Source organism: Lacihabitans soyangensis (assembly GCF_024343775.1).
GTDB classification, from domain to species: Bacteria; Bacteroidota; Bacteroidia; order Cytophagales; family Spirosomataceae; genus Leadbetterella; species Leadbetterella soyangensis.
In genome coordinates this window covers 115,343-204,928 of record NZ_RJUF01000002.1, presented here as the reverse complement: position 1 = coordinate 204,928, position 89,586 = coordinate 115,343, and the positions used below count along the sequence as shown (strand labels likewise).

The 89,586-nt window shown below is 37.8% G+C and carries 81 protein-coding genes (1 of these 81 running past the window's edge); 44 read left to right on the top strand and 37 right to left on the bottom strand.

Going from position 1 to position 89,586, the window contains the following annotated elements; all coding sequences use genetic code 11:
- The 4 genes from EGI31_RS02055 to EGI31_RS02040 form a co-directional block, all read right to left on the bottom strand.
- Positions 1 to 803, bottom strand: an 803-nt coding sequence (locus EGI31_RS02055; protein ID WP_255035464.1) for a DDE-type integrase/transposase/recombinase, incomplete at its 3' end; no start/stop codon positions are given.
- Positions 804 to 805: 2 nt separating this feature from the next.
- Positions 806 to 1,114 carry a helix-turn-helix domain-containing protein gene (locus EGI31_RS02050; protein ID WP_255035463.1) on the bottom strand — a complete coding sequence of 103 codons (309 nt, stop codon included), beginning with the start codon at positions 1,112 to 1,114 and terminating at the stop codon, positions 806 to 808.
- A gap of 129 nt (positions 1,115 to 1,243) precedes the next feature.
- Entirely contained in the window at positions 1,244 to 1,435 is a 192-nt protein-coding gene (locus EGI31_RS02045; protein ID WP_255035469.1) for an energy transducer TonB, read from the bottom strand.
- A 1,471-nt stretch (positions 1,436 to 2,906) separates the two neighbouring features.
- The gene (locus EGI31_RS02040; RefSeq protein WP_255035462.1) at positions 2,907 to 3,107 is read right to left on the bottom strand and encodes a hypothetical protein; all 201 of its coding nucleotides are present in this window, start codon (positions 3,105 to 3,107) and stop codon (positions 2,907 to 2,909) included.
- Positions 3,108 to 3,358: 251 nt separating this feature from the next.
- Here EGI31_RS02040 and EGI31_RS02035 point away from each other — a divergent pair, with 251 nt between their 5' ends.
- On the top strand, positions 3,359 to 3,649 hold the full coding sequence (locus EGI31_RS02035) for a hypothetical protein (protein ID WP_255035461.1): 291 nt from the start codon (positions 3,359 to 3,361) through the stop codon (positions 3,647 to 3,649).
- Between the two features lie 87 nt (positions 3,650 to 3,736).
- Here the strand turns inward: EGI31_RS02035 and EGI31_RS02030 are convergent, their stop codons facing one another.
- Complete coding sequence (locus EGI31_RS02030; protein ID WP_255035460.1) at positions 3,737 to 4,606, bottom strand: sugar phosphate isomerase/epimerase family protein; 870 nt, start codon at positions 4,604 to 4,606, stop codon at positions 3,737 to 3,739.
- A 374-nt stretch (positions 4,607 to 4,980) separates the two neighbouring features.
- Between EGI31_RS02030 and EGI31_RS02025 the strand changes: the two genes are divergently transcribed.
- Positions 4,981 to 6,201 carry a hypothetical protein gene (locus EGI31_RS02025; RefSeq protein WP_255035459.1) on the top strand — a complete coding sequence of 407 codons (1,221 nt, stop codon included), beginning with the start codon at positions 4,981 to 4,983 and terminating at the stop codon, positions 6,199 to 6,201.
- A 63-nt stretch (positions 6,202 to 6,264) separates the two neighbouring features.
- Here EGI31_RS02025 and EGI31_RS02020 read toward each other — a convergent pair whose 3' ends face one another.
- Complete coding sequence (locus EGI31_RS02020; RefSeq protein ID WP_255035458.1) at positions 6,265 to 7,602, bottom strand: PQQ-dependent sugar dehydrogenase; 1,338 nt, start codon at positions 7,600 to 7,602, stop codon at positions 6,265 to 6,267.
- Between the two features lie 260 nt (positions 7,603 to 7,862).
- On the opposite strand from EGI31_RS02020, the gene EGI31_RS02015 reads away from it, so the two are divergent.
- Positions 7,863 to 8,417, top strand: a complete 555-nt coding sequence (locus tag EGI31_RS02015; protein WP_255035457.1) for a Crp/Fnr family transcriptional regulator — start codon at positions 7,863 to 7,865, stop codon at positions 8,415 to 8,417.
- Between the two features lie 74 nt (positions 8,418 to 8,491).
- Positions 8,492 to 8,908, top strand: a complete 417-nt coding sequence (locus EGI31_RS02010; protein WP_255035456.1) for an OsmC family protein — start codon at positions 8,492 to 8,494, stop codon at positions 8,906 to 8,908.
- A gap of 71 nt (positions 8,909 to 8,979) precedes the next feature.
- Here EGI31_RS02010 and EGI31_RS02005 read toward each other — a convergent pair whose 3' ends face one another.
- Together EGI31_RS02005 and EGI31_RS02000 are read right to left on the bottom strand one after the other, a co-directional pair.
- Positions 8,980 to 10,152 (bottom strand): PQQ-dependent sugar dehydrogenase, encoded by a 1,173-nt coding sequence (locus EGI31_RS02005; RefSeq protein ID WP_255035468.1) that lies wholly within the window; start codon positions 10,150 to 10,152, stop codon positions 8,980 to 8,982.
- A gap of 122 nt (positions 10,153 to 10,274) precedes the next feature.
- Positions 10,275 to 12,248 carry an FAD-dependent oxidoreductase gene (locus EGI31_RS02000; RefSeq protein ID WP_255035455.1) on the bottom strand — a complete coding sequence of 658 codons (1,974 nt, stop codon included), beginning with the start codon at positions 12,246 to 12,248 and terminating at the stop codon, positions 10,275 to 10,277.
- 111 nt (positions 12,249 to 12,359) lie between these two features.
- On the opposite strand from EGI31_RS02000, the gene EGI31_RS01995 reads away from it, so the two are divergent.
- From EGI31_RS01995 to EGI31_RS01980, 4 genes are all read left to right on the top strand, one after another.
- Positions 12,360 to 13,199: a phytanoyl-CoA dioxygenase family protein gene (locus EGI31_RS01995; protein WP_255035454.1), complete on the top strand. Its 840-nt coding sequence runs from the start codon at positions 12,360 to 12,362 to the stop codon at positions 13,197 to 13,199.
- Positions 13,200 to 13,365: 166 nt separating this feature from the next.
- On the top strand, positions 13,366 to 14,586 hold the full coding sequence (locus EGI31_RS01990; protein ID WP_255035453.1) for a sugar MFS transporter: 1,221 nt from the start codon (positions 13,366 to 13,368) through the stop codon (positions 14,584 to 14,586).
- A 69-nt stretch (positions 14,587 to 14,655) separates the two neighbouring features.
- Entirely contained in the window at positions 14,656 to 16,257 is a 1,602-nt protein-coding gene (locus EGI31_RS01985) for a M1 family metallopeptidase (RefSeq protein ID WP_255035452.1), read from the top strand.
- Between the two features lie 434 nt (positions 16,258 to 16,691).
- Positions 16,692 to 17,633, top strand: coding sequence for a class I SAM-dependent methyltransferase (locus EGI31_RS01980; protein WP_255035451.1), 942 nt, complete (start codon positions 16,692 to 16,694; stop codon positions 17,631 to 17,633).
- Positions 17,634 to 17,675: 42 nt separating this feature from the next.
- Here the strand turns inward: EGI31_RS01980 and EGI31_RS01975 are convergent, their stop codons facing one another.
- Positions 17,676 to 18,341, bottom strand: coding sequence for a peptidase associated/transthyretin-like domain-containing protein (locus EGI31_RS01975; protein WP_255035450.1), 666 nt, complete (start codon positions 18,339 to 18,341; stop codon positions 17,676 to 17,678).
- A 102-nt stretch (positions 18,342 to 18,443) separates the two neighbouring features.
- Positions 18,444 to 19,061: a hypothetical protein gene (locus EGI31_RS01970; protein ID WP_255035449.1), complete on the bottom strand. Its 618-nt coding sequence runs from the start codon at positions 19,059 to 19,061 to the stop codon at positions 18,444 to 18,446.
- Between the two features lie 259 nt (positions 19,062 to 19,320).
- On the opposite strand from EGI31_RS01970, the gene EGI31_RS01965 reads away from it, so the two are divergent.
- From EGI31_RS01965 to EGI31_RS01955, 3 genes are all read left to right on the top strand, one after another.
- Positions 19,321 to 19,986, top strand: coding sequence for a hypothetical protein (locus tag EGI31_RS01965; protein WP_255035448.1), 666 nt, complete (start codon positions 19,321 to 19,323; stop codon positions 19,984 to 19,986).
- On the top strand, positions 19,976 to 20,896 hold the full coding sequence (gene miaA / locus EGI31_RS01960) for a tRNA (adenosine(37)-N6)-dimethylallyltransferase MiaA (protein WP_255035447.1): 921 nt from the start codon (positions 19,976 to 19,978) through the stop codon (positions 20,894 to 20,896). The genes EGI31_RS01965 and miaA overlap by 11 nt, the downstream gene beginning before the upstream one ends.
- Before the next feature lie 79 nt (positions 20,897 to 20,975).
- Positions 20,976 to 22,427, top strand: a complete 1,452-nt coding sequence (locus EGI31_RS01955; RefSeq protein WP_255035446.1) for a hypothetical protein — start codon at positions 20,976 to 20,978, stop codon at positions 22,425 to 22,427.
- Positions 22,428 to 22,457: 30 nt separating this feature from the next.
- Here the strand turns inward: EGI31_RS01955 and trxB are convergent, their stop codons facing one another.
- Together trxB and EGI31_RS01945 are read right to left on the bottom strand one after the other, a co-directional pair.
- On the bottom strand, positions 22,458 to 23,393 hold the full coding sequence (trxB, locus tag EGI31_RS01950; RefSeq protein WP_255035445.1) for a thioredoxin-disulfide reductase: 936 nt from the start codon (positions 23,391 to 23,393) through the stop codon (positions 22,458 to 22,460).
- A gap of 122 nt (positions 23,394 to 23,515) precedes the next feature.
- The gene (locus EGI31_RS01945; protein ID WP_255035444.1) at positions 23,516 to 25,384 is read right to left on the bottom strand and encodes an OmpA family protein; all 1,869 of its coding nucleotides are present in this window, start codon (positions 25,382 to 25,384) and stop codon (positions 23,516 to 23,518) included.
- A gap of 113 nt (positions 25,385 to 25,497) precedes the next feature.
- Here EGI31_RS01945 and hemJ point away from each other — a divergent pair, with 113 nt between their 5' ends.
- Both hemJ and EGI31_RS01935 read left to right on the top strand, forming a co-directional pair.
- Entirely contained in the window at positions 25,498 to 26,040 is a 543-nt protein-coding gene (gene hemJ, locus EGI31_RS01940) for a protoporphyrinogen oxidase HemJ (RefSeq protein WP_255035443.1), read from the top strand.
- Positions 26,037 to 27,659, top strand: coding sequence for a CotH kinase family protein (locus tag EGI31_RS01935; RefSeq protein ID WP_255035442.1), 1,623 nt, complete (start codon positions 26,037 to 26,039; stop codon positions 27,657 to 27,659). The genes hemJ and EGI31_RS01935 overlap by 4 nt, the downstream gene beginning before the upstream one ends.
- 16 nt (positions 27,660 to 27,675) lie before the next feature.
- Here EGI31_RS01935 and EGI31_RS01930 read toward each other — a convergent pair whose 3' ends face one another.
- Genes EGI31_RS01930 through EGI31_RS01915 form a run of 4 tightly spaced genes read right to left on the bottom strand, consistent with a single transcriptional unit; the run spans position 27,676 to position 29,396 of the window.
- Positions 27,676 to 28,035, bottom strand: coding sequence for a DUF5615 family PIN-like protein (locus EGI31_RS01930; RefSeq protein ID WP_255035441.1), 360 nt, complete (start codon positions 28,033 to 28,035; stop codon positions 27,676 to 27,678).
- 1 nt (position 28,036) lies between these two features.
- Complete coding sequence (locus EGI31_RS01925) at positions 28,037 to 28,267, bottom strand: DUF433 domain-containing protein (protein WP_255035439.1); 231 nt, start codon at positions 28,265 to 28,267, stop codon at positions 28,037 to 28,039.
- A 43-nt stretch (positions 28,268 to 28,310) separates the two neighbouring features.
- A complete protein-coding gene (locus EGI31_RS01920) occupies positions 28,311 to 28,889 on the bottom strand; it encodes a Uma2 family endonuclease (RefSeq protein ID WP_255035438.1) in 579 nt (192 codons plus the stop codon).
- Positions 28,890 to 28,940: 51 nt separating this feature from the next.
- Positions 28,941 to 29,396, bottom strand: a complete 456-nt coding sequence (locus tag EGI31_RS01915; RefSeq protein ID WP_255035437.1) for a GNAT family N-acetyltransferase — start codon at positions 29,394 to 29,396, stop codon at positions 28,941 to 28,943.
- Positions 29,397 to 29,423: 27 nt separating this feature from the next.
- Between EGI31_RS01915 and EGI31_RS01910 the strand changes: the two genes are divergently transcribed.
- The gene (locus tag EGI31_RS01910; RefSeq protein WP_255035436.1) at positions 29,424 to 30,095 is read left to right on the top strand and encodes a TatD family hydrolase; all 672 of its coding nucleotides are present in this window, start codon (positions 29,424 to 29,426) and stop codon (positions 30,093 to 30,095) included.
- On the top strand, positions 30,092 to 30,874 hold the full coding sequence (locus EGI31_RS01905) for a tRNA threonylcarbamoyladenosine dehydratase (RefSeq protein WP_255035435.1): 783 nt from the start codon (positions 30,092 to 30,094) through the stop codon (positions 30,872 to 30,874). The genes EGI31_RS01910 and EGI31_RS01905 overlap by 4 nt, the downstream gene beginning before the upstream one ends.
- A gap of 73 nt (positions 30,875 to 30,947) precedes the next feature.
- On the opposite strand, the gene EGI31_RS01900 is transcribed toward EGI31_RS01905, so the two are convergent.
- Complete coding sequence (locus EGI31_RS01900) at positions 30,948 to 31,958, bottom strand: vWA domain-containing protein (protein ID WP_255035434.1); 1,011 nt, start codon at positions 31,956 to 31,958, stop codon at positions 30,948 to 30,950.
- A 99-nt stretch (positions 31,959 to 32,057) separates the two neighbouring features.
- On the opposite strand from EGI31_RS01900, the gene EGI31_RS01895 reads away from it, so the two are divergent.
- Positions 32,058 to 32,654 (top strand): nucleotidyltransferase family protein, encoded by a 597-nt coding sequence (locus tag EGI31_RS01895; RefSeq protein ID WP_255035433.1) that lies wholly within the window; start codon positions 32,058 to 32,060, stop codon positions 32,652 to 32,654.
- Positions 32,655 to 32,657: 3 nt separating this feature from the next.
- The gene (locus EGI31_RS01890) at positions 32,658 to 33,566 is read left to right on the top strand and encodes a lysophospholipid acyltransferase family protein (RefSeq protein ID WP_255035432.1); all 909 of its coding nucleotides are present in this window, start codon (positions 32,658 to 32,660) and stop codon (positions 33,564 to 33,566) included.
- On the opposite strand, the gene dnaE is transcribed toward EGI31_RS01890, so the two are convergent.
- Complete coding sequence (gene dnaE / locus EGI31_RS01885; RefSeq protein ID WP_255035431.1) at positions 33,563 to 37,153, bottom strand: DNA polymerase III subunit alpha; 3,591 nt, start codon at positions 37,151 to 37,153, stop codon at positions 33,563 to 33,565. The genes EGI31_RS01890 and dnaE overlap by 4 nt on opposite strands.
- A gap of 389 nt (positions 37,154 to 37,542) precedes the next feature.
- Here dnaE and rpmI point away from each other — a divergent pair, with 389 nt between their 5' ends.
- The 5 genes from rpmI (at position 37,543) to dnaK (ending at position 43,883) form a co-directional block, all read left to right on the top strand.
- Positions 37,543 to 37,737: a 50S ribosomal protein L35 gene (gene rpmI / locus EGI31_RS01880; protein ID WP_255035430.1), complete on the top strand. Its 195-nt coding sequence runs from the start codon at positions 37,543 to 37,545 to the stop codon at positions 37,735 to 37,737.
- Between the two features lie 86 nt (positions 37,738 to 37,823).
- A complete protein-coding gene (gene rplT, locus EGI31_RS01875) occupies positions 37,824 to 38,168 on the top strand; it encodes a 50S ribosomal protein L20 (RefSeq protein ID WP_255035429.1) in 345 nt (114 codons plus the stop codon).
- A 149-nt stretch (positions 38,169 to 38,317) separates the two neighbouring features.
- Positions 38,318 to 38,914 (top strand): DUF937 domain-containing protein, encoded by a 597-nt coding sequence (locus EGI31_RS01870; protein ID WP_255035428.1) that lies wholly within the window; start codon positions 38,318 to 38,320, stop codon positions 38,912 to 38,914.
- A gap of 70 nt (positions 38,915 to 38,984) precedes the next feature.
- A complete protein-coding gene (locus EGI31_RS01865) occupies positions 38,985 to 41,870 on the top strand; it encodes an NPCBM/NEW2 domain-containing protein (protein ID WP_255035427.1) in 2,886 nt (961 codons plus the stop codon).
- A 111-nt stretch (positions 41,871 to 41,981) separates the two neighbouring features.
- A complete protein-coding gene (dnaK, locus tag EGI31_RS01860; RefSeq protein WP_255035426.1) occupies positions 41,982 to 43,883 on the top strand; it encodes a molecular chaperone DnaK in 1,902 nt (633 codons plus the stop codon).
- A gap of 267 nt (positions 43,884 to 44,150) precedes the next feature.
- Here the strand turns inward: dnaK and folE are convergent, their stop codons facing one another.
- Together folE and EGI31_RS01850 are read right to left on the bottom strand one after the other, a co-directional pair.
- The gene (gene folE / locus EGI31_RS01855) at positions 44,151 to 44,843 is read right to left on the bottom strand and encodes a GTP cyclohydrolase I FolE (protein WP_255035425.1); all 693 of its coding nucleotides are present in this window, start codon (positions 44,841 to 44,843) and stop codon (positions 44,151 to 44,153) included.
- Positions 44,806 to 45,216 carry a 6-pyruvoyl trahydropterin synthase family protein gene (locus EGI31_RS01850; RefSeq protein ID WP_262925350.1) on the bottom strand — a complete coding sequence of 137 codons (411 nt, stop codon included), beginning with the start codon at positions 45,214 to 45,216 and terminating at the stop codon, positions 44,806 to 44,808. The genes folE and EGI31_RS01850 overlap by 38 nt, the downstream gene beginning before the upstream one ends.
- 147 nt (positions 45,217 to 45,363) lie before the next feature.
- Here EGI31_RS01850 and EGI31_RS01845 point away from each other — a divergent pair, with 147 nt between their 5' ends.
- Both EGI31_RS01845 and EGI31_RS01840 read left to right on the top strand, forming a co-directional pair.
- Positions 45,364 to 46,704 carry a Gfo/Idh/MocA family protein gene (locus tag EGI31_RS01845; protein WP_255035424.1) on the top strand — a complete coding sequence of 447 codons (1,341 nt, stop codon included), beginning with the start codon at positions 45,364 to 45,366 and terminating at the stop codon, positions 46,702 to 46,704.
- A gap of 57 nt (positions 46,705 to 46,761) precedes the next feature.
- Positions 46,762 to 47,598 (top strand): SDR family oxidoreductase, encoded by an 837-nt coding sequence (locus EGI31_RS01840; protein WP_255035423.1) that lies wholly within the window; start codon positions 46,762 to 46,764, stop codon positions 47,596 to 47,598.
- On the opposite strand, the gene EGI31_RS01835 is transcribed toward EGI31_RS01840, so the two are convergent.
- Positions 47,593 to 48,132: a hypothetical protein gene (locus EGI31_RS01835; RefSeq protein WP_255035422.1), complete on the bottom strand. Its 540-nt coding sequence runs from the start codon at positions 48,130 to 48,132 to the stop codon at positions 47,593 to 47,595. The genes EGI31_RS01840 and EGI31_RS01835 overlap by 6 nt on opposite strands.
- A 3-nt stretch (positions 48,133 to 48,135) precedes the next feature.
- Positions 48,136 to 50,109 carry an alpha-1,4-glucan--maltose-1-phosphate maltosyltransferase gene (locus EGI31_RS01830; protein WP_255035421.1) on the bottom strand — a complete coding sequence of 658 codons (1,974 nt, stop codon included), beginning with the start codon at positions 50,107 to 50,109 and terminating at the stop codon, positions 48,136 to 48,138.
- 141 nt (positions 50,110 to 50,250) lie between these two features.
- On the opposite strand from EGI31_RS01830, the gene EGI31_RS01825 reads away from it, so the two are divergent.
- The gene (locus EGI31_RS01825; protein WP_255035420.1) at positions 50,251 to 50,937 is read left to right on the top strand and encodes a DUF4488 domain-containing protein; all 687 of its coding nucleotides are present in this window, start codon (positions 50,251 to 50,253) and stop codon (positions 50,935 to 50,937) included.
- Here the strand turns inward: EGI31_RS01825 and EGI31_RS01820 are convergent.
- Complete coding sequence (locus tag EGI31_RS01820; protein WP_255035419.1) at positions 50,934 to 52,337, bottom strand: hypothetical protein; 1,404 nt, start codon at positions 52,335 to 52,337, stop codon at positions 50,934 to 50,936. The genes EGI31_RS01825 and EGI31_RS01820 overlap by 4 nt on opposite strands.
- A gap of 161 nt (positions 52,338 to 52,498) precedes the next feature.
- On the opposite strand from EGI31_RS01820, the gene rbfA reads away from it, so the two are divergent.
- From rbfA to EGI31_RS01790, 6 genes are all read left to right on the top strand, one after another.
- On the top strand, positions 52,499 to 52,876 hold the full coding sequence (gene rbfA, locus EGI31_RS01815) for a 30S ribosome-binding factor RbfA (RefSeq protein WP_255035418.1): 378 nt from the start codon (positions 52,499 to 52,501) through the stop codon (positions 52,874 to 52,876).
- Positions 52,877 to 52,878: 2 nt separating this feature from the next.
- The gene (locus EGI31_RS01810) at positions 52,879 to 54,099 is read left to right on the top strand and encodes an ABC transporter permease (RefSeq protein ID WP_255035417.1); all 1,221 of its coding nucleotides are present in this window, start codon (positions 52,879 to 52,881) and stop codon (positions 54,097 to 54,099) included.
- Between the two features lie 4 nt (positions 54,100 to 54,103).
- Positions 54,104 to 54,571, top strand: coding sequence for a hypothetical protein (locus EGI31_RS01805; RefSeq protein WP_255035416.1), 468 nt, complete (start codon positions 54,104 to 54,106; stop codon positions 54,569 to 54,571).
- Between the two features lie 7 nt (positions 54,572 to 54,578).
- Positions 54,579 to 57,041 carry a M1 family metallopeptidase gene (locus tag EGI31_RS01800; protein ID WP_255035415.1) on the top strand — a complete coding sequence of 821 codons (2,463 nt, stop codon included), beginning with the start codon at positions 54,579 to 54,581 and terminating at the stop codon, positions 57,039 to 57,041.
- Positions 57,042 to 58,055, top strand: a complete 1,014-nt coding sequence (locus tag EGI31_RS01795) for a radical SAM/SPASM domain-containing protein (RefSeq protein WP_255035414.1) — start codon at positions 57,042 to 57,044, stop codon at positions 58,053 to 58,055. It abuts the gene before it with no gap.
- 81 nt (positions 58,056 to 58,136) lie between these two features.
- The gene (locus EGI31_RS01790) at positions 58,137 to 59,369 is read left to right on the top strand and encodes a T9SS type A sorting domain-containing protein (RefSeq protein ID WP_255035413.1); all 1,233 of its coding nucleotides are present in this window, start codon (positions 58,137 to 58,139) and stop codon (positions 59,367 to 59,369) included.
- A gap of 2 nt (positions 59,370 to 59,371) precedes the next feature.
- Here the strand turns inward: EGI31_RS01790 and coaD are convergent, their stop codons facing one another.
- From coaD to hisB, 4 genes are all read right to left on the bottom strand, one after another.
- Positions 59,372 to 59,827 (bottom strand): pantetheine-phosphate adenylyltransferase, encoded by a 456-nt coding sequence (coaD, locus tag EGI31_RS01785; protein WP_255035412.1) that lies wholly within the window; start codon positions 59,825 to 59,827, stop codon positions 59,372 to 59,374.
- A 140-nt stretch (positions 59,828 to 59,967) separates the two neighbouring features.
- Positions 59,968 to 60,369, bottom strand: coding sequence for an ExbD/TolR family protein (locus tag EGI31_RS01780; protein ID WP_255035411.1), 402 nt, complete (start codon positions 60,367 to 60,369; stop codon positions 59,968 to 59,970).
- Positions 60,369 to 61,055, bottom strand: coding sequence for a MotA/TolQ/ExbB proton channel family protein (locus EGI31_RS01775; protein ID WP_255035410.1), 687 nt, complete (start codon positions 61,053 to 61,055; stop codon positions 60,369 to 60,371). Before EGI31_RS01775 ends, EGI31_RS01780 begins: the two co-directional genes overlap by 1 nt.
- Before the next feature lie 143 nt (positions 61,056 to 61,198).
- Entirely contained in the window at positions 61,199 to 62,320 is a 1,122-nt protein-coding gene (hisB, locus tag EGI31_RS01770; RefSeq protein ID WP_255035409.1) for a bifunctional histidinol-phosphatase/imidazoleglycerol-phosphate dehydratase HisB, read from the bottom strand.
- Positions 62,321 to 62,416: 96 nt separating this feature from the next.
- Between hisB and EGI31_RS01765 the strand changes: the two genes are divergently transcribed.
- The 4 genes from EGI31_RS01765 (at position 62,417) to EGI31_RS01750 (ending at position 67,833) form a co-directional block, all read left to right on the top strand.
- The gene (locus tag EGI31_RS01765; protein ID WP_255035408.1) at positions 62,417 to 63,706 is read left to right on the top strand and encodes a serine hydrolase domain-containing protein; all 1,290 of its coding nucleotides are present in this window, start codon (positions 62,417 to 62,419) and stop codon (positions 63,704 to 63,706) included.
- Positions 63,707 to 63,786: 80 nt separating this feature from the next.
- On the top strand, positions 63,787 to 64,494 hold the full coding sequence (locus EGI31_RS01760; protein ID WP_255035407.1) for a hypothetical protein: 708 nt from the start codon (positions 63,787 to 63,789) through the stop codon (positions 64,492 to 64,494).
- Between the two features lie 250 nt (positions 64,495 to 64,744).
- A complete protein-coding gene (locus tag EGI31_RS01755; RefSeq protein ID WP_255035406.1) occupies positions 64,745 to 67,327 on the top strand; it encodes a WD40/YVTN/BNR-like repeat-containing protein in 2,583 nt (860 codons plus the stop codon).
- Positions 67,328 to 67,392: 65 nt separating this feature from the next.
- A complete protein-coding gene (locus EGI31_RS01750; protein WP_255035405.1) occupies positions 67,393 to 67,833 on the top strand; it encodes a hypothetical protein in 441 nt (146 codons plus the stop codon).
- A 256-nt stretch (positions 67,834 to 68,089) separates the two neighbouring features.
- Here the strand turns inward: EGI31_RS01750 and EGI31_RS01745 are convergent, their stop codons facing one another.
- A complete protein-coding gene (locus EGI31_RS01745; protein WP_255035404.1) occupies positions 68,090 to 68,818 on the bottom strand; it encodes a hypothetical protein in 729 nt (242 codons plus the stop codon).
- 618 nt (positions 68,819 to 69,436) lie between these two features.
- Here EGI31_RS01745 and EGI31_RS01740 point away from each other — a divergent pair.
- Positions 69,437 to 71,104, top strand: a complete 1,668-nt coding sequence (locus EGI31_RS01740; protein WP_255035403.1) for a tail fiber domain-containing protein — start codon at positions 69,437 to 69,439, stop codon at positions 71,102 to 71,104.
- 375 nt (positions 71,105 to 71,479) lie between these two features.
- Here EGI31_RS01740 and EGI31_RS01735 read toward each other — a convergent pair whose 3' ends face one another.
- Positions 71,480 to 72,571: a hypothetical protein gene (locus EGI31_RS01735; RefSeq protein ID WP_255035402.1), complete on the bottom strand. Its 1,092-nt coding sequence runs from the start codon at positions 72,569 to 72,571 to the stop codon at positions 71,480 to 71,482.
- Between the two features lie 279 nt (positions 72,572 to 72,850).
- Positions 72,851 to 74,071 carry a patatin-like phospholipase family protein gene (locus EGI31_RS01730; RefSeq protein WP_255035401.1) on the bottom strand — a complete coding sequence of 407 codons (1,221 nt, stop codon included), beginning with the start codon at positions 74,069 to 74,071 and terminating at the stop codon, positions 72,851 to 72,853.
- A gap of 485 nt (positions 74,072 to 74,556) precedes the next feature.
- Here EGI31_RS01730 and EGI31_RS01725 point away from each other — a divergent pair, with 485 nt between their 5' ends.
- The 7 genes from EGI31_RS01725 (at position 74,557) to EGI31_RS01695 (ending at position 81,640) form a co-directional block, all read left to right on the top strand.
- Positions 74,557 to 75,159, top strand: a complete 603-nt coding sequence (locus EGI31_RS01725) for a TetR/AcrR family transcriptional regulator (protein WP_255035400.1) — start codon at positions 74,557 to 74,559, stop codon at positions 75,157 to 75,159.
- Entirely contained in the window at positions 75,152 to 76,423 is a 1,272-nt protein-coding gene (locus tag EGI31_RS01720; protein ID WP_255035399.1) for a TolC family protein, read from the top strand. Before EGI31_RS01725 ends, EGI31_RS01720 begins: the two co-directional genes overlap by 8 nt.
- Positions 76,424 to 76,578: 155 nt before the next feature.
- Positions 76,579 to 77,556, top strand: coding sequence for an HlyD family secretion protein (locus EGI31_RS01715; RefSeq protein WP_255035398.1), 978 nt, complete (start codon positions 76,579 to 76,581; stop codon positions 77,554 to 77,556).
- Position 77,557: 1 nt separating this feature from the next.
- Positions 77,558 to 78,487 carry an ABC transporter ATP-binding protein gene (locus EGI31_RS01710; RefSeq protein WP_255035397.1) on the top strand — a complete coding sequence of 310 codons (930 nt, stop codon included), beginning with the start codon at positions 77,558 to 77,560 and terminating at the stop codon, positions 78,485 to 78,487.
- Positions 78,484 to 79,227, top strand: coding sequence for an ABC transporter ATP-binding protein (locus tag EGI31_RS01705; RefSeq protein WP_255035396.1), 744 nt, complete (start codon positions 78,484 to 78,486; stop codon positions 79,225 to 79,227). Before EGI31_RS01710 ends, EGI31_RS01705 begins: the two co-directional genes overlap by 4 nt.
- Positions 79,228 to 79,389: 162 nt before the next feature.
- Positions 79,390 to 80,499, top strand: coding sequence for an ABC transporter permease (locus tag EGI31_RS01700; RefSeq protein ID WP_255035395.1), 1,110 nt, complete (start codon positions 79,390 to 79,392; stop codon positions 80,497 to 80,499).
- Positions 80,500 to 80,518: 19 nt separating this feature from the next.
- Positions 80,519 to 81,640, top strand: a complete 1,122-nt coding sequence (locus tag EGI31_RS01695; protein WP_255035394.1) for an ABC transporter permease — start codon at positions 80,519 to 80,521, stop codon at positions 81,638 to 81,640.
- Between the two features lie 78 nt (positions 81,641 to 81,718).
- On the opposite strand, the gene EGI31_RS01690 is transcribed toward EGI31_RS01695, so the two are convergent.
- The 5 genes from EGI31_RS01690 to EGI31_RS01670 all read right to left on the bottom strand — a co-directional run bounded on the left by EGI31_RS01690 (position 81,719) and on the right by EGI31_RS01670 (position 86,445).
- A complete protein-coding gene (locus tag EGI31_RS01690) occupies positions 81,719 to 82,555 on the bottom strand; it encodes a protein-glutamine glutaminase family protein (RefSeq protein WP_255035393.1) in 837 nt (278 codons plus the stop codon).
- Positions 82,556 to 82,971: 416 nt separating this feature from the next.
- Positions 82,972 to 84,846 carry a M1 family metallopeptidase gene (locus EGI31_RS01685; RefSeq protein ID WP_255035392.1) on the bottom strand — a complete coding sequence of 625 codons (1,875 nt, stop codon included), beginning with the start codon at positions 84,844 to 84,846 and terminating at the stop codon, positions 82,972 to 82,974.
- 15 nt (positions 84,847 to 84,861) lie between these two features.
- Positions 84,862 to 85,908, bottom strand: a complete 1,047-nt coding sequence (locus tag EGI31_RS01680) for an alpha/beta hydrolase family protein (protein WP_255035391.1) — start codon at positions 85,906 to 85,908, stop codon at positions 84,862 to 84,864.
- Positions 85,909 to 85,913: 5 nt separating this feature from the next.
- On the bottom strand, positions 85,914 to 86,108 hold the full coding sequence (locus tag EGI31_RS01675) for a hypothetical protein (protein ID WP_255035390.1): 195 nt from the start codon (positions 86,106 to 86,108) through the stop codon (positions 85,914 to 85,916).
- Between the two features lie 43 nt (positions 86,109 to 86,151).
- On the bottom strand, positions 86,152 to 86,445 hold the full coding sequence (locus tag EGI31_RS01670; protein WP_255035389.1) for a putative quinol monooxygenase: 294 nt from the start codon (positions 86,443 to 86,445) through the stop codon (positions 86,152 to 86,154).
- A 207-nt stretch (positions 86,446 to 86,652) separates the two neighbouring features.
- Between EGI31_RS01670 and EGI31_RS01665 the strand changes: the two genes are divergently transcribed.
- The gene (locus tag EGI31_RS01665) at positions 86,653 to 87,417 is read left to right on the top strand and encodes a T9SS type A sorting domain-containing protein (RefSeq protein WP_255035388.1); all 765 of its coding nucleotides are present in this window, start codon (positions 86,653 to 86,655) and stop codon (positions 87,415 to 87,417) included.
- A 181-nt stretch (positions 87,418 to 87,598) separates the two neighbouring features.
- Here the strand turns inward: EGI31_RS01665 and EGI31_RS01660 are convergent, their stop codons facing one another.
- Both EGI31_RS01660 and EGI31_RS01655 read right to left on the bottom strand, forming a co-directional pair.
- Positions 87,599 to 88,204, bottom strand: coding sequence for a hypothetical protein (locus tag EGI31_RS01660; protein ID WP_255035387.1), 606 nt, complete (start codon positions 88,202 to 88,204; stop codon positions 87,599 to 87,601).
- Positions 88,205 to 88,250: 46 nt separating this feature from the next.
- On the bottom strand, positions 88,251 to 89,586 hold the 3' portion of the coding sequence (locus EGI31_RS01655; RefSeq protein WP_255035386.1) for a pseudouridine synthase. 218 nt of this gene lie beyond the right edge of the window; 1,336 of the gene's 1,554 nt are visible here — the last part of the coding sequence; its start codon lies beyond the right edge, outside the window — the gene reads right to left on this strand; the stop codon is at positions 88,251 to 88,253.

Below are 89,586 nucleotides of genomic sequence, written 5' to 3'. Positions count from 1 at the left end.
AATTCTCTGAATTCGTCTATTGTTCTTTTTGCTATTTTTATATTTTCAAACTCAAACCTCTGACAGACAGTTCTTTCCATAATTGAATGATAAGATTCAATATGAGCATTTTGTTGCGGTGTACCTGGTTTTGTAAATTCCTGTGTAATGCCATTGTTTTTTAGAAAATCTTGCACCACACTTGCTATAAATTGACTACCGTTATCGTTTCTTACTATAAAATTTTTAGGCAATCCAAACTCAGCAATGACCTTTTCAAATAGCTTTATTACATCTTCTTTTTTTATATTGTAAGCCATGTAATGGCCAATATTAAATCTACTGAATATATCTAAGATCGTTAATACTTGCATACTTTTACGTTGGCCACTTACCCAGACATATTTAATGTCAAATTCAAAAAAACTAAACTCTGTCTCCACTTTGGGAATCAAATCTTTTACTCGGTTTCGATTTGATTTTTTACTCGAAATCGGATTGCTTCCTCTAAGTAAATTGTTGATTTTCATTAATTTATAAACATAGTGTTTGCTTATTCTATATTTTTCTTTGTCCACTAAATGACGAAACGTTTTATAAGCTCCATAGTCAACAAAAGGCTTGGCGAACAATAACTTAATACGTCCAACAATTGCTGATTCTGTCACTTCTCTACCTTTAGAATCATATATAGTCGCATAAGGTTTTCTTCCAGCTTTGCCATCTGAGGGTTTATAATAAAATGAACTCTTCGATAATCCACAATGGCTCAAGACGTTTCTAATTGGAAATCCCTGGCTAATAAATTCAATAGCGACTTCCATTTTTAACTCTTTTTCAATTGACTTTTTTTTAAAAGCTCATCTTTTATTCTCAGCTCCAAAGCATTGTCGGCAACTATATTGCGAAGCTCTCGAATCTCACGCTCTAATCGCTTGATTGCTAAATCCTTGTCTGACTTCTTAATTGATTCTAAACCTGACTCTCCTGTCTGATCTAAAATCTTTTCCCAGTTGTAAATAGTTGTAGAGGATACTCCAAATTCAGCAGACGCTGCTCCAATACCTTTTTCTTTGTAAAAGGAAATTATCTGTAATTTCTGTTGCTGACTCCAGCTTTGACGATGCTTACTCATAATGACACAAAATTAAAAGTTAAAACTCTATTTTTGTGTCCTAATATTTATCGGGATGAAATCATTTCTAAAACTGTTTTTAAGATTTGATCTTTTGCGAGCGTTGGATTTTGAAGTCGTTTGTGTTTTTTAGTCAAGTTTGAACACAACAGGGAAATGATATTCAACTTTTAACTTTTTGCCTTGATATACCGCTGGAATCCAGTTTGTGGACGAAATTTCTTTCAAAACCCTCATGGCTGCTTCATCCATTCCATAACCTATACTTTTTACATATTTGTAATTGCTTGTATTACCTGATTTATCTATTTCTAAACTTATTTCTGAAATTCCCTATTTATCCGCTCTTTGGGCTTCAGAGGGGTAATTTATGGTGGTCCCTAAACGATAGAAAAGTGTTGACAATCCGCCCAAGTATAATGGAGCTCTGTCCAAAGTAAATGTAATATTTTCAGTAATTGAATCTAACAGATATACTTTTATACTTTTCTTTTTTTCTCCCAATCTTCTAATTTGTAATACACAACATCATTTTATTCGGTAATCATATTTTTGAATTATTTCTGACTCCGCATTATAGAAAACCCAAATGCTATCTTTAACATTGTTTTTGAAAAAACCTTCGGTTATTAATCTATTGCAATAACCATATTTTTTATAATATCCATGCCTTTTCTGTTTGTCAGATTGGAGTACATCATATATTTCATTGGTTTTTTATTAAAAACCTCCTTTGTTTTTTGATCGAAACTAAAATTAAGCAATAATATGGCAAATACTGTGAATTTAAATTTCATTTTTTTATTCATTTGGAATATATTTTCACACAATGATTGAAGCCAAAAGGCATCATTTTTTTTTATTTACATTGACTTTTTTCAAGAATCTCACTCTAGCTCTATAGAACTTTAGATTTTAATAGAAGAAATTTCACCTCCATTTAATCGCAACGGCTTATTGAAATTCAAATATCCATTTACAAAAAAGAATTTGGATGAGTAAAAGAAGAGCATAATAATTATGTATTCAAAATCGTATTTGAATATCACTAAATCAGCCAATAATGCAACGTTGGAAAGGATTATGAACCAGAGGCTCAAAGAAATTTGGGGGTTTATTTTTTTGTTGCCAAAGACCAGCGAGATAAAATAGGCATATTGAAAAACTCGAATAAAAAAGAGTATTTGTAAATTGAAGGAAAAGAATGGGAAAAATACAATGATAAAGAATAGTCCCAAGGAGAAAATCAAGAAGGTTTTAGTAAATACTTTTGTCCTTTTCGTTTCGATCCTTTTGAGTTTTTTTAGTATCAAATAGAGGTGTATTTGAATTTCAAAAAAATAAATGATAGTTATTACTGGCAAATAAATAGCTTCGGTATGAAAAAAGTAACTGAAATTAAGGCCGATTGACAAAAGTATAAGTGCAGCGATTAAAAGAAAATCGTTTTTGTTAAGTGAGTAATTTTTGGAATTAGCAAATGAAAATATCAAAAATAAGGGAATTGCGTTTTTGGTAATGAGAAAATACCATTTCAATTGAAGTGAATTAAACACGAAATCCAATACAATCAAAAGAAAGTAAATAAATACAAATGCTTTTTTCAAATGTTAGTTAGTATTGTTGAAACAAAGTGTAGATATAAAATTAGATAAAATTGTAGATATTTTATAATCTAAAATGGCAAATGAGGAAATTAGTTAAGCCATTTCTCTTTTGGAATGAAATCATTTCAAGTAAATTTTGCCAATTGTTTCAATTAAGTGGCTAATAAATACACAAAACGTATAAACTATAAGTTCTTAAAAGTTTCTAGAAATTTGGTCGAAGGAATAATAAATAAGGGTTTTAGCTCCAAATCACTAATCTTTTTTCTTTCCTCAAACACAAAAATCAAAACTGCTGCCGCGAGGGCGATACAAACAAATGCGAAAACTGCCATCATGAAAATACCGTAAGGATAGTCTTTCGAGGTGAAATTTGTATTTATCATTGGATTTATTTTAAGGCATAAGCTAAAGTTATTATTTGCGGTTAAAAACGGTAATTGTCACATAATAAATTCTTTAGGACTTGATTTTGCTTTTTTTTTTACATTATTTTCATGAACAGGATTTTAAAGTTTTTGTCGCATTAATGTTTGAAAGACTTCTAAAATTCCTTTCTATTTTCTTGCAACATCAAAAGGAATTATTTTACTTTGTAATTCAAAGTACTTTTTAATTTAATCTAAATTTAAAAACTATGTTAGTAAAAAATCAGAGCTTAATCATTATTCTGGCTATTGCCTCAGCCTTATTGTGTGTACCGTTGGTGGCTATGCAGTTTACTTCGGAGGTCCATTGGACCGCAAGTGATTTTGCAATTGCGGCTGTTTTGTTGTTCGGTACGGGGCTTTTGGTGGAGCTGGCTATCCGTAAAGTTAAGAAATGGAATGTCCGGTTATTTGTGATTTTGGGAATTCTCGCGACTTTATTTTTGGTTTGGGCGGAGTTGGCTGTTGGTATTTTCGGTACTCCTTTTGCTGGAAATTGAGCGGCGTACCAGGGTTCGGTTGTTTCTTAAACAAAAATGCAGTGTTCTCTGTGAAAACACTGCATTTTTTATAGAATTTGGTTCAGATCAGTTAAACCCAAATTTTATCAATCCTTCTTTGCTCAGTCTAATGGCCTCCATCGGGTCCATTCCGTCGAACACTTGGTCTTGCTCCACTATATAGTATTTCATACCTGATAGTTTTGCGTTTTTCAAGATACGTCCAAAATCTATTTTGCCCTTGCCAACCGGTGCGAAACGCCCTTGGTCATCCATGTCTTTCACGTGCCAAATCTTGAAACGACCTGGATATTTTTGAAAATATGAAACTGGGTCAACACCGGCTTTGGTTACCCAATACAAATCCATTTGGAAGTTCACGTATTTCGGGTCAAGTTTTTCTAACATGTAGTCTATCGGTACAATTCCTTTGCTGTTTTTCTCAAACTCAAAAGCGTGGTTGTGGTAAAGAAATTTCAATCCCGCAGCGTGGGCTTTTCTTGAGATAGTGTCTAATACCGAAGTAAGTCTTTCTACATCCTCAGTCATAGAAAGTGAACGCGTTTTTGGGTCAAACTTAAACATGCCCATTGGTGGTACAGGTGCCACAAAGTATTTAAAACCAGCAGCTTTTACGTCGTCTATGAGTTTGTCGGCATTACTGGTAGTCATGGCTCCCATGTGAATACTGATAGGTTTTAAGCCCAAACTTTTGGTATAAGTCTTAAATTCAGCTGGAGTCATGTTGTAGAATTTACCATCTTTATAGTCAACCGCCTCTATGTATTTGTAACCCAAATCAGCCACTGCTTTCAGAGTGGCTTTGGCATCTTTGCCCATTTCATTTCTGACCGTGTATAGGGTCATGCCACCCCATTTTTTTTGTGCAAATAGACTCGAACTCGCAGATAGCAACAAGATGGCTATCAAAATCTTAGATAAAAAACTGTTTCTCATGATAGATAATTAATGATTAACCCTGGTTAAGATATATTATATTTTTGTCGCAAATTACAGAAATATATCAATTATCGAAGATTTTTTTGACGTATCGATGGTTTTGTTCGATGAATTGCCCATTTGTCTAAGGTTAATAATTGATTCCTCTGTGGGAAAAAGATTTTATTGAATTTTGGTTATTTTTCACACGAAAAATTTCAATTTAAAAGCTTTTGGAATATCTTTTGAGGGAGTTTAAGGGTAGGGGATTTATTCTCAAAAGTCTAAAATGACGCCTCTGGATATGATTTTGTTTTACGTTCAGATTTGAGCGGAAATTTTTTTTTTTTTTTGAGGTAACTACAGCGAACCATACCAAATAAATAATAGTAATGAAGAAACAGCTTTTAGGTCTGACAGTTTTTTTAATATTAAATACCCCTTTTTTAAATGTTTTCGGACAGAAAGGGATTTTTAGAACCGCTACAGTTTATCAAAAGAACAATTCTTTTAGAAACACAAAATTGGAGTTCAAAGACAATTTTACAGTTTTAGAAAGTGGTAAGGGAGTTCTCGATCTCACGAAAGTAGAAAAGTTTGTGATCGAGAATAGAACTTATAGGGTTTTAGATTTGGAAGGCAAACTTGGTTATTTTGAGGAACTTGTTGCTGGGAAAGTTTCGCTATTTCAGAGTTTCGATTATATCAATTACTATTCTTTTTATGAGGGTAAATTGTCTAAAATACCTGAGAAATACTTCAAACAGTATATTACAGAACTAGCAAAAATATCATGTGATTGTCCCGAAATTGCCAATAGTTTATCGAGCTATAGGTTTACGCATGGCGTAATTTTGAATACATTCAAGGAACTAAACGAAAGAATGGGTGGCAATCCTGTTGTTCAAAACAAAAAAAGGACATTTGATGAGAGTAAGCCAGTGATTGGTTTTGGGTTAAAACTATTAAATACAAAGGCCAATTATGAAAGCCTAGAATGGAAGGTAAGCTTACCCGAAAACACTACAGTTACACCTTATTTTCAATTTCAGCCAGCTAGTTTTGGTAAGTTTACTTATTCTGCTGAGATTTTTTCTCAAAGAATCAATAGTAAGAACATGAGGCCCAGTCAATTGTATATCTTCAATGGTGAAAAGTCTATTGATGCTTTGGATACCATGTTTTTTAAAGCGATATCATATACCAACGTTTTCATTAGCAATAAACTGCATTACAAGTTCAAAAGTCAAGAATTTCAAAAGCTCATTCCTTCGTTTTATGTTGGGCCCTCTTTGGCATTTTATGCTAAGAATGCAAAGCTAGATTTGTTTTCTACCTATAGGGACTTTAGAGGTTATACAAAGCAAGAATATGAGCTAACTAACGGTGAATTTAGATGGTCTCCTATTAAGGTGGGTTTTAATGGAGGAGTCAATTTAGATTATTTCGTCACCGACAAATGGTTAATGAAAGTCGACCTTGGAGTCAACTGGATGTATGGCACTTTTGCAACGCGAGACGACATTATCTTCATTAACAAGGACGTTCCTATGCAGTTTAATGAAACCAATTTGCAGTATTGGATTAGTTTGGGCGTATCATATAAGTTTTAAAAAGTTCAAGCATAAATAGAGCTTAGCTTGAAAATTCTTTGCACCAAAATCAAAAGTTTTTTATCAATGAATACACCCACTCACATTTGCCAAAAATACAGAGCCATTTTCAGCTCGAAAGCCCGGTGATAGGTTTATGGAGCCAAATGCGTAGAACTTTACTTGAGAATTGGTGGGAACTACACCTGATGAACCCAACATTTGACCAGCCTGGTAGGTATTTGAAAGTATCGGATTATCATTGAGACTCAAATTGGGATAGCTCGAAGCCCATGACGTTTCGCAAATCTTGTAAATTTCACCGTTGATTGTACCGATATATAATTCCCCAGTCAAGTCTTCCCCAAAAGTCGTAAAGTTTCTGGAGGAGTTTTGAAAAACAAGCTCATTCACCCAATTGGAACCTACCTTTTTTAGTGTCCATAATTTGCCAGTGCAGAAGTCTACGTAAAGATATCGACCCACTAATTCATTATAATTGGCACCTCTGTAAACATAACCGCCCGTTATGGAGCAACCTTGATCATGGGCGTATTCGAAGACAGGTGGAGTGTAGGAGTTATTGCAGTTGGTGGTATTGTAGGCGTGGGTACCTTCATAGCATCGCCAACCATAATTTATACCTCCAGTTTGGTTTGCAGGTTCAAAGTCAATTTCCTCATAGGCATTTTGGCCTACATCGCCTATCCATATGTCACCAGTGAGTTTGTCGAAACTAAATCTCCACGGATTTCGAAGACCGTAGGACCAGATTTCATCTGCATTTCCCCCAGGTCCATCAGCAAACGGATTACCAGACGGAATGGCATAGTTGAGCCCCCCACTAGTACTATTGACATCTATCCTCAAGATTTTGCCCAAAAGATTTGTTAAGTTTTGCGAGTTATTTTGTGGATCTCCCCCACTGCCACCATCGCCCGAACTGATATAAAGATACCCATCTGGACCAAAGTGGAGGTCGCCACCGTTGTGATTAGAGAAAGGCTGCGTAATGGTAAAAAGGACAACTTCCGATAGCGGATTGGCCAAAGAACTGTCCGTTGCTGATATTTGATATCGAGCAACCACTGTGTTTTGACTCTGGTTGATATAATTTACAAAAAAGTAGCCATTCTGTTTATAATTAGGATGAAATGCCAATCCCAGCAAGCCCTGTTCTCCACTGTTTCTTACTTGGGTAGATATGTTCAAGAAAGGTGTGGCGTTTACTGTGCCATTTTTGTTGAGTATTTTTATTATACCAGCTTGTTCAACCACAAAAAGTCGTTGATCGCCTGCGTGCTTAATGGACAGAACTCCACCAAAGTTTTTTGCAAAAAGGCTCAGCTGGAGGTTAGGTTGGGAAATAGATGGGAATTTAATATATAATGTTAATACCAAAAGTAAAATTATAGTTTTCATATAGCTTTGATTTAAAGATAGTTAATATACGTAGATTAATGGATTTTAGTTAATTTTTTAGCAAGATTTTAGATGGTGAACCTTTTACGCTGAAATAAATGTCTTAGTATGAGCAGTATTTATATCATCGGAGTAAGCTTTTCAATGGAAAAAAGGAATCATGGAAAAAAGATAACGCTTGAGTCATATAATTTGTAAATTCGGACATTCAATTTATTTGTATGGTAAAAGACGACACATCCTTCCTTCAAAAGTCCCTTATGAGTTTCTCGAGCATGACACTTGAAGATTTCTCTATTTCTGAAGGTTTATGGCAGACGAAATATTACAAAAAAGGCGAGGCATATAATTCTGTTCGTCAGGTTTGTAAATTTCTGGGTTTTGTGGAGGCTGGTGTTTTTAGAACTTATCACATTGAAGAAAAGAACGGCGAAGAGAAAAATATCTTCTTTTACTCGGCCAATCAGTTGGTGGTGTCTTTTGCCAGTTTTATCAATCAAGTGCCTTGCCATTATCACACTGAGGCCATGACCGATGCTAAGGTAGTTTTTATCCACTATGACGACCTTATTCATTTGTATAAAACCTCGCATGCATGGGAGCATTTCGGTAGAATTTTGGCCGAGCAAGCTTCCAACATTGCTTTTGACAGAACAGAAAGTTTACTTTTTCAGTCAGCCGAAATGCGATATTTAAATTTTGTGAAACAACACCCCAACCTCATCAACGATATTCCACTGTATCATATATCTTCTTATTTAGGTATTCAAGGACCTTCTCTGAGTAGAATCCGAAAAAGATTGTTGGATAAATAGACGATTTTAACCTAGGTTAAAATTTAAGTCGTTTTTATACTTGACATTTGTAGCATAATTAAACAATAAAGAAAATGAAATTTACAAGAAGAGCTTCAGCAAATTGGAAAGGGACAGGAATGGAAGGAACAGGTACTGTTTCTACACAAAGTACAGTTTTAAACCAAACTCAATATTCTTTCAAGACCAGATTTGCCGATGGAGTAGGCACAAATCCAGAGGAACTAATTGGTGCAGCACACGCAGGTTGTTTTACTATGCAATTCAGCTTTTTGTTGAATGAGGCTGGATTTACGGCTGACAATATCGATACAGAGGCAAAGGTTAATTTTGAAGACGGAAGTATTGTGAGCATTAACTTAGACCTTACCGCCACCATTCCAAATATCAGTGATGAGCAGTTTCAAACCATTGCCGCTGCTGCAAAAGAGAAATGTCCAATATCGAGATTATTCAAAACTGAAATTACTTTGACCGCTAAATTGGCTTGATCTGTAAGTATTAATAAGCAAAAAAGCCACTGAAACTTAAATCAGTGGCTTTTTTATTGTAAAATATTTGGTTACTTCCCGATTCTATATAATCTTCCTTGGTCAGTTACAGCATACAAAGCACCATCTTTTCCCTGATGTACATCTCTGAAACGCTGATATTCTTCAGTCAAAAGTCTTTCTTCTCCTACTACTTTGTTGTTTTTGATCACTAATCTGTTGATATGCATTCCGCTCAAACACCCTACAAAAAGGTTGTTTTGCCATTCAGGGATTTGGTTGCCAGTATAAAACGTCATGCCCGAAGGTGAAACCGACGGATCCCAATAATAAACTGGTTGTTCCAGACCTTCTTTTTGTTGAATACCGTCACCCACTTTACCTCCAGCATATTCTATACCGTAAGTAATGGTTGGCCAACCGTAGTTTTTACCAGGCACGACATGATTTATTTCGTCGCCGCCTCTTGGTCCAAACTCATTCGACCAAAGTTCTCCATCCACAGGATTGATGGTCAGGCCTTGGACATTTCTATGTCCATAAGAATATAATTCAGGTCTTGCACCTGCAACACTTGCTAATGCGTTGCCAGGTGCTGGTTTCCCGTCGGTAGTAATTTTAATTATTTTACCCAAACTAGAGTTCAATTGTTGGGCTTGAGGACGCGTACTGCGGTCAGATCGCTCTCCTGTACTGACAAAAAGATATCCATTCTTGTCAAACAATATTCTACCACCATAGTGCAGATTGCCTCTGTGTGCTGGGGTAGCTCTGTAGATTACTGTTGCGTTTTCTATTTTCTTTTCATCGTTGCTTAGCCTTCCTTTCGCTACTGAGGTATGATTTCCACCACTTACTGGCTCCGAGAATACCCAATATACCATTCTATTTTTCTCGAAATCAGGATCTAAGGTTACACCAAGCAAACCTCCTTGACCATCGCTATCTACAGCTGGAAGTCCAGTGATTTTGTCACTCAATTCGCCAGAAGTTTTGGCTATTCTGAAATTGCCCGATTTCTCAGTAATCAAAAGTCTGCCGTCGGGTAAAGAGGTGAGTCCCCATGGCGAGCTAAGATTTTCTGTTAAAACTTTGGTGGTAAACTTAGTGGCTGTTTTTACGCCATTTACACGTGTTTGCCCTACAAAAGCGGGCTTGTTTTTGGGTGAGTTTGGTTCCCTAGTTTCTACAGGGGCAATGGTGCTATCCGTAGATACCTCCAGTTCAGGCTCCGATTTTGGCATGCCTGTACAGTTCAATGAAAATAACCCGATTCCAATTATTGGGATTAAAAATTTACTACTCATTGTTGATTGTTTTGGTTTTATTGAAAACGTTAAAATATTTTTATTAGTTTAAAAATTATTTACCGCAAAGGTACAAAAAGTATTGCATCAGCTATAAATTCCTTGCCTGATAAACTGCTGATGGTCACTTTTACATCTTGATTTTTCAAAAAGTTGATATTTCCGAATTCATACCAGTCGTTTGCCTCTGAATCAACTTTAATCACTTTCTCTATCATTTTTTCACCATATTTCACCAAGATTTTTAATTTTTCTGAGCTATTTTCTCTTTTCGGGAAATAGAGCTGGAGCACGTAATTGCCACCTTGGTCGATTTTGGTAGAAAAAATGGCCTCACTTTTTGATCCCATTTTTACAAAGTCTTTCCCATACCTACCATATTGTTTCTTGATAACTTCGTGGTCGCCGATTGCCGAAAACTGATTTACAAAGCTATTGTCTATCAATATTTCTCGCCTTGAGCCGTCTGCCAATGGATTGCTTTTTAAGAGATTTTGTAGTTTCGGTATGTCTATTTCATGAAGGTTCTTTTTCGATTCTACCGCCAATACTGCGGCCATAGCTGCTGATTGTGCCAGTACCATAAACACGGGCTCCATACGAATAGAGCCAAAAGCAATATGTGATGCTGACAAACAAACTGGTACCAGTAGATTGTTACACTCTGTTTTTTGGGGAATTATGGCTTTGTAAGAAATAGGGTAGGGGTCAAGTCCGCCTAATCCCATCTGCACATCACCTTCGTTTTTTACCTGGTATTTTCCATCTGCATCTTTTACTATAATTCGTTGAGTATTGTGTGAATCCATGGTGTAAGCCGCCATGCCTATTCCGTCGCTAACAGTTTCTTCTCCCACACAGTGCTTTTCGGTCATAATTACATCGCTAATCATTCTTCTGGCTTCACGCACATACATTTGTGGCGAAAAGTGTCCGTTATTTATAAATTCATCCTTCGGATACCCCCATTTTTTCATTTCGTTTCTCAAATGTTCTGGCACTCTTGGGTCGTTTCCAAGAAAGTAGAAAAATCCTCTTATGTGGTTCTCATGGGCTTTTTGGATAGCTTTTCTTTGGGCATAATTCGAATTCGGGTAATCATAATTACCTCCAATTAAATTTGAAGAAAAAGGTCCAGAATTATTGATATCCAGCTTGCGGTTAGGCATGGGTTGTAGGTGCATCAATGCCCAGTTGAGTTCATAAGGTTGTTTTTTTTCAATGTACCGCAACAATAATTCATATCTGCTCGGGTAATAATCTTCAGGTGCAGTAATGGGTATCATGTTTGGCATGCTATCTGTCAAGCACATTCTAAAGTTGTAGGCCTGTACTTTTTCATCGCCACTGCCTTTTGGTGCTAATTTTCCTTGACTTATTCCCCATAAAAGTCCACTTGTTGAATCACCTGCTATTTTGAAAGGGTCAATGCCATCAGGAAACTGATGTTTGTCAAGCATTTGCACGCCATTCCAGGTTTCGCCGTATTTTCGATTATCTTCTCTCCCTACGGTGTATGAAACACCCGCTTTTGCCATCAAATCGCCCTCATAAGTGCAGTCTATGAAATATTTTGCCCTTATTTTTGTCAATTGCCCTTTTGGATTCTTCAACTCAATGGCTGTTATTGAGTTAAGGTTTTTGAAGACACTTATCAATTCCATTTGAGTCTTCACCTCCATATTGGCTTTTTTCAAATAATCATTAAAAATTTTTGAGGCCACTTTTGGTTCGAAAGTCCATTGCTCAAATTTGCCATAGTGCTGACCTATCTTTCTGTAAAAATCTCTTGATAAGCCAGTTATAGCATACTTGTTGCCAATGTCGGTTTGGCCCAAGCCTCCCGTGGTAAGTCCACCAATATGTGTACTTGGCTCAAGAAGTATGACAGATTTTCCTTGTATTTTGGCAGTGTATGCCGCCATAACTCCAGCCGAAGTGGCTCCATAAACGCAAATATCATAGGTTTGACCATATACTTTTCCAGTAAATAGAAGGATAAGAATTAACCTGATAAAAATCTTTATACTCATGGATGCGGAGGGATATTAAATTTCAAAAATTCTAAGAAAAAGTAATTTTAAGACATTCATCATAAATTTAAATAATTTTTTATTTTTATTTTTGCAAAAAAACGAAATTTCATGCCCACTACAGATTTTGCAATCAATGGTAAGACTTATGCTGTCTCTATTGATGGTTGTCCTGAATTTAGAACTGGAAAAGACATTGTATTATCAAATGCCGATACCGATATTGTTTATAACCAACCTTGGTACAAAAAAGGTTATACCTCTGAACGATTTCTTTCAAATGAAGAGTTTGCATATTTGAAAACTGGATTAACTGCCAGTGTAAAAAAAATAATAACTGAAGAGTTGGGGTTGGATACAGAGGGATTTACCTTAGAAAAATACCATCATTTTGTTAGCGAAAATCAAGATCATTATAAGGTAGTTTCTCGTACGCGTGATTTATTTTCGGCGGATTTTAATTTCCCGATAGAAGAGATGATTCCTAAGTTTGAGAAACTTCTCGGTTTTTCTTTGACAGACATGGACCCTAAATTAAAGGAAAAGCTACATATCATAGTGCGGATAAATCGTCCAAAATCAAACGATTACAATCCCCCACACAAAGATATTTATGAAGAAGTTGATAAAAACGATTACATACCGCCATTTGTAAACCTTTGGATTCCGATAGCCGGAGTTACAGAGAATTCTTCATTACCGATGGTGCCTGGTAGTCACCAATTGAGTGAGGCCGAAATTGTCCGTACTTATGACGGTGGCGTAGTAGAAGGTAATACTTATAGAGTAAGAATGATAAAAGAATGGGGTGGAAGTCATGACTTGGAGAGAGCCGAAGTTAAAGACGGTGAGGTTTTGTTCTTTTCGTCGCACCTGATACATGGTATGGCTATAAATGCAGAAGAAGATCTCACCAGAGTTGCTCTTGAGTTCAGACTTTTTAAGGCTTAATAAAGTCTTTATATCAACTTAATATTGAAACTGCAGCCTCTCAGAGGTTGCAGTTTTTTTTGTTTCAATAGTTTGTTCTAACAATCACTTGAATGTTTTATTTCCTCTATTTTTTGTTTTTCGATTTTTGTGACTATTTTTAAAAAATTTTAAAAACCCTAATTAAATGAAAGAGAATAAGTCTTATATCGGGCCATTGATTATTATCGGGCTACTGTTTTTTGTTTTTGGATTTGTGACGTGGGTAAACGGTACACTCATCGCTTTTTTCAAAAACGCGTTTGGACTTGATAATTCGAGCTCATATCTGGTGACATTCGCTTTCTTTATCAGTTACACCGTGATGGCCATTCCATCTTCCTCGGTTTTGAAAATCGTGGGTTTCAAGAAAGGCATGTCGCTTGGTCTTTTCATTATGGCCATTGGCACCATATTGTTTGTTCCAGCTGCTAAAATGGAATCTTACCCACTGTTTTTAGGTGGTTTATTTACTATTGGTATAGGTTTGACTTTGCTACAAACAGCCTCAAATCCTTATCTGACTATTTTGGGACCTCGTGAAAGTGCGGCTCAGCGAATCAGTTTGATGGGAATTGCCAACAAAACTGCTGGTATCATTAGTCAGAAAGTATTCGGAGGTTTGCTATTGGCAGGGAGTTCGGTGGCGGCCAGTGCTGTTTCTACAGCCGAACAGCTAGACAAAGTGGTATTGCCTTATATGATTCTTACAGGGGTTTTGGTGGTATTGGCAGTGGTGATTTTATTTTCAAAAGGTCTTCCCGAAGTCTCTGAGGAGCAAGAAGGTGTGAGTGAAGGAGCCTCTAGCAAATCAAGCATTTTTGCGTTTCCAAATTTGGTCTTGGGACTGCTGGCTTTGTTTGCCTATGTGGGTTTAGAGGTTATTTCAGGCGATACTATTATTTCTTATGGTATTTCCTTGGGCTTCCCTGAATCCGAGGCCAAGGACTTCGGCACTTATACACTCTGGTTTATGATGCTCGGTTACGTGGCTGGTATATTTTTGATACCGAAATATGTTTCACAGCAAAATTGGTTAAAATATTCTTCAATTTTTGGTTTAATAATTACCGCAATTGCCTTATTCACAGGTGGTTTTACATCTGTATTTTGTATTGCTCTTCTTGGACTAGCCAATGCTATTATGTGGCCGGCAATATGGCCCCTGGCTCTGGATGGCTTGGGTAAATACACCAAATTAGGCTCGGCATTGCTTATTATGATGATTGCTGGAGGAGCATTATTGCCGTTGCTTTATGGTAAATTGTCGGATTTGTACAGCACCCAACTGGGTTATTGGTTACTGGTGCCACTATACCTGTTTTTATGGTATTATGCCACTTTGGGTCACAAAAAGAAAAATTGGTAATACTTGCGGTAGCATTTCCATGTTTTTTATCTATTTTTATCAAAAGCATTGGATTTTAAAAACAGATTTATGTCGAAAAAGTATTTGTTAGTTTTGTTGTTTGTTGGATTTCAGGGTTTTGCACAGAAAGGTCTTACTTTTGAGGATTCACTAAGAGGAAGTATAACCCCAGAGCGTGTTTGGTGGGATCTCAAACATTACGATTTGGTTTTTGATGTAGACCCCAAGAAGAAATTCATAAAAGGTTTAAATTCTATTTCCTACCAAGTTCTCAGCGAAAATCAGAGCATGCAGATTGATTTGCAGTTTCCGATGAAGATAACCTATATCGAGCAAAACGGACAAAAGCTGACATTTACAAAAAGAGGTGAGAATGCTTATTTTATAAAACTTGCTGATAAACAGAAAGTTGGAGATCGGAATTCACTGAGTATTTCATTTGAAGGGAAACCACTTATAGCCAAACGTGCACCTTGGGATGGTGGTTTTTCATGGGCTAAGGACGACGATGGGAAAGATTTTGTGGCCACCTCTTGCCAGGGTTTGGGTGCTAGTGTTTTTTGGCCATGCAAAGACCACATGTACGATGAGCCAGATAGTTTAAGAATGACTGTAACCGTTCCTGATAGTTTGTCAGATATTTCTAATGGCAGACTTACCAAAATGTGTATTGACAGTAAAGGGAATAGAACCTCTACTTGGGAAGTCAAAAATCCAATCAATAACTATGGTGTAAACCTCAATATCGGGAACTATGTACATTTTGGAGAAACCTACAAAGGAGAAAAGGGAGATTTGACATGCGATTATTATGTGTTGCCTTATAATTTAGAGAAAGCCAAAGTACAATTTAAAGACGCCACAAGAATGCTACAGGCCTTCGAACATTGGTTTGGACCTTATCCATTTTACGAGGATGGTTACAAACTGGTGGAGGTTCCATACTTGGGGATGGAACACCAAAGCAGTATAACTTATGGAAATAAATATAAAAATGGGTATCTAGGCAGAGATTTGTCTGGTACCGGTTGGGGAAGTAAGTGGGATTTTATTATCATTCATGAAAGTGGTCATGAGTGGTTTGCGAACAATATCACTTACAAAGACATTGCCGACATGTGGATTCATGAGAGTTTTACCAATTATTCTGAGACTCTTTTTACCGAGTACCATTATGGCAAATCTGCTGGACAAGACTATGTGATAGGAACAAGGGCAAATATCACAAACGATAGCCCTATTATTGGGAAGTACAACGTGAATCAGCGTGGCTCGGGCGATATGTATTATAAGGGCGGTAATATGCTACACACCATTCGACAGGTGATCAATGACGACGAGAAATTTAGACAGATTTTAAGAGGATTAAATAAAGATTTTTACCATCAGACCGTCACAACTGAGCAAATAGAGAATTATATTTCTTCCAAATCCGGAATAAATTTCTCCAAAGTTTTCGACCAATATCTCAGAAATACAAAAGTGCCTAAATTGGCTCAAAAATCTTCAAAAGGAATGATTTCCTACCGATGGGAGAATGTTGTTTCAGGTTTTGATATGCCCATAAAGGTTTCAGTTGATGGAATGGAACAATTTGTCTACCCTACCACCGATTGGAAAAAACTCAAAGGTAAAGCCTTGAAGGCCGATAGGAATTTTTATGTTGAATAGGGCTAAGAATTACTCTTTTTGGCATCATCTGTCTCCCTGAGCTTGTCGAAGGGACGTGATGTATGTCAAATCGGAGTGTAGCTTCGACGAGCTCAGCCTGACCGTTTCTGTCTTTTTTGATTTATCAAAGAGACCATCTACCTTTTTTAACCTGCATATTTCCCGTATTTTTGCATAAAATAAAGCATTCTCCATTGGAAAAGAATTTAATTCAATTTTTATCTGTATTTTCAGAAAGTTTTGAAAATAATATAATTTCAAAAATAACAATAAGTTTTAAAAATAAAATAATTTCTGAAAATATCGTTGATAGTGAAATTAAAGCTATTTATATAAAGCCTTTTGTTTCTAAAAATGAGAGGAAATTGTCTTTTGTTTTCAGGTATCCAACAAAAGATGTAACGAAAAATTTCGAGTTTCCTGAAGCTAAAGAGATGATTATTAAATTAATGGGTAATCAGTTTTTACAAGCCGACTTGTTTTTAAAAAACGCCTCCTATCATCTGATTTTTGATAAAAAGGGGAAGTCCAAGTTGGTTAAAAAGGAACTGGAAGCCGAAAGGCCTATTGCGGAAACCCACAACAAAATCAAGAACAGAATTGTTGAAGATGCTCCATTTTTAAGACTTCTCGGAGTTTTTTCGAATGAGGGAAAATTGAAGACCGACAAGCAAGACAAGTTCGTTCAGATTAATAAATATCTTGAGTTTTTTTCTCAAAGCATAGCTTCCTCAGACCTAAAAGATGACTTTTCGGTAATAGATATGGGGTCTGGAAAAGGTTACTTGACTTTCGCGATGTATGATTACTTAACGCGAATTTTGGGTAAAAAAGCTTCTGTGAAAGGCATTGAGTACCGCCAAGATATGGTGGATTTATGTAACAATCTTGCTCAACAGGCTGATTTTGAAGGTCTAAGTTTTGTTCAAGGAACCATAGAAAACTCCGAAACAAATGGAAATAATGTTTTGATAGCCCTGCATGCTTGTGATACCGCCACAGACGAGGCCATTTTTAAAGGAATAAAGGCCAACGCCAAGATAATAATGGTGGCTCCGTGCTGTCATAAGCAGATAAGAAAGCAAATAAATCCACTCGATGAATTAAAGCTCCTTACGAAATTCGGAATATTGGAAGAGCGACTTTCAGAAAGTTTGACCGATCTCATAAGAGCTTTGATTTTAGAGGCTTATGGTTACCAAACCAAAGTTTTTGAATTTATTAATTCAGAACATACTCCTAAAAATCTGATGATTTCGGCTGTTTTTAAAGGATTGGACGAAAAAAAGAAAACTGAAAAACTCAAAGAAGTAAGAGCTTTAAAATCAAGATTTGGGATTGATTTTCATTATTTAGAAAAGTTACTGGGTTGTTAAACTTATTTTAAAGAATTCATGGATTTTTCCAGAATAAATACTTTAGGGGTTACAGTTTTTAGCCTTTCTTTTCCACCATTTGCTTTTAGATACTATTATTTCTCCAGAAAGTGAAGGCGTCAGCTCTAAAATTAGGTTTTTTGCTAAATGAAAATCTGCTTTTGGAATAGTGATTGTGATGACATCGAAACCAACGTAAAAAACTTCCAGAACAATTTTTTCTTTAATTTGAAAATCGGGAATTTGAAATTCGAAAAGTCCATTTAGGTCTGATAGGGTTTCAAATTTTATATTATTCAATTTTATAACAGCACCCTGCAGTGGGCTTTTATCCATTCCATCAATTACTTTTCCTTTAAGACTTAGAATAGAACTGTCCTTTTCAGTAATAGATGCGGTAATGTTGGTCTTATCTTCCTTTACTGCTGCAACAGTTTGAATTTGTTCAAACTTTTCTTTTTTTGCGTAAACGTTATCAGTAGTTGAAAAGATAGTTAAGCCAGTTATTAGATTTATAAATTTACCTACCCAGGATGATTTACTTTGAATCTGTAAAGCCCTACCGGTTTGATTTTTCTTTAAATGCCCGCAAATTTTGGAATCACTTTTTAGAATAAGCTCAACTATTTCCTTATCCGTTAAATTGGTAAAATCAATAACTTTTTTTGAGCAATTTAAACAATACTTACCCCCGTCCATTTGATTCATTTCCGACCATTTTTCACTACATGGCGAGGTGATATTTAATATGTATTTTGTGCTGCTCATATTCGGCCAAACCTTAAGTTTTTAAAGCTATTTTTAAAAAAATCACAAGTTCTTTATAATTTCTACCGTCCGGGTTCGTTCGGCTTCTTTTTCTTTTTCGAAATTTATGCCGTAAGTGGTGGGTTGTTTGATGTTTGAGTATTTGTTTTTCTCTAAAACATTCTCACATTGCTTAATTAATGAGAACACCATTTCATCTTTTAAACCTTCGTCCAAAGCCAAATTATAGAGTTTTACAGCCTTAGTTAAAATATCGGCAATAGCTTGTGGATTTCGTTGCGACATCGCCAGCCTTTGCATTTCAGTGGCTTGCTCGAGTGTCAGACGTGGCAGTAGGTTTTTGTTGGGATCATAAGGATTGATGACCAACAAATCACTTAAATGTTGCTTGGCCATTTCATACTTTCTAAAAGCTCGGTAATCCTCGGTTTTTTTCCAAAGATACATCGCTCTCGAACTATTTTTTATCTGGTTTTCAATGCTCAAATCTCCCTGAAATTCAGGTACTTTTGCCAAGTCTCTGTACAAAAAGAAGGCATCCCAATACCGGCCAACCTTGAAGTAGTCGTCTGCTTCCTCCTTGAGATATTGTTTCGATTGGGCCGAGGATAGGCCCAAAGATGCAAGAATAATAATGACAATTGAAAAGAATGATTTCATTCTGAGTTTATGATTTTAGTGATTCCGATTCGTAAAATTTTCTCTCAATAGTTTATAAAATCAATTTTGCTGCCAATATTAAACTTCATAACGACAAAACTGAAAATTAAATTATATTTTTATGAAAAATTGTAATGGAGTTTAAGCGTAGAGAATGGTAAGAGAAGATTTTGTTTCGTATTTTTCAGGGTTTCTTAATCGAAACAAAATTGAATTTAAATTGCTAGATTCTTCCTTTTTTCGGATCGGAAAAGTTGAGGTGAAGTACTTCGAAACCATTCCAGAGGATTTTAGATCTACTGAAAAGCCAATCAATTTATGGAAAGACCAATGGCTTAAACATCCCGAAATAGTCATTTCCAGATTGAGTTCTGTTTTGGGATTAAACCAAAAACTTCCTGCCAGAGTTTGTAAGGTCCGCAGAATTAATCGGCACGTTGCTGAGGATTTTTTGAACCAGAATCATTTACAGCAGTCTATTGGGGCAAAGCTCAAATACGGTTTGTATTTACCAAAAACCTATTACAGGCTTTTGCAAGGGACTTTTACTCCAGAATCTGAAGAATTGTTATTGGCGGTTATGACCTTTTCTGGGGCCAAAAAATATTACCTGGGGGACGAAATTGTACAGTCTTTTGAGCTCATAAGGTTTGCTAACCTAAACGGCTATAATGTTGTTGGTGGATTTTCAAAAATGATAAGGTATTTTATAAAAGAAAAAACTCCGGGAAATATCATGACTTACATAGATGCAGATTGGTCCGATGGCGAAAATTTCTCTAAATTAGGCTTTGATTTGGTTGAAAAAACCTCTCCATTGTATTTTGGTTTAGACGAAAACCTGAACCGTGTAAAGCTAAAAGACAAAGCGAATGCTGAGGTGGTAAACTCTGGAAGTTATAAATACATTTTAAGTGAATTTTAGCGAGCAAAAAACTGAATTAATAGTCATTCTGGGACCAACAGCCTCGGGAAAAACGGAATTGGCAGTAAATCTTGCCTACAAACTGAATGGGGAAATAATCAGTGCAGACAGTAGGCAGGTTTATAAAAATATGGATGTCGGCACAGGTAAAGATTTATCAGAATACACAAAGGATGATGCCACAATTCCTTACCATTTGATTGATATTTGCGAAGCAGGCGAAAAATACAATGTGGCCAGATTTCAAAATGATTTCATGGAGGTTTTTGAACAAATAAAATCGAGAAATGCCCTTCCGATACTTTGCGGAGGCACTGGGCTTTACATTCAGGCAGTTATTTCCGACTTTTGGAAGATGCAAGTGCCAGTTAATCAAATTTTAAGGTCAGAATTGGAAAGCCTTAGTAATGAGCATATTTTTGATAACTTCTCTATTTTTTTAATAGATTATAATTTTTCTAGTAGAAAAAGGCTGATTAGACACATTGAAATAAATGATTTTTTATTGAAAAATCCTGAATTTTCTAAAACAGAATTCACAAAAATAGAATATAAGATTTTTGGCTTAAATCCAGTTTTGGAAATAAGACGAGAGCGAATCTCCAAAAGACTTAAAGTTAGATTCGAAAAACAAGGAATGCTTGCCGAGGTTCAAAATTTGTTGGATGCTGGTGTAAGTGCTGAAGTATTGGAGTATTATGGTTTAGAATATAAATACATTAGTTATTTTCTGAAAAAAGAAATGACTTTTGAGCAAATGTTTTCAAAATTGGAGACTGAAATTCATCGTTTTGCCAAACGCCAGATGACTTTTTTTAGAAGCATGGAAAGCAAAGGATTTAAAATAAATTGGATTCCTGATAGTTTAAGTAAGGAGGAAAAGTTAGAATATATTTTTGGTTATATTTAAAGGAGTACGGATGGTTTTACGATTTATCATAGTTTTATTTTCACTGTCGAATTTTGTTTTTGGACAAAAAAACGTTTGCTTGTTTTCCAATAAAACAGGGAATGAGGATGCGAAGAAACTATTGATTGAAAAGTCTAAAGCATTTAATGTCAACTTAGTAGAAGTTAATGGTCTCGAAAACTTAAATAAGTATGGTGCTGTTTTTTTTCTAGATTTTGATGAAACCAAACTTTCTGTAAAGGAGAATTCAATTTTGGTGTCTTTTTTCAAAAATGGGGGAGGGGTTATTGGTTCCTTTGACATACAGGGAAGCAATTCCAAAAGGATTTGGTTTGAGCAGATTTTTGGTAAAGTTGAAAATAAAATACCGGAACGGAAGGAATTGGACCTCATTCCGGTACAGGATTTGGGAGATATAGGTCTTTCGCCATTGTGGAAAATGCCCTCAGTAGAGGTTATTCATCCAATTGTGCCGAAATATCTAAAGCCTGTTCTAATGAGTTTAGAGGGCAAAGCTATTTCTTGGATTGGAGTCTCAGAATTTGCCAACAAAGTGTTTTATACTTCTTTGAAAATAGATATGCAAAGTCTTCAAAATCAGGACTTTTTAAAATCTTTGATTGGCGGTGTGAAGTCGGTTGTTTCTTTAAAAAATGAGTCTAAAATTGAACAGAATGTTTTGCCCGAAACCTCTGAATTCAGGATTTTAAATATTGCGAAGGACTTTCATCAAGGTATCGTTCTAGAGTATTTTTCACCGATATATTGCCTGATTCTAACAGAAAAAGGAGAATTGTTTAACTATATCACGCTCTCGAAGGAACTTATCTCCTTGGGTTTGTTTGACTCACTTAAAAACGCTGTTGATATTACCGCCGATCCAGAGTTTGAAAGCAATGGCTATTTTTACTTCTACTTCGGGGAAGACAAAGCTGTAGTTAAAAGAGTCAAAATGCTGAATTCACAGAAAGCGGAAATGGACGATTTTAGTTTGGAGTCGTCTTTTCCAATTAAAAATGTTTTTCTGTGTAAAAAGGATTCTACCAATGTTGGTATGCCCAAGTATTATCAAGGCAAGCAATTTAGCCTTTCGAAAGTTGGTGAAATTGAGGTGGCTTCATTGAATAATAACCAAGAAGTGATTGATATAGAGCCTTTTGTGCTATTCAAAAAAGAAGATTCCTTGCAAGCAATTGCCCAAAAAGAAAATGGTGAAATGTTGGTCTTGATGAAAGATAGCCTAAATTTGGTGCAATTTAGAGGGGATAATGGCTTTCCACCTTTTGTTGCTTTTACTTTTAAAATTCTTAGCCTAAAAGCACCATTTAAAGTAGAATTTGAGGCAATTGTGGAGGAGAGATTTGATTTAGAATGGGAGATTTTGGGTAAAAAGCTAATTGGAAAAAAGGCTACTCAGGTTTTCAAAACAAGTGGCGAATATCCCATAAACCTCAAGGCATCCAATAAGAATGGACAAACAGATTTTATAACTAAAACTGTAAAAATAGAAAAAGCCTCCATAGTTAAATGAAGGCTTTCCAATGTTCTGCTAAAGTTTTTCTTATTCGTGTTCTCCCAAATATCTTTCTGCATCCAAAGCCGCCATACAGCCAGTTCCGGCTGCCGTAACAGCCTGGCGATAGATCTTATCTTGAGCGTCGCCACAAGCAAAAACACCCTCGATATTGGTTTTGGTTGAGCCTTTCTCCACTATAATGTATCCTGCCTCATCTAGTTGCAAGAAATCTTTGAAAATTCCAGTGTTGGGTTGGTGACCAATAGCCACGAAGAATCCATCCACCGCTATTTCGCTGGTTTCCCCAGTTTTGTTATTTTTTACTCTTACACCTGTAACGCCATTCGTTCCTAATACTTCTTCAGTGTCGGTATTGAACAGAATTTCTATGTTTGGTGTGTTTTTTACTCGCGTTTGCATGATTTGCGAGGCTCTGAATTCGTCTCTGCGGACTAACATTGTTACTTTTTTGCAAAGTTTTGATAGGTAATGTGCTTCCTCGCAGGCAGTATCTCCGGCACCTACAATGGCCACGTCTTTTCCTCTGTAAAAGAAGCCGTCACACACCGCACAAGCCGATACACCCATGCCGTTAAGTCTTTGCTCAGACTCTAAACCTAACCATTTTGCTGATGCACCTGTGGCTATGATTACAGTTTCTGCTGTTATTTCTATGCTTTCGTCTATTATTACTTTATGAGCCAATGGCATTGAAAAATCTACACTTGTAGCCATACCGTATCGGTTATCTAGGCCAAATCTTTCTGCCTGAATCCTCAAATCTTCCATCATTTGTGGACCTTCTATGCCTTGTGGATATCCTGGGAAATTTTCAACGTCGTTGGTGATAGTTAACTGTCCGCCTGGCTGCATGCCTTGGTACATAACTGGTTTCAAACCCGCTCTTCCTGCATAAATGGCCGCTGTATAACCTGCCGGGCCCGAACCTAATATTAAAACCTGAACTTTTTCTTGTGTCATCAATTATAATCTTTATTTAATAATGCATTTTGGAGCTGCAAAGTTCGAGAATTGGAGTCTTATTTCCATGATAAATGTCACATAGTCTTCAATTAGTACGGGATTTTTTGACTATTAGCAGCCTACAAAAACTTTATCTCAATCCTCCTATTCAACTGGCGATTCGCCTCTGAGTCATTTTTGACTTTAGGTTGCGTCTCACCATAGCCAATCGGGACAATTCTATCGGCCACAATACCTTCTGTTTTTAGGAATTCTACGACAGCCATCGCTCTTTTTTTCGAAAGTTCTTTGTTTGTAGCATCGTTTCCGATGTCATCGGTATGTCCTGATATTTCTACTTTTAGCGAGGCATTTTTCTGAAGTAATTCTTTGAGTTTCTTAAGTTCTATGTCTGATTCTTTTCGCAATACCGCCGAGCCACTGTCGAAGAATATATTTTCTAAAACTTCCTTGGTCTCTTTTTCTATTTTAGTCAACAGAATATCTAATCTTTTGCCTTCATCGTCTCTTGTAAAGTCAAACTTGAGGCTTTTGAAAAAATAGTTCGGCGTTTCTACATACAAAACATATTCACCATCACCTGGCAAAATGGCCATATAGTCACCTGTGATGGGGTCAGATAGGAATTTAGATATTTTTTCTCCTGTTTTGATGTCTACCAATTCTATGGTTGTATAAAGAGGTTTATTGGTTTTTTGGTCTAAAACAAAACCCTTTAGATAATGGGTTCTATCAATTTTATCTGATAATTCAGCGGGTATAGAAAACTGATAAAGAGACACTTTTTCGTTTTTATCTACCGAATAAAATGCTTTTTTACCATCAGCTGAAATGAAAAGAGAAAGCTCGTCATCACCTGTATTTATAGGATAGCCCATATTGAGCACTTCGCCGCCGAATCCCCTTTTAATGCTTGTCAAATAGATGTCAAACTTTCCCATTCCTTCTTTTCCGTTTGAAGAGAAAAACAATGAATAGCCGTTGGCATGTATAAAGGGCGAGACTTCATCATAACTCGTATTGATATTTTTGCCCAAATTCACGGCCTTTTTCCAGTTTCCTTTTTCGTCCAGCTCACTCATCCAAATGTCTTTTTTGCCTTGTCCAAGTGGTCTTTCAGAGGAGAAAAATAGTTTTGAGCCGTCTGATGACAAACTCGGCTGAGAGTCCCAAAAGTTGGAGTTGATGTTGGGTCCCAAGTTTTTTGGAATTGACCAATTTTCGCCCTCTTTTTTTGTAATGAACAAGTCACAGCTGCCAAAAGAATCTCTACCTTCGCAGGAAGTAAACACCATGATTTTGCCATCCGCCGAAATACTGCAAGTACCTTCATTGTATGGTGTATTTATTTCCTTTGAAATACTCGTAGGTTTGCCCCAGACATTATTTTTGCTTTCAGAAATATAGATATTTTCGTCTTCTAAGTCGTTCCGGGCTGTAAAAATTATGGTGCTGTTGTCGGCAGTGAGCACTGGAAAGTACTGTTTGTTTTTGAAGTTCAATACATCTATCAGTGGCTCGGGCTTGATGTTCAAAGGTTTGGCTATCGCTTGAATCCCAAATTCTGCGGTCTTTATTTGTTTCTGTATCTGCTGATAAATTATGGAGTTTTTGTTGGTGTTGTTGAGAGATACGGTCAAGTATTTTTTTGCATCCTCAAATCGATGATTCTCTAAAGCCCTCGAGCCCAAATAGGTGTAGGCTTGTACAAATCCAACCCCTGCAGTATCTTTCTCAATCACTTTAAGGTAAAATGCGGTTGCCTTTTTCTGATTTCGAAATGATTCATGAATTTGAGCAATTCGGAAATAAGCCTCTGTCTTACTCGAATCTTTTTCCAGATATTTTTCAAAATTTTCCAGTGCCGAATCATACTTTCTCTCCATGAAATCCTTCTTGCCTTTCTCAAATAGCATGAGTGTTTTTTTATCTTGAGCAAAAACACTGACGGAAATAAAAAGGAGTATTATAAAACTTTTATGGGCCATTTTGAGATTAGTAAATACAGATAAAGTGCAAAAATTAGTCCAAATGATATTATACCAGACATTTTAAAAAACGTTGACATTTTGTTATTATTTTTGAATTTTGAATAGAATCTATGCTGAATTATTATTCCTTCTTTAAGGCGTTTCATATTATTGGTTTCGTTACATGGTTTGCTGGTTTGTTTTACTTGGTCAGGATGTTCGTTTATCATGCCGAAGTTGAGCAGAAACCTAAAGAATTACAAGCTGATTGGAGGGCACAATTTACGCTGATGCAGTGGAGAGTCTATAAGATTATTTCCACGCCTGCAATGGTCATTACTTGGTTGTTTGGATTACTTATGTTGGCAACCAACCCGGCTATTTTGGATCAAACTTGGATCAAAATCAAATTGGTTTTATTGGTATTGTTGGTTATTTATCATTTTTACTGCAAAACCATAATTATCAAGCAAGAAAAAGGAGAAGACAGAGCTGGCTCGTTTAACTACAGGTTGCTGAACGAATTACCAACTTTGTTTTTGGTGGCCATTGTTTTGCTGGCAGTGGTTAGAGATTTCTTGGATTTCCTGAAACTCTTTGGGGGCGTAATAGCCTTTGGAATAGTCCTGTTTATTTTTGCTAAACAATATAAAAAAAGAAGAGAGAGCAAATGAGAATTTCGAAATTATTGATTTTTTTCATATTCTTTTTTCAGTTAGCTCATGCTCAACTTAGTAGAAGTAAGTTACCTATTTTTGTAATTAACACAAAAGGTCAAACCATCAAAGACGAACCTAAGATATTGGCTGAGTTGAAGGTGATTTATAATGGTGAAGGGAAAGAAAACCAACTAACAGATACGCAGTTTCACTACAATAGTTTTGTCGGTATAGAATATCGTGGCTCCAGCTCCCAAATGTTTCCTAAAAAAGGCTTGGGGATAGAATTAAGAACTGAAAAAGGAGAAAATAATCCTTTGGCATTATGCGGATTACCAGAAGATGCCGATTGGATACTATATGCATCTTACAATGAGAAAAGTCTGATGCACAACGTTTTAAGTATGAGTTTGGCTCGCCAAATGGGAATGAATGCCAGTCGGACCAAGTATGTGGAGGTGGTAATAGATAATCTTTATCAGGGAGTATATGTTTTGATGGAGAAAATAAAAGTGGACAAAAACCGTGTGAATATAGCTACATTAAAACCCGAAGATATTGCCGGAGACGAATTGACTGGTGGTTACATTGTAAAAATAGACAAAAGCACGGGTACAAACTACGGAACTTTTAGATCAAACTACACGAATGCCAACGGTTTTGCTAATCAGTACTATTATCATCTGCCAAAGACCATAAATGATGCCCAGCGAAATTATATAAGAGCCTATATCCGAAAATTTGAAGATGCAATTTATGGGAAAGATTATAAGGATGAGTTGAACGGATATGCTCAATATGTGGATTTGAGTTCGTTTGCTAAAATGTTTATTATCAACGAAGTGTCTCGTAATATTGATGGTTACAGAATAAGTTCATATTTCACGAAAGATAAAGACTCCAAAGGCGGAAAGTTAACTGCCAGCCCTCCTTGGGATTATGACATTTCTTATGGTAATGCCGATTATTGTCAAGGAAGTAGATATGATTTATGGGCATATAAATTCAATGAAATATGTCCCAGAGATGGTTTTCAAGTGCCTGTTTTTTGGGAAAGGATGGTTTCAGATCCCAAATTTATTGGAGAATTGCGGAATATATATTTTGAACAGAGAAAGGCAGGCGGCGTGCTTGACCATGACAGGATTGTTAAGGAAATAGACGAATTGAAGTCAAATTTGGGAGAAGCAGCTGTTAGAAATTTCCAGAAATGGCCAATAATTGGAACATACGTTTGGCCTAGTCCGCAACCCGTTCCTGCTACTTGGGATTTAGAAATAGTGGAACTTAAGAATTGGATTTATAATCGGCTTGTTTGGATGGATAGAAACTTTCCTGAAGAGTTTGTGCTAACTTCTAACGAATTACCGTCTGAAAGTCTAAATGTTACGGCATTTCCGAATCCTTTTGTTGACAAGCTGCAAGTAAAAATATTAAGCCAAAATGTTCAAAAAGCCGAGGTCTCTTTCTCGGATATTACTGGCAGAATAATTCTTAAGAAGGATATCGAACTTTCCGCAGGTGAAAATTTTGTGGATTTTGACCAAATTCAGAACGTAAATGATTTTCTGTTTTTGAAAGTTAAAACTGAAAGTGGAGTCATGAATTTTAGGAAAGTGGTGAGGGTGAATTGAGTTTCAAAGTACTAAATTATTGGGTGATTTTTCTTTTTATCCTCAATCTCGTAGTGTTCAAAACAGAGAAATTCATATTCAGTTCTTCAAAATATTGAATAATAGTTTGAACTGATTGATTTATTCGCTCGTCTCTAATAGTTTCATTCAATCTAATCACAAGAATTCCAAAATGCTCTAATTTTAGTCTGTAAGTGAGTTCTCCAAAGTCTTTATCTTCAGTATTTAACAGGCATTTATGTTTACTTGAAATTCCCAAAACCTCAATATCGCTAATTCCAGAGTTGGACTCCGAGATTGAAATAACTTCAAAGTTATTTTCCCTAAGTTTTTTTATAATTCCAAAATCAACACTTTCATCGGCTATAATTTTCATTTTAAGATGCCAATGAAAATACAACTTCATTTTTTATGGACTCCGAAGCAAATTGCAAACAGGCAAAAATGTCATTTTTGCTTATATTTGGATAGGCTTCCAAAATATCTTCTATGGTATCCCCAGAGGCTAATTTTTCAAGAATTAAGTCTACTGAAATTCTGGTTTTGAAAATGACAGGTTTTCCAAACAATATATTTGGGTTTGATTCAATATGGGATTTCCTGTTCATAAGTTTTATATTTTAAATATTTCAAATAGAATCTTTCATAGACCTATCCTTCAATAACATCAGCCATAACCAATTCTAAACCCACCAATATGTTTTTCCCGTCTAGCGTTTTGCCGAAAGGTATTGTTTCTGTCTTGCCATTAAAATAGACCAAAGTTTCACTAGACTGTGGACTTACCAACCAAGCTAATTTTACGCCATTTTTAACCCATTTGGTCATTTTTAGCTTCAATTCCTTAATGTTATCAGTTTCAGATTGAAGTTCAATAACGAAATCAGGTACTATTTTCGGTATCGATTTTTTCTCGGAATCACTCAAAGAATCCCATCTTTCCCTTGAAATCCAAGCCACATCTGGGCCACGCATTGAATCGTCAGGTAGAAAAAAAGCTGAATTTGAATCGAAAACAATTCCAACTTTATGTTTTTTGTTCCAGTTATAAATCTCAAAATTTAAACCACTGTTGAACGAGCTGGTAAGTGCATAAGTTGGTGACATATTTATTAAAATTTGACCTTTTTCGTCTCTTTCAATATTCAATTCTGGATTTGCCAAACATAGAGCTATCAATTCATCATTTGTGAACTTTCCTTCTTTTGGGATATTTAAAGGCAATACCATAGTACTCTTTTTTTACCAAAAATATAAAATTTAGTGAATAACTCCAAATACCTACGCCCTCACCATAATCTTATGAGGAATTCCATCTTCTATATAGTCTTCATTGATGCTTTCGAAGCCAAACGAGGCGTAAAAGCTCTCTAAATAGGCTTGAGCACCTATTTTTATAGGTTTTTGTCCAAATAGTTCTTGGACTTTCACCACAGATTTACCAAATATTTGTCTTCCATAGCCTTCACCTCGACCTCTTGGGGATGCTACAACTCTGCCAATGCTCAAAAAACCTTCATAATAAGCAGCATAGTCGAATAGTCGGGTGTAAGCCATCAGCTGATTGTTTTGGTCGTATCCCATAAAGTGTATCGCCTTTTGGTCTTTGTGATCAAGGTCTAAGAAAATACAATTTTGTTCAACGACAAAAACTTCTGACCGTAAAGCCAATATTTCGTAGAGTTCATCCACACTTAATTCAGTAAAAGCCTTACATTCTATCCGAAGATTACCCATTATTGTTATTTTTGTGAAAAAAATTATATGTTTCTAGATATTCATACCCATTCGTTGTCTTCCGATGCCAATATAAAAAAAGTTTTTAATTTGGACATCACGGTGAATACATTGGGGGAAGATTTAAAGCATTTTTTTGGAGAAAATGAATCAGTTTCGGTAGGAATTCATCCCTGGAGTGTATCTGAGGAATTGTTTTTTGAGCAAATTGAGATTTTAGAATTTTTGGCTGCAGATTCGAGAGTAAAGGCAATTGGAGAAATTGGCTTGGACAAACTTAAAGGGCCAGATTTGAAACTTCAAGAAGAAGTGTTTTTGAAGCAAATACGAGTTGCGGAGGCGGTAAAAAAGCCAGCAATAGTCCATTGTGTAAAGAGTTTTAATGAACTCATTGCCATTAAGAAAGTGGTTAGGCCAAAGGTGCCTATGATTATCCATGGTTTCAATCGCAAAGTTGATTTAGCAAAAGAATTAACGCAAAAAGGTTTTTTTCTTTCATTTGGAAGGGATTTGTTGGAATCTGATTTGGTAAAAGAAGCACTCAAGAGTATTCCTTTAGAGCAAGTCTTTTTTGAGACTGATGACGATAAAGTATTAATTGTGAGTCAAGTGTACAAAACCGCAGCTGATATTTTAAAAATAGATATAGAAGTACTAAAAGATAGAATTTATCAAAATTATTTAGAATTGTATTTATGAGTGATTTAGGTTGGCTCTCGAGAAGTGAGCTATTGGTTGGAAAAGAAAATATACAAAAACTTCAGAATTCGCATGTCCTGGTGGTTGGTTTAGGTGGCGTAGGTTCGTTTGCTGCGGAATTTATATGTCGAGCAGGAGTGGGGGAGATGACCATTGTAGACGGTGACGTTGTAGACCCAACAAACAGAAATCGTCAACTTCCAGCTCTTTTCACAACCCATGGAGTCAGTAAAGCAGGCTGGATGAAAGACAGACTTTTGGCTATCAATCCAGACTTGAGGCTAAAGGTCATTAATGAGTTTTTGAGTCCTGAACGATGTGAAGAACTCATGAAAAACCAATATGACTACGTGATGGACTGCATTGACAGCATTACCCCGAAATTAACACTTATTGCTTCTGCTTATAAAAGCGGTAAAAAAGTAGTAAGTTCAATGGGTGCAGGCGGTAAAACCGACCCGACGCAGATTAGAGTGGCAGATTTATATGAAACACATACCTGTAAACTTGCATTTTATGTCAGAAAAAGACTGAAGAAAATGGAAGTTTCAAAAGGTGTGAGAGCTGTTTATTCTTTGGAAGAAATGGACAAAGACTCCTTGGTTATGACAGATGGTTCAAACTTCAAGCAGTCTGCATATGGTACCATTTCTTACTTGCCAGCGGCTTTTGGTGGCGTGGCGGCGTCGGTAGTAATTAGAGACTTGTTGGGTATAGAAATCGAAACTCAAAAAAGGCCTAAAATGATGAAATCGAGCAGTATCAAAAAGAAGAAATGATATTTTGGAAAATATTACTGCACAAAAAAAGCCTTGATATTCAAGGCTTTTTTTATGAACTAATTTCTATTTTTTATTTCGAGGTGATAATCTCGAATTTTAATTTTCTTGGATCTGACCTGTTTATAATTTGCTGATTTCTAATGTATTCTAAATTATAAACATTCGAAATAACCCTCCCGAATTTAGTAAATACATCTTTTAATTCTTTCACTGTTTCCGGGAAATTGGCCGAACCGCCACTTGCTAACTTCGTCAATACTGCCTTGTCAACCCCACCTTTTCCATTCAAACCGATGCAAAAACTAGTTATTTTGTAAGAATTTTTATCTGACTTTATTTTACCCAAAAGATAGTCTGCATTAACCGCTGGAGGTGCCATGTTGTCAGAACCATCTGTAAAGGTAAATAGCACCCTAGACTGAGATTTTGAAGCCTGAAGCATGTCTATACCCGCATCCATGGCGTTGTAAAGAGCAGTAAACTTGCCTTGTTTTAGGCCTTTTACATAGTTTTTCAGTGCTTCTTTGTCAGTAGATAATGGAAACTCATTGACGGTATCTGAGAAATCTACAATACCCATCTTTACCACTTTTCTTTCAGTAAATATTTTCTCAATAAAATCTATGGCATAAGTTTTAACGGTCTCAAAATCAGTTCCTAAAGACTCGCTTCGGTCTAAAACTAACACCACGCTTATATCTTCTGATTGGCTGAAAGACATCGTGAATTCCACGTCTTTTTTCCAATCGTTGGTTTCTTTCTTAAACTCGTAAGCGTTTATGGCCTCTATGTTGTAATTATTGGAGAATTCATCAATTATTCTGAAATTATCAATAATTACTTTGGTTCCTGCTGGTCCATCTACTTGACCGCCAAAGGTTTTAGTGAAGTCAATTTTGATTTCTCGTGAGGTTTTAAGCTCATCAAATCTGATTTCAGGGCTTTTGCCTGAGGTATTCCAGAAGTCGATATAAATGTCAAAAGTTGAGCCTTTGGGGTTTACATCACCGCCACCGCAGCTTATCAACACAATACTCAGTAGAACAGTCTTAAGGATTAAGAAAGCATTTCTTATTTTCATTGGGATAAAATTTATATTCAGCTTTGGAAACGAAAACATCATGCCAAAACTTTCATTTGCACGTAAAATTATTGCAAATTTGCACAAAAAATCGGATTAATGAACATTGGAGTGGTAATTTTAGCAGCTGGAGAATCAAAACGTATGGGTGTACCCAAGCAAATCCTCCCGATTTTTGGTGTTCCAATGCTCAAATATTTAGTGGACGAAGTGCTTGATACTGAGGCTCATCCGGTAACAGTGGTGGTTGGAGCCAATAAAACCAAGATTGTCCCACTCTTAGAAAATATCCCAATAGGCATTATAGACAATCCAGATTGGCAGAAAGGCATGGGTAGCTCCATCAAAATGGGCCTGGTGGGTGCTTATTTGATCACAAAAGGATTTGATGGTTTGATATTTATGACCTCAGACATGCCTTTTGTAAATGCCGCAATGATTAATAAACTTATCGAAACCGCACGTGAATTTCCTGATAAAACGATAATAGCCTCAAAATATAGCGGAACCTTGGGGGTGCCAGTTTTGTACAAAAAAGAACGTTTTGAGGATATTCTGGACATGAAACCCGAACAAGGTGCAAAGCAATTTTTTAATAAATATCCTGATGAAATCGTGACGGTAGATTTTGATTTAGGTGCGGTGGATTTAGACACCAAAGAGGATTATTATAACTTTTTACAATCAAAAAACTGATTCATGCAAGCCATTGCTTTTTACATATTATTACCGTTTTTGTATTTTTTCTCTATCCTGCCAATAAAGTTTCTCTATATAATTTCTAGAGGTTTTATCTATCCAGTACTCTATAAATTAGTGGGTTACAGAAAAAAAGTGGTAGAACAGAATCTTAAGAACTCATTTCCAGAGAAAAGTAAAGAAGAAAGAGAATCTATTGCCTCAGATTTTTATAAATACCTGGCCGATATGTTTGTAGAAACCATCAAGAGTTTCACTATTTCGGAGGAATCTTTATTAGAAAAAATAAAATTGGAGAATACCGAAATACTAATTCCGTTTTTTGAAGCAAATAAGAACGTGGTTATAACACTTGGCCACATCGGTAACTATGAACTCATTGCCAAGGCCATGCCTTTCTACCTGAAGCACAAGGTTTTGGTTCCGTATCACAAAATGAGTAATGACTATTTCAATAATCTTTTTTATAAATCGAGAACGGCATTCGGGACGGTTTTCTTTCCTACATTTGACACATTCTCAAGCATAAAAAAGGACTACCGTAAAGCCTTTGCGGTTACACTGGCCAATGACCAATCTGCTCCACCCACCAAATCTTTCTGGACCAAATTCTTAAATCAGGATACAACTTTCTTTACAGGAACCGAGAAAATTGCCCAGCAATTTGACTATCCCGTTGTATTTGCTCATGTCACAGTTCCGCAAAAAGGACATTACACTATGACTTTTGAGTTGATTTCTGACAAATCCAAGTCGGAGTCGGAAGGTTTTATAATGACAAAACACGCCGAACTACTTGAAAAAGACATAATAGCAGCCCCGAAATATTGGCTCTGGACGCATAAACGCTGGAAACACAAAATGCCAGCAGGTGTAGAATATGGTTTTAATTTTTCCAGAAAATCTTAACCAAAACTCACGTTTTCTTCTCCCACTATCTCCAAAAGACTTCTTTGAACGTCTTTGTTGAGGTCTATCTTCATCGTTCTTGAAAACATGGCCACGTCATATCTTTCCTCCATGTCATACACGTTCATTTTAAAGTTGAATTTGCCAGGATTTGAAGTGATTATATCGAGTAAGCCATTGATGGTAATGTCGTTGATCTCGGCCAAATTTAATTTAACATTTACTTCTTTGAATCGCTTCGCCTTCATGTCGTTGAGCAAGTCGATTTGAAGCGGTTTAAATTCTAGTTCGCCCTCACGGTTCCATTTGGTTTGGATTTTTCCTCTTATGCTCACAAAAAAACCAAGACCAAGATAATTTGAAAACTCTACATAATCTTTCCCAAAAAGCATAATTTCGAGTGAAGAGGTATAATCCTCAATCTTAAAAATTCCAAACGGATTTCCGTTTTTCGACTGTTTCTGTTGTACTGAAGAAATTACCCCGCCAATGACAAATTCCCGGTTCACGTTGTCAGGTTCAAACAGCTGATCCAAAGGTTTACACAATGACATTTCTATAGAAAATTGATCAAGGGGATGGCCTGAAATATAAAAGCCAACCACATCTTTTTCGTATTTGAGTTTTTCTATATCACCCCATTGTTCTATGTTTTCCGACTTAGGTTTCTGAATGTCAAAACCACCATTGGTTTCAAAACCACCAAATAGCGAATTCTGAGCCGAAGCCTTATCTTCAGCTACTTTATTGGCATATCGTATTAGTTTTTCTATAAAAGTGCTGCCTTCGCTTTCATGGAAATACACCGCTCTGTGAATGTCGTCAAAACAATCAAAAGCACCAGCGTAAGTTAGTGATTCAAGTGTTTTTTTGTTTACCGTTCGAAGGTTTACCCGAGTTATAAAGTCAAAAATATCTGCAAAAGGGCCATTTTTTTCTCTTTCCTCAATTATGGCATCTACTGCGGCATCGCCTGTTCCTTTTATTCCTCCAAGTCCAAATCGTATTTCTTTCTTCTTGTTTACACTAAAACGCTTGTTTGATTCATTAATGTCTGGTCCCAATACACTAAGCCCCAGGAGTTTACATTCTTCCATGAAGAACGTAATCTTGTCGATGTTACCGAGTTGTGAGGTCAATACCCCGGCCATGTATTCTGAGGTGTAATGTGCTTTCAGATAAGCTGTTTGATAAGCCACAAAAGCATAACAGGTGGAGTGCGACTTATTAAAGGCGTATTGTGCAAAAGCCTCCCAGTCGGTCCAGATTTTCTCCAAAATCTTGGTGTCATGGCCGTTGGAAGCACCACCTTCCATAAACTTCACCTTCATTTTATTCAAGACCTCTATTTGCTTTTTACCCATGGCTTTACGCAAAACGTCTGCATCACCTTTAGTGAAATTGCCCAATTTCTGCGAAAGTAGCATCACCTGCTCTTGGTAAACGGTTATTCCATAGGTTTCTCCCAAATATTCCTCCACTTCTGGCAAGTCATACTTTATTTCCTCCGTGCCATGTTTTCTGGCAATAAAGTTGGGTATGTAGGCTATCGGACCTGGGCGATAAAGGGCGTTCATTGCTATTAAATCGTCAAATCTATCGGGTTTGAGTTCCTTCATGTATTTTTTCATACCGTCGGATTCAAACTGAAAAATCGCCGTTGTTTCACCACGTTGGAAAAGCTCAAAAGTTTTGGTATCGTCTAGTGGAATCTCATCTATTTCTATATCATGTCCATAGTTTTCTTTAATCATCCTCAAAGCCTCTTTTATGATAGAGAGGTTTCTTAATCCCAAAAAGTCCATCTTGATTACTCCCGCATCCTCAATAACCTTTCCTTCATACTGCGTTATCAACAAATCCGAATCTTTTGAAGTACAAACAGGTACAATGTCAGATAAATCCCACGGTGCAATGATGATGCCCGCCGCATGTATACCCGTATTTCTTACAGTTCCTTCTAGTTTTTCGGCTTGTTTTAACACCTTAGATGTCAAGTCGTTGCCATTGTACATTTCTCTTACTTTCCTGACATTCTCCTGTTCGTCAGGCCCAAGGCCGAGCTCGTTCAATGATTTTGGCCCAACCATAGGCATGTGAATCAATTTTTTAAAATCCATGCCATAAGATGGTTTGTCCGGAATCAACTTTGCAATGTAGTTGGCATCTGCAAGTGGCAAATCCATTACCCTAGCTACGTCTTTTATCGACGACTTGGTAGCCATAGTACCGTAGGTAATAATCTGGGCTACCTGATTTTTTCCATATTTATCAACCACATAATCAATCACCTTCTGACGGCCTTCATCGTCAAAATCCGTATCAATATCGGGCATTGACTTCCTGTCAGGATTCAGGAAACGCTCAAAAAGTAAATTGTACTTGATGGGGTCAATATTGGTGATACCAATGCAGTAAGCCACCACAGAACCTGCAGCCGAACCACGACCAGGGCCAATCATCACGCCCAAATCTCGTCCAGCTTTTATAAAGTCCATTACAATCAAGAAATACCCCGCAAAACCCATGGTTTTGATGGTAAACAATTCAAAATCAAGTCGTTCTTGTGTGGTTGTAATTATTTCTCCGTAACGTTTTCTGGCACCTTCATAGGTTATATGACGCAGGTATTCCCACTGATTCAGCTTGTCGTCGGCGTGTATCTTAAATTCCTCCGGAATCGGGAAGTTAGGCAGCAAAATGTCCTGCTTAAGATTTAGCTTTTCTATTTTCCCAACAATCTCATTGGTGTTGTCGATGGCCGCCGGAATGTCCCTAAACAAATGGCTCATTTCTTCAGTCGACTTGAAATAGAATTGGTCGTTGAAAAACGCAAAGCGGGTATCTTTTGAGCTCATCGTTTCGTCGTCAGCAAAATCTTTGGCCGACGGCGTCGCTAGTTTTTCGTTGGTATTTACGCACAACAAAATATCGTGGGCCACCCAATCCGACTGATCCACATAATGACTGTCGTTTGAGGCAATTACCTTCACATCGTATTTCTTTGCCCATTTGAGCAAGATCTCGTTCACTATATTCTGCTCAGGTATTTCGTGGCGTTGTATTTCCACATAATAATCCTCTCCAAATCTCTCCAACCACCATTGAAACTCCTTTTCACCCTCATCCTCGCCTTTCTTCAATATCGTCTTTGGTACCGATGCTCCAATACAACAAGTGGTCGCTATCAACCCTTCCTTGTATTTTTCAATCATCGCTTTTGTTACCCTCGGGTACTTGCTATAAAGCCCTTCCATATATCCAAGCGAACACAACTTCGTCAGGTTTTTGTATCCAACGGGGTTTTTGGCCAACAAAAGCTGGTGGTATCGAATATCTTTTTGTTCTTTCGTAAACTGCTTACGGGTATGATCCTCCACTACATACAACTCACAACCCACTATTGGTTTCACATTAAACTTGTCAGCGGCAGCCACAAAATCAAACACACCGAACATATTTCCATGGTCAGTAATGGCCATAGCCGGCATATTGTCTGCTTGAGCCTTGGCAAAGAGTTTCTTTACGTTAGAAGCTCCATCCAACAACGAATATTGGGTGTGATTGTGTAAATGGGAGAATTGCATCCTTTCTTTTTGTAATAAGTAGTATCATGCAAATATAGCCAATAACCCCATTCTTTCTTAACCCCGAAACTCATTAATTTCGGAATTATATCCGAACCTTCTCAAAATCAGCAACTCACTGCATGTGCATTAAGTTTTCTGGCGGCCTGCTAAAGCACCGGGCTATCCGTTACAAGTCCTCGCGGCTACGCCAGCTGCGGGCTTTTCACTTCTATCCCTGGCCGGAAGTGGAAGGAACCATCCAGTTGACAGCTTTCACAGTTAACAACTTTTAAAAAGTTGTCAACTGTTGTACCCACCAAATATTCCCATCAAAATTTGATTTCTAGATATTTTTTCCTAATTTTGCGACCCAATTTACTTTTAATACACTTAATCTGTTTTGTACAATGCCTAAGCAAAAAACAAATTCAGGAGCAAAAAAGAGGTTCAAATTGACTGGAACTGGAAAAATCAAGCGTAAGCATGCTTTCCACAGTCATATTTTGACTAAAAAATCGACGAAACGTAAGAGAGTTCTTGCATCGTCAGCTCTAGTTAGCTCTGCGGACGAAAGCCGCATCAAAGCCTTGTTGAATGGTTAATTCAACAATTGGTTCAATTGTTTCACCCGAATAAAGGCCTTTAAGATTCCCTCATCGGAACGCCTCATTCAAAAAACTAAAAAATTATGCCACGTAGTGTCAATCATGTCGCGTCTAAAGCTAGACGCAAAAAAGTGCTGAAATTAGCCAAAGGCTATTACGGCAGAAGAAAAAACGTTTGGACGGTTGCTAAAAACGCCGTTGAAAAAGGTTTAGTTTACGCCTACATAGGTCGTAAGCAAAAGAAAAGAAATTTCCGTAGCTTGTGGATCGTAAGAATCAATGCTGGTGTGAGACCTTTCGGTTTGTCATATTCAGTATTTATCAACAAACTACAAAAAGCAGGCATTGAGCTTAACCGTAAGGTGTTAGCAGATTTGGCTTTGAATCATCCAGATGCTTTCAAAGCTATCGTAGAGAAAGTAAAATAATAAAAATCCTATTAGATTTTTATTAACAAAAAAGACGTCATTTGACGTCTTTTTTTTGTTACCTAATGATAATTTTCTAGTCTAATTATGGAATTACAAGAGATAGTTCATAATTTTAAACAAAATTTATTAACATTAATAAAATCACTATGTTAGAAGTATTGCAAGGATTAATTCAGCAAGCAGGTCAGTCTGCAGTTGTAGAAAATACAGATGTTCCAAACGAACACAACGAAGGAGTAATGGGTGAGGTTATGCAAGGCCTTTTAGGCGGTTTAACCAACCAAGCCAATTCGCAAGGCGGTATCGGAAGTTTATTAGGAATGCTTACAGGTGGAGGTAACTCAAACCAAGGAGGAAGCCTTATGAGTAACCCTATGGTGGCTGGAATAGCTCAAAATATAATCGGTAGTATTATGTCAAAATTTGGCCTTTCAAACAGTGCTGCCGCTGGAGTAGTGTCAAGTATGTTGCCTTCTGTTTTGGGTGGACTTATCAGCAAGGCCAATGACCCTAACGATTCTTCTGTAGATACTGGTGGCATCATGAGTGTGCTTTCTGGCGGTAAAACTGATGGAATAGACTTTGGAAGTCTATTGAGTCAAGGTGCAGGTGCTTTATCTGACGGAAAACTTGATATGAACGATCTAATCAATTTAGCCTCTGGAGGTTCGTCAAATCAAGGTCAAAGTACTGGCGGTGGTCTTTTTGGAAATATCCTTGGTGGATTATTTGGAAAAAAATAATAGGAATTGGATAATAAAAAGCGTAGAAATAATTTTCTACGCTTTTTTCATATAAAGCCTTTTAGGAGCCATGAAGCTTAGCCCAAAAATTATAATTCTTCTTCTGTTATTCCATAAACTTTCGGCACAAATTACCGTTTCACATCCGCTTAATAATGCTGTTTATCAACGAAATAGTGCCAGTCAGGCCAATCTTATTATAAGCGGTACTTATTCTCAGCCTTTGGCCACATCGGTTCAAGCGAGACTTTTAAATCCTACAAATGGCTCGGCCATTTCAGGCTTTGATTGGAGTATTATTCAAGAAAACCCCACAATGGGTTATTTTCAAGGTCAATTTAGCAATGTACCTGCCGGCTGGTACACATTGGAGATTCGGACCGTCAAAAGCGGAACCGTTTTGGAAGCCGTTTCTGTAAATAGGGTAGGTATTGGTGATGTTTTTATGATTGCTGGTCAGTCCAATGGACAGGGGTATTTTGATAATTCAAATAATCCTATAGGTTTAGCATCAGCCTCTGAAAAAGTAGTTACTCATGACTATGGCGTTTATTGTTCAAACCAAAACTTCCCTATGCCGGTTCTTGGCCAAATATTCGAATTGACCAAGCCCAGCACTGCAGGTTTTGCATCTTGGTGTTATGGAAGATTGGGAGAGCAAGTTGTGAATACCACAGGTTTTCCCGTGGCCTTTTTTAATTCAGGAGCATCTGGTTCAACTTCTGATAACTGGAAGGTTAGTGCAGATGGAGGAGCAACTAATAATATTTTTACTGGACAACAATTCTGTAGTCATCCCGACGAAAATAATGGTAGGCCTTATTCCATCGGTTTACCTTATTCTAATTTCAAAAGAGGTCTAAATTATTATAACTCTTTGTTTGGAGCTAGAGCCGTTCTCTGGCATCAAGGAGAGTCCGACAAGGTTCAAAACGTGACCGCATCAACATACCAATCTAACGTTAGCTACGTTATTAATAAGTCTAGGAATGATTTTTCAAGTAGTTTACCATGGGTGATATCTAGAGTTTCATTTATTGATGGAGCAGCTTCAAGTATAATTACTGGTGCACAGACGGGCCTAATCAATAATTCCAATCAAATTTTTGCAGGTCCTGAAACGGACAATATCAATAATAACACTATTGCTGGCTCAAGAGACAACATAAATTTGCACTTTTCAAAAATTGTTGGGATGCCTTTGCTAGCCGATGCTTGGTCAAGTTATTTAAATCCAACTTTCTTCAATACCTCTAACCCAATTTCCGCCAATACACCTCCAACAGTCTCTGTGAGTTATGTCAATTCTACTCAGGTTACATTGACTGTCCCATCGGGTTATTCTTCTTACAAATGGGTCAGTGGAGATTTTAGTTATGGTGGTTCAACTTTTGGCACTTCTAACTCCTTAACCGTAAGTTCGGGTACATACAGATGTTGGGTAACTACTGCTAATGGCAATCAACAAATTAGTAGTCAAGTGAATGTCAACCAAGCCTTACTTTTGGCTAATAATGGCAGTTCATGCACAGCCAATGCCTATTTGTCAGATCTGAAATTTGTTTCTGCATCAAACGGTCTGGGTCCTATTGAGCTCAACAAGACCAACGGAAACTCAGCAGATGGTGACGGTTCTGCGATAGTATTAAAAGGTCAGAGCTACACCAAAGGTATTGGAGTTTCTAACAATTCAGAGATAAAATACCAAATACCGAGTGGCCAATATTATAAGTTTAGATCCTTTATTGGAATAAGTGATGATGTGTCCAATGCATGTGATAATATTGGTGGGGTAGTTTTTAAACTTTATGGCAACGAAACCTTGCTTTATACCAGCCCCATAATTTACAGAAATTCTGCTTTGCAAGAAGTGAACATTAATGTATTTGCCTATAGTTCTATCAGGTTAAAAGTGGAGCCAGTGGGGTCAAATACGACTTGTAACCGTGCGGTTTGGGCAGATGCTCGATTGCTTTGTTCACTGGGAGACAATGTAGACCCTTCCCCCGTAACAAATCTTGCTGCATCTAATACCTTGACCAAGTGTATTTCTTTTCAATGGACGCACGCTACTGATGATCAGGCTATTGGTGGATATTATATTTATAAAGATGGTATTAAAATTGATACCATTCCGGATACGCAAAACTCCTATACTATTACCGGCTTAAGTTCTGGAAATACCATACAGTTTGGAGTTAAGGCTTTTGACATAGTAGGAAATGAGTCTGCAACGGTCAGTACGACAGTGAGTACAGTTAATGTTTCAATAGTTTATTTGGGTGAGGATTATTTTTGTGTTTCTAGAACATATTTACCAACGCAAGTTATTCCAGCAGGCGGCACATTCTCCATTGTTTCAGGTCCTGCAGCCTCTTTAAATCCAACAACAGGTGAGTTTTTCTCAAACAATACTGGACTATTCTTGTGTAATTACCAGATAAACAATGGTATTCCAGCTTGTTCTCAAGACAATAATTTCTATATCGGTACTACCACGCCACCAACAATTACACCTGTTATATCTGTAAATAAGCCAATAGTTAACCTAGATTCCATTGTCACCTTTACTTCTAATGCATGCGATGGTGCTAGTACGCTAATTTGGAGTTTTTCAAGTTCAAACGCCACAAGCGTTCAATATAGTCCGGTTTCAACAGGTGTTTATTATGCTGCCTGTAAGAAAAACTTGTGTTATGTCTATTCTAACAACATCACCGTAAAAGTGTTGCCCAACTGTTCAAGCAACTTGGTCTTAGCTCCTACGGCTGACAATCTGAGTTCGAGAATCAATCCTTTAAACTTTAATAGCAGCAACATCATCACGGCTACAAATACCATTGTGCCCAATAACAATGTTCAGTACAATGCTGCCAATGCGATTGTTCTCAATCCGGGCTTTAGTGTCGATTCTGGCGTGAAATTTTCTGCAAAAATCCAAAATTGTCCTAACTGACAGACTAGTTTGTGACAATTTGTCATTAAAATTTGTCAAAAAAACGCTTGGCATATTCATTGTGAAATGAGTATCGTAATTATTTTTAATTAAATACACTGACAGAAAATCATGGGAAAAATTATTGGGATAGATTTAGGAACTACCAACTCTTGTGTGGCCGTAATGGAGGGGAATGAACCGGTAGTAATAGCCAATAGTGAGGGAGCTAGAACCACCCCTTCTATTGTGGCGTTTTTGGACAACGGCGAGAAGAAGGTAGGTGCACCAGCAAAAAGACAAGCAATTACCAACCCAAAGAACACCATCGCTTCGGTGAAGCGTTTTATGGGTAAAAAACATAGTGAAGTAGGCTCTGAATTGAAAACAATCGCTTACGACATAGAAAAAGGTGCTAATGACACACCAAGAGTAAAAATTGGTGACCGTCAATACACACCGCAAGAAATTTCTGCTTTTATTCTTCAAAAAATGAAGGCCACGGCTGAAGATTACTTAGGTCAAACTGTAACAGAGGCTGTTATTACTGTTCCTGCGTATTTCAACGATGCTGAGCGTCAAGCTACTAAAGAGGCTGGTTTAATCGCAGGATTGGATGTGAAAAGAATCATCAACGAGCCTACGGCTGCGGCTTTGGCTTATGGTCTTGACAAACAAGGTAAAGACATGACAGTGGTTGTGTTTGACTTGGGTGGGGGTACTTTTGACGTTTCTATCCTTGATCTTGGTGATGGCGTTTTTGAGGTAAAATCTACCGACGGTGATACCCACTTAGGTGGTGATGACTTTGACCAAGTGATTATAGAGTGGTTGGCTGCAGAATTTAAAGCTGACGAAGGTGTGGATTTGATGCACGACGCCATGGCTCTTCAAAGACTAAAAGAAGCTGCCGAAAGAGCAAAAGTAGAGCTTTCAAGTTCTACTCAAGCGGAAATCAACTTGCCATACATCTTCCCTGTGGACGGTGTGCCTAAGCACTTGGTAAGATCACTTACAAGAGCGAAATTTGAGCAATTGGCCGACGGTCTTTTCAAAAGAATGATGGAGCCTTGCAAGAGAGCCATGAAAAATTCAGGAATCACAAACAGCCAAATATCAGAGGTTATCTTGGTAGGTGGTTCTACGCGTATTCCTAAAGTTCAAGAAGAAGTAGAGGCTTTCTTTGGTAAAAAACCATCGAAAGGCGTAAACCCAGACGAAGCTGTGGCTATCGGTGCGGCTATTCAAGGTGGTGTATTGACAGGCGAGGTTAAAGACATATTGTTGTTAGACGTTATTCCTCTTTCATTGGGTATCGAAACCATGGGTGGCGTATTCACTAAAATGATTGAGGCCAACACCACAATTCCTACCAACAAAGTGGAGGTTTTCTCAACGGCAGCTGACAATCAACCTTCGGTAGAATTGCACGTGTTGCAAGGTGAAAGACCATTGGCTAACCAAAACCGTACTTTGGGAAGGTTCCACTTGGATGGTATCCCACCAGCCATGAGAGGAGTTCCTCAAATCGAAGTGGCGTTTGACGTAGATGCCAATGGTATCTTGAACGTAACAGCAAAAGATAAAGGTACAGGTAAGGAGCAAAAAATCAGAATTGAGGCATCAAGCGGACTTTCGGATGCTGAAATCCAAAGAATGAGAGACGAAGCTAAGGCCAACGAAGAAGCTGATAAGAAAGAAAAAGAGACGATAGAGAAAGTAAATGCCGCAGATTCTATGATTTTCCAAACGGAAAAACAATTGAAAGAATTTGGCGATAAGCTTTCAGAAGGTAACAAAACGGCCATCGAAGGTGCTTTGACCGAGCTAAGAGCTGCTCATGGAACACGTGACTTGGCTGCAATTGATGCCTCTATGGAGAAAATCAATGCAGCTTGGCAAGCAGCTAGCCAAGAGATTTACAATGCTCAACAAGCAGAAGGTGCTCAAGGTCCAGCAGCTGGTGCCGATGCAGGTTCTGCTCAAGCTTCTGAAGAAAACGTTACAGATGTAAACTTCGAAGAAGTAAAATAAGAGAATCAATTTTCTTGAGAATAGTGAAAAGTCTGGACTTTAATTAGTTCAGACTTTTTTTACAACCTTTTTTTTGTGCTTGACGTATATGTTTTATGAATCTGCCTGAAGATTTTTTCATAAGGATTTAGGATTTATTTTAAGATGTATGGGTTTAGTCGAAAAAGCACCTTAGTTTTTAGGGTGCTTTTTTTAATATTTGTAAACGCACAAAAAAAACTCAAAGCCATTTGACCTTGTGTTTTTGTGAGAACTTGTGAATTTTATTTAGTTTTTCAATTTTATCAAAGATAAAAATTCTTCTTTTTTCAAAGAATTATTAAACGCTCCTTCAAAGAAAGAAGTCACTGTAGAACTGCTTTGATCAGCGATTCCTCTAGACGATACACAGAAGTGGTCAGCATCTACTACAACAGCAATATCATCAGTTTTAAGAGCTTCCTTCAGAGCATTTCCGATTTGGATTGTCATCCTTTCTTGAACCTGCGGCCTTCTAGCATAATGATTTACCAATCGGTGTAGTTTTGATAAACCGATTACATTTCCCGAGGAAATATATCCAATATGAACTTTACCCACTATAGGCACGAAATGGTGTTCGCAGTTAGAGTAAAAGCTAATATCACGTTCTACAAGTATTTCGTCGTACTTATAGTTGTTATCAAATAGCGTAATAGAAGGCATGTTTTCTGGATTTAGGCCAGAAAAAAGTTCTTTTACATACATTTTAGCCACTCTTTTCGGAGTTCCCATCAAGCTGTCATCAGTCAAATCTAAGCCTAATGTTTGCATGATTTCTTTAAAATGGCCAGCGATGACATCTATTTTTTGGTCATCAGACATATCAAAAGCATCTGGTCGCAATGGCGTAGCGATATTTGTCATGATATGATCATCGCCTATTTCTTGGTCATGGATAGCCTTAAGCTGGGTATTCAACATAGTTTCTTTCAGTTTCAAATAAAGTTATTTTTAAATCAAATTTTGTATCAATCTTCTGACGTAGAATATCATAAATCACTACAACTATATTTTCGGCAGTAGGGTTTAAGATTTTAAAATATTCGACATCCAAGTTCAGATTTTTGTGGTCAAATTTATCAAGGACGTTTTCCTTAATAAGGTCACTAAGTATTTTTAAATCAAATACATAGCCCGTTTTAGGGTCTGGGTACCCTGTGAGTTTTACCAGTAAATCATAATTGTGCCCATGGTAGTTGGGATTATTACATTTACCGAAAATCTCCTGGTTTTTTTCATCGCTCCACTCGGGGTTAAATAACCTATGTGCGGCATTGAAATGTTCTTTTCTAATTACTGATATTTTGTTCAAAATAAGGTTTTTTTAGTCTTGTACAAAGTCTGTGTACTACACAATCAAAAACGGACTGGCTGGTTTTGATAATTGTCTAACGAATGAAAGTTTAATATTGTTCAAATAAAAAAAAATATTACATTAGTAAAAAAAATTAATAATTGTATGGATCGTAGAAATTTTCTAACAACCACCCTTGCCACCTCTGCTATTCCCTTTCTTAATACCAACGCCGCTCCGAAAGATAAAAAAGTTAAATTGGCCTTTATTGGTGTAGGCCTGCGTGGTAGAAATCATGTAGAACAAGCCATTTATAGAGACGATGTGGAGATAACCGCCATTTGTGATATTGACCCAGATGCCATCAAACGAACCTTAGTTATCACGCAGAAAGCCAATAGAAAAGACCCGGCGGTGTATGGAAAGAATGACAATGACTTTATAAATATGCTCAAAAGAGATGATATTGACGGTGTTGTTATAGCCACCCCTTGGGAATGGCACGTGCCTATGAGTGTAGAGTCTATGAAGGCTGGTAAATATACAGCGGTGGAGGTTTCAGCCACGGTAACCTTGCAAGAATCGTGGGATTTGGTGGATACTTATGAAAAAACGGGGTCTCATTGTATGATTTTGGAAAACGTATGTTACCGCCGAGATGTGATGTCTGTCCTTAACATGATACGTAAAGGAATGTTCGGTGAAATGCTTTATGCACATTGCGGCTACCAACACGACCTAAGAGAAGTGAAATTTAACGATGGGAAAAACTTTTATGGCGGAGGTGTGGAGTTTGGTGAAAAAGCAATCTCAGAGGCTAAATGGCGTACGCAACATTCTATTGATAGAAATGGGGACATATATCCAACTCACGGCCTCGGTCCGGTAGCTCATTGGTTAGACATAAACAGAGGAAATAAATTCAATTACCTGACTTCCACAGCTACCAAAGCCAGAGGTTTGCATAAACACATTGTGGACAAAGGCGGAGCTGACCATCCCAATGCCAAGGTCAAGTTTAAATTGGGTGATGTGGTGACCACCACAATTCAATGTGAAAACGGAGAAAATATCGTCATCATGCACGACTGCAATTCACCAAGACCTTATTCTTTAGGTTTTAGGGCTCAGGGTACAGAGGGCATTTGGATGGACGACAACAAATCTATCTATCTTCAGGGAAAAAGTCCCAAGGCACATGCTTGGGAGCCATTTAAGCCCTATCAGGAGGAATACGATCATCCAGTATGGAAAACACATGCCCAAACTGCCGAAAAAGCTGGACACGGTGGAATAGACTTTTTTGTACTTCGGGCATTTATAGAGTCGGTGAAAAACAAAGTAGCACCGCCGATTGATGTTTATGACGCTGCGGCTTGGAGTGCCATAAGTCCATTGTCGGAGCTTTCTATTGCCCGTGGAAGTTCGCCTGTAGAAATCCCTGATTTTACTCGTGGCAAATGGAAAACTAACAAAAGGATTTTCGGATTAACAGAGAATTATTGATCCGAAACAAATTATTTTGGTTGTTTTTAGGTTGTAGGAATATTAACAATTTATCATTTGAATAACAAAATTGCGGTAATTACAGGTGGTACTTCGGGTATCGGAAAGGCGACCGTTGAAAAACTGGTGACTTTCGGTACCACCGTTGTTCTTTTGGCTCGAGACATTCAAAAAGCTGAATCGGTTAAGAGAGAAATTCTGAAAACTTTCCCAAATGGCAAGGTTGATATCTTTGCCGGAGATTTGAAAGATTTGGGTTCGATAAAATCTGCTGCGGAGGAGATTAAGTTTAGATACCCTCAAATTGATATCCTTATTAATAATGCAGGAGGTGTTTTTTCTAAGTTTGAAAAAACTATGGACGGTTTTGAGGTTGGCTTTCAGGTAAATCATTTGGCTCATTTCTTATTGACACAGATTTTACTAGACAATTTGTTAAAATCGAACGATGCCAGAGTTGTCAATTTGTCTTCTGAAGCACATAGAATCGGTAAATTTAGAGTAGGTAACCTCAATGCCGAGAAAAAATTTAGCACTTGGATGCAATACGGAGCCATCAAACTGATGAATATATTGTTTACCAAGGCATTGGCTAATAAATATGGGGAAAAAGGGTTGCAGTCTTTTGCCGTTCACCCAGGTGTAGTTAAGTCAGGTTTCGGTGCAAACAATGGCGGTTTTTTGAAGTATTTCAACAAAATGCCATTTTTGATTACGCCCGAACAAGGAGCTGAAACGAGTGTGTATTTGGCCACTCAATCGAAAGAAAAGTTGTCCAATGGTGGATATTACAAGCGATGCCAAATATCGTATTCCTCTCTTGAAAGTCAAGATCTCGTCGCCCAAGATCAACTCTGGGAAATCTCGATGAAATTGATAAAGTCTTATTTATAAGCCTATTATTTGTCCTTCTACAAAACTTGTGTCGGGTTTTGAAAGGAAAAGTTTTTGAATACTGAAAACGGAATACGCTTGTAGTTTTCCGTTTTTTGTTTTTATTTTAATTTTGGAGGCATTCTTGAAAAGATAGTTGGAGGTACTCATTTCTATAGAAATTTCTTTAGAATCTTCATCTGCCAAACTTTCAATGCTCATCATTTTTACTGGCAGTGACTCTGAATTTTTAAGTTTATAGCTCAGGATTCCTTGGTTCTCGGATATTTCGTAACTATTTACAAAAGCACTTTTATTTAAATCAGCTTCAACAAAGAGACTAAGTTCCTTATCCCACTCTATTTCCTTGGTGGTTTTGGTTTCTTTTTGCTTGCCTATTTGCCAAGTCTTAATTACCTCAGGCTTTTGGTTTTCTAGGCTCAAAATTAGGGACTCAGAAAACCCTTTTAAATCAAAGTATTTCTTGTTTAAAATTTCTTTTTCTTGATTACAAGATGCTAATAGTAAGGATATTAAAAGGGTTTTCTTTGTCATTTATTAATGGTGAATGTCTTCAATTCTGAAAAGGTGAAAAGGCAAAATATGGGGATCCAGCGACACGAAATTGTTGGCACCTTGCCAAGTGTATTTCGCACCTGTAATGAGGTCATGAACCAAGTAGGCCTCTGTTTCGTGCTTACCTAGTTTTTGGAGGGGAAGATTTACGATGCCCGATTGGGTATTGTAACCTTCGAGGTTAACCACAAATAGTAATCTATTGCCATTTTCATGGGTTTTTATGTAGGCCAACATGTTATCGTTCGAAATCTCGCAAAATTCAATATTGTTGGTATGTTGCAAAGCAGAATTCTGTTTTCTGATGCGGTTGACTTCGGTATAAATGTGGGTTATTTTATTTCTTTTTTCCCAGTCCCAATACTTTATCTCATACTTTTCGGAGTTTTTATACTCTTCTTTTGGAGTATTGGCCTCGTGATACAAATACTCATAAGAAGGCCCGAAAACGCCGTAATTGCTTGACAAGGTGGCTGCCATAAAATACTTTATCAAAAATAAGGGCTCATGACCAGTTTGTAAAATATACGGGTTGATATCATGCGTATTTGGCCAGAAATTCGGTCTGAAATAATCTTTCATGTCCGTTTTTGTCAGCTCTGTCATGTATTCTATCAATTCGGCTTTCGAGTTTCGCCAAGTGTAATAGGTATATGACTGGGTAAAACCAACCTTTGCTAGCTGCTTCATTACTTTTGGTTTGGTGAATGCCTCTGACAAGAAAATCATCTCGGGATATACCTCACGAGTTTCGGCAATTACCCATTCCCAAAAACCGAACGATTTGGTGTGTGGATTGTCCACTCGTATGATTTTTACGCCCCATTCTGCCCAAGTGAAAATGACTTTCTTCAATTCTAACCAAAGGTTCTGCCAGTCTTCACTTTCAAAATTTATCGGGTAAATATCCTGGTACTTCTTCGGTGGGTTTTCGGCATATTTTATGGTGCCATCAGGTAAAATTTTGAACCAATCGGGGTGTTCGGTAACCCAGGGGTGGTCGGGCGAACATTGAATGGCCAAGTCCATGGCCAATTCCATATCATATTTTTTACATTCTTCTACCAGATGCTTAAACTCTTCTAAAGTGCCAAGTTCTGAGTGTATTGCGGTGTGTCCACCTTCTGAGGAGCCAATTCCGTAGGGCACTCCAGGTTCTCCAGGAAGGCATTCTGTTGAATTATTTTTGCCTTTTCTGAAAGTACTGCCTATAGGATGCACAGGTGGTAAATACAACACATCAAAACCCAACTCATGTATGCGTGGCAAAAGTTTTTCAACATCTTGAAATGTGCCATGTTCGCCCACCGTCCTTGCCGCCGAACGTGGAAATATAGAATACCATGCTGAAAACTCTGCTTCTTTACGGTCAGCAAAGACTTTTCTTTCTTCTGACCAACACACGTTTTCCTTTATAGGGTATTTTTCTATCCATTGGTGTAGTTGCTCGCTTCTGCAAATCCAAGTGGCTTCTTCATATTGTGTTGGTGTGTTGAAAGCGGCAATTGCTTTTTTAATGTCTTCTTTGTCAGAACCTTTGGCCATTTTAAGAATGGTATTCAAAAATCCTATGCCCACCAATAATTCTACTTCAAGTTTAAGTCCGGCTTTTATTTTTTCATCCACTTCATGCTGCCAAGTGGCAAAGTGGTCTACCCATGCCTCAATTTTGAAAGAGTAAAATCCAATATTTTCAACCAAAAACTCTCCTCCAAATCTATCGTTCCCTTGGCCAAACATAGGGCTTTCGTTCCAGTTTTTGTCGGATTGATGCTTGGTCCAGAGTCTCTGGCCGAGGTAGTCATGTCCGTCTATCAATATATCGGCAGAAACGTTGACTCTGTGTCCGATTACTGTCTTGGTGGGGTATTTGCCAGCGTTTAATTCGGGTCTAATGTTCTCAATAACTGCTCGAGTTTTGCCATCCATCGGGAGCATTATTTTGTTTTTTGTCATAGGTGTATTATTTCGTCACTCAAAAATATTACTAATGTTTCAGATTGGACTTTATTTTAATTAATATTTTGCATTTTTGTCATATTATTCCGTTGAGGATTCACGTTAATTTCAGTAAAATTACATTTATTCTATATATATATGAAGTACCTGATTGCATTGTTCTTGTTTCTTAATATTTCTGTAAATGCACAAACGCTAAAAGGTGCATGGCAAAATACCGACAAGGAAATTACCACCACTATTATAGCAACGGATACTTATTTGACTGTAAATGTTTATGACCTTACGGGCAAAAAATTCGTAGAATCATGGGGTGGGAAATATACAATAGGGGCTACTAATGAGGCTTTTATGGAGATAGAGTTTCATTCTCAGAATCCGGCTGTTGTGAATTCTTCGCAATCTTATAACATCAACCTCAAGAAGAAAAATTTAGAATTCAACGATAAGAAATTTCAAAAGCTTGATTTTGCGAAAGAAAATGCACTTTCAGGACTTTGGAGAATAACCGCGAGAGCCAATGAAAAAGGCGAAATGTCAGAAATGCAACGTGGTCCGAGAAAGACTTTGAAGATCATGTCAGGTGGCTATTTCCAGTGGTTTGCTATAAATACCCAAACTCGCGAGTTCTCAGGTACGGGAGGGGGGAGATACACCCTTGTCAACGGAAAATATACGGAGAAAATCGAGTTTTTCTCTAGGGATAACAATAGGGTTGGAGCTGAACTAAGTTTTGATGCTGAAGTGAAAGATAAGGAATGGATACACTCAGGAAAAAGCTCTAAAGGAGATCCGATAAAAGAAATTTGGACGCTACAGGATTAAATTCTAACATAGATACCTTTTTCAGAAGCCTTGTATTTGGCACCAAGCTCAGGTATGTTCTTAAAAATCGCTGGAATTACATTTTCACCATCAATAATTACCTCGGGCATGTCTTTCTTGAAATTGTTGTAAATATTTGATAGGCTCACGTAATTGTTCGGCTTTTCAAAATCGTTTTTGGCCAAGCTCCAACTTAGGTAACCCGTGGCCATTTCGTTGGTTTTGTAGGCGTCTATGTGTTGACCCGTCACAAAAATCCGCTTGCCCTGATATTGTGGTTTTAGCTCCGATTCTATAACTCTAAAGTTGGCTAGACCATTTTGCGAGACGCCCAAAAAAGGTTTTGCACCACTAACCGAAATAAACAATGTGGTCACAAAAAACAATAAGAATAGTGTTTCAGGAATTAGCATTTTTTTGCCGTGTATAAAAAAACCAGCACAAAAAAATGCCAAAGGAGCCACGATATAAATCATGTTAGATGGTGTATATTGACCCGAAACAAAGAAAGAGACCAAAATAAATATGGAACTGATTATGATAAGCTGATGGGAACGGTTCTGAAAACTATTGTAACGGTGGCCACGAAGAACACGTATTATTCCAAAAAAGCCTAAGGCCATCGGCAAAACAAAAGTCACAAGAATATCTCTTAGGCCAAGCAAAGAAAAGTCAAACGAATAGCTCAAATGAAACAGCCAAATGTCAGTGAAGTATTCTGCTTGGTCGTTGAAATAAAAATAAAGATACATGAAGAAAATAGGCATAATGAATGCCAAAATAACCATGAAAGTCTGTCGGATATTGATACCAGTGTATAGAAAAAGCACCAAAATGGCCCAAGCCAAAAGTACAAAACTTGGAAGGTGAAACAGGGTGGCTATGCCTAAAAACAAACCAGCCTCAAAAACATCATCGCCAACTCCTTCTCTTTTTTCAATCTGTCTCAGTGTTGAGTTGAGAGCCATCAATACAAAGGTGTTGGCCATAAGTGCAGGGGAGAGTTTTAGAAAGTCAAAAGAGGCATTAATTAATACCAAGTAAACCAGACCAGGTATATAATTTTTCTCATTGAAAAGGTTTCTCCTATTCGTAATAAAAACAAAATAGAGGGTTTGAATGAAAATTAGAACGGATGCAATGGTTTCGTAAACAAACTGATTTTTACCCGCCCAGAGATCTATCATTTGATACACAAAACTCGAAAGTGGCCCAACTTGAGTTAGTACTTCGCTATATAATTTGAGGCCTTCGTTCAGCTTTTCACCCACCAACATCCACTCCAGTTCATAAGTTAAGAGTGGTAATTTGGAGCCGATGTATATCATTTTAAGCCCCAAAAGTAAGGCCAAAAGGGTGATAACCTGAAAAATCGAATTTATTCTGAAAAACGTTAGCAAAGCCTTGTATTTTTAAATAATAAGGTGCAAAAATATCATTTCGTTTACGGATAAACCAAAAATAAGACTGATATTTGTAAAATAATTCTGGTCGAGAACAGGTTTTGTATGATTACAAAACCATTTATTGGCTTCTCGTATTCGGATTTTTAAATTGAGAAATGGAAAGTAAAAGACAAAAGCAGGTAGGGAAGTTGATTCAGAAGGATTTAGGTGAGATTTTCCAAAGAGACTTCAAGTCACTGTTCATGGGGAATTTTGTAACCATCACAGACGTGAAACTTTCTCCTGACCTAAGTGTTGGTCGTGTATATTTAAGTTTTTTAAAGGCTGATAACCGCGAGGATATACTTCAAAACATAAAGGAAAATACAAAAAAAATAAGAGGTTTGTTTGGGCAAAAAGCCAAAAATCAACTCAGGATAATCCCTAACTTTACATTTTTTATAGACGATACAGCCGAATATGCTCAGAAAATCGAGCAATTGTTTGCCAATATTCACATTCCACCTGCTGAAGAAGACGAAACCTCGGAATAAGCATGAATCTGCCTTTTTTTGTTGCCAAGAAGTATTTTCTTTCCAAAAAAAAGAGAAGTTTTATAAACTTTATTTCTATTATTTCGATGTTGGGCATAGCCCTTGGCCTAACCTCACTCATCATTATTCTTTCGGTTTTTAATGGTTTAGAGGAGCTCAATCGCCAGATTTTCAGGGCTTTTGATCCTGATCTTAAAATAACTTCTATCGAAAAGAAAGCCTTTTATCCAAATCAAAAACTAATTCAGCAAATAAACAAGGTAGATGGGGTGGCTTTTACCACTGAAGTTTATCAGGACAAAGCCCTTGCTCGAAGCAAAGATGCACAAATGATAGTGGTTTTAAAGGGTGTAGATAGCACTTTCACCCAAAACACCGAGATGAAAAAGTCACTCATTGAGGGTAAAATGGAGATCTCAAATGGTGGACGGCCAACGGCCTATATCGGTGGCGGGGTGTCTTCTATTCTGGACCTTAATGTGCAAGATTATCTGACTCCGCTGGGTATACTTTATCCTAAAAACCAAAAGTTAAATGTTTTGGCACCGGAAGATAATATCAATCAAATAAACGTGGAAGTCTCTGGCGTTTTTGTGTTGGAACAGCAATATGACAATTACGTGTATTTACCCATATCTACTGTAGAACAGCTTATAGAAGCACCAGGTAAACGTACAAGTTTAGAAATAACACTAAAGCCAGGCTCAGAGGTTGCTATTGTTAAGGATGAAATTGCAGCAATTTTAGACAAATCGCTACAAATCAAAGACCGAGATGAGCAGAATGAGTCTTTGTTGAAGGCCATAAAAATAGAGAAGCTTTTTATTTTCGTGGCACTGTTTTTTATAATTGGTATAGCTTCTTTTAATATTTTTTATGCACTCAGTATGCTGGTGATTGATAAAAAAGATGACATCGAGACGCTTTCCTCTATCGGAGCCACAAAAGGCCTGGTAAAAAATATTTTCTTGGCAGAAGGATTTGTAATTTCCTTAGTTGGGGTGATGTTAGGTTTGCTACTGGGTTTAGGTATTTGTTTCATTCAAATGAAGTTCGGTATCATATCCTTGGGAATGCAGTACGCAACTGTAGATGCCTATCCTGTGAAAATCATTTTGTCAGATATCGTCTTGTCGGTTTTGGGAATATTTCTGATAACTTTCTTGGCATCCATACTTCCTGCAACAAAAGCCCAAAAATTTATGTTAAACCAAAAAAGTTAACTTAATGTCCCTGCGTTTAATCAGTTTATTTTCACTCATACTGTTTTCCAATATTTCTAAAGCACAAGACTTTAAAACTTTTGTGGCCAACAAACAATGGATCTTGGTTACAGAAAAGGCCGAAAAGTCACAACTGATACGATTTGTGCCTTATTCAAAGAATTTGGTAACTCTAAATACTATGATTTGGGAGTTCAAGCCCAATGGTCGTTTAGAGTACGATTATCAGTCGAGCGAAGACGTAGAGGCTTGTTTGGGAGTAGATTTTTTGGACCTTGATGTAGATGCTTGCACTTGGCGACCCAATCCTGCCACCAACACTATCCTTTTAACACTAAAGGGTGGTTATGCCAGTATTGACGACTTTATTTTAAAAAATGAATATGAATTTCAGACTTTTTCGGACGAAAACCAAATGGAGGGTTTTGAGTTGGTGCTGAAAAAGAAAGTGTTCTTCCGCAATCTAAATTGATTGGTTTATGAAAAAATATGTGTTTTTGGCCCTGTACTTTACCCAGACCTTAGTTTTTGGGCAAATTCAAAAATCTCAGGATTTGGCATTTGATCTTTTGCATACAGAGCTGAAAATTAAGCCAATTTGGAAAAACCAAACGCTCGAAGGAACAGCCACTCTGACTTTAAAGCCATATTTTTATGAGCAAGAAAAGTTAGTTTTAAATGCCAAAGGCTTTGTGATAGGTTCGGTTCAGTCTGCTCAGAAAGACCTCAAGTACAAATATGATAGTGAGATTTTGGAAATTTCCCTTCCGAAAAAATATACAAAAAACGATACATTGCTTGTCTCTATTAAATATATCGCTCAGCCGGAAAAAATCGCTTCGCAGGGCAGTGATGCTATCGTGAGTGACAAAGGCCTTTATTTTATAAACCCATTAAATGATCCTGCTGGCTTACCAAGGCAACTTTGGACTCAAGGTGAAACTCAGGCCAATAGTTGCTGGTTTCCGACCATTGACACCCCCAATCAGAATCATACACAAGATGTGTTTTTGACTGTAGAAAATAACTTTACGACACTTTCAAATGGGGTTTTGCTAGAAACAAAACAAAATTCGGACGGTACGAAAACCGACCATTGGCAGCTCAAATCACCGCATGCCGTTTATCTTTCCATGATAGCTGCTGGAAATTTTAAGAAGGTGGTAGATAGTACATTCAGTCGTTTCGAGGTGAGTTATTATGTAGAGCCGGAGTTTGAAAAAAACGCATTGGGAATTTTTGGACGAACTCCCGAAATGATTAATTATTTTGAAAAAATACTAGGAGTAAATTACCAGTGGCCTAAGTATTCCCAGATTCCAGTTAGAAAATATGTTTCTGGAGCCATGGAAAATACCACGGCCACGGTGCACTCTAAAAATTTGTTAAAAACGGGTAATCAACTGATTGATGGCAACGACGACGGCGTAATAGCCCATGAGTTGTTCCACCACTGGTTTGGTAACTATGTAACCTGCGAGTCCTGGTCACATTTACCGCTGAATGAGTCTTTTGCCAATTACTCCGAGTTTTTGTGGGCCACACACAAGTATGGCAAAGACGAGGGCGATTTGGTTTACATCAATGCCTTGCAGGATTACCTTTACGAAGCCACTCAAAAACAAGTACCACTTATCAGGTTTGAATTTGCCAGCAGAGAAGACATGTTTGATGCTCATTCTTACCAAAAAGGAGGTAGAGTTTTACACCAGTTGAGGTTAGAAGTGTGCGATGAAGCATTTTTTGCATCTTTGAACCACTACCTCAAAAGCCACCCTTTTCAAACCGCTGAAATAGAAGATTTGCGTCTTTCATTTGAAAAAATTACAGGTAGAGACCTTAAATGGTTTTTTGATCAATGGTTTAAGATACCAGGACATCCACGACTGAAAGTTCTTCAAAAAATAGAAAACAAAAAGTTGCAACTGTCTGTAAGTCAGGTTGTAGATTCTCTTAACCAAACGGTTTATAGCTTGAAACTTCCACTTAAAATTTATTCAGGGAAGACTTCAGTTGAGAAAATTATAGAAATTACCCAACAAGAGCAGAATTTTAGTTTTGAACTGGATGGTGACCTAAAAAATGTGCTCATCAATCCTGACGGATATTTTCTGGGTACCATAGACCACGTAAAAACTAATGATGAGTTGGTATTTCAGTTTCAAAATTCATCCACGGTCTATGCCCGATTATTTGCTTTGGAGGCACTAACATTAAAACCTGAAGAAGGTGTTGGAGAAAATCCGCTTCAAAATAAGGTCATAAGAGACTTGACAGTGGATGCCCTCAAGGATAGTTTTTGGAAAATTAGACAAACGGCTGTTCAAAAATTATTTGATTATGACGGTGAAGATTTTCTTAAAATAGAAAAAGCCTTGCAGAACTTAATTAAGATGGAAACGAAAAGTGTGGTCAAAGCTGATGCCATATTGGCAATGAAAAACTTTCTAAATCCACAGAATGATGTTTTGTTCAGGGCAGCTTTGGAAGATTCCTCTAACCTGGTAAAAGGTGCAGCTTTAGAGGCCTTGTTTACCAATAAAGTATCTGACGCGGCTGAATTAGCCACAAAGTTTTCTTCGAGCTTTGATAATTCTATTTTCGCCTCGGTGGCCAATTATTACTCCGAAAATCCTGATCCTCAGCAATATGATTGGTTTCTGCCCAGACTTACTAGGATGGAAGGTATAGAAGTGTACCAATACTTGGCCATTTTTGGTTCTTATTTGTCAAGAACTGATAAGAGTGTGGTGCAAAAAGCCATTCCTTTTATTTTTGGTCTTGCTAGTGCAGAGCCTGAGTGGTTTGTTAGAATAAGTGCTGCTCAAATATTGGACATGCTACGCGACGATAACCCTGAGGCTGAGGCAGCCTTGAAAAAGGTGATAGCTCAAGAAAAAGACCAGCGATTGATCAATTATTACGATCAATTCAAAAGATAAATGTGGAGAGATTATATCAATTTTCTGTCCAAGTTAACCTTCAAGAGGGCCATTAATGCTCTAGGATTGGTCTTGGGCTATGTTATTTCCAAAATTACCAAAACACCTGTAAACGGTTTTCTACCTGTAGCTTTGGCTATTGAACCGACCACCTCTTGTAATTTAAGATGTCCTGAATGTCCAAGTGGTTTGCGTTCGTTTACTCGGCCTACTGGTATGTTGGATGTCGTCATGTTTGAAAAAACGATTTCCGAGTTAAAAGATGCCTTGCTTTATTTGACCTTTTATTTTCAAGGCGAACCATTTTTGCACAAGGATTTTTTGAAAATGGTAAAATCAGCTACTCAGAAAAAAATCTATACCTCAACCTCAACCAACGCCCATTACTTAACACCCGAAAATGCCGAGGCAACTGTGCAATCTGGTATCGATAGGGTAATTATTTCTTTGGATGGTACCACTCAAGAAACCTACGAACAATATCGTATTGGAGGGAATTTAGAGAAGGTTATAGAAGGAACCAAAAACTTAATTGCCGCCAAAAAGGCTTTAAAATCAAGTACTCCGCATGTGATTTTTCAGTTTTTGGTAGTAAAACCTAATGAACACCAAATTCAAGATGCTAAAGCATTAAGTAAATCTTTGGGCGTGGATGAAATTCGCTTCAAAACGGCCCAGATTTATGACTACGAAGATGGATCGGCACTTATACCTGCGAACGAAAAATACGCTCGCTACAAGAAGACAGCCTCAGGGAAGTTTGAAATAAAGAATAAATTACTGAATCATTGTTGGAAAATGTGGCACTCGACGGTAATTACCTGGGATGGTTTGGTGGTGCCATGTTGTTTTGATAAAGACGCGGAGTATAGAATGGGCAACGTTTCTAAGCAAAGTTTTAGAGAAGTCTGGTCCTCAGAAAAGTACTTGAGTTTTCGCAAGCAACTCATTGGTTCACGTAAAAACATAGAAATGTGTAAAAACTGCACCGAAGGTACCAAAATTTGGGGTTAAGGGTAAACGCTACAGAAGTTTTTTGCGTATTACAAATATTGGTTCGACTTTTGCGGACGTGATATTAAGATTTTTACACTATTGAAAAATTTACTAATTACGTTTTTATTACTTTGTTCTTTCTTGGGTTTTGCCCAAGAGTCGGCGGATGGGTATATGATAGCCTGTGATGCCTCTGATAAGAATGAAGATGTCGTTTTTTTAGGTCCTGATTTTCGTAATTTGAGACCACAAGCTAATACCGCTTCCATTAATGTTACCTACTCTAATTTCCCAAACGACGCCAAAGCAGCTTTTCAAGCGGCTGTGGATGTTTGGCAAAGTGTTCTGATAAGTAAGGTTCCAATAAAGATAACTGCCTCTTGGGAGTCGATAGCCGCGAATACCTTGGCCACATCTGGAGCCAAAAAAGTGTATAAAAACTTTACCAACGCACCTATCAAAGAGGTTTGGTACCCTTCTGCATTGGCGGAGTCCATTGCAGGTGTAAATCTTAATGGCACCGAGGCAGATATCAGCATTAATGTCAACAAAAATATCAGTTGGTCATTCGACACCGATGGCACCAGACAGGCCTTTAAATACGACCTAATGACGGTTATTTTACACGAAATAGCCCACGGCCTCGGATTTACCACCTCTATGAAATTGGCCGGAACCAACGAAACCCAAGCACAATGGGGTATAGAAGGTTTACCACTCATTTATGATATTTTTTCGGAGCGTTCTAACGGTCAGGTGCTTACCAACACTGCAATAATCGGTAATCCTTCCACTCAATTAAAGGCAGCTATTACCAGCCAGGATGTTTTTTTTAAAATTTCTAATGGGCCTCTTGCCAAAGATTACCCTAAGATGTACGCACCGACTACTTTCAGAAGCGGTGGCACACTTTCGCATCTGGACGAATCCAAATACCCAAAGGGAACAGAAAACTCGCTGATGTCTCCACAAATAGGTGCTGCAGAGGTCAATCATTATCCAGGTCAGGTGATTTTGGGTATTCTAAACCAAATAGGTTGGGGAGTTCTAAATTATGTTGGCCAAGTAATCACAGCCATTGAACCTCAGGATATTTCTCAGCAAATTTTTGTGTATCCAAATCCAACACCAGATTTTTTGAATGTTATCGTTCCAGAAAAATACCATCAAAAGAAGGTAAATATGCAGGTATTTGACTCAAGGGGTTTGTTGATAAAAGAACAGAATACCGATGGTCAGTCAAATATAAAATTGGATATTCAAAATTTATCTTTCGGTAAATACATTCTTCGAATTGCTCAAAACGAGTCCATACAGTTCATAAAGAACTAATATTATTCGATTTTATACGGAATATAAGGCGTTATGTCTGCCCCAAACTTATGAAGTTCTCTGACTATCGTTGAGCTGATGGGTGCTAATTCGGGAGCGGTTATCAGAAATACCGTTCCTAAGTCCTTGGCCAACTGTCGGTTAACTTGCGATATTGTATTTTCGTATTCAAAGTCTGTGGTGTTTCTTAATCCTCTCAAGATAAACTGAGCCCCATATTTCTTTGCCACTGAGGCTGTTAGATCATCGTAGTGTACGATTTTAATTCTCGGGTCATTGGCAAAGGCACCTTTTATTTCCCGTTCTATAACATCTATTTCGAAATACCTCTTTTTATTGGTGTTGGTACCAATTCCTATGATTATTTCATCAAAAAGACTAAGCCCTCTTTCTACAATATCTGCATGACCTTTGGTGAAAGGATCAAACGAACCGGGAAAGAAGGCTATTTTCTTCATTTTTTTTTATCTTTTTATCTTTCGTGAAAAGGTTGTAACACAAAGTTACACGAAGAAGTCACAAAGTTGCACGAAGTAATGATTTGTTTAATGTTCTTCTATAATTAATCAGAAGTTACAAAAGTTTCACAAAGAGAAGGTTATTTCGATAATTCTGTGGCCAAGACCATCCTAATCTTTATTCTCGCACCTATGGCCATCACGTCTACCAAGTCTTGAATAGTCAGGTTTTGTTCGGCTCTGAGAATTACGGTCGGTTCCTCCATTCCAGTGGTGGCTTCTACGAGAGAGGCTTCCAATTGTGGAAATGGAATTGGTTTTTTATCGATGTAATACTGCTTGTCTTCTGTAATTGATAAGGTAATGGGCTGTTTACTAACGTCATGCGTCGATTTGTCAGACTTTGGCAATAAAAGCTTTATGACATTCGGACTACCAAGCGTAGATACGATCAAGAAAAACAAAAGTAAGAAAAACATGATATCATTTAGGGACGAAGTCTGAACTTCGGCCTCGAAACGTCTTTGTCTTTTAAATTTCATTAGCGAATCGGCTCGTTTAATGTATCAAAAAAGTCCATTACAGTCGCTTGTAGGTTGATGCTGAATTTATCAATCATCATGTTGATACCATGGTAGAATGAATAAGCCAAAAGACCCACCACTAGACCTGAAAAACTCGAAATCATTTTCTCATAGAGACCATTTGAAATGGTTTCGATAGAGAAATTTCCTGTTACTGATATTTCATAAAATATACGAATGATACCAGAAATAGTACCCACAAAACCCAAAGTTGGAGCCACACCGGCTATCAAACCAAGATAACCCATGTTCTTTTCCATTTTAGAAATTTCCAAGTTGGATTGTATTTCCATAGCACTTTCGATGTCTTTTACAGGCTTACCAACTCTTGCAATACCTTTTTCGAGAATTCTTGAGATCGGTTTGTTTGTGCCTTTGCAAAGTGTTGATGCCGTACGAATATCCCCTCTTAAAATATTGTCTTTCAGTGATCTAAGAAAGCCCATGTCTATTTTTGAAGCATCTTTGATAAACAAATATCTTTCGGCTGCGAGAAACAAAGTGACCAAAAGCAAGGCCATTATTGGGTATATAACGATACCACCTTTAAACAACAACGAGAGATAATTGATACTTTGAACTCCTGCTGCAGCTGCGGTTGAGTCTGTGGCAACAGGTACTTGAAGAATGAGGTCTAAAAGCATATTTTGATGGGTCTAATTTATTTTTTGCGTTATTAACTGAAAAGCTACCTAAATATTTTGCAAAATAAGGTTTTTTTGGCCAATATCAGAAAAATCGGACCAAACTATCAATTTTTCTTAAAATATTTTACTAATTGGTTTGCTTATAAAGTGCCTTTTGTGCTGGGCATAGCGTCCAAATCTTTAATATTTCTTTGAACAGCCATTTTTATGGCTTTCGCCCATGCTTTGAAAATCGATTCTATTTTATGGTGCTCATTATCCCCTTCGCACTTGATGTTTAGGTTACACTTTGAGGTATCGGAGAAGCTTTTGAAGAAATGCATGAACATCTCAGTAGGCATTTCACCGATTTTTTCTCGTTTGAAGCTTGCATCCCAAACCAACCAAGGTCTTCCAGAAAAGTCAATGGCCACCTGCGAAAGGCATTCGTCCATCGGCAAAAGGAATCCGTAACGGTTGATGCCTCTTTTGTCGCCTAAAGCCACCAAATAAGCTTCTCCCAATGCCAATGCGGTGTCTTCTATGGTATGGTGCTCGTCTATGTGCAAATCTCCCTTGACGGTGATGGTCAAGTCGGCACCAGAGTGTTTGGCTAATTGGTCTAGCATGTGGTCAAAAAAGCCCAAACCAGTTTCTATGTGTGATTTTCCTTTGCCGTCGAGGTTCAGTTTTACATAAATATCGGTCTCTTTGGTGGTTCTTTTTACTTCGGCTACACGCTCAGGAAGTTTCAAGAACTCATATATCTTATCCCAGTCTTTGGTGACCAGAGCGGTGGCGTTTTTTTGGTCTTCGGTTGCAGATTCAGGCAGGATTTCGCCAATAAAAATCCCTTTTCCACCCAAATTGGCCGCTAGTTGTATGTCAGTTAGTCTATCGCCCAAAACATAAGAATTTGCTAAATCGTACTCACCTTCAAAGTATTTGGTTAAAAGTCCCGTTCTTGGTTTCCTGGTTGGGGCGTTTTCGTGTTCGAAAGTTCTGTCTATAAAAACCTCGTCGAACAGGATGTTTTCACCTTCCAAAAGATTCATCATTTTCTGGTGTGCTGGCCAGAAAGTTTCCTCAGGAAAAGAATCCGTTCCAAGGCCGTCTTGGTTGGTGACCATTGCCAATTCAAAATCTGTTTCTTCTGATATTTTTCTGAGATTGGAGATTACTTTGGGCAAAAACTCAAGTTTTTCGAGAGAATCTATTTGAAAATCTATGGGTGGTTCTACGATTATGGTGCCGTCGCGATCTATAAAAAGGACTTTCTTCATCAGTTATATTTTTTGCAAAAATAGGCCTAGAATTATTCTTTTTAAAATTATCTTTACATTTAGACCATTAATATTCTAAAATTCAACCTCAGAATCATGAAAAAACTTCTTTTTCTTTTATTTGTAGCATTTCAATCCTTTGCTCAGACCAAATCGCTCAAAATCAGTGCTCCGATTAAGGAATCTACCCCAGAATCGGCTGGGATGTCTTCAGAAAGAATCAAGCGGATTGAAGATATGTTGGCAGAAGCCATCAAGAATGAAACCATTCCAGGAGCCACTGCTTTGATCGTAAAAGATGGTAAAATAGTTTATCAAAAAGCATTTGGATATGCCGATGTGCCGAATAAAGTGGTGATGAAAAATGACCATATTTTCAGGATAGCCTCTATGTCGAAGGCCATCACTTCCACAGCCATTATGATGCTTTGGGAACAGGGGAAATTCACATTGGACGATCCCATTTCTAGATATATTCCTGAATTTAAGAATCCTGTGGTTTTGGATAGATTCAAAATGGCGGACTCTACCTATACCACAAAACCTGCTGATAAAGAGATTACTATCAGACATTTGCTTACCCATACTTCAGGTTTAGGTTACGGAGTAATTGATGGCGACGAAAAAATGAAGGCCATTTACAAAAAGGCTGGCATTGTGGATTTATTCACTACCAACCCAGTGAAAATTGGGGATAACATCAAGAAATTGGCCAAACTTCCACTACATGCCAACCCTGGCGAGAAATTCATTTATAGTGAGGGATTAGATGTTTTGGGGTATTTGATAGAGGTAGTTTCTGGCCAAACTTTCGATGAGTATTTGCAGAAGAATTTGTTTGAGCCTATGGGCATGAGCGATACGTATTTCTATTTGCCTTCTGCCAAAGCTGACAGATTGGTAAAAGTACACACCAAAAAAGATAACAAATGGGTGCATTTTACGGATACTTTTTATGATGTGGATTATCCGGCCAAAGGTGCCAAATCCTTCTACAGCGGCGGTGCGGGGCTTTCTTCTACCGCAAAAGATTACGCAACGTTTTTACAAATGTATATCAATGGAGGTGAATACAACGGAAAGCGTTTTTTGAGCAAAACCACCATAAAGGCAATACTTTCTGACCAGTTGGGTGATATTTGGGGTGGAGAGAAAAGTGCCACGGGCCATGGTTTAGCATTCGGATTGGTAAAAGCCAAAGGTGAAGGAAAGGGAGGGAGCGGTTCAGAGGGCACTTTCGACTGGGGTGGATATTTCAATACATCCTACTTTGCAGACCCAAATTCCAAAATCATAGGCGTATTGATGAAACAAACCCAAAGAATAGGAGAGGACAGAACTTCTACACTCTTCAGACAAATGGTTTTTGCAGCGGTGGATGAATGAGAATTAAATTCATAATAGTTTAGGTAAAGCCTAATGACGTGTTGTGTGATGGATTTTAGGATGCGATAGTTTTAAAACCTATGAGTCAGAGATTTTCTATTATGTTTTTTTCAATGGTTTTGTTGGCCAATTTTTTCTTTTTCGAAAAAATAGAGCCCGCCGAACATGGCTACTTTTATGACAAATTATTGAGTTTGTTTTTGTTTCAGTTTGACTATTTCTTGCTGTTTGCCTACATATCTTTCAAGACCATAAAATTTCCGATCAGGCCATTGTTTTTATTGAGTTTTGTGTACGCTTGCCTTTTCGTTATGGGCATGTCGTCTATCATAATTACTGACGAAAAAGAATTTGACATTTATTATTCCTATTTACAACCTGTTTTTAGGCTAATCTTTATCATTGTTTTTTATCTTATTGGTTTTGAAAAAAGCAAAAAAAAATCTAGAAAAAATACGGCGTTGATAGTTATCGGATTGGTACTCGGGCTGTATTTTTTGTTTCTTCTTAATTCGTATCCTAGGCCTACTATGTGGCAATTTAATTTCTATTGGTTGGTTCTTATGTCTTTTTATATCAGCGGTATTTTTGTTAAATTTACTGATTCTAGAAATGCTTTCTTAGCTGGTGTACTCTTTGTTTTCCTTTCGGATTTATATTACATATTGCCACCAGAAGCAAGAATGTATGAACTTACTTATATTCTTATCAGAATAATCAATACGCTTGGAGAGTTTTTAATAGTGAAATGTATTTTGGAACATTATGTAGGTGTGAAAAAAGTTTAAACCGATTGTTTCTTTATCGTACGGTTTATCACAGGGTTTTTGTAAGTTGCTATTTAGAATGAGTTTGGTATTTGATCGTAGTTAGGAGTACCATTCCAGGACTCTTTTAATGAACGAAATTCCTAAGTTTTAAGACCGTTTAATAAAATTCAAACTTTTTGTTTCTTCTTAATTAAAGGTTGTTACACATTTGCTATTTGTAAAAGATTTTGCTTTAATTGCAACTATCTATAAATTAGCCCTAAAAACCGTGAAAACTTTATTACTAACAATTATTTGGTTATTTACTACCAGCTTAACCTTTTCTCAAAATCGGTCAGAAGCCAGAACTCCGGAAAGGGATAATCCTGCCGAAAGGTTTAACTTTGAAAACATGAAGACCATGGATCCGCTCACTGGCAAAGTTCCCTACGACGAACTTGAAAAAGCGAGGGGCTTAATGAATAATTATTTTTCGGTGATGGCTCAGATTCCAGGCATTGAATGGAAGGAGAGAGGTCCGAATAATATTGGTGGCCGTACAAGAGCCTTAATGTTTGACCCGAACGACACTACAAAGAAAAAAGTATGGGCTGGCGGTGTTGCAGGTGGATTATGGTACAATGACGATATCACCTCAGCAGCAGCTTCTTGGCAAAAAGTATCTGACTTCTGGGATAATTTGGCGATTTCTTGTATAGCTTATGATCCCAGCAACACTCAAATATTCTATGTTGGAACGGGTGAGGGGTATTCCAACATTGATGCTGTGCAGGGTGGAGGTATTTGGAAAACCACTGATGGTGGTGTTACATGGAAAAGATTGGCCAACACTTTACCCAATTTTGCTGTCACATCTGGTCAAGCATTTGCTTTTCAAGCGGTGCAGAAAATCGTTGTGAATTCCACGGGAAGGGTTTTTACAGCCACCAAGGCGGGTGTTTGGATATCTACAGATGGTGGGGTGAGTTGGACAGTGGCTCCTTCAATACCATCTGGTGGAGCCAATTCGGCTTTTGTTTCGGATCTTGAAATTGGTTCGGATGATGTTGTCTATGCGTCTTATGGTTTTTTCACAAGCACAGCCTCGGCAGTATACAAGACCAACAACGTGGCCAACGATGGCTCATCTTGGACGGCGAATTTATTTGCATTTGCGGGAGGCCGAACTGAGCTTGGTTTAGCTCCAAGTACTTCAGGGGCTGGTCAAATTGTCTACGCTGCCAATCAAAACACCGGCAACAACCGAATAAATTTTATGAAGAAGTCAATGGATGGTGGTACCACTTGGGTAGATATTACCAAACCAACCGGTGGGGGCACCACTGGTGATATTACCAATGGTCAAGCGTGGTATGACCTTATTCTGTCCGTTCATCCTACCAATCCTGATTTAGTGTTCATGGGTGGTGCTACCCATGCCCGAACTTTAAATGCTACCGCTGCACTCGTCTCATGGAACACGTTTAGTTACGTGACTCCCATGCATCCCGATCATCACGCTTTTGTGTTTAGACCAGGATTGCCCAACGAGGTGATTGCCGGAAATGATGGCGGAGTTTATTATTCCTCAAACTGGGGAGATGCTTCTATCACCAGTAATAACTCAATAAATTTTTCGGTCAGAAATAAAGACTACAACGTCACGCAATACTACTCAGCAGCCATTAAAAACATTGCTAACGACGGTTATGTTTTGACCTCTGCTCAGGACAATGGTACGCATAAAATTACCACCGCCCCTGGCGTAATTGGCTCGGCCGCTTTTGTGGAGGATTGTTGCGACGGCATGAGTTCGTTTATTGACCAAAACGAACCAACGATTCAAATTCATGCCACACAAGGCAACTGGTTTCAGCTTCATAATGAGTCACTTAATACCAACGTTACCGTTGTAGATAATAACTACGGAACTTTTATCAATCCTGCTGATTATGACTCTCAGAACAATATTTTATACACCTACGAGGGCTTCGATTCAGGCGGCCCAACTTATATGTCAAGGTCAGTTATTACAGCTTCTCCTTTGGGCGGGGTTTATAATTACTTTACCTTCCCAGGACAATTTTCCGTATCGTTTATAAAAGCGGCCTATGCTGCAAATACTGTATTTTATGGTACTCGAAATGGCCAAGTCTACAAACTCTCCAATATTCCTACAAGTGGTTTGCCAACTAGTGCTCCTGCACCTGTTTTGATTATGGACATGGCCACACTAGGAACAAATGGAGGCTTTATTTCTTGTATAGAGATAGGAGCAAATGACAACGAACTACTGGTAACCTGTTCAAATTTCAACGTAAAGTCAGTTTTCTATACCAACAACGGCGGAGTTACATGGATTAGCAAAGACGAGGCAACCTACGGACTACCCAATATTCCCATAAGATATGCTCTCTTTAATCCACTGAATCGTCAAGAGGTATTATTGGCCACTAGCCTTGGCGTATGGACTACCAACAACATCACTTTGGGAAATCCGCAATGGGCTCCTACCAATGCCAAACTGGCCCATGTGAGTTGTGATCAACTTAGGTATCGTGCAGCCGATCATACGGTAGTGGTGGCCACCCACGGAAGAGGAGTTTTTACTACACAGTTGAACCAACCGAATCCTTGCCAAACAGTAATGACGCTCGTGGCACCATACGATAATAAAACTTCAGGAACGACCACCTTTGACAAAACCCAGACTATCTCGGCCACTAACCAGATAAGTAGCACCGCAAACGTGACCATGAAAGCAGCAAATTCGATAACCCTACTACCCATAAATCCCACTGATGGTTCGGGCGGATTTAAAGTAGATACAGGAGCCGTTTTTTATGCTTACATAACTGGATGCGACAATTAAAAACAATATTTCCAACCATTTAGCGTAATTTAGAGTCTTGTTGTTGGAAACAAATGAATACCAAAATGAAAGCGAAATTATTGTTCGTAATCCTTAGTTTCTTTTTCTTGAATTGTGAAAAATCCGATGTCGCTGCCCTCGGCGTTATACAGGGTAAAGTAACCGTCGGGCCACTCTGTGGCACGGTGCCAGCGGGTTTAGATCCAAATCGCGACAATCCCTGCGGTTTGTCAGATGCAGACCTAAATGCCATCTATGGAGACTATAAAGTGGTGGTAAGTCCTACCATAAGCTCAGATAAAGTTACGGCCAAAGAAAAAGTATTGGATAAATCTGGGGCTTTTGTTTTCGAAATTCCTACTGGCGAATATAGGGTGCAAGTGTTAAAAAAGGATGGATCAGCGATAGTGGCGGCCTCCGAGAAAAATATTCTAACCAAAACCATCAACCTTTCTCAAAACCAGGTGGTGGAGGTTAGTTTGTATGTTGAAAAGACCATAAAGTAGAGCTCTGGTTTCCTATTTTTGCGAATTTTAATAGATTTATTCATCTAAAAAATAGGCAAGTAGTGGCAATTCGCGATTTTGATTTTAAAATCTCGTTTTGGCATTTATTAGAAAGCTATTAATGATTTCAAAATCAAGTGCTTATTTTGAAAGGCATAATATTTCGATCAAAGGTTTTTGAAATTATCTTCTAAAAGTTTTAAAAGAGTTTAAACTAGGCATATTTCCTGTGAGATATGCCTTGTTTTTTTTCATTCTATGCCGATGGAGCAGCACTAAAAAAAGTAACTTTTCCCATGCCCGAATTCCCGTTGCTTGCTTGGTAGGCATAAACTACTGCCTCAAAAAAACCATAATTCGGCGTTGTCCAGCTACCCGTAAACTGGCTTGTTTCTCCCGAAAACGTCATCTTGACGGTCTCCAAATACACATTGCCTTTGGGCGTGTCCAATTGGTAAATCATTGCCCCGACCTCGAACAACTTAGGATTCCAAGCTGTATTTGGTGCGATAGGGCAGCCGCACATCATGGTTACATTGGCTTGAAAATCAACTTTGGCCGCGGCGACTGATCCGAAATTTTGGTGTGTTGGGGGCGATTGTACCTGCACCAGCAAACCTGGTAATTCCAGAAGCAAACCATTGCCGCCAGTGAGGTCTTTGCCCGGGATAATCCACTGTGTGGCTGTGACCGTATTGGCTGACTGTAGCCCACCATTTGGGCCAGTAGCGGTTACCTTGATAAGGCAAGGCTCTGTAAGCGAAAGCGTGGTGTTAAAAGCCGATGCTTGGGTGTTTGGATAGAACTCGGTGCGATTAATTGAAATGTCCATCAAGTTGACCACACCCGAGCCGCCACTCGTACGGCCTTCGGCCAAGATTTCGCCTGTTTGGGCATTTTGGATAGTCACATAAGCTCCGCCAATGTCGGCTCCCAGAAATTTCCCTCCTTTGGCAATTACACGAATTGTTACGTTTGTTTTCATTTGGCTTTATTTATTTTTTGTGTAAAATAATAAATTTTCTGTAAGGTTTTATGTTTTGGCAAGGTCTCAAAAAGTAACTCTTTTTGATGATTTTAAGGAAGCGTTTGTCATTTGAGTGAAATTCAGCGTCTAAAGTGAGACTGTGAAAGGTCTGAAAATTCATAACAATTATATTCTATAGCCAAATATCTCTACAATATTTTCTAGTTTAAGTCTCACCATTATAAAAACCATATGTTTATCCGATTGACAGCAATTTTAAATTCCATGAAATTTGTATGATAATATCCTGGATAATCAAAGGCAAAAAAATAGCTAGAATTTTCAAAATATGAAAAATAGCATAATGAAGAGTTATAAATACCCAAAACAGCATTTGGAATTAGGACTTGGAGAGCGTGAAATTTGAAATTTTACAAGCCAACGAATTGTTTTCAAAATCAGTGTATTGCCTTTATTCCGTAAAATAAAATTCTTTTGGTACAAAGAGAAATAAACTTTAATTTGGCTTTATAAACATTTAAATATAAGTACTTTGTGAGCTTTTGAGTGCTGTTTTAGAATTTTTATTTATTGATGTTTCTAACTTATTTAATTTCTAATTAATATTCTATACCCATGAAAAAACTGTTTCTTTTAGCCGCTTTAGCTGTTAACTATGCTTTTGGCCAGAATAGCGTTTCGATACTCGATAATAAGATATATTTAAATGTCTCGGGTAATCAAAATGCCATTGAAGTTAGTAAAATTGGAATGTTCGGAGCTGCAGGTGTCTTCGAGCACACTTCAGGTTCTGCTACTGGTGGAGCTTTGATAGCCAAATCTAATTCCTTGAATTTTGGTGGTGCTTTTTTTGCAACTAATTTTGGAACAGGTTCGGCGGGGACTTTTACCATATCCAATCCTACTAGTTACGGATTGCCCATTTATGCGACCACCAATGGTTTGGGCGTAACGGCCAGGTTATATAGTTCCAATAGTTCCAATAATTCAAATGCCTTGGAAGTTACTACTGATGGAAACGGAAATGCAGGTTATTTTAACTCTGTCTTGGGTAATGCACTTATAACTGGCAACGGCAGAGTAGGTATTGGGTTATCAACGCCAAGTGAGTTGTTAGACGTCAATGGAAGAGCTCGGATACGTCATAATGTAAATACGGCTGGCGTTTGGATGAGCAATAGTTCAAATAGTCTAAGTGTAGCTGATGGTGCATTTTATGGTATGAAATCAGATACCGAGGCTGGTATTTATATAGGTAATAGCTGGCGGTGGTGGGTAAAAGATAATGGAGATCAAGTAGTGGGGAATAATTTGGGGGTGGGATTATCGCCCACCAATGCTCAAGTCCAATTGTTGAATTCTGTTCAGAATCGAAAGATAGTGCTGTATGACAATGGCCCCAACAACGACCATCAATATTATGGGTTTGGTATCAATCCTTCTACTTTAAGATACCAAGTCAATGATCTTTCGGGCCATCATATTTTTTATGCTGGAGTAAATGCCACTAGTTCTAACGAACTCATGAGAATCCAAGGAAGTGGCAATGTGGGTATAGGTACTACAGATGCTAGTAAGGCAGGATTGGTGGTGAATAAGGTGGTTGGAGCCACTCCCGCTATATTTGGAGACAATACTTCTGGTGTAGGCATTGATGCCAATTTTCCGGGTATTTCGTTTAATGGGTATTATAATGGTGGTAGAAAACTGTTGTCAGACGGGTATGCAGGGGGATTAAGTATGGATCCTACCAACGGTCGAATAAGCCTCTATACCTCTGTGAGCGGTACTGCCGGAAATGTCGTGACTACTACTCCACGTGTGTCTGTAACCAGCAATGGAAACTTTGGAATAGGTATTGCAATTCCCACAGAGCGTTTGAACGTTGTTGGCAACGGGCTTTTTACAGGTACAGTTTGTGCATCTAACGTCACTTGTCCTTCCGATGTACGTTTCAAGAAAAACTTTAGGCCGCTCGATAACGCCATGGCACAAGTAATGCAAGTGCAGGGCGTGAGGTATGATTGGCGGAAAGATGAATTTCCAGAACATAATTTCTCTGATAAAAATCAAATGGGCTTCGTAGCACAAGATCTCGAGAAGCTATTCCCTGAGATGGTGGTTACAGACTCCAAAGGTTATAAATCCGTAGATTATGCACGTATTACGCCACTTTTGGTTGAGGCTCTGAAAGAGCAGCAAAAGATTATAGACGAAATGAAGACAAAGAACCAAAAGCTAGAAAGTAGGTTGGATAGAATAGAGGCGATGTGGAGTAAGTAGTGTTTTAGAAGTACCATTTATTTCTCGTACATCCATTTTTGTTCTGTCACTGCCTCCCAGCCCCCCAAAAAAGTAGGCTAGAGGTGCTAATCTAATACTATAGCCTATTTTAGTTGAAGCAGAGTCTTTTGGTTCGGGCAGAGTCTCCGTAAGGGACTCTGCGAGGTGCTTTTGGGAATGAGTTTGGTATTAGAGTGAAGTTCAGAGTCCCCTAAAGGGAGACTCTGAACGAACGAAAAGTCCGCTAAAGTGAAACTTTGAAAGGACGAAGGATTTATAAGTTCAATTGTTCAGAATTGTACAATAGTTCAATTAGGGACTACTGTTGAATTTAGCAACGATGCCACCATTTAGCTAAAATATTATTAGTTGAGGCTAATCTATTTCGTAATTTTCTGTCTTTGGTTGTGTGGTAAACTCGCTGATTAAAAGTTGTTTTGTCACTTCGTCAAGTTTTTTATAATCAACTTTTGTTTTTACATATAAAATTTCCTTTTCATCCTCCTTATTAAATATTTCTTCCTTTTCCTCAGGAGCTGAAAGAAGTTTAACACTATTTCCTTTGATTATATGTTCTGTTACAAGTTTTGTAACTTCCTCTATTTTCTTTTCTAATGCTTCTTGTTTCTTGCCTTTTTTAGCTTGTTTTTTTACTTCTTCTCTAACCGCAATTCTTACATTTTCTAAAAGTAATTGCTCTCTCTCTTCTTCTCCTTTTATAAGTTTTTGATTTCCTCTAAATGATTTAGATAGTGTTTCTTGTACCACTGTTTTGTATGCAAGATATGCACCATAAACTTCAAAGCCTGTTTTGAAAAGGTCAAGTAGTTTTTCGCCTACTTCAAAAATAAAATTTAGAACAACTTCTATAGAACCTTGGTCTATTTCTATGATTTCAAAAGGTTTTGGAGTTTCCTCTGAAATGATTTGTTGATAAATAAACAAGCCTCGATCCCAATTTTTTAATTCAAAAGATAGAAGTTTAAGACTGTTGTAAGATTTCTCATTATTGAATATGATTGCAAATATTGCGTTTGTGTCAGATTGTAATTCTGAATAGTCTTTTGACAAAAAGGGTATAACAGTAGTGGAAATTTTATCAAGTTCTTCAATATTTGAATTAACTCTTAATTGAAGTTGGGTTATAATTGCATTCAAAGTGTTATAGTGACTTCCTGAATCTGGATAATTTTGCTCTTTTAAAGTTGTAAGTTGTTTCAAAAAAGAATCATCAGTAAATGGTTTTTCTTTATTCATCAAAACTTTATCAAGTAGTTCACGAATTCCCTCTTGTTCGAGTTTCTTAAAGTCGGCAATAAGTTTTTCTGTTAATTCTTTAAGAAGTACAAGATTGTTATTATTATTTTGAATTGTTACAAGATAGTCTTGCAATTTTGATGAGAAATTGTCCTTCCCAATTTTATCCTTTATTAAGTCTATGAGTTCAATTATTTTTCTTACTGTCATTTTTTTTATTTTTCTTGCAGTGTTGGTTTTTTAAAATTAAAAAAAGAGTAATTTTCCAAAACTCATTTTTAAAGTTTTAGTAATATCGTTATTGTAATTGGTTGATTTAGTTAAGTAGTTATCTGATAATCAGTTATTTGTTTACAAAAAGGTAATTGTATTATTATTTTTTTATTTAGTTTTAAATATAATCCTACAATCAAAGTTAAGTAAGTTTATAACTAATTCAAAACATTAAGTTCGTGTTCTAGAAAAACTTCCTACAAGCTATTTTTTTCCTCACCCCATTGTCCCCCTCAACTTCTTATACCCCTCCCAATCAAATTTATCCACGAAATCTGCTGCGGCACGAACGCCTCTTTTGAAGAGGTCGAGTTTTTCTTCGTCGGTGATGTCGAAGTTTAGCCAATTGTGCCCGTCGGTGTCTATCATGCCTATCAGGTGTTTGTAGTCGCGGTTTTTTAATAGAAAATCGTAGTCGTGGAGGTACCGCATGGTGTTGAATATGGCAAAGAAATACTTCAGGAAGGTTTTTATGCTGTTGAATTTTTGGCGGTCTTTGCCCAGCCTTACGCCAAAAGTAGGTTTGCGTGGCACACCCGCACTGAGGTGGAACACATTAATGGGGAAATTGGACAACGTGCCACCATCTACAAAACTGATTTTCTTTGGTATTTCGCCTTCATAACCCACGGTTTTCTCCCAAAGTTTTTCTTGGTTTTCAGGTAAATTCTGAACGGTGAAAGGCTTGAAAAACAGCGGTATAGACATCGTAGCCCGCACATATTTGGAGGGCGAAACCTCGTCGGAGTTCTTAAAATACAGCTCCTTGTGTAAGGGAAATTCCACTTTGGTTTGGGTAGTCACATCAGAAGCTATGATGGCTATTTTGGAGCTGAATACGGTATTGCCCGTCACGCCTTCTTTGAGTTTCAATTGGCTGGCAACGGTATTTCTATGGTTTTGTAAATCGCTGGTGGAGTGTATCTGGTGGGTTTCGAGGATATTCTTTACCCAATCTTCAAAGTTTTTGCCTTCGTTTAGGCCCAATTCTTCTCTTATCAGTCGGAGGAGCTTACCCAAATTGAAAAGGTTTTTTATACCCACCCATATCATCGGTTGGTCGCTCAACACGTCTTTGATGATTTTCTTCACATATGGCTCACCATCTACAAAGTCAAAGAAGTTTTTGTTGCTGATGATATCTATCAATTCTTCGGAGCTGGTAGAGTACTTTGTGGGCTTCACGCTGGCCAACATCATGGCATTTATGGCTCCAGCAGAGGTGCCAGCCAAGCTGCAGAACTTGATTTTGGCTTGCTCCAAAGCATAAGTATAGCCCACCAAAGCAATGCCCAACACACCACCGCCTTCCATCACGATGTCTACGTATTGGTTCCCTTGGTCGTCCAGCGTATCTGATACTTTTGGGTTTTTGGATTTTATTTTGGCAATCAAATCCCGTACCTCCGGGTCTTCGGTGAAGTCTTTTATATTCATGGCTTTTTTGTTTTGAAGATAAAATGGTTTTCTTGGAAAAGCAATTAAGTGCTTGTAAATCAGGTGTAAATACTTGTGGAAATGAGTAGAATGTGCATGTGTCTTGAGGGTTTCTTTAGTACTTAATAAGCATTGCCGTTTTTAATTTTCTTTCGTGCCTTGCCAGGCAGGCTTACTTTTTTGCGAGTCGTCGCACCGTTCGAAAAAAAAGTAACAAAAAAAACATTTTCTGAACCGCACCGGCGGCCCGGAATGATCCTACCTAGGCGGCCCCCTGTAAATTTTGATTTTCTTTTCTAATTCTAGTATCATTCCCCAATCAAAATTTCGCAACGGACTGTTCAGAAATTATTAGTAACAATTAGTGTTTATTTTGTATTTTCCTGAAAAAATAAGCCTTCATTGTTTGCTTTTTTAAAATCATCATTTACATTTGTTTAAAAATTAACCAAATGGTTAAATCATTTAGTTAAACTATTTGGATAGTGACTACAGAAGAGAAAATAATTAAGGCTGCCGAGGAGGTTTTTATAGAACACGGTTATGATGGGGCTCGTATGCAAGAAATTGCCGACAGGGCCGAAATCAACAAGGCCATGTTGCATTATTATTTCAGATCGAAGGAAATGCTCTTTGAGAAGATTTTCGAAGAAAAAGTAAAAGTGGTTTTCCCGACCATCAGCGAGCAAATGAAATCCTACGAGGGATTTACGGATAAGGTTTGTTTTTTTATTGAACAGTATTACGATATCCTCATCAAATACCCATTTATGCCGTTTTTTATCATTTCAACCATCAACAGAAAAGACGACAAACATTTCATCAAAAAACTTCCCTTTGGTTTTATGAAGGAGATTTTCTTCGAAAGTTTTTTTAGTGACCTCCAATCGGGTAAAATCAGGGAGGTAAATCCTTTTCAGTTTGCTGTAAGCGTGATGGGCATGAGTATATTTCCTTTTCTCAGTCGGCCAGCCATGAAAGAACTGATAGGCATAAACGACGAGCAGTTTCAGCTGCTCATGCAACAAAGAATAGATGAACTCAAGAATTATGTTAAACTTATTTTAACACCTACAAATCATGCGTAAATTTTCGCTCATGGTATTGTTTTGTTGTGCCGTAAATTTTGGATTTGCTCAGTCTAAGGTTACGCTTGAACAATGCCTTGATTTATCAGAAACTCACCACCCAAACGCGGCTAATCTGCCTTTGATTAGGCAAACGGCCGATCTACAGGTGAGGTTGCTCAATAGTAATTATCTCCCACAGACCAGCTTGGGTGGACAAGCCTCTTGGCAGTCGGAGGTAACCAGCTTGCCCATTTCTTTGCCCAATGTGTCTATTTCTCCCCCTCCTAAGGATCAGTACAGGGCTACATTGGATGTGGTACAGAATATCTGGGATGGAGGAGTGTTGTCCAAACAAAAAGAAGTTGCAGTGGCCAATGCCAAAGCCGAGGAGCAAAAGCTGGTTACAGATTTATACCAAATAAAAGAGCAAGTAAGCGGCCTTTATTTCGGGATTTTGTTTGCTGAAAAACAAATAGAAAATGCCCAGATTCTGCAAAAAGACTTAGAGACGAAATCAGATAAAATGCGGGCGGCCATCAGCAATGGCACCGCCATAAAATCGAATCTTTTGGCCATAGACGCAAAGATTTTGGAGATGAATCAATTGCTCATAGATGCCCAAAAAAGAAAGAAAAGTTCGGTTGAAGCTTTGGAGCTTTTAACTGGTAAGTCATTAGGCGAAACCACCATTTTTGAGCTTCCAAGATTTGTTTCTACGCCTGCTCAGGATATTTCTAGGCCTGAATTACTGCTTTTGGACTACCAGAAAAGCGTCTTAGATATTAATCAGGAAATGGTAAAAGCCAAGAATTTGCCAAAAATATCGGCCTTTGCAACAGGTGGGTATGGAAAGCCTGGCTTGAATTTTTTGGCAAATTCTTTCGGGACTTATTTCATTGGCGGAGTGAATTTGAAAGTGCCATTGAGTTTCTTGTACAGCGGTTCTCAAAGCAATGAAAATCAACAGATAAAGATTTCTCAACAGAAAATAGATACCCAAAAAGAGTCCTTTATTTTGGCAACAAAAATTAAATTAAGCAATCAAAATCAAGAAATCGAAAGGCTCGAAAGTTTGGTTTCAACAGATGCTAAGATTTTAGATATCAGAAAGCAAATCAAACAAACGGCCGAAGCTCAGCTGGATAATGGCATCATAACGGCCTCCGACTTTCTGACCGAACTGACCAATGAAGATATCGCCAAACAAAACAGTATTTTGCATGAGGTGCAGTTGCTTCAGGCGAAGTTTAACTTGAAAATTATTTCGGGGAATTTGAAGTGAGGGTTTTTCAAGGGAGGCACAAAGGCATTGAGGCACAAAGACATTTAGTACACTTCAATGTATAATTTTTCTCAACTTCGGACACTGAGCGGAGCCGAAGTGCCGAAGTGCCGAAGTGGACGAATCGAACAAAAATATTTTAAAATAGATAAAAAATGAAAAAATTATTCTTCTCCATTTTAGTCATATCGCTTACATCTGCCTGTAAATCAGGCGATCAGGCTTTTGACGCTACGGGTGTGTTCGAGGCCACCGAAACCATTGTTTCATCAGAAAGCAATGGTAAAATACTGACTTTCAATATTGAAGAAGGCTCGGTGCTTACAGCAAATCAGTTAGTAGGTACCATCGATTGTCAGAATTTGGGTTTACAAAAGGCCCAAGTGGAGGCGAGTATGAATGCTCTCTCTGAAAAGAGAAACGACGCTTCGCCCCAAACGCAGATTTTGAAAGAGCAAATCAATGCCCAAGTGGCCCAAATAGCTGCTCAAAAAGAACAATTGAAGAATCTGGAGAAAGAAAAAGGTCGTTTACAAAACTTGGTAAAAGCCGATGCCATTCCTACCAAACAACTGGATGATTTGACAGGGCAATATGAAGTTTTGAAAAAGCAGATATCGGCCATGGAAACCAATGTGGGCGTTTTGAGACAACAAATCAAATCTCAGGAAGCTCAAGTGGGTATTCAAAACCGCGGAATATTAAGTGAGAAAAAGCCCTTGATGGAGCGTGTGGCTCAGATTGAGGACCAAATCAAAAGATGCAGCATCGTAAATTCTATCCCAGGAACGGTCTTGGTGAAATTTGCTGAAGCCAACGAAGTGACGGCCATGGGCAAGCCTCTGTATAAAATAGCAGACATGGAAAACATGGTTCTCCGTGCCTATATCACAGGCGATCAGTTGGCCAAAATAAAAACCAATCAGTTGGTGAAAGTATTTGTAGATAAAGGCAAAGACGAGTACAAAGAACTAAGTGGGGTGGTGGAATGGATAGCGTCCAAGGCGGAGTTTACACCCAAAACCATCCAAACCAAAGACGAAAGAGCTAACTTGGTCTATGCCACCAAAATAAAGGTGAAAAACGATGGATTCTTGAAAATAGGAATGTACGGCGAAGTGAAATTGCCTTGATATGTCGAGTATTTCAGTAAAAAATATCACAAAGACCTATGAAAAGGGGAAGGTTTTGGCTTTAGATAACATCAGTCTGGAGGTAAAATCAGGAGAGCTTTTCGGGCTAATTGGACCTGACGGTGCGGGTAAAACCACGCTTTTCAGGATTCTGACCACTTTGTTGGTGGCCGACCAAGGGCAAGCGACAGTGGCAGGCTTAGATGTGGTCAAAAATCTTTGGGATATTAGAAAAATAGTGGGCTATATGCCCGGTAAATTCTCTCTTTATCAGGATTTGAGTATCGAAGAAAATCTAAATTTCTTCGCAACGGTTTTTAACACCACGGTGGAAGAAAATTTCCATTTGATAGAAGATATTTATGTCCAGATAGAACCTTTCAAAAAGCGACTTGCGGGAAAACTTTCGGGCGGAATGAAACAAAAACTTGCCTTGTGTTGTGCCTTGATTCACCAGCCCAAAGTGCTTTTTTTGGATGAACCCACCACAGGTGTTGATCCAGTTTCGAGAAAAGAATTTTGGGATATGTTGGACAGACTAAAATCCCGAGGAATCACAATTTTGGTCTCGACACCCTACATGGACGAGGCCAGCCGTTGCGACAGAATTGCTTTGATTCAAAAAGGGAAAATCTTGGATATTGATACTTTGAAGAATATCATTTCAAAAAATACACAGTTGCTTTTGGCTGTAAAAGGGGAGGAGCGGTTCCGACTTTTGAATGACATCCGGGCTTACGAAGATACGCTCACTTGTTTTGCTTTTGGAGAAGAAAACCACGTGGTGTTGAAATCAGGCACAGAAAAAGTAGATTCTTTAAGCAAATATTTGGCAGATAAAAATCACAAAGGGGTAGAAATAAAAGCAATAGAACCCAACATTGAAGATACTTTTATAAAGCTCATGTTAGAATCTGAAAATCCTCAATGATGCCAGAAATAGTTATACATACCGAAAACTTGACCCGAAGATTTGGCGATTTTGTGGCCGTTAACAACATTTCTTTTGATGTGAAAGTAGGGGAAATTTTTGGTTTTTTGGGAGCCAACGGTGCAGGTAAAACTACTGCCATGAAAATTCTTTGTGGTCTATTGAGTCCATCTTCAGGTGTGGCCACTGTGGCAGGATTTGATGTTTACAAAGAAAATGAGCGGATAAAAGAGAACATTGGCTATATGAGTCAAAAGTTTTCGCTTTATGAGAATCTAACCGTGAGAGAGAACATTACATTTTTTGGAGGAATATATGGAATTGATCGTAAAAGCTTAAAAATCAAGTCGGAAGAGTTGATCCAACGACTTGGTCTTGGCCCAGAAGCAGACAAACTGGTAGGTTCTTTGCCCTTGGGTTGGAAACAGAAGATATCCTTTTCGGTAGCCATTTTGCACAATCCCAAGGTGGTTTTTCTAGATGAACCCACTGGTGGAGTAGATCCTATCACCCGTCGCCAATTTTGGGACATGATTTATGAGGCCTCGGCCAAGGGGATTACGGTTTTTGTGACAACCCACTATATGGACGAAGCCGAGTATTGCGACCGAGTTTCTATAATGGTGGATGGTGCGATAGCGGCAATTGGAAAACCCTCTGAGCTGAAACAGCAGTTTGGTGTGGAGAATATGGACGGTGTGTTTTTACAATTGGCTCGTGGAGCAAAACGTTCGGAATGACTTAAGGCTTTTTTATTGATTAATAGGTAATTGTAAAAAAAAGGAAGTTATTACACAAAAGACACAAAGAAGACACAAAATCCACAAAGTGTTTCTGGCAAGGATAAAATTGAAGAAAATTAAAGGTTGTATAATTGCGACTTTGCGGTAAAATATAAAAAAATGAAAGTATTTTTTGCCTTTGTAAAAAAGGAGTTTTGGCATGTGATACGCGACAAACGAAGTCTGATTATCTTGATTGGTCTGCCGATTGTGATGATGCTTTTGTTTGGCTTTGCCTTGACGAGTGAGGTCAAGAATTCCAACATTGCGATATTGGATTTCTCAAAAGACCCGGCCACCAAAACACTGGTAGACAGGATAGACCAAAGCCAATATTTTACGGTGAACAAATACCTGAATTCAGAAAAAGAAATTGAAGGGGTTTTTAGAAAAGGAGAGGTAAGATTGGTACTGATTTTCCCTCAAAACTTCGAAAATGACCTGTCTAAAGACAAAAAAACACAGGTAAGGTTGGTGGCAGATGCCTCTGACCCCAATACGGCCAACATCACTATAAATTATGCTTCCGCCATCATCAGAGATTATCAGAATGAGGTGAATGAGAATAAAATGCTGCCTTATGCTATAGAAATGGAGACTAGAATGCTCTATAATCCGCAGTTGAAGAGTTCCTATAATTTTGTGCCTGGCGTGATGACGCTCATCATGATGCTCTTGGGAGCTATGATGACTTCTGTTTCTATTGTTAAGGAAAAAGAGATGGGTACAATGGAAATTTTGTTGGTATCGCCCATGAAGCCGATTATGGTGTTAATCAGCAAGGCCGTTCCTTACATGGTTTTGTGTTTTTTGGATATTATCCTCATTTTGTTGATGGCCGTTTATATTCTCGATATGCCTATTCAGGGCAGTTTGGTGTTGCTTTTAGCAGAGAGTTTATTGTTTATTATTACTACTCTTTCATTGGGTTTGTTGATATCTGTCAACGTGAATTCGCAACAAGTGGCCATGTTTATTTCGTTGGTGGCATTGCTGATGCCTTCTTTGATTTTTAGTGGTTTCATGTTTCCAATTGAAAATATGCCGCTGCCGCTGCAGGTCATGAGTAATTTAATACCTACCAAGTGGTATTACAGTATAATGAAGGCCATTATGGTAAAGGGATTGTCTTTTGAGTTTGTTTTAAAACAAACGCTGATTTTAGCAGGAATGACGGTGTTTTTCTTGAGCATAGCCATCAAAAAATTTAAAATTAATTTGGAAGCTTAAGGCTTATTAATTAAACATTATGAATAAATTACTTTTTCTGCTTCAAAAAGAGTTTAAGCAAATATTTCGGAATCCTACGATTCTGCGGATGATCATCATTATGCCCATTTTGCAACTGATTCTTTTGCCCTTGGCGGCTGATTATGAGGTCAAAAATATAACAGTAAGCATTGTGGATCTCGATCATTCGCCTTATTCCAACCGGCTGATTCACAAAATCGATGCCTCGTCTTATTTTAAATTGGTAGAATATTCTCCATCATACAGAAAATCTCTCAAGACGGTAGGTGATGGTAAAACGGATTTAATTTTGACCATTCCAAGAGGTTTTGAAAAAACTTTAATAAAAGAAAATAGTGCTAAGTTGCATTTAGCGACTGATGCTGTCAATGGCATCCGTGGAGGTTTGGGAAGTGCTTATTTGGCTCAAGTGGTGGGTGATTTTAACAGAGAAATTCGGGAAGAATGGCTGGTATTGCCTCGGAATTCAGAAATTCCACAGATTGAGGTAACCTCGGCCAATTGGTACAATCCATATTCTAAATATCCACTCTTTATGGTTCCAGGTATTTTGGTGGTTTTGGTTACTATGGTAGGGGCATTTATGACGGCTCTGAACATTGTAGCAGAAAAAGAGGTCGGAACAATAGAACAGCTCAACGTTACCCCTTTAAAGAAACACGAATTCATTCTAGGGAAATTGATCCCTTTTTGGGTGCTCGGTATGGTTTCTATCACTATTGGAATGGTAGTGGCTTTTGTAATTTTTCGAATTTTGCCTGTTGGCTCTTTTTTAACCATTTATGCATTTTCGGCAGTTTATTTGTTCGGTGTACTCGGTATTGGCTTGTTAATCAGTACTTTCTCGGATACCCAACAACAAGCCACCCTATTTGCCTTTTTTGCTATGATGGTTTTCATACTTTTGGGCGGACTCTACACGCCCATTGAAGGTATGCCACGGTGGTCACAGATTCTCACTTATTTTAACCCACCGTCTTATTTAATTAAAATAGTTAGGGCTATTTACATCAAAGGAAGCCTATTCTCCGACCTCAAGAACGATTTTTATATCCTGATAGCATTTGCCATTGGTTTCAATGGTCTGGCTATATTGAATTATAGAAAACGTATGGCTTAATTTTGACAATAATACTTGGTCAAGTATTTTTTTGAAGTAAACTTGTTAGGTTATTTTACACCGACAATTTCATCGGATTTACGAAAGCATTTTTATTTTATTATCCCAAAAATCGAATCGCTGTTTATAGAAACCAATCAATTCGGCGTGGAGTTGCTCTGAAATTTCAGGTGGTTTTGGACAAAAAACGAATCCGTCGAGCCAATCGATATTGGTTAATGTTTCTGATAGATAATTTTGCTCTGCCGCATCCATTTTCGACTTTGTGTTATAAATATACATGGCCAAATCATTGATAGCCAATCCGTTTTGAACCAGCGTTTCTTCAGGTGCTAATTTCCAAAAATCTCCAGTGATGATAGAAGGTTGAATGGCTGGAATGTTATAGACAGGGTTGTTGCCGATTTTGGCACTGCGTAAGGAATAACTTTCGATGGAATAGAACAAATAGTTTTCTAGGTCGGTTTGAAGGTAAAGGGCTCTTGGACAGTTCATAAAAGCTTGCCATTCGGCTATTGACAAGAATTTTTGGGTATTAAAAGACAAATCAAAAATCAAGGTTTCTAATTCACCATTCTGATTGTAAGAAAGAATATAAGGCGACACATGAAAACCCCAATAAAGTGGATTGGAAATGCCCAGCGGGTCTTGGATTTGAAATAACTCGTTCGAAAGCAAAGTATAACGAGCAGGAGCAAAATTCCAGATTTTTCCAGAATCAAAACCAGCTTTTTTGAGCAATAAGCAAATCAGGTGTGTACGGTCTTCACAAGACCCATTGAGATATCTATACTCAATGTTTTCGGCTAAGATAAGGTCAAATATTTGTTGTCGTTGATGATATTCCACCACCTGAAGGTAGGGAATAAGTGGTTTTGTGTTAAATAATTGATGATATTCTTGTTGACTGTTCATGATTTGGGTTTTTGCCCATTTTAAAGAGTTTTCCACTCAAAGATAATATCGTAAACTCAAATAGATATTAACCTCTGGAAATTATTCAAAACCTAATGGTTTTGTTTAAAAAGATAATGGAATTAGGATAGTAGGTTCAAGAAAGAGTTTTGGTTCTCCTGAAGTATTTGTATTTATTTCGAACAAAAGTTCAGTAAGGTATTTGAATTTAGATTTTGAAAGTTTTCATCAGCTAGTAGAACTATTCTTATTCATTTCTGCTGAAGTAACTTTTAAATTTTTTCAACTATTCCATGAAGTGAAATAGATAGTGTCACTAAGGTAATGATTTTTAAGTATAATGTATTGAAATACAGTCAGCTAAGGTATTTCCTTCTTTTAGAAAAGTAAGTTGTTGTGAAATTTGAAAATATTATTTATGCCAGTCCACCAAAGAAAAATAAGATTCGCTGTACCCAAAAGAGCATTTTGGTGCCATACTTGGCCGCTGCTTTGGTGGGTTCTTTGGCTGCCATAGAGTTGTTTATCATGTTCAAATCCATCCAGTTGATATATTCTGGGTCGAGCTGCACATATTTTATCCTTTTTTTGAATCTGAATTTTCTATAACGCTCGCTTCCAGACCAGTTGATAAGGAGATATTTTTTGTCGTCAAACACTACTTTTATTTTTGTTGGGAAAGTCATTTCACCCAAGCGATTAACAGTAAAGGAACCAAAAGGCGTTTGTTTTCTTGGAGCGTTCACCAAGTCACCTACAGCATAGTCACAATCTGGAGCTTCGAACAAAACTTGCTTGAAAAACCAATCTAGGTTTGCGTATTTGGTGTTTTTAGAAGCTATTTCATCGGCAACATCTATAAAATCTTGTGGTTGTGGATGTTTGAATTTAAACCTCGCAAAATAAGTCTGCATGATGGCGTCCATGTTTTTGATTCCTAGCAAACCCTCTAACGTCTTGAGCCAAGTAGCGGTTTTCTGATAGGTCATTACGCCATAAGTTCCACCCGGATAACTCCATGCATTCCTCCTGATTTCAGTTACTTTAGGGTTACCCATCATCACATAACCGGCTCTCGATGAGGCCATGTCATGTAAATTAAATCCAAAAATATTGGCTTGCTGGCCCTTGTAATAGGCATCCATTATACGGCCTTCGAAGTATTGCGTAAAGCCTTCGTCCATCCACGAATTTTCAAACTCATTGCTGGCCACCATGCCTTGGAAATACTGATGCACAAACTCATGAATAGTGACCACTTCTTGGAATTTCCCCCAAGAACCCACTCCCCAATAACTCCCACAAGTGATAAGTGTAGGGTATTCCATACCGCCAGATCCTGAACCAGACAAGGTGGGATCTATCATGGACAGGGTACTATGCGGGTATTTGCCCACTTTTCGCTCCATATAGTCTATGGCGTTTTTGGCTGATTCAAAATACCTATTTGTCATTTGTATATGCTCTGGCTGCATGTATACCATTAACTTTATGCCCTTGTGGTTTTGCTCCGAGTATTTGTAATGAGGAGACGTTGTCCATGCAAAGTCATGGACGTCTGTGGCAGAAAAACTTACTGTTTTGGTATTGCCTTTGTTTTTAATCTCTGAAACTTTTTCACCCGTTCCTGCCACCGTAAATTCTTGAGGGAGCGTTATCTGTACATTGTAATTGCCAAAGTCTGCAAAAAACTCGGTATGGGCATGAAACTGATGGCAGTTCCACTTTCCGTTTTCTTCCAAAACCCCGATTTTGGGAAACCATTGCCCTACAAAGAAATAGTCGTTGTCGGCCCAACCTGTTCTCGCAAAAATCTTCGGAAGTTTTGCCCTGAAATCCATGTCCAAAATCACCGTTTCGCCTGGCTTTATGGCTTTTGCCAAATTCACCTGAATCACGGTTTTGTCATAAGCATTGAGGTCGTCAGGTTGGATATATTTTATTTTCGGATAGAGATTTTCCCCATTTCTGATTTTTAAAGTACTCAAATATATATTGCCGAAGTTGCGTAGTCTGGTGGTGTCCATTTTGTCGCCTCGCAATTGTCCACCGGACTCTTTGAAAAAAGTGGAGTTCTCGTCTTTAAATGCGTTCAGGTATAAATGAAACTGTAGTTCTGAGGTTGGTTTGGAGGTTTTGTTGGTCCAAGTTAGAGTTTGTTGGCCTCTTAGGGTTTTAGTTTTGGTATCAAGACTTACTTTTATGTCATAATTTGCCGATCTGTCACTTTTTATGGTTTTGGAAAAGGCACTCAAGGCAACCAAAACAAAGAGGGTAAGTTTATGAAACATAAGTCTTTAGCGTATTTATTTTCCGATAATAAAGTTTTTGATTTCAATGAGCGTTTCCTTCGAAATGCCTTCCTTTAGTTTGTAATATTCTTGCAGATTTCCTGTTTTCGCTACTTGGAAAAGGTGATTGTGGTTCTTAAGAAGCTTGGTTTTGATATGCTTATTTTTTTGGTTTTCAATCGCCGCTAGGTTTACTTTAGCGTTCACCTGAATGTCTAAATCTCCGTTTAAAGCAAGCGTCCGAGTTTTAATGTTCTTCCAGTATTCCTGTGGATTATATTTTATGAAGCTTATGAACCAAGGGTTGTTTAATTGCTTCATTATGAGTGGAATATTGGCACTGTTGGTCGTCATCCCCAAAACAAAATTCTCTGCCTTATATTTTTTTTGATAATTTTCACCCAGTTTTTTGATATTGTCGGCTTTACTGATGCTGTCTTTTTCTAGAACGACATCGGACAACATAGGCTCGAAAAAGTCTTTAATGAAATGTTCAACGTGTTCGGCAGGCACCCCAGATTCCAGATAGATATCCTTGTTTTGTTGGATTAAAATCTCCCTACCCGAAACGCCCGGACCCGCTAACGATACAAAGAAATCTAAATTCTTAACTTCTGAGGCCACGATGGGTCCAATTCCACCACCTTCGCTATGTCCAATAAGACCGATTTTCTTTATTTTTAATTCCTTTTTTATAAATTTAACGGCCGCCACCACGTCTTGAGCAAGTTCTTGCGTTGTGCTATTAACAGTCTTTGGTCCTGCTGATTTAAAACCACCGCGGTCGTCATATCTCAAGACCCCTATGCCGTTATTGGATAAATATTCAGCCAAATCTTTGAAAATCTTGTGTTTGCCGAGTGTTTCGTCTCGGTCGGTTTGTCCCGAACCTGAAATTAATACCGCTACAGGGTAGTTTTTTAGACCTTTTGGGCTGGTGAAGGTGCCACTTAATTTAAATGTTTTGCTCAGATCCCAGAAACTTACCTCTTTTTCATCGAAATTTTGGCCAAAACTCTGGCCACAAATCAAAACCCAGAAGATAAAAAATATTTTTTTCATTAAAATCAGTGTTTGGGACAGTCGCAATATCTTTTACCCTGAATAAGCTTCTTCAAAGTATGATTCTTTTTTCTGTAACTGCCGTCTTTTTTGCGTTTGCGGCCATCAAACTCTTCCAGTTTTGTATTTTGGTTTGAAGTCTTAGCCCAAGAATCGGGGCTTAAAAATATCAAAGAAAGTACTATGAGGGCGTATTTCATTTTGTTTAACTGTTTTGTTTTCTTTCTAACGAACAGAAAACTTTTAAAGTTTATCCAAAGATAACATAGAATAGGCTTCGGGTTTAGCATTGAAGTGGATTTTTGTGTTGGACCAAACGAAGTTGAACAAGTCTGAATTTCGGTAGGCTTCTAGTTCAGCTTCCGATTGCCAATGGCTGTGTGTCATTATTACGGCAGGATTATCTTTCTCTTGGAGTATTTCAACCATTTCACAGCCTGGGAAATCTCTGATTTTGCTTTTGTTTTCTTCTAAGAAAGCTAAAAATTCGATGATTTTATCTTCTTTAAAAGTCATTTTTACTATTCTGACTATCATATACTTGGGAGTGCTTTAGTTTATTTGTTAGTATAAAAGATAACCGTTTTCATCTAGAAGTTTTTTATGAAATCACATATTTTGTGGGCTAATAATTACCATAAGCCCTTTTAACTTTTTTTAAGAATAAATGTAATTCGCAATGTTAAATTTTATGCAACCTTCGCAAAAATATTTTGTCTATTGATAGTAAAAAATTAATAATTTATGAAAAAAGTAATCATGATGGGTTTTGCTTCCCTAATGTTTTTGGGAGCAATGGCACAAAACAAAGAAGTAAGAAAGGAAATTAAAACAGAGGTGATGGACTCTGACAAACCAGGTAAAAAGAAGGTAAGAATCGAGAAAAACATCAACGGCAAAGTAGAAATTACGGAGAAAGAGATTGATTTCAAAGAGGGCGATTCGAATGTTATGATACTTGATGAGCAACTGGATACGGTTATAGTTGATAAAAAAGGCGGCGAAAAACGTGTAAAAGTAATTGTAAGTGATGATGGTGATGATGATTTTGAATGGTCTGAAGATGAGGATATTTATGTAGGACGTGGAAGATCGGGACAAAGAAACGGATATTTTCCGAAAGGAAGGATGAAGGAGTTTCATTTTGAAATGGACAGACTTTCAGACCATTTGGCTGATATTCCATACAAATTCAGAACCTTTGATTCTGAGGTTTTTGATGACAGATTGAAAAAAGTTATGGAGCCAACTACCATTAGAAGTGTTGATGTTTTTACAAACAAACCTGAAACTAATGTGTTGAATATAAAATTCTACGCTCCAAAGGCAGGAGATGTGAACATCACTGTGCTAGACCTGCAGGGCAATGTCAAAGCCAAAGAAGAAGCTAAGAATTTTGAAGGGGAATATGTGGGACAAATCAAATTGGGGAAAGGTGCCAAAGGAACTTACTTCGTGATAGTGTCACAAGGAGAAGATGGCATTAGTAGAAAAGTGAAGATTGACTGATTGTTGTTATAATTCGTAAAACCTCCTTAGCGAGAGCTTTGGAGGTTTTTTGTTTTTATATATTACTGAAATAAATGTAAATATTGTATAAATAGAAAATATGGTATACATTATATTTTCAGAAATAAATGAAAATTATTGAATATTTAAAACCCAATCGTTGGATTGGGTTTTAATTTTATTACTTTCCGAAAAGTCTTGAAAAGAAACCTTTTGCTTTAGCCGCCACTTGCGTCACAGCTTCTTCAGCTTCTCCTGCCAATTCGTTTGCTTTATCTTTTGCTTTATTTAGAGCTTCTTCTGCGTCTTCTTTCAAATCGCCCAATTTCTCTGCAGCTTCGTTTTTGAATTCCGCAACGCTTTCCGCATTTACAAGCTCAGTAACTTTAGCTTTTGCAGTATTGAAAGCTTCTGTAGCTTCTCCAGCAATGTTTTGAGCCACAGCTTTAGCATCAGCCAATTTCTCTGCAGCTTCTGCTTTTATTTTGTCTGTATCTATCATTTCGCTCACTTTCTCCTTAGCAGTATTAAATGCCTCGGTAGCCTCACCAGCCAATTCAGTCATTTTTTCTTTCGCTTCTGCCAATTTCTCTGTGGCTTCTTCTTTCAAATTAGCTACTACTTCCGTAGCATCTTCTTTGATGTCAGCAATTTTTTCTGCCGCAGCATCTTTCACCTCAGCAATCTTCTCAGCGGCTGCGTCTTTTACCTCAGCTATTTTGTCAGCTGTAGTTTCTTTTACTTGTTCAGCTGCTTGGTCCACGATTTCTTTTTTATTCTCTTCCATTATTATTTTAGTTTACTGTTTATTTTTTTTACAAATCTAATTAAAATCAAATTAAATATTTCAATCTAATGACCTCTTTTTCAGTCAAGAATCTCCAGTTTCCTCTTGGAAGGTCCTTTTTGGTAAGACCGGCATATGTGGTTCTGTCGAGCTTGGTTACTTCGTACCCCAAATGTTCAAAAATCCGTCTTACAATCCTGTTTTTGCCGCTATGTATCTCTATACCAACTACTTGGCGGTCTGGAGTTATCACTGACAAATCGTCAGCTTTTATGATTCCATCTTCCAGTTCAATACCTTCCAAAATCTTGTCAAAATCTTCTTGCTCAATTTTCTTGTCCAATTCAGCCTGATAAATCTTTCTCATGGCATTGGATGGGTGAGAAAGTTTCTCCGCCAATTCACCATCGTTGGTCATCAGCAATAGTCCAGTGGTTGCTCTGTCTAAACGGCCCACTGGATAAATACGCTCAGGACACGCCTTTTGTACCAAATCCATTACCGTTTTACGGCCTTCAGGATCATCGGTGGTTGTCAAGAAATCTTTTGGTTTGTTTAAAAGTACATAAACCAACTTCTCCCTGTTCAATATTTTTCTGCCATATTTTACAACGTCAGTGGCTTGCACTTGGTAGCCCATTTCGGTTATAACTTCGCCATTGACTGTTATTTGACCACTCGCTATAAATTCATCAGCGTCTCGTCTTGAACAAAGTCCTGCATTGGCCAAGTATCTATTCAGACGAATGGTAGGCGTAAAAGTCTCGCTACTTTCTACTTTCGTTCTCACTTTTGGTGGAAGCTTGCTTTTCAAGGCATCCTCTTCGTAGTTTGGACGAATGGCCTGTTTAGCATTTTTGTTGTTGCCGTAGTTTGACTTGCTAAATTCAGGCTTCGAGGTGTTTTCTTTTCTCGCGAAAGCTTTTCTTTCGAAATTTGGTCTTTCGTTTTTGTTTTCAAAACCACCTTTGCTGTCTTCTCTTGGCTTGTAGCCACCTTCTGCTCTATTACCAAATTCTCTTTTCGGAAAACCCTCTGAACGATTTTCAGTTCTTGGGAAACGGTCGTCTTTGCGTGGGAATCTACTTTCTGATGAACCTGTACTAGGTTTGCCGTAAGTGTTTGGTTTAAACTCTTTCTTTGGAAATCTTTCCGTGGGGCGTCCAGCATCTGGTCTGGCGTCTTTTCTTGGAGCACTGCGGTCAGGAAATCTACTACCTAGGTTTTCTACATCTCTTTTTGTGAATCTTTCAGAAGGACCTTCTGGTTTTCCATAAGTACTAGACTTGAAATCTCTTTTCGGGAACCTGTCATTGCCTCCTTCAGGCTTGCCGTAAGTGTTTGGCTTAAATTCTCTTTTCGGAAATCTGTCGTTTCCGCTT

Bases quoted from the DNA above. Each gene is read 5' to 3' on its own strand.
- EGI31_RS02050 (WP_255035463.1), bottom strand. From the start codon at position 1,114: ATGAGTAAGCATCGTCAAAGCTGGAGTCAGCAACAGAAATTACAGATA.
- EGI31_RS02040 (WP_255035462.1), bottom strand. From the start codon at position 3,107: ATGATAAATACAAATTTCACCTCGAAAGACTATCCTTACGGTATTTTC.
- EGI31_RS02035 (WP_255035461.1), top strand. From the start codon at position 3,359: ATGTTAGTAAAAAATCAGAGCTTAATCATTATTCTGGCTATTGCCTCA.
- EGI31_RS02030 (WP_255035460.1), bottom strand. From the start codon at position 4,606: ATGAGAAACAGTTTTTTATCTAAGATTTTGATAGCCATCTTGTTGCTA.
- EGI31_RS02025 (WP_255035459.1), top strand. From the start codon at position 4,981: ATGAAGAAACAGCTTTTAGGTCTGACAGTTTTTTTAATATTAAATACC.
- EGI31_RS02020 (WP_255035458.1), bottom strand. From the start codon at position 7,602: ATGAAAACTATAATTTTACTTTTGGTATTAACATTATATATTAAATTC.
- EGI31_RS02015 (WP_255035457.1), top strand. From the start codon at position 7,863: ATGAGTTTCTCGAGCATGACACTTGAAGATTTCTCTATTTCTGAAGGT.
- EGI31_RS02010 (WP_255035456.1), top strand. From the start codon at position 8,492: ATGAAATTTACAAGAAGAGCTTCAGCAAATTGGAAAGGGACAGGAATG.
- EGI31_RS02005 (WP_255035468.1), bottom strand. From the start codon at position 10,152: ATGCCAAAATCGGAGCCTGAACTGGAGGTATCTACGGATAGCACCATT.
- EGI31_RS02000 (WP_255035455.1), bottom strand. From the start codon at position 12,248: ATGAGTATAAAGATTTTTATCAGGTTAATTCTTATCCTTCTATTTACT.
- EGI31_RS01995 (WP_255035454.1), top strand. From the start codon at position 12,360: ATGCCCACTACAGATTTTGCAATCAATGGTAAGACTTATGCTGTCTCT.
- EGI31_RS01990 (WP_255035453.1), top strand. From the start codon at position 13,366: ATGAAAGAGAATAAGTCTTATATCGGGCCATTGATTATTATCGGGCTA.
- EGI31_RS01985 (WP_255035452.1), top strand. From the start codon at position 14,656: ATGTCGAAAAAGTATTTGTTAGTTTTGTTGTTTGTTGGATTTCAGGGT.
- EGI31_RS01980 (WP_255035451.1), top strand. From the start codon at position 16,692: ATGATTATTAAATTAATGGGTAATCAGTTTTTACAAGCCGACTTGTTT.
- EGI31_RS01975 (WP_255035450.1), bottom strand. From the start codon at position 18,341: ATGAATCAAATGGACGGGGGTAAGTATTGTTTAAATTGCTCAAAAAAA.
- EGI31_RS01970 (WP_255035449.1), bottom strand. From the start codon at position 19,061: ATGAAATCATTCTTTTCAATTGTCATTATTATTCTTGCATCTTTGGGC.
- trxB (WP_255035445.1), bottom strand. From the start codon at position 23,393: ATGACACAAGAAAAAGTTCAGGTTTTAATATTAGGTTCGGGCCCGGCA.
- EGI31_RS01945 (WP_255035444.1), bottom strand. From the start codon at position 25,384: ATGGCCCATAAAAGTTTTATAATACTCCTTTTTATTTCCGTCAGTGTT.
- hemJ (WP_255035443.1), top strand. From the start codon at position 25,498: ATGCTGAATTATTATTCCTTCTTTAAGGCGTTTCATATTATTGGTTTC.
- EGI31_RS01935 (WP_255035442.1), top strand. From the start codon at position 26,037: ATGAGAATTTCGAAATTATTGATTTTTTTCATATTCTTTTTTCAGTTA.
- EGI31_RS01930 (WP_255035441.1), bottom strand. From the start codon at position 28,035: ATGAAAATTATAGCCGATGAAAGTGTTGATTTTGGAATTATAAAAAAA.
- EGI31_RS01925 (WP_255035439.1), bottom strand. From the start codon at position 28,267: ATGAACAGGAAATCCCATATTGAATCAAACCCAAATATATTGTTTGGA.
- EGI31_RS01920 (WP_255035438.1), bottom strand. From the start codon at position 28,889: ATGGTATTGCCTTTAAATATCCCAAAAGAAGGAAAGTTCACAAATGAT.
- EGI31_RS01915 (WP_255035437.1), bottom strand. From the start codon at position 29,396: ATGGGTAATCTTCGGATAGAATGTAAGGCTTTTACTGAATTAAGTGTG.
- EGI31_RS01910 (WP_255035436.1), top strand. From the start codon at position 29,424: ATGTTTCTAGATATTCATACCCATTCGTTGTCTTCCGATGCCAATATA.
- EGI31_RS01905 (WP_255035435.1), top strand. From the start codon at position 30,092: ATGAGTGATTTAGGTTGGCTCTCGAGAAGTGAGCTATTGGTTGGAAAA.
- EGI31_RS01900 (WP_255035434.1), bottom strand. From the start codon at position 31,958: ATGAAAATAAGAAATGCTTTCTTAATCCTTAAGACTGTTCTACTGAGT.
- EGI31_RS01895 (WP_255035433.1), top strand. From the start codon at position 32,058: ATGAACATTGGAGTGGTAATTTTAGCAGCTGGAGAATCAAAACGTATG.
- EGI31_RS01890 (WP_255035432.1), top strand. From the start codon at position 32,658: ATGCAAGCCATTGCTTTTTACATATTATTACCGTTTTTGTATTTTTTC.
- dnaE (WP_255035431.1), bottom strand. From the start codon at position 37,153: ATGCAATTCTCCCATTTACACAATCACACCCAATATTCGTTGTTGGAT.
- rpmI (WP_255035430.1), top strand. From the start codon at position 37,543: ATGCCTAAGCAAAAAACAAATTCAGGAGCAAAAAAGAGGTTCAAATTG.
- rplT (WP_255035429.1), top strand. From the start codon at position 37,824: ATGCCACGTAGTGTCAATCATGTCGCGTCTAAAGCTAGACGCAAAAAA.
- EGI31_RS01870 (WP_255035428.1), top strand. From the start codon at position 38,318: ATGTTAGAAGTATTGCAAGGATTAATTCAGCAAGCAGGTCAGTCTGCA.
- EGI31_RS01865 (WP_255035427.1), top strand. From the start codon at position 38,985: ATGAAGCTTAGCCCAAAAATTATAATTCTTCTTCTGTTATTCCATAAA.
- dnaK (WP_255035426.1), top strand. From the start codon at position 41,982: ATGGGAAAAATTATTGGGATAGATTTAGGAACTACCAACTCTTGTGTG.
- EGI31_RS01845 (WP_255035424.1), top strand. From the start codon at position 45,364: ATGGATCGTAGAAATTTTCTAACAACCACCCTTGCCACCTCTGCTATT.
- EGI31_RS01835 (WP_255035422.1), bottom strand. From the start codon at position 48,132: ATGACAAAGAAAACCCTTTTAATATCCTTACTATTAGCATCTTGTAAT.
- EGI31_RS01830 (WP_255035421.1), bottom strand. From the start codon at position 50,109: ATGACAAAAAACAAAATAATGCTCCCGATGGATGGCAAAACTCGAGCA.
- EGI31_RS01825 (WP_255035420.1), top strand. From the start codon at position 50,251: ATGAAGTACCTGATTGCATTGTTCTTGTTTCTTAATATTTCTGTAAAT.
- rbfA (WP_255035418.1), top strand. From the start codon at position 52,499: ATGGAAAGTAAAAGACAAAAGCAGGTAGGGAAGTTGATTCAGAAGGAT.
- EGI31_RS01810 (WP_255035417.1), top strand. From the start codon at position 52,879: ATGAATCTGCCTTTTTTTGTTGCCAAGAAGTATTTTCTTTCCAAAAAA.
- EGI31_RS01805 (WP_255035416.1), top strand. From the start codon at position 54,104: ATGTCCCTGCGTTTAATCAGTTTATTTTCACTCATACTGTTTTCCAAT.
- EGI31_RS01800 (WP_255035415.1), top strand. From the start codon at position 54,579: ATGAAAAAATATGTGTTTTTGGCCCTGTACTTTACCCAGACCTTAGTT.
- EGI31_RS01795 (WP_255035414.1), top strand. From the start codon at position 57,042: ATGTGGAGAGATTATATCAATTTTCTGTCCAAGTTAACCTTCAAGAGG.
- coaD (WP_255035412.1), bottom strand. From the start codon at position 59,827: ATGAAGAAAATAGCCTTCTTTCCCGGTTCGTTTGATCCTTTCACCAAA.
- EGI31_RS01780 (WP_255035411.1), bottom strand. From the start codon at position 60,369: ATGAAATTTAAAAGACAAAGACGTTTCGAGGCCGAAGTTCAGACTTCG.
- EGI31_RS01775 (WP_255035410.1), bottom strand. From the start codon at position 61,055: ATGCTTTTAGACCTCATTCTTCAAGTACCTGTTGCCACAGACTCAACC.
- hisB (WP_255035409.1), bottom strand. From the start codon at position 62,320: ATGAAGAAAGTCCTTTTTATAGATCGCGACGGCACCATAATCGTAGAA.
- EGI31_RS01765 (WP_255035408.1), top strand. From the start codon at position 62,417: ATGAAAAAACTTCTTTTTCTTTTATTTGTAGCATTTCAATCCTTTGCT.
- EGI31_RS01760 (WP_255035407.1), top strand. From the start codon at position 63,787: ATGAGTCAGAGATTTTCTATTATGTTTTTTTCAATGGTTTTGTTGGCC.
- EGI31_RS01750 (WP_255035405.1), top strand. From the start codon at position 67,393: ATGAAAGCGAAATTATTGTTCGTAATCCTTAGTTTCTTTTTCTTGAAT.
- EGI31_RS01745 (WP_255035404.1), bottom strand. From the start codon at position 68,818: ATGAAAACAAACGTAACAATTCGTGTAATTGCCAAAGGAGGGAAATTT.
- EGI31_RS01740 (WP_255035403.1), top strand. From the start codon at position 69,437: ATGAAAAAACTGTTTCTTTTAGCCGCTTTAGCTGTTAACTATGCTTTT.
- EGI31_RS01735 (WP_255035402.1), bottom strand. From the start codon at position 72,571: ATGACAGTAAGAAAAATAATTGAACTCATAGACTTAATAAAGGATAAA.
- EGI31_RS01730 (WP_255035401.1), bottom strand. From the start codon at position 74,071: ATGAATATAAAAGACTTCACCGAAGACCCGGAGGTACGGGATTTGATT.
- EGI31_RS01720 (WP_255035399.1), top strand. From the start codon at position 75,152: ATGCGTAAATTTTCGCTCATGGTATTGTTTTGTTGTGCCGTAAATTTT.
- EGI31_RS01715 (WP_255035398.1), top strand. From the start codon at position 76,579: ATGAAAAAATTATTCTTCTCCATTTTAGTCATATCGCTTACATCTGCC.
- EGI31_RS01710 (WP_255035397.1), top strand. From the start codon at position 77,558: ATGTCGAGTATTTCAGTAAAAAATATCACAAAGACCTATGAAAAGGGG.
- EGI31_RS01705 (WP_255035396.1), top strand. From the start codon at position 78,484: ATGATGCCAGAAATAGTTATACATACCGAAAACTTGACCCGAAGATTT.
- EGI31_RS01700 (WP_255035395.1), top strand. From the start codon at position 79,390: ATGAAAGTATTTTTTGCCTTTGTAAAAAAGGAGTTTTGGCATGTGATA.
- EGI31_RS01695 (WP_255035394.1), top strand. From the start codon at position 80,519: ATGAATAAATTACTTTTTCTGCTTCAAAAAGAGTTTAAGCAAATATTT.
- EGI31_RS01690 (WP_255035393.1), bottom strand. From the start codon at position 82,555: ATGAACAGTCAACAAGAATATCATCAATTATTTAACACAAAACCACTT.
- EGI31_RS01685 (WP_255035392.1), bottom strand. From the start codon at position 84,846: ATGTTTCATAAACTTACCCTCTTTGTTTTGGTTGCCTTGAGTGCCTTT.
- EGI31_RS01680 (WP_255035391.1), bottom strand. From the start codon at position 85,908: ATGAAAAAAATATTTTTTATCTTCTGGGTTTTGATTTGTGGCCAGAGT.
- EGI31_RS01675 (WP_255035390.1), bottom strand. From the start codon at position 86,108: ATGAAATACGCCCTCATAGTACTTTCTTTGATATTTTTAAGCCCCGAT.
- EGI31_RS01670 (WP_255035389.1), bottom strand. From the start codon at position 86,445: ATGATAGTCAGAATAGTAAAAATGACTTTTAAAGAAGATAAAATCATC.
- EGI31_RS01665 (WP_255035388.1), top strand. From the start codon at position 86,653: ATGAAAAAAGTAATCATGATGGGTTTTGCTTCCCTAATGTTTTTGGGA.
- EGI31_RS01660 (WP_255035387.1), bottom strand. From the start codon at position 88,204: ATGGAAGAGAATAAAAAAGAAATCGTGGACCAAGCAGCTGAACAAGTA.